The organism is Nocardia sp. CA-084685 (genome assembly GCF_050955785.1).
Lineage (GTDB): Bacteria > Actinomycetota > Actinomycetes > Mycobacteriales > Mycobacteriaceae > Nocardia.
This window is the reverse complement of the sequence record NZ_CP192094.1, coordinates 3,955,690-4,071,032: the sequence shown is the minus strand read 5'-3', so window position 1 is coordinate 4,071,032 and position 115,343 is coordinate 3,955,690. Positions and strand designations below refer to the sequence as shown.

The window sequence follows — 115,343 nt, the reverse complement described above, 5'->3', positions numbered from 1 at the left end:
ACCGTCGGGGGAGTTTTGAAAGGGCACCTGGGGGAAACTGACGTGCAACTGGGCCTGGCTGGCCGGGTCGGTGATCCGGGCGTTGCCGATAATGCGGTTCGTGGCGCCGGTCCAGGTGGTGCAGCTGTTTTCGACTCGAATGTTGCTCGGGTCGATCAGTTGGTAGTTCGCGACGGTGTCGCGGGCGCAGTCGAGATTGTACGGTTGCGGGACGGCGGCGACTTGGTTCCAATCCCCGAGGTAGCGCGGCACGTCCAGGGACGCGATCGGGGACAACGGCTGCCAGTCCGTGTCACCGGGCGCGGCGGATGCGGTTGCCGTGGTGGACGCCAGAGCTCCGGCGAGCACCGCGACCGCGGCTATGGCGCGGGCGGTTTTGCCGAACCCTTGTGCGGAACCGGTTCTGGAGGAATCTGCTCTCATCTGATAGCTCCTCAGAGTTGTTTCGGCTCGTGGTCGGAAGGATCTAGTTCCGCACGGCTCGAAGAACATCCTACTTTCAATCGATGCAAAAACGATGCATGTCCGATCGGGATGGCGGATCCTTCAGGTATCGAATGAGACCGCACGGGTATCCGTACGACGAGCCGCCAAGGCGGCAGCCGTCCATACCGGGCCTCGTCCTGTACGTCGCGAACCAGGGAGAACGGTGATCCTACATGCGTTGTGCAGTTTTCGGAGCCACCGGATACATCGGTGGGCGACTGGTGCCCGAATTGGTGCAAGCCGGTCACCAGGTCCGGGTAGTGGCCCGAACGCCGGTCAAGCTGGCGGAGGTCCCGTGGCGGGACCGGGTCGAGGTGGTGCGCGGAGATGTCACCAGTGACGACGATGTGCGAGCTGCGATGGTCGGTCAAGAGGTCATCTACTATCTGGTGCACTCGCTGACCCGACGCGACTTCGCTGATATCGACCAGCGCGCTGCACGGATCGTCGGGGCAGCGGCTCGGGCGGCCGGCGTACGGCGCATCGTCTACCTCGGGGGCATCATCCCGGAACAAACCCCGCTGTCACGCCATCTTGCTTCCCGCGCCGAGGTCGGGGTGATCCTCAGGGAATCCGGCGTACCTACCGTGGAATTGCGCGCGGCGGTGATCATCGGGTCCGGATCGGCCAGTTTCGAGATGCTGCGCTACCTGTCCGAACGCCTCCCCGCGATGGTCGCCCCACGATGGGTGCACAACCGGATCCAGCCCATCGCCGTGCGTGATGTTCTCTACTACCTGGTGCGAGCCGCCGAGCTGCCCCCCGACGTCAACCGTTCGTTCGATATCGGCGGTCCGGATGTCCTGACCTATTCGACGATGATACGAAAGTACGCGGCGGTGGCTGGTCTGCCGCGTCGGATGGTGCTGCCCGTTCCGGTGCTCACGCCGTGGTTGTCGGCCCAATGGGTCAATGTGGTCACTCCGGTGCCGCGCGCGCTGGCGGTGCCGCTGATCGAATCACTCGTGCACGAGGTGGTGTGCCACGACCACGACATCAGCGCCTACATCCCCGAGCACGACGGCGGTCCGACCAGCTACGAGAAGGCCGTCGAACTCGCTTTGGCCCGAATCCGCAACGTGGAGGTCCCGACTCGGTGGTCGGATGCGAGCACTGTGGGCACGCCGTCGGACCCGCTGCCGAGTGACCCGGAGTGGTCCGGGGGATCGCTCTACGAAGATTTCCGCGAACGGCGAACACACGCCGGCCCCGACACACTGTGGGCGGTCATCGAATCGATCGGCGGCGAGAACGGGTGGTATTCGTTTCCGCTGGCATGGTCGCTGCGCGGCTGGATCGATCGCGTCAGTGGCGGGGTCGGGCTACGCCGTGGCCGCAAGGATCCACACCGCCTGCATCCGGGCGAGGCCCTCGACTGGTGGCGCGTCGAACTCATCGACCGTCCGCGCTTGCTGCGGCTCCGTGCCGAGATGCGGGTGCCGGGACTGGCCTGGCTCGAGCTCGGGGTAGAACCCGAACCCGGTGGCGGAGCCCGCTACCGGCAACGAGCCGTCTTCCAGCCACACGGACTGGCCGGGCATTTCTACTGGAAGGCGCTTACCCCGTTTCACGATGTTGTGTTCGGCGGCATGGTCCGCAACATCATTGGAACCGCCGAACGCGCACCGGCCACCGGCACGCGTGCGGGCGGAGCCGATTGATCCCCCGGACATCAAGGTGGTGCGCAGTGATCACAGGACCCAGATCCTGGAACTGGTAGCGGCGTCGGTCCGAACGGCTCGCCGACGAGTGCATCGCTATTGCATCGTTTAATTGATAGGATGTGAGCATCACGACATCGCACGGCTGATACCGCGTCGGTCGTGGACATCGCGCAAGTCCGCGGCCGGGCAGTCGTAATTCGAGGCGCGGAGCAGCCGGCATCGACACCACACGCAGGATGTGAGGCAGTCCGGCAACAGATCAGCGAGGAGCCGCTGGATGGGTCGATATTTGCTGGCCGCGAGCCCTATACCCGGTCACGTGCTGCCGCTGATGACAGTCGCGTGCGAGCTTCGCCGGCGTGGGCACCGAGTCCGATTGCTCACCGGAGCCGGGTTCCGCGATATCGCGACCGAACACGACGTGCCGCTATCGGAACTGCCGGGTGAAACCCATGTCCTTCCCGTGACACGGCAATCGGGACGCGGACTGGCCCAACGCTGGCGTATCGGCCGAGCGGAACTGCGATCGATTCTGCTTGCTCCAATGGTGGCGCAATACGCGGCACTGTCGGCTGAGCTGGCCCGCGGAGATTTCGATGCGGTGCTGGTGGACTCGATGTTCAGTGGTGCGATACCGCTGCTCCTGTCCGACGGTCCCCGGCCGCCGGTAATGGTCTGCGGAGTCGGACCGCTCATGCTGTCCAGTGCCGACTGCCCGCCGTTCGGAGTGGGCTGGCAGCCGCGATCCGGGCGCGACTACACGGCGATGAACCATTTTGTGCAGCGGGTGCTCTTCCGGACCACACAGACGATGTTGAATGCCATTCTGGGAGACCTCGGTATCCGGCCCGCGCCGGTTTTTCTGCTCGATTGGCCGATCCTCGCGGACCGGATACTGCAGTTCACCGTTCCAGGTTTCGAATATCACCGGCGCGACCTCCCGTCCTCGGTGGTCTTCACCGGACCAGTTCCGGTGTCGGTGCCGACCCGGTTCGAGGCGCCGCCCTGGTTGGATGCCGTCCTGCGCAGCGGGCGTCGGATCGTGCACGTGACCCAGGGCACCTGGGACAACGGCAATGCCGACCAGTTGTTCCGACCCGCGTTGAGGGCGTTGGCGCAGCGCCCCGAGGTGGTCGTGGCGGTCAGCACCGGCGGTGCGAGCGTGCGCCTGGGGCCGCTACCCCCACATATCCACATATGCGATTTCGTCCCCTACTCACAGTTGCTTCCGCAGGTCGACCTGATGATCACCAACGGCGGTTACGGTGGCGTACAGCAGGCGTTGAGTCACGGCGTCCCAGTGATCGCGGCAGGAGACACCGCGGACAAGCCGGAGGTCGCCGCGCGCGTGGCCTATACCGGCGTCGGTATCGATCTCGGTGGTGCCGCACCCGAACCGGCCGAAATGGCGGCCGCGGTCGATCGTGTATTCCGCGACGCCGCTTTTCGAGTTGCCGCGGGCCGGCTGGCTGTGGAGATGGCGCGGTACAGGCCCTTCGAGATCATCGCGTCCGTACTTGCGGAGGTGGGAGACCCGGGGCCCACGGTGTCGGCGAACGAATCCTCGGTGACCACGCGACAGGAAGAAGAGATATGAGCACGACGTCGGAATCGGACACAGTGTTCGGCTCTGGTACCGCGGTTCTCGATCCGCTGCCACACGGAACCGCCGACGCCGCCGAATTCGAGCGATGGCGTACGGCTACCCGCGGACAGGTGTTGCACGAGCTCGAGCTATTTCTGGAGGGCGCACATGTCGAGGCGCTGTGGGAGGCGGGGGCCGGTGATGTGCTGAGCCAGTATGTCCTCGGCGGGAAATGCCTGCGTTCGACATTCATGTATTTGGGATGGCTGTGTGGTGCCGAGCCGGATCCGGCGGCGCTGCGTGCGGCCGCAGCTCTGGAGTTGCTGCACGCGTTCGCGTTATTGCAGGACGACGTGATGGACGAGGGCGGGCTTCGGCACGGCGCGGTCGCCGCGCATCTGCGGCTCAGCGCGAGGCATCGCGAGCGTGGCCTGCCGGGTTCGGCGTCTCGCTTCGGTATGTCGGCGGCCACGCTGCTCGGCGACATGTGCCTGGTGTGGGCCGAACAGATGTTGCGGCGCAGCGGTGTCCGCGCCGATGCGCTGGCACGGGTATGGGATCGCTACGACGCGATGCGGATCGAACTGGCCGTGGGCCAATTTGCCGATCTGTCCAACGATGTTCGCACCGCGCCGACCGAGCAGTCGGTGCTGGCCATCGCCCGTGCGAAGTCCGGGAATTACACCGTGCGACGTCCGCTGGAACTCGGTGCCGCACTGGCCGGGTGCCCGGATACGACGTTGCGGGTTTTGGGCGCCTACGGAACTCGAATCGGTGAGGCGTTCCAGTTGCGCGACGACTTGCTCGGGATCTTCGGGTCGGCGACGACCACCGGAAAGCCCGAGAACAGCGATCTCGGGCAGCGCAAGGCCACCAGCGTGATGGTCGTCGCGCTGGCGCTCGCGGACACTGCTGCCCGGCGCGAACTGAGCGGACTACTGCGCCGGCCCGCTCTCGACGCTGCCGCCCTGTCCCGCTGCCGCTGTTTGATAGCCGAGTCGGGCGCACCGCAACACGTCGAGGCGATGATCGACGACCGGGTCGAGGCGGCGACCCGTGTCCTGGCGACCGCGCCGCTGGTCCGGGACCGGATCGCAGCGCTGGGACAGATGGCACTGCAGTGCACCGCGCGAACGTCCTGACGAGGAGGAACCGATGCGTACCGTGACCGGATCGACGGACCGCGTGGTGGTCGTAGGCGCTGGGCTCGCGGGCTTGTCCGCGGCCATCCATCTGGCAGGCCGGGGGCGCGAAGTGACCGTCATCGAGCGTGCATCCGGGCCGGGCGGCCGGATGGGGCGGTTGGATGTGAACGGCTACCGCATCGACACCGGCCCCACCGTTTTGACCATGCCGGAAGTGCTCGACGATGTTTTCGCCGCCGTCGGGGAACGCACCGAAGATCGCCTCGAACTGCGCGCGGTCACACCCGCCTATCACGCGACCTACGCCGATGGCCGCACCCTGGCCGTGCACAGCGACGAGGAGCTGATGGCGCAGGCGGTCAGTGAATTCGCCGGAGGCGGACAAGTTGCCGGCTATCGACGCCTGCGGGACTGGCTGACCCAGTTGTACCGGGCCGAGTTCGATCGGTTCATCGCGGCCAACTTCGACTCCCCGCTGTCGATGCTCACTCCGGCACTGGCCCGCTTGACAGCCCTGGGTGGGTTTCGCCGATGGGACGGCAAGGTCGCCGAATTCATCTCCGATTCGGATCTGCGGCGCGTGTTCACCTTTCAATCTCTCTATGCGGGCGTCTCACCTGTTCGGGCTCTCGCGGCCTATGCGGTGATCGCTTACATGGACACCATGTCGGGTGTCTATTTCCCGCTCGGGGGTATGCACTCGGTTGCTGATGCCCTCGCGGATGCGGCCACCGCCGCCGGGGTGCGTATCCGCTATCAGAGCACGGCCACCGAGCTGACGCGTTCCGGCGGCCGGGTTACGGCGGTGCACACCGATCGTGGGGAGCGAATCGACTGTGACACAGTGGTTTTGACCACCGAACGACATCGCACCTACGAACTGCTCGGCCACCGCTCGCGTCGGCTGCTCACGGTGCGGGCCGCACCATCCGCGGTCGTGCTGCACCTCGGCTGTCGTTCCGGTGGAGCGCCGATCACGCATCACCGTCTGTTGTTCGGCAGAGCGTGGCACGACGCGTTCCGAGAGATCATCACCGAAGGCCGGGTCATGTCCGATCCCTCGCTGTTGCTGACCTGTCCCATCGCAGCAGATCCGAGCCTGGCCCCACCGGGCCGCGATTTGTTCTACCTGCTGGTGCCGGTGCCGAACCTCGAAGCCGGGCACATCGATTGGCCCCACTTCCAGGAGGAATACACCGCACGGATACTGGATGTCGCCCAGCACCGCCTGGGATGTCACTGGCGCGATCTCGAGGTGCTGCAGGTCGTTACGCCTGCGGACTGGGCCCGCCAGGACATGCTGGCAGGCAGTCCCTTCGCGCTGGCGCACACCTTCGCCCAGACCGGTCCGTTTCGGCCCGCCAACATGATTCGCGGGATCGACAATGTGGTCCTTGCGGGCGGTTCGACGGTGCCGGGGGTCGGTATACCGCCCGTGCTGATCTCCGGGCGGCTCGCCGCCGACCGCGTCACCGGGCACCCACGCGTCCGGAGCGCAACCGGTGCGCCGGCATCGGTGCGCGCCTCGTCCGGAGCAGGTCCCAAATGACCGCCACCGAACTCGACGCCGCCGACATCACCGATCCGGGACTGCGCGAATCGTATCGGTGCTGCCGCACCCTCAACGCTCGCCACGGCAAGACGTTCTTCCTCGCCACCAGATTGCTAGCCCCTGATCAGCGTCCCGCGGTGCACGCGCTGTACGGATTCGCCCGCCGCGCCGACGACATCCTCGACGAATTCGATCCCGCCCTGACCGCTGCCGACCGCGCGGCCCGCCTGGCGGTGCTGGAACGCCAATTCAGGGCCGGCGACAGCGATGGTGATCCGGTGCTGGCCGCGGTGCTGCACACGGCCGACCGTTACAAGATTCCCAGGGAACTGTTCGATGCATTCCTGGCGTCGATGCGCATGGACCTGACCGTCACCGACTACCCGGACCGCAACGCGCTCGACCGCTACATCTACGGCTCGGCGGAAGTAATCGGGCTGCAACTGCTGCCGATACTGGGCGCTGTCGATAACGAAGGGCAGGCTGCCCCCTACGCCGCAGCACTGGGGAAGGCGTTTCAGCTCACCAACTTCCTGCGTGACATCGATGAGGATTTGGCGCGCGGTCGGGTCTACCTCCCCGTTGACGAGCTGGCCACGCACGGTGTCGACCGGGATCTGCTGATGTGGTGTCGGCGAGAACAACGCATCGATTCGCGGGTGCGCGACGCGCTCGCCGCTCAACATGCCTTCACCAGGGAAATCTACGATTACGCTCGCGGCGGAATCGAACTTTTGGCACCCCGCTCACGCCCGTGCGTGGCGACCGCGCTCAGGCTGTATTCGGAGATTTTGGATCGTATCGAGGACAGCGCTTTCGAGGTGTTCGGGCAGCGCGCCAGGGTCGGCAGGCTCCGACGGGCATACGTCGGTGCCACAGGTCTGGCGCACGCGCAGTGGGCCCGCCGCCGGTGGCCGCGCCGTCCGACGGATGAGGCTTACGCACGCGGTATCAGCGAAGCACACTAGGAGTCGACATGACACAGTGGCATTACCTGTTCGTCCTTCTCGTCTGTCTGGTGATCACCGCGCCACTGGAGTTTTTCGGCCGCGGTGTCTATCGCCGGCCGCGGTTGCTGGTGGCCGCCATCGTGCCGCCCGCACTGGTATTCGTGACGTGGGATCTGCTCGCTATCGCCAGCGGCGTATGGAATTTCAACAGCCGGTATCTGGTCGGCGTAATCCTGCCCGGAGCAATACCACTCGAAGAGGTGCTGTTCTTTCTGGTTGTCCCGATCTGCGGACTGCTCACCTTCGTCGCGGTCGATGCCCTGCTCGGCAGCGACCGCCGACGCCGGTTCCCTGTTGCGGGAAGCCGACGATGAGCATCGGTCGCCTCGCGTACATCGTTCCCGCCATCGCGGCGGTGGCCATGGTATGCGGCGCCGAATACGCGGTGTTGCGCACCGGATTGCTGCGGCGACCCAGCTATTGGGTGTCGATGGTCATTGTGCTCGGATTCCAGATACCGGTCGACGGGTGGTTGACCAGGTCGGACGCACCTATCGTCCGTTACAACCCAGATCACATTCTCGGAGCACGGTTTCCGTGGGATATCCCGGTCGAGGACTTCCTTTTCGGATTCGCGCTGGTGACGGCGGTATTGCTGTGCTGGGAGCGGGCCCGGCAGCGGCAGGAGGAAGCGCGATCATGACACCCCGGACGGTGAGTGGAGATGTGGGGCGAGATCGCCGGCGGGTGCAATATCCGGCTGCGCGGGGACGAATGGATGTCGGTCAGGACGGGCAGCGGCGGCCGTGTGCGGTGGTGGTCGGCGCGGGCATCGCCGGCCTGGCCGCGGCTACCGGCCTGGCCGCGGCTACCGGCCTGGCCGCGGCTACCGGCCTGGCCGAACGCGGGTTTCGGGTCGAGGTGATCGAGCGCGAACGCTATCTCGGCGGACGAGTCGGCGGATGGACCGAGACGCTGTCCGACGGCACCACGGTCGGCATGAACCGAGGCTTCCACGCCTTCTTCGCGCAGTACTACAACTTGCGAAAACTATTGTCGCGCAGTGATCCCGGACTGACCCGACTGCAGCGAATCGATGACTATCCGCTGATCGACGCCGACGGACACCGAGAGGGTTTCCGTCACCTGCCGCGCACACCGCCGTGGAACGCGGTCGCCTTCGCGCTGCGTAGCCCGACCTTTCGGTTGCGCGACCTGATCCGGATGAATGCCCGGGCCGCGGCACCCCTGGCCGCGGTGTCGGTGCCGCAGACCTACCGGCAGCTCGATCACCTCGACGCCGAAACCTTCTTGCGGCGCATCAACTTTCCTGCTGCCGCGCGTCATTTGGCCTTCGATGTGTTCTCCCGCAGCTTCTTCGTCGCTCCCGGACAGATGTCGGCAGCGGAACTGGCGGCGATGTTCCACATCTACTTCCTGGGCTCCAACGAAGGTCTGGTCTTCGACGTGGCTCGGGACAATTTCGATGTCGCCCTGTGGAATCCGTTGGCCGAGTATCTCACCGCCCCGGCCGTTCCCGGTCGTCCCGGTAGTGTCGTTTTCCACACCGGCGTGAGTGTCACCAGGATCGAAAGCGACGGCGCGGGTTTCCGGCTCCATGTCGATACCGGGTCCTGTCTGGCCGCCGATGCCGTCGTTCTCGCCGTCGACGTGGCCGGTTTGCGTGAGATCGTCGCCGCATCGCCGGGGCTGGGGACAGCCGAATGGCGGTCACGGGTAGCGGAATTGGCGACTGCCCCGGCCTTCGTCGTCCACCGCCTCTGGTTGGACCGGCCGTTGCGTCGCGACCGGCCCAGCTTCCTCGCGACCGGCAACCTGGATCCGGTCGACAACATCAGCGTCCTCGATCGCTACGAACGCACGGCGGCCGAGTGGGCCCGGGAACGGGGTGGCAGCATCGTCGAACTGCACGCGTACGCGGCGGCAGAGCAACTACCCGGTGCGCCGGTACGCCAGGAATTGCGCGGCCGCCTGTGCGCGCGGCTGCACGAGATCTACCCCGAATCCGCGCAAGCCCGCATCGTGGGAGAGCGCACATTGTGGCATCAGGACTGCCCCCGCTTCGCACCCGGTGATTTCGCCCGGCGGCCCGAGGTCGCCACCCCGCACCCTCGGCTGATGCTGGCCGGTGACGGCATCCGGGTAGATCTGCCGGTGGCCCTCATGGAGCGCGCGGCGACCACCGGCTGGATCGCGGCCACCGAACTGGCACGGCAATGGCGGGCAGCCGGTCATTCGCTGCAGACGGTGCCCAACCGCGGCCGTTCGGCCCTGCTGCGCACCCTCGCGATCCGCGAAAGGAGCTCGTCGTGAGCCGTCGGTCGGTGTCCGCCGGATGGCCGAAGAATTCCCCGCTACGGCGCTTCCCTGCCGAGAAATGGTCGCGACAACGGCCGACCTACCCCGACGCCGATCCTGCGCTGATCGAAGCCGCGCTGCGCTGGTCTCAGCGATTGCCCGGTGGGAACTGGTACGCCTTCGCGGCCAGCCGAGCCATCCGCACCGGCTCGCCGTTCGGGACGACCGTGAACGGTGTCGAGCTCGTCGCGTGGCGAGACAGCGACGGCATGCTGCGAGTCGGCCCCGGTGCCTGTCCACACCTCGGCGCGCCGCTGGATACCGCACACGTGGAGAACGGCACATTGATCTGTCGCTGGCACGGCCTGCGGATCAGCGCCGACGGCACCGCACGCTGGTGCCCGTTCCCCAGCCATGACGATGGAGTGCTGGCCTGGGTACGTCTGGACGCGGCGGGCGGACAGACACCGACCGATGCGCCGATCGTCGGCCCCCGGCCCGACGACACAACGGTGCATGCGGTGACCCGATTGACGGGCATCTGCGAACCCAGAGACATCCTCGCCAATCGGCTCGATCCATGGCACGGCGCGTGGTTGCACCCGTATTCCTTTGCCCGCCTCGACGTTACGCGAACCCCACCGCGCGAGGGCATTACCGAAGACAACCACCGCTTCCTGCTCACCGTCACTTTCCGAGCGACCCGCAGCCTCGGCGTTCCGGTCGAAGCAGAGTTCACCTGCCCCGACCCGCGAACGATCGTCATGCGAATCGTCGCGGGAGAGGGCATGGGCAGCGTCGTGGAAACACATGCCACCCCGTTGGGACCGGGACCGGACGGCCAGGCCCGTACCGCGGTGGTCGAGGCGGTTATCGCGAATTCGGATCGCCCCGGCTTCCGTTTCGCGCATCGCGTGGTTCCGCTGCTGCGCCCACTGATGAACCATGCCACGGCCCGGCTCTGGCGCGACGATCTGGCCTATGCCGAGCGCCGCTATCAGCTGCGCACCCGCCGGCAATAAGGTCCGCCCGGCGTCTTTTTCGGTGCAGGGCGACGGTAAGCACCGTCAGTAGGTGTCCCGCGGCGCGTCGCCACTGCCATGAGCCGCCAATCCTTCCGTCGTTGCCCAACCACTTCCGCGCGGGCGTCGTCAATCGATGCGCAATCAATGCGTGAAGCGTTCGCGCATCGCTAAGCTGCCAGCCGAGCCGGCGTATCGGGTCACGAATTGGGTTCCCGCGTCACACTGATGCACATTCGATGCGGGAAGGGCGATGATGGAGATATTGAGATGGCAAGCGCACCCCGCAACGGCGCGGCACCCGAATACACCGTCGGTGCCGTCGCCGACCGGATCGGCGTGCCAACGTCAACACTGCGCAGCTGGACCCAGCGTTACAGCATCGGTCCGCGTGCGCACCGACCCGGACAGCACCGGCTCTACACCGAGACCGACATCGCCGCGCTCGAGCGCATGGTCGCCTTGATACGCCGGGGCGCCAGCCCGGCCAGCGCCGCAGACGCCGTGCGCCAGGCGTTGCCCGGAAATCTTCCCGCCTCCGTCATGATCGACGCCGATGCCCTCGACGCAGTCGTGGATGCCGCCGAACGGCTCGACACCGCTACCCTCGTGACGCTCATCGACCGAACCCTGCAGGGCCAGGGGGTCGTAGCGACCTGGAACCATTTGTGCCGACCGGCATTTCAGGTCGTCGAGAAACGTCAACACATCGACGGCGGATGCGTCGACATAGAACACGCCTTGTCCTGGGCAGTGTCGACCAGCCTGGCCAGGGTCGATCAGACACAGACCAGCATCACGTCGGCGCATGTCCTGCTCGCCTGCACTCCGGGCGAGTTCCATTCGCTGCCGCTGGAGGCACTTCGCGCCGCGCTGAGCGCGCAGGGCGTCGCGGTGCCCATGATCGGACCCGACGTACCCACCGATGCCGTGCGCGACGCGCTGAATCGAACCAAGGCGGCATCTGCCGTCCTATGGTCCCACACGAGATCGACCGCCGACCCCGTTGCGCTCGACCTCGCAGGCAGGGGCGAACGGATCTATGCCGCGGGCCCTGGATGGGACGCTGCCCATTTACCGTCCGGCGTCATCGCGATCGACGATCTCGACGACGCGCTCATCCGACTTTCGAGCAAGCCAACGAGATTCTGAAGTCGGCGTCTTCGGAGTCGAGGAGTCAGCGCCCGGTCCGGCGGCTCACATGTTGCGATCTCGCATCCAGCCTTCGGTACCATCGCAGCAAGCCACGGCGGCGCAGCATTGCACGGCACCGCCTACGCCAATCGGCGCCGGGTCGCCTATGGTTGCGCAGCCCCCTTCCGCGACCATGCCTTCGATGCAGACTCCACCCGGATCGCGTCTGGCAGGAGCGATTCCGTCCACCGCTTCCCCGGCACACCGTTCCTAGCGGTACCCCCGCGAAAGCCCAGCGGTCGCCGCTCTCTGATCGGACTTGGATCGGGTGTGACGGTGCTGGCGCTGGCCGTGGCGGGTGTTGTGGTGTATGCGGCCTACGACTCGAAGCCTCCCAGTTGGAGCGGTGACCAGCAGCGCATCGCCGCCGCCTTCCCGAAGCTGGTGCCCAGCAAGCCGAAACAGCCCGGCTGGCACGACACCACCTGCGACAACAACTATGGGAAGGCAGCCATCTACTGCGTCAGCGCGAACACCGATTTCTCCCTCACCCTGACCTATTTCGACACCCCCGAGGCCGCGGACCAGCATATCCACGCGCCGTCCACGCATGAACAGCTGCGTACCGAAATCCACCCCGACGTCTCCGAACCGATGAAGCTGATATTTACCGACCCCTCGGCTGGGTTCAGCGTGATCTGCACCGAATTCAGCATGGATTCCGACCGCAACCGGTTCACAGTGGAAATCGAGCAGTAGACGACGCCCTCCAACGACGATCAGAAGCTGTCCCTGTGGAAGTCCATGCCACTCGGTAAGTGACACGCGGCGGCCCCGAAGGCGTTCGCGCAGTTCGCTGTCGAGTTGTGCGGCAGCGTCGAGCGCCGAACAGCACGAACACGGTGTTTGCGCCAGAACCCGGAAGGGCTCTGGAACAAATTCGATGATCGGGCCATGTCGATCACACTGGGGCGCAGGGCGATCGCGTACAGACGCGGTACGTGGTGTTGGATGATGTCGCGAAAACCCTTGTGAGCCTGCTGTTTCCGCATCTTGCGGGGATTCGCCTCGATGATGTCTCGGCGACAAGCAGTCGGATCCAGTTCGACGCCTCGACCTGTAGCATTTCGGCCGCCTGCACACGATGCCGGTGTCGCCGCGGCGTGTTCGCGCGCCAGCCGCCGAATCGTCTCGGCATCGACACCGGTGAGCGGTTCGGCCAGTTCCGGTGTCATGTCGGCGACCAGCGCCCGCAACTCGTCCCAGCCGGTGCACTGCGCGCGAATCCGGCTTTCCGCACAGAGGTTTTCGCTGACCAGCACCTGCAACATGGCCAACAGCAGATACACATCACCACCGGGTGCGATGGCTACATGCTCATCGGCCAGCCGCGCGGTCTCGGTGCGCCGCGGATCGATCACGACCACTGTGCCGCGCTTGCCCACGTCGCGAATGCGCTGCTTCGCATTGGGCATGGTGGTCAACGAACCGTTCGATACCGCCGGATTGGCGCCCATGATCACCAGCCGATCGGTGCGATCGATATCGGCCACGGGCATCAACACATATCACAGCCCCACCAGTCCGCGACGCCGAACGACACCGATCGAAGATCTCGGAAGCTGTTATGCGCCAATAGATTCCGCTACGAGCGTACCGCCGAACTCGCACGGCGCGTCCAGCCTCGATGGCCTAGCGGGTCAACTGTCCGATGGCATGCAACAGCGGGTACGCACGTCGCGCAAGGGTCGGTCCGCAGGTGTCACCGTGCACGGGACCAGCGGCTTTGCCACTGTGAGCATTCGCGCAGGATCGTCGGACAACGCTTGGCCGCGGCATCAGCGGTGCATGTATCCGAGCGTGAATGACGCATCATCGAGTCGTGGGGCGATCGATTCCCCACCGAGCGCCTGCCGCAATATGACTTGTTCGTCCTGGATGACGTGCATGACGGCGTTGATCAACGCGAGGTGGGTGAACGCCTGGGGGAAGTTGCCCCAGTGTCGGCCGGTGCGCGGGTCGATCTCCTCGGCATAGAGGCCAAGAGGACTGGCGTAGGCGAGCAGTTTCTCGCACAACTGTTTTGCTCGTGTCTTCTCGCCGATCTCCGACAGCGCCGAGACCAGCCAGAACGAGCAGATCGTGAACGCACCTTCTTCCCCCGCGCAGCCATCGTCGGTTTCACTGACGCGGTAGCGCAAGACGAGGCCGTCGTCGGTCAATTCATCCGCGATGGCCAACACCGTGTTGCGCACCCGGTCGTCGTCGGGGGGCAGGAAACGAACCAGCGGGATGAGCAGGGTCGAAGCATCCAGCGCCGTGCTGCCGTAATACTGGGTGAATACCCGCCGGGAATCGACCGCATGAGTGCATATATCGGCACGGATTTCGTCCGCGGCCTGCTGCCAGCGATGCGCGCGATCGAAGTCCTGGCGGATGCGGGCCAGTCGAGCGCCGCGATCGGCGGCAACCCAACACATCACCTTGCTGGAGGTGAAGTGTCGAGGCTCCCCGCGCACTTCCCAGATCCCATGGTCGGGCTCGCGCCAGTAGGTGAGAGCACTTTTCACCGCCCGGCCCAGCACTGGCCAGGCACGTGCGTCGATTCGGTCTTGATTGCGCGCGTAGAGATAGACCGCGTCCATCGCAGCACCCCACACATCGTGCTGGCGTTGCCGGTATGCGTCGTTGCCGATGCGCACGGGCCCGGCGTTTTCGTAGCCGCGCAGATGGGTGAGCGTCTGCTCGGTGAGATCGCTTTCGCCACCGATACCGTAGACGATCTGCATATTCCGGGCGTCTTCGGTCAAGCTGATGATGTAGGAGAAGAAGTCATCCGCCTCCCAGCTGAAGCCCAGCGTGTACAGACCCCACAGCGCGAATGCGGAGTCACGTATCCACGAATAGCGATAATCCCAATTCCGTTGTCCGCCCGGGGTTTCCGGTAATGACGTGGTGGCGGCGGCGCTGATGGCGCCGGTGGGGGCGAAGGTCAGACCCTTGAGGGTCAGCGCGCTGCGGGTCAGCTGGGCAGCCCACGGATGGTCCGGAAACCGCCCGCCGGCCAGCCAATGCCGCCAATGGTGGATTGTCCGCAGCATTCGCGCATCGGCCTCCTCGACGGTGCAGGGCGCATCGCGACTACCCCAGGCGAGCGCGCAAAAGCGAGTGTCGCCGGCCTTCAGCAAGGTACGGGCAAGCGCGTGCGTACCTTCCAACCCCAAGCGCAGATCGGTGCTCAGCGTCAACTGCAGCTCGATCCCGTCGGCGCTAGCCTGCGCAATGTGGTAACTATCGAGATACTCCCACTGAGCGCGACTTCTGCCGTAGTCGAAGGACGGCTGACAGTCGAGCACGAACTGGATTTGCCCGGTCTCACAGTGCACCGTCCGCAGCAGAATGTGCTCGGCGTCGTAATCGGTGGGAGTTCGACAATGAGCGCTACGGCCCGGCGTCTGGTGTCGCCAAGGCCCGACCAACAGCACATCGCGCACGGTCGCCCACCCTTCGCCGCTGCGCCAACTCGTCTCCATGACCATCGTGCCCGGAACGTAGCGGCGATCGGTGGGCACCATGAAGTCGGCGGGGGCGAACCGAAACGAACCGGCCGAACGATCGAGTACGGCTGCGAAGACACTGGGGGAGTCCATGCGGGGTAGACACATCCATTCGACAGCTCCGCTGGGGGCGATCAGTGCGGTGACCTCGCAGTCGGAGATGAAACCGTAGTCGTCGATCCGCGGGAACGCCGTGAGCTGCGGCGTGCCTTCGATGTCGTCGTCCATGTGTCGCTCCATCATCTCGGCGCTGAAATCTGGCCGGCTACTCCATGTGATTGTCTGGTGTACCGCCTTTCTTCTCGACCGAACTGCGAGCGGGATCGCCGGACATGAGTGTGAGGCGTTTCCAAATAGCCCACCACCTCGTCGGTCGTATCGGCAAGCCCCGAAATTGCCGCGACGGCGTCGGGACACCCCCAGTCCTAGCGATCGCGCGCGTCAGGCGACTCTTTTCCGTGCGCGAGAGTGAGTTCCCCGACCGGCGCGTCCAGGGGTGAGCATGCACCGGAGCGGTCGGCCCTCGGCGACGTTATGCCAATACCCGCTTTCGAGCCGCCAGCGGCAGCGGAGGAATGAGTTTCGTCCAGAATTCGTGGCGGACCGCATCCCACAGCCTCGCCAGTTCCGGAAAGAGTTCTCGCGCATGCGCGAGATCGGGATAGTTGCTGGGGCAGAAGGACGCTACCCGCGAGGCGTCCGAGGCGTTGTCCACAGCGACAATTGCGATCAGATGATGCTGAACCAAGCGCCACGTCACACAGAATCCGTCGACTTCGGTTCGGTGAAGATCCTTATCCATCTTCGATCCCCCGGCGCCGCACGCATACGTCGTACATTTGGCGACCATTGTCAATCGGCTGCGGTTGGCTATGCGCAGCCGTCTCGGCCGGCAACTCAGCACGGCCGCACGACCGGCTGCGCACCATAGGCAATGTCGGATTCTGGGACATAGGGTCTTCCTGGTTCAGGCGTGACGCCGACGCGTCAAGGGGTCAGGTACTCACTCGCTAAACGTAAGACATTAGATTTCATAGTTCAATGGACGCGGGTAAACATCCGGTTAAGCCCGATCTCGGCTCGCGCCTCGTCGACCAACGGTTCGCCCAGTAGTGATGGCAGCCGGATAGCCGAAGCGGGCACTACGGCGGCGACTCGAGGGGCCGACGCATTTCGCGGCCCACAGTCCGATGGCGGCCTCGATCCGAGAGTCGATCGGGTCGAGTGCCGCGCGGGTGACCCCGGGTGAAGCTTACATCTAACTTCATAGTTCATAATTCAAGTGTTAGTTGGCTAGAATCCTGTTACGTCCCGCCACGCGAGGAGTCGTATTGCCCCAGCAGAAGAGGGTCGGATTGACCGCGCTCGGCGCCGTGCTCTCACCGCTCGAGGGCGGCGGTCCGAAAACCGAGGCCGTGGTGCAGCGGCTGTCAGCGGCGATCAGCCTCGGTGTGATGGTCGACGGTCAACAGTTGCCGAGTGAAACCGATCTCGCCAACCAGCTAGGTGTCTCGACGATGACTCTGCGGGAGGCGCTGGTCGTTCTCCGGCAGCAGGGCATCGTCCACACCAAACGCGGGCGCGGGGGTGGCAGCTTCATCAGCGCCTCAGCGGAGGTCTTCGAGAACACCTCGCTGGCCCGGTTACAACAGATGAGCATCCAGGAACTGCGCGATCTGGGAGACGAGCACTTCGCCGTCACCGGAGCGGTAGCCGTGTTCGCCGCACGCCGCGGGTTACAGGCCGATATAGTCCGGCTCCGTGCCTTGACCGACCGACTGTTGGACAGCACCGATCTCGTCTCGGCACGCCGGGCCGATAGCCGCTTTCATATCGAGATGGCGGTGTGCGCGCAGTCCACCCGGCTGACCCGCGCCGAGGTCGCTCTACAGGCCGAGCTCTCCGCCCTGCTCTGGCTGCCGCGACTGAAACTGGAACCGGTTGCCGAGGCGACCGCCCATCGTCACCTGGTGGACGCGATCGAACAAGAAGACGATGCTCAGGCGCGAGAACTGGCAGAATCGCATACCGAATCACGCATCCGCCGCCTCGTCGCCTTACGCTTGGAGCTCAGCGATAGATGAGGGATACCGATAGCTTTCCAGGCCCTGCGACCATCGAGTCGCTCGCTGATTCCGTCGCAAAACTGGCCGACGAGATCTACCTCTCGCTGACAGTCATCGGAACCGCGCTGACAACCCTGTGGGATCGTCTCACCGAGAAGCCACGATCTGCTCCCCGCTCGACCGATCTGGCCCCGTTGCGCGAGACCATCCTCGGCGAACTCGAGCGGCACGGAAAGCTGTTCGCTGGAGCAGGCGTAGTGATGGCCGACGGCGTCCTCACCGATCGCCCCCGACACCTGGACTGGTGGCTTCCGGACGCGCAACGCCTGATGCTGGAACTGAATCCCGAGAGTGAATACTTCTACGACTACACCACGATGGACTGGTTCACGGTTCCGCGCGAGCAGGGTCGGCGATGGGTGCAGGGGCCCCACCTCGACTACGCATGTACCGATGAATACGTGTGCACCTTCTCGATACCGGTCACGAGCACATCGGGAACATTCCTCGGAATCGCCGGCGCCGACGTGCCGGTCGCCGCCATCGAAGAAGCACTGCTTCCGCGATTCCAGGCATTCGCTCAGCGGATAGTGCTGGTCAATAGCGAAGGCCGCGTCATTATGGGGACCGATCCCGAATTCACGACCGGTTCCAAGACGAGCCGGATGGACAAACCTGCCGCGACAGTCCCGGTCGAGGCGATGCCTTGGTCGCTGTATCCGCTGGGATCCACGACATCCCACTGAGCCTTTCCGCCAGATACCGACAGTTCTTCACCAGGGTGTTCTTCGCGCCGTGCCGACACCTCGTCATGCACTCACCACAATGCGTACACAAGCGCCGCTGCGGCCTGACACCGCCGAAGAACGGATCCGCGACCACGGCTCTGGGCTGAGTTGCCTTATCCGCGAACAACTCCGATCGGCGTTCGACGATAGGTATCGCCGATACCCATATCTCGGCGACCTCCCGCAGCACCCGGATCCGACGGCGTAGTCGCCGGATAGTGCGCCAACGGGTTACCTTCCGGTGCGGACCAGCTCGTAGTCGCGGACATCGAAATGCGTCCGCTTGTCGTATTCGCTCATCCGACCCGGCCAGTTCGTCGTCACCCGACCGCTGGCCTCCCGATACCAGCTGGTGCACTTGGTCCACACCGTATGTTCGAGCCGCCCCTGGATCTCCTCGTCGAACCGCGCCTCCACCTCCGGCTTCACCGACAGAAAGCCACCGGCACCGCGCAGATACTCGACCGCTTGGCGCAGATAGCGTGCCTGGCGCTCATGCATGTAGATGATCGACCCCGCGCCCAGATTGGTATTCGGCCCGTACATGATGAACATATTCGGGAAAAACGGCACGGTGAGGCCCTTGTAGGCCCGCGCACCGCCCGACCACACCTCACGCAGTTCCTTACCGCCGATCCCGCGAATCGTCATGGGCGCCAAGAACTCCGTCGCCTTGAATCCGGTGCAGTACACGATCACATCGACCTCATGCAGCGTGCCGTCGTCGGTACGCACACCGGACGGCGTGATCTCAGCGATGCGCGAGGTCTCCACATACACATTCGGCTGCGAAACGGCCGGGTAGTAGTTGCTGGCCATCAACCCGCGCTTACAGCCCGCCTCGTAATCCGGCGTCATCTTCGCCAGCAGTTCAGAATCGGCGATCTGCGAGGCCCGGTGCCGGTTCGCCCATCCGGAGAGCAAATCGGCGATGCGGCCGTTGCCTTCGAGTCCCGAAGTCACCAACTCGTAGAACGAATACCAGCCGAACCGCTCCGCACGCTGGATCAGCGGGAACTTCGCCACGATCGACACCTTGCCCAGCGCATTGAGTTTCGGTGGCGCGTAATAGCTTTCGATCTTCGGAATGATCCACGGCGCCGACCGCTGAAACACCGTCAGCTGCCCGACCTTCGGTTGAATCGCCGGAATGATCTGAATCGCACTCGCCCCGGTGCCGATGATCGCGACCCGCTTACCGGTCAGCTCGACCTCGTGATCCCATCGCGCCGAATGGAAAGCATCCCCGGTGAACGAATCCATGCCCGCAATATTCGGCCACACCGGACGTGACAGCTGACCCACCGCGGGCACGAAGACATCCGCCTCGAGCAGCTCACCGGCGGTCGTGCGAACCTGCCAGACGCCACGGTCGGCATCGAAGTCGGCCGACTCGACCTCGACACCGAAGCGCATGTGCTTGTCGAGGTCGTAGCGGCGCGCGACATCGTGCATGTAGGCGAGAATGTCGGGCTGTTCGGCGAAGCGCTTGGGCCAGTGCGCATTCGGCGCGAAGGAGAACGAGTAAAGATCCGACGGTGCGTCGCAGGCCGCGCCCGGGTAGGTATTGTCCCGCCACACCCCGCCTAGCCCGTCGGCCTTATCGATAATGGTGAACGCGTCGTAGCCGCGGCGCACGAGCTCCAGCGCGGCAGCGAGGCCGCCGAATCCGGCGCCGACGATGAGCACGGATGGAGTGCTAGTCATGTCGATAACTGTATGAACAGTGACGCGGTTGCCGAGAGAGCGCCGCGGCCAGGAAATCAATATTTTCGGCCATCGAGTGTGTCGACCGCATCCGCAGTAACCGAACACCCGTACCGAGCTCATACACTCCGCATCGCTGTGCTGCTATGAGGAGGCACATGCATCCGACCAACTGTCACAGTGACGATTTGGAGTGGGTAGAGAGAACGAGCGAAGGGGAGGGGTTCAACGGTAACTTGCTGCCGCCCAGGGCAATCGGACGCTCCCCAGGTATCGGAGTTCGGTAGGTGTCGCCGGTTCGACCGGCCACAGTCAAAGCGCCACCGGGACGACATCGGGCTCAGCCTTCCGATCCGCATGGAATCCGGGCAGATACCGATCAGCGAGCGGAATCATCACCTGAATCAGCGGACCGATGCCGAACGCGTACACCACGGTGCCCACGCCGACGCTGCCCCCGAGTAGCCAGCCGGTCATCAGTACAGTCACTTCGATCCCGGTCCGCACCAATCGCACCGACCACCCGGTCCGACGGACCAGTCCAGTCATCAGTCCATCCCGTGGCCCTGGGCCCATACCAGCGCCGATATACAGCACGGTGGCCAGCGCATTCAAAACCACCGCGGCACCCATCGCACCGACCCGCACCGCCAGCACATCCCAGTCCGGCAACATCCACAACCCGACATCCACCGATACACCGATCACCACGACATTGCTGACCGTGCCGAGACCTGGCAACTGCCGCAACGGAATCCACGCCAATAGCACCACGACACCCGTCAAAGCCGTCACCGCCCCGAAACTGATCGGCACATGCGCGGCCACCCCCTGATGAAACACATCCCACGGATCCAACCCGAGCCCGGCCCGAATCATCACCGCCATCGAAAACCCGTACAACCACAACCCGACATAGAGCGCCACCAGCCGCCGAATCAACATCACCCCAGCCTGCCGATAACTGGACTCCCAAAACAGAGCCAATCACTAACCACTGGCCTCATAATCCGAACCCAATCCAAGCCACGGAACCTCGCTCCACCTCTTAAATCGTCACAGTGACGTTATAGGGGAGTTCGGGGCTCGGGAGGGGATGCGACTACAAACAGCCAGATCGCCGTCGTCGAGTCGCTCCAATTTTTCTCCGCCGAAATCCGGTATCTGCCGAAATATTTACATCAGCCGATGCAGGCGGTGGGGGGACACGACGCATCCGCAGCATGCGTTTTCCGCGCACGAACGCCGGCAAGCCAGCCAGCCGCTCAGCAAGCGAAGCCCGAAATTCCGTACCTACCAACGTCATACAACCAAAGTCGCCCACTTCCAGCACCTCCGTTGTAACGCCGATAATCAACATTATGTCAAGTAACCCTGCTGCGATGGCGCCGACAGTTCATCCGACGCTCCCCTCCCGATAACCACGAACTCGTACCGGCAGTGGACTGTGGGGTTCATCAGACGCGGTCGCCGCCGCAGAGCAGCGGTCTGTGGGATCGTCTCGAGTTTCGCAAAACCGCCCCCCATGGAGACTTGAATGAGTCATACTCTTGAATGTGTCCACCAATTCGGAATTCGAGCGCATGTTGCGCGGGGCGTCACTGCGCGTGACCGCGCCGCGCGTTGCCGTGCTGACTGCCGTGCACGAGCATCCGCACTCCGATACGGACACGATCCTCGGTCATGTGCGCCAGACGCTGGGTGTGGTATCCCACCAGGCGGTATACGACGTGTTGCGCGCACTGACGGCCGCCGGATTGCTCCGGCGCATCCAGCCGATGGGATCCGTCGCGCGCTACGAAACGCGAGTCGGCGATAACCATCACCATGTCGTGTGCCGATCATGCGGCGTCATCGCCGATGTCGACTGCGCCGTCGGCGAGGCGCCCTGCCTGACCGCATCACACGACAACGGATTCGTACTCGATGAGGCCGAGGTCATCTATTGGGGCCTGTGCCCCGATTGCTCGGCAGCGCAAATGTCCGGATCACACCCGTGATCACAGCCCGATTCACTCACTCCCCCGAAAGGAAATGCCGTGCCTGAGGAACATCCGCCCATCGGAGAGGCCAATACGGAGCCCGCCGCCGGTGGTTGCCCCGTTACGTCCGGTCGCCTCAAGTCCCCAGCCGAAGGCGGAAGCAACCGTGACTGGTGGCCGAACCAGCTCAACCTCGAGATTCTGCAGAAGAACCCGGCTGTAGCCAACCCGATGGACGCGGACTTCGACTACGCCGCGGAATTCAAAACCCTCGATCTGGCCGCCGTGAAGGCCGACATCGTCGAGGTCATGACCACCTCCCAGGACTGGTGGCCCGCCGACTTCGGTCACTACGGCCCCTTCTTCATCCGGATGGCCTGGCATGCCGCGGGCACCTACCGGATCAGCGACGGCCGCGGCGGAGCCGGCGCCGGTATGCAGCGCTTCGCCCCGCTCAACAGCTGGCCCGACAACGGAAACCTCGACAAGGCCCGACGCCTGCTGTGGCCGGTCAAGAAGAAGTACGGCAAGAAGCTCTCCTGGGCCGACCTCATGGTCTACGCAGGCAATGTCGCGCTCGAAGACATGGGCTTTCCGACCTTCGGCTTCGCTGGCGGCCGCGTCGACCAATGGGAGCCCGAGGAGGACGTGTACTGGGGCCCCGAGCAGACCTGGCTCGGCGACGAACGCTACACCGGCACCCGCGATCTGGAAAACCCGTTGGCCGCAGTCCAAATGGGTCTGATCTACGTGAATCCGGAAGGCCCGAACGGCAATCCGGATCCGCTGGCCGCGGCCATCGACATCCGTGAGACGTTCCGCCGCATGGCCATGAACGATATCGAGACAGCAGCGCTGATCGTCGGCGGCCACACCTTCGGCAAGACCCACGGCGCCGGCGATGCCGCACTCGTCGGTCCCGAGCCCGAGGCCGCCCCGCTCGAGGAGCAAGGCCTCGGTTGGAAGAGCGCCTTCGGTACCGGCGTCGGCAAGGACGCGATCACCTCCGGCCTGGAGGGCACCTGGACGCCGACACCGACCAAGTGGGACAACAGCTTCCTCGAGACCCTCTACGGCTACGAGTGGGAGCTGACCAAGAGTCCCGCCGGTGCGAACCAGTGGATCCCGAAGGACGGCGCGGGCGTGGGCACCGTGGTCGATGCCCACGACCCGTCGAAGTCCCACGCCCCGGTCATGCTCACGACGGACCTCTCGCTGCGGATCGACCCGATCTACGAGCAGATCACCCGTCGCTGGCTCGAGCACCCCAAGGAGCTGACCGAGGAATTCGCCAAGGCCTGGTACAAGCTGACCCACCGCGATATGGGCCCGGTCGCCCGTTACCTCGGACCGCTGGTCCCGAAGGAGACCCTGCTCTGGCAGGACCCGGTTCCCGCGGTTTCGCACGACCTCATCGGGGCCGCCGATATCGCCGCACTCAAGAGCCAAATCCTCGCCTCGGGTCTGACTGTCGCACAGCTCGTTTCGACCACCTGGGCGGCCGCGGCGTCGTTCCGTGGCAGCGACAAGCGCGGCGGCGCCAACGGCGGACGCATCCGCCTGCAGCCGCAGGCCGGCTGGGAGGTCAACGAACCCGACGAACTCGCCCAGGTCGTACGCGTCCTCGAGGGCATCCAGGAGTCCTTCAACTCCGCCCAGACCGGCAACACCCGGGTGTCCTTCGCCGACCTAGTCGTACTCGGCGGCGCCGCAGGCGTCGAGCAGGCCGCCAAGAACGCCGGTTACGACGTCACGGTGCCGTTCATCCCGGGTCGCACGGATGCCACCCAGGAGCAGACCGATGTGGAGTCCTTCTCCGCGCTCGAACCCAGCGCGGACGGCTTCCGAAACTACCTCGGCAAGGGTAACCGGCTCCCCGCCGAGTACCTGCTCATCGACCGGGCAAACCTGCTGACCCTCAGCGCTCCCGAGCTGACCGTCCTCATCGGTGGTCTGCGCGTCCTCGGCGCGAACCACAAGCAGTCGCCGCTGGGCGTATTGACCGCCAACCCGGGATCGTTGACCAACGACTTCTTCGTGAACCTGCTCGATCTGGGCACGAAGTGGGAGCCATCGGCCGCCGATGACGGAACCTACGAGGGCAAGGATCGCGCCACCGGCGCGGTCACGTGGACCGGCAGCCGCGTCGATCTGGTCTTCGGGTCGAACTCGCAGCTGCGCGCCCTCGCGGAGGTCTACGCGACCGACGACGCGAAGGAGAAGTTCGTCAACGACTTCATCGGCGCGTGGGTCAAGGTGTCGAACCTGGACCGGTTCGACCTGGTGTGATGAAGAAGGAATGACCGGCCGACCCTGGCCGGACATTCCCCATGCGGCGCCTCCGCGGACTTCCATGCTTCGCGGGGGCGCCGTTATGCGCGGGGTCGGTTCCATGCGACCCCTGGCGAAGATCAGCAACCGACGACGATAATCGAATATTCTCGGTTCTGTCCGGGACACCAACCTGATCGAGTGAGCCGACGATGAATACCCATCTCGGCGCGGTACCACCGGAGCACGGTGGGGATCGCGCGACGGTTACTCAGGCCGTATTGGCCAGGGCGGTCGCCGATTTCGCGGGCGAGTGGGCGGCCGCGGGCGAACCACCCGAGCTGACCCCGCACCTGCCCGCCGAGACCGCACTGCGGCGGTCGGCACTCATCGAGTTGATCAAGGTGGACCTGCATCACCGGTCGATCCGCAAGAAGGCCGAAAAGCGCCTCGACGAATACCTCGCCGACTTTCCCGAACTCGACACCGCCCCACTGCCACCGGATCTGATCTACGAGGAGATCGCCGCGCGACGCCAGTTCGATAAGGACCTGGATCTCACCGAATACGAGCAACGATATTCCCAACAGATGGCACGGATCGCCCACCGCCTCGATGGCGACCACTTCCGCAGCACCGTCCTGACCGACCCTGCCGCACTCGCGACGCTCGACTCCATCAATCCCGGTGCGACCGTTGACGATTTCGATATGTTGATCCTGCTCGGCCAAGGCGCGTTCGGCCGAGTCTTCCTGGCACGGCAACGCTCCATGCAGCGACTCGTCGCGGTCAAGATCTCCCATGATCGCGGCAGCGAGGGACAGACGCTGGCCCAGCTCGATCACGAGAACATCGTGCGGGTCTTCGATCAACGCCAGATCACCGATCAGCACCTGAAATTGATGTACATGCAGTACGTTCCGGGCGGCACCCTACTCGGCGTGCTGCGGCTGCTGCGCCGCACCGGGGTCGAAGGCAAGACCGGTCGACTACTGCTCGACGCCGTCGACGAGGCAGCCGCCAGCGGCGGGGTGCTCGAACCACAACCGTCCCCCACCCGCACCGAGGTCGCTCGGCTGAGCTGGCCGGAAACCGTTGCCTGGCTCGGCAGTCGACTCGCCTCCGCCTTGGACTACGCCAATCACGCAGGCGTGCTGCACCGTGATATCAAACCCGCGAACGTACTGCTGACCGTCGACGGACAACCCAAGCTCGCCGACTTCAATATCAGCTTCAGTCGTCACATACCGGGTGCCAGCCCCGCCGCCTACTTCGGCGGATCACTGGCCTACATGTCCCCCGAACAGCTCGAGGCCTGCCATCCGACCATGGCCACCACCGCCGCGGACCTCGACACCCGCAGCGACCTCTACGCACTCGCGGTCGTGCTGTGGGAACTGCTCACCGGCCGACTCCCCTTCGACGACGAACGCGGTGCGGGCGAATCGGATACCTCACTGGAACGGATGATCGAACTCCGCCGCCAGCCGGTCCCCGACCGCTTCGCCGCCGACATCCCGCCAGACTGTCCACCGGTACTGCAGCATGCCCTGCTCACCTGCCTGTCTCCCGATCCCGCCGACCGCTTCGCCACCGGCGCCGAACTCGCCACTCAACTCGATCTCACCCTGGACCGCACCGCCCGCGATCTCGTCGACCCGCCGGCGCGCAGTATCCGCGCCAAACTGCGGATGCGGCCGATGCCTGTGGTGACGCTGTCGAGCATGCTCGGGCAGCTCCTCGGCGCGCTCTATCTTTCAGCGCACAACACCCGACTGCTCGACGCGCAACTCACCGCCGAGGCGAGCGGCCAACTCCAACACCTCGCAACGCTGCTCGGCGCGATCGGCTACCCGCTCGGCATTCTGGCCCTGCTGTACTGGTGCCGTCTGGTCTTCCTGGTTCCCGACGGACTACGCCGCAATAAGCACTTCGACGAGCAGACTCTCACGCGGGCGCGCGCCGATACGCTCGCCTGCGGCGACCGCATCGCGGTGGTCGGATTCGCCGGGTGGGCGTTGTCGCTGGTGATCTTCCTGACCCAGCTGCATTACACCGCGGACCTGTCCGCCGGATTCACCATCAACCTCATCGCATCCCATCTGGTCGCGGCCTCGGTCGCGGTGGTGTACTCGTACTTCCCGGTCACCTTCTTCGTACTGCGCTGGTACTACCCGGGTTTGCTCGGTACCGGGCAGTCCTCCCCCGATGACGCCCTCCGATTGCGGCGGCTCGCGCGACGCATCCGGATCTACCTCGGCATCGCTGCCTCGGTCCCGCTGATCGGGGTGGCAGGTGGTCTGGTCTATCTCGATGCGGCACAGCAGCAGATGGTGATCGGTCCCATCGTGATCCTCTGCGTGGTCAGCCTTTTCGCATTCGTCGGCGCGCTGCGGGTGTTCTACGCATTGGAATCGGATCTGCACGCACTCGGTCGCATCGTAAATCCGCGTTCTCGGCGCAACGGTTAGGTTTTTCCAAGATTTCCCAAAGGAACTCAGCAGGTTTCGTGACTATTCTCGAAGCTGTCTGGAATGCCACTGGGCCTCGGGGGCCGCCATGAAAGAGCAGCGTACACAGGTCTACGGATCGGTCGTGGAGTTCGTCGAGAACTACCTGGCCCAGGTCTATCGGCGCAAAGTGGCCGATAACGGCCTGGCCTGGTGCCCGGAATGGTGGCGGCACACCGAAGCCGTGGCACGGCTGGAGGCGCTCTGGCAATCCTGGGAACTCTATCGGCTCAACGGCGAATTGGGCCTGTCACTATGGTTTCTCGACCATGCCGACAGTCATATGGACATGCTGTTCGACCCCAACGGACCGTTCGCTGCCTGTTCCATGCACAACGGCCACACTGACCGCGTCTGGCCGCTTTCCGTGAAATCCCCTCCTCCCGACACATTTTCAGCCGCTGGTTAGTCGCGGTTGTTTGAAACAGGTTGTGGTCAACTAATCTTCATGCGGTGCTAGGACATTCACATGCGACCAGCGGCGCTTTCGCCTGGTCGGTGGCAGCGGCGACGCTGCCCATCTCGGCGTTGGTCTATCCGGTATTGCCCACTGGCGACGCGCATCTCGGTGCCGTCGAGGTACTGCTCGGAACCTTTCTGACGGCAGGGGCCGCGCTGCTGCCGGATGCGGACCATCCCAACGGCACCATCGCGCATGTGCTCGGCCCCATCTCCTATCACCTGTGCCGCTTGATTTCCTGGATCTCCGGCGGACATCGGCATGCCACGCACTCGTTCGCCTTCGTTATCGCCGTCGGCTATGGGACCTGGGCCGGCGAGCATTGGCTCGGACGGTATTTCACACTCGGATTGGTCTTCTTCCTGCTCGCACTGGCCGTGCGGGCACTGCATCTGTGCCCGTCCGGAGAGGGCATCGAGGCCTGGGGCACGGTCATAATCCTCGCCGCGGCAGGGACGTTCGTGATGGACCACTGGATCACCGATAAACCGGCATGGTTACCGTTCGCTGTCGGACTCGGGGCGCTGGCCCACCTAGCCGGTGATTGCCTCACCGATAAGGGGTGCCGACTGTTCTGGCCGTTCCCGTTGCGTACCTGCGTGCCGGTGATCGAACGCACCGGCAATAAGGTCGAAACCTGGATTCTGTCACCGTTTTTCACGCTTGCCACCCTCGCCGTGCTCTGGCACGTCTTCTCGGTCAATCCCTAGCCCCCTGCCGCTGCGCCCACCACGGTCGCAGCGGCAGGGCGCTCCCCTCTGCTCTATGCGGTTTTTGAGGTGTGTGAGCTTTCGTGAGTTAGGGGTGTTGGATTATATAGTTTGATACGCATATCTACATACTGCGATGCAATTTCAGGGAGCTAGGTGCACGGATGCTTCGGATACATTCCCCGCGAAGCACTTCAGATCCCCCACCACTTCGTGGAACCAATCCCGTCGCAGTGCTCCCCTTTCCGCTGATCCCAGCCCGAATGGCCTGGGCCGGGATCAGCGTGTGGATCAGCTCGCCACGCTCTCGAATGTGCCGGGCATGTAGGAGCCACCCTTGGTCTGCGTGATCACCAGGAGCCGGTTGGCGGCGTTGATCATGGCGACCAAGTACACGAGGGCAGCGATCTGGTCGTCGTCGTAGTGCTTGCGCACCTGCGCCCAGGTCTCGTCGGACACACCGAGATTCGCGTCGGCGAGGCGAGTGCCCTGCTCGGCGAACGCCAGCGCGGCTTGCTCGGCCTCGCTGAACGCAGTGGACTCACGCCAGGCGGCGACCAGATTGATCCGAACCGCGGGTTCACCAGCGGCCGCCAGCTCTTTACTGTGGGCGTCGACGCAGTAACCGCAGCCGTTGATCTGGCTGGCGCGCAACTCCACCAGCTCCACGGTGGACTTCGGTAGCGACGACTGCATGATCGCCAGGCTGGTGTTGGCGAACCGCTTACCGATCTTGGCGCCGAGCTCGTTGCCGTTCAGGTTGAAACGGGGTTCCATGACTTCGGTCCTCACTCATTGTGCTGAATTGAACGACCATCAGACGGCGCCGCCCCGATCCACGTAACAGCGCTTAGATGTGATACACACCACCGCGTTCGGCTGTTACGAAACGACAGGATGGGACGTCTGATGGGTGACAAAGTCGAGAGTGAACAGGAGCCGCCCATGCACGGCATGTCGCAGTCCACGCCCGCCAACCGCGGTGCGCGCAGCAGTCGCGACGACCGTCCGGACTCCGCGACGCAAGCGTTCGTCACCCACCGCAACCTGCTCTTCACCGTCGCCTACGAAATGCTCGGCTCAGCCGCCGACGCCGAAGACGTCCTCCAAGAAACCTGGCTACGCTGGGCAAGCGTCGACCTCCACACAGTGCACGACCAACGCGCCTACCTCGTCCGCATCACCACCCGCCAGTCCCTCGACCGACTACGCGCACTCGGACGCCGCAAAGAAACCTACATCGGACCCTGGCTGCCCGAACCACTACTCACCACACCCGACGTCGCCGACGATGTCGAACTCGCCGAGAACGTCTCGATGGCAATGCTTTTGGTATTGGAGACACTCACGCCCATCGAGCGCGCGGTATTCGTACTGCGCGAGGTATTCGGTCTGGAGTATGACGAGATCGCCGAAGCGGTCGATAAGAGCCCGGCTGCGGTTCGCCAGCTCGCGTACCGGGCGCGTTCACATGTCGCCGCGCGCCGACCACGTGGAGTGGTTTCGGTAGCCGAGACCCGAGACGCGCTCGCGGCGTTCCAGCGGGCCGTCGAAACCGGCGAACTACAGAGCCTGCTGGACATTCTCGCACCGGATGTCGTATTCCTCGGCGACGGCGGCGGAATCGCACAGGCCGCGCTGGTGCCCATCGTCGGCGCCGATGCGGTGGCGGGCTTCCTCGCCGCCGCCCTCGGAAACCTCACGGCGAGGTCCGCGCAACCTGTCCTCGTCAATGGCTATCCGGCGCTGATCCTGCGACGCCACGGCGATATTGATGCCGTCGTGGCGGCGCGCATCGACGACGGCCTCATCACCGGGATCTACTCCGTGCGCAACCCGGAGAAGCTATCGCGTTTGCGGCACGAGACCGCTCTGCACCGCTGACACCGTCGCCAACCGTACTTGCGGTCGCCGACGTCGGTAGCGCTCGAGCGCCGGGGTGAGCGCTGGTCCCGAATCCGCGGTGTCCAGCCCTCCCCGCCCATGCGCCCCCACAAAAACGTGTATCGGCTTGTGCCTGTTCCTTGTTCGGAAGGGACGGAGCCTACGCGGCGCCGTCTATGCTGCGTTCGGCGAAGCCGAACGGTTGCCCTAGTTTGTACATACATGTTTAGATGCGCATATCTACGTATGAACATGCCATTCTCAAGGCCGCTTCTCAAGCAACTGGTCGTCGGTACCGGGATAAGGTGAGCCATGATCGCTGGATCGCCAATGCAGCCGCAGCGCTGGACACCACCGCATGCCCCACCCCGGGCTCGCGAAACACATAGCGCCCCACCGCTTCCCCAGGTCGCGCGATTGGAACTGCCTGGTGCGGCACCCGAGGATGTGGTGCGCACTGCCGCGGGGCGGATCATTGCGGGAGTCGATGACGGTTCGATCTACAGCGTCGATCCCGCGGACGGTGCGGTGAGCCTGCTGGCGAACACCGGCGGCCGTCCGCTCGGTATGCATGCCGACACCGATGGGTCGCTTCTGATCTGCGATTTCGATCGCGGCCTGCTGCGACTCGACAGCGCAGGCGGCATCGAGGTTCTCGTGGCCGAAGTCGACGGTGAACCACTCCCCTTCGCCAGCAACGTGGTTCGCGCCGAGGACGGCACGATCTACTTTTCCTCTTCGTCGCGCCGTTATCCGCTGGACGAGTGGATGGGTGATCTGCTGGAGCATTCCGGCACCGGCCGCCTGTTGCGCCTCGATCCGTCGGGCAAGCTCGAGACGCTCATCGACGGACTGCAATTCGCCAATGGCGTGGTCCTATCCCCCGATGGCTCCTGCGTGCTCGTCGCGGAAACCGGCGCCTACCGCGTGACTCGATATTGGCTCACCGGACCGAAGGCGGGCACCTCCGATCGCCTGATCGAGAACCTGCCCGGCTTCCCGGACAATATGGCCCTCGGCAGCGACGGTCTGGTGTGGATCACCCTGCCGTCACCGCGAAATCCATTGCTGGACCGCCTACTTCCCCTGCCCGGCCTGCTGCGCCGGATCGTCTGGGCGCTGCCGCAATGGGTACAGCCCAAACCACCGCGCACGGTCTGGGTGATGGCCGTCGACTTCGATGGCAAGATCGTGCACGACCTGCAGACCGAGGGCACCGACTTCGCGATGGTCACCGGCGTTGTCGAGCACAACGGCACCCTCTACCTCGGCAGTCTTACCGAAACCGCGGTCGGAGTCAGCCACATACCGTCCTAGGCCGCGCTCATACACGAAATCTCAGTGCACAGTTGTACACTGGGCCGATGAGTGAGCCCGAGCGGCAACGACAGGCTGAGATTCAGGCGCTCGCCCGGTTAGCGGGCGATGAGCTGGGTGGTGCGATCGAGGGGATCGCCGCGGTGCATCGAGCCGTGTCGGACCGAGTGTTCGCCGCGGTGCGATTGGGGGTGGGCCCGGCCGCGCAGCCGGTCAAGGTGGTGCACGATGCGATTACCGATGGGGTGTATCGGCTGGTCGGCGGTACCGCAGTGGCGGCCGGAGCGTTTGCCGAGCGCGCCGTGGATGTGCCCGGCGCTCGGGCGCCCTCACGCACGGTGTACGGCTCTGGATTCCTCGCCGCGTTGCAGGGTTTGATCGGAGACACGCTCGAGGATGAGCGGCCGATCCTGGCCGGGCCGATGACATTTCGGATCAGTGGTGAACCGGTCGCACCGGGTTGGGTCGGCGATGTGGTGTCGAATCCGCGCTCGCGCATCGTGGTTTTTCTGCACGGTCTGGTCGAGACCGAACACGCTTGGCGCCTTGGCGGGCGGGCCAGCTATGCGGAGCGACTCGAAGCCGACCTCGACCGCACGACACTGATGGTTCGATACAACAGCGGATTGCACATCTCGGAGAACGCCCGTCTACTGAACGGGATGCTGCAGCGATTGGTCGAGAACTGGCCGGTGGAGGTTGAACAGATCGCTCTCGTCGGCCATTCCATGGGCGGCCTGATCGCGCGGGGAGCGTGCTATGACGCCGATCAGGCCGACTTGCCATGGGTGCGCCGGGTGCGACATATCGTCTGTCTCGGATCACCGCATTTGGGCGCGCCGTTGGAGCAGTTGGTCCACTACGCCTCCGCCGCGTTGGTGAAAATTCCGGAGACGCGACCGTTCGGTCGGCTGCTGCGCCGACGCAGTGCGGGCATTCGCGACCTGCGCCAGGGTTCGCTGGTGGATGAGGACTGGCATGACATGGACGCGGATGCCTTGCGCCGAAGAGTCATTCGTGAGGTGCCCCTGCTCGACTGCGCCGACCACTACTTTGTCACCGCTTCGGTCACCCGCAGCCCGCGCCATCCACTAGGTCGCATCGTCGGCGACGGCTTGGTCCTGCATGCCAGTGGATCCGGTCGAAATCGGGCTCGCCGCATCGGTTTCGACGATGAGAACGGCCTGCATATCGCCGGAGCCAACCATTTCACCCTGCTCAACCACGAGGCCGTTTACCAGGCGCTGCTGCGCTGGCTCGCCGGCGGTGCGAGCCGGAAGTCTGTGCGGTGTGGTTGAGCAGCGATGCCCGGGTCAGAACAGCTGGTCGGGGTGGGTGTCGGCTTCCCCCCTGACGTCGGCGGCGAACTGGGCTTCGACTTGCGCGTCGGCGCCCGCGGTGTGGGCCGAGTAGAGCAGCAGGCAGCCGCGGATGCCGTCGAGGAGATCTTCCAACAGGTCCAGAGCCGGGCGGGTGGGGTCGAGGCGGCTGATCCGGAATTCGTCGAGCAGGGCGGCGCGAGAGACGCTGTCGAGATCGAATTTGCGGGCCTGTTCCTCGATTTCCGCGACGCGGCCCACGACTGCCCATGGTGCGGGCACATGTCCTTCGGAGACGGCCATGGCCTCGGCGATGAGATCGACGACGATCTCGGTCGGGGTCTCACCCCCGGTCAGCCGCTCCAGCACCAGGGTCGGCGTTTCGACCTGCAATGCCTCTATATCGTCGGCTTCGACGACTACCTCGGCGGTTGGCACGCCCGCGAGTTCGCCCGCGACCTCGGCGGCGGCATAGAGCCAGTGCGCGGCCGCGACGGATGCGGAGGCGGGGTCGAGTTCGGTGAACAGTTCCACGGTGCCGAGGGGGTCGGCGCGCAGCAGGTCGTCGGCGGCCTGCACCTGAGCTGGTGAGACATCGGGGCGGGAGAGTTCGACCGCTTGGCGTGCACGGCCGGAAAGGTCGCCGAGTTCGGCGGATTCGATGGCGGCTTGTTCGGTGCGGACCTCGGCCGCGATGGTGTCGCGTAGCGCGGAATCGTCGATGGCGTGCAGGGTGCGCCCGACGCGGTGCGCGGATTCGACCACGCCGCTGTAGGAAACGACGAGGCCGTGGTCGGTCGGCAGGTTCGGGGTGCGGATTCCGGCCTCGACCTCTTTGAAGTTGCGGCGCTCCTCCGCGCGCCGCCATGCTTCGCTATTGGGGACGTCGGGATCGCCTGCGGCACTTGCGGGATGGGTGTAGGTGCGCCACTGGAACCGGGACAGGGTGGTCAGATTCGACGCCAAACTCGTTGCCTGGTCATGATTTATCGGTGGCAGATCGGCCACCGTGGTCGTGAGATCGCCGCGTCCGGTCGCCCAGATGGCGACGAGGGCGTTGCGGTCGGCATCGAATGCGTATCTGGTCACGCACGCCAGTCTTGCCGATCCGCGGCGGTTGCGCGCGCGATCGATCGCTTCGAAATGTGGTCGTCGGCGTTTCGAGTGTCCGATGTCAGCTGTTCCACGTCTCGGTGGCTACCGCGTGCCGGGCGGGATACCGTCCTGGATGGCGGTGGGTACCTGCGAGGATGGACGGTATGACTCTCGATCACGGTGATCCCGGCGACGCGCCTTCGATTCCGCAGCCGACCGCGCCGGTGCTGAATCCGGCCCGCCCCTCGGCGGCTGAAGAGGCCAGAACTGTTGCGGCGGCGACGAATATCGCGACCTTGGCGAGTTTGAGCGAGCACGGCGGCCCGTGGGCGTCGTTCGTCACCTACGGGTTGCTGGACGGTCAGCCGGTGCTGTGTGTATCGCGGATGGCTGAGCACGGACGTAATCTCGCGGCGGATCCGCGGGCCAGCCTGTCGGTGGTGTCGCCCGATGTGCCCGCCGATCCGCTGGCCGGAGCCCGGATCACGCTGGCCGGTGTGGTGGAGCGTCCGGTCGGTGATGAGGTTGCGGCGGCGCGTGCGGCGCATCTGGCGGCGGTGCCAGCGGCGAAGTACTACGTGGATTACAGCGATTTCTCGCTGTGGGTGATGCGGGTGCGGCGTGTTCGATGGGTCGGTGGGTACGGGCGGATGGATTCGGCGACGGCAGAGCAGTATCTGGCGGCCGCGCCGGATCCGGTCGTTGCGGTGGCGGGGCGGGCGATCACGCACCTGAATGACGATCACGCGGAAGCGCTGTTGTCGATGGCGCAGGTATTGGGGGGATATCCGGATGCGACGGAGGCGAGTTGCGAACGCGCCGACCGGTACGGGCTGGACCTACGAGTGGTGACACCACGTGGTGTGGCGCGGACCCGCGTCGGCTATGCGACGCCGATCGATTCGGCGGAGGAATTGCGTGCAGCGACAGTTGAATTGACGCGGCGTTCGCGTGAGGGCTGATGGCGCATTCCGGCCGTGTTCCGGTTGTCGGGAGCCACGGCGGGTTCCGCGGTCGGAATCACGTTCCACGACCATGATTCACCTACCCGCGGTGTGGGCAAGATGGACGAGGACTCCGCGCGCGAACCGCCATTGGAGGTGGATCGCTGTGAGGTTGACAGCCGAAGCGGCGAGCGCGAGCAAATAGATGTAAAGCATCACATTGCTCGCGTCCGGATTCCTTGCGATCTCGGTGATCAGCAGCGCCGACCAGAGGGCGGTGAGTGCGATGAACGGGCCATGCAGCCGCATCGGGGCGTAGCCGAGATTGGGCATCCAATCCTGCGGCCCGTTGGGCGGAGTGGCCAGGCTGCGGCGCCGCTGCGGAATTACCAACCGGCGCAGGAGCCCGGCGATGACTGCAGTCAGCACAATGACGGCGATGAGATGCACAGGATGCGTGTCTTTCCTCATGTGAGATTTCGTCGGCTTGCATGAATAGATTCGGTCAGGTGTGCCGTTGGCGATAGCCACCTATGGGGTGGACATTGCCCACCCCGAAGGGCTTCTCCAAACCGCCAACCACCGTTGTCACAGGGGCCAGCGGGGGCGCTGACCGCGCCCTTGGGTGCCTTGATGCCGTCCGCCGCGGAGCCTATTCATAGCCGGATTCCCCGGATCCCATCGAAGAGGAAAGCAATGGCAACTTCCGAACAACCGACCAGTGCCCGACGACGTTGTGGTGGAACGCTTTACACCGAGCCGGTGCTGGTGATCGATCAGAAGCCCGAGCTGATCGAGATGTCCTCCGAGTATGCGGTGCTGGATGAGAACGGCCAGCGGCTCGGGTCAGTAGTGGACGGGACGATCCACGCCGCCCGGCTGCTCCAACCTCGAAGGTTCACGATCGTCGATCACGCCGACTCGGAAGTCGCCCGGATCATCAGAACCACGGCAAGCCTGGAACGGGCGATCGTGTCGGCCGAAACCTACACGCGGGTGATCGACAAGCCGTTGGCGGAAGGTTCTCTGCGCTAACGGTTTTCGCGACACGCGCCGTATCGAGGGGCTTCTTCGGCGGTACGCCGCGTTGTAGTCTGCAGGTTCGATCCGGTTCATCCCCAGTTTGGTTGCCGCGCAAGGGCGTCGGTGTCACCCTCACTACTGTGCCTATGCCCGAGCAGACGAACCGGGCCGGATATGCCGAGATCACCCCGGCGTACCGACTCCTCGACATCGTGCACGGAACGGCGCTCGCCCGGGCCGAGCGGCGGCTGCACCGCGAATTCACGATCTTGTTCGACGCCAACACGATTCACCATTTCCTGCACGACTCCTACGCGCAGATCACGGCGCGGGCGCCGGTGAAGCTGTACCTGCCGCTGCTGGCCGAGCGCTTCGCCCGCCAGCAGTTGCACGCGCGGGCCAAGGTAGAGGGCCGCATGGAACATGAGATCCCGGTGGTGCTGTTCCTGTGCACATTCAATGCCGGGCGTTCACAGATGGCGCTGGGGTTCTTCGAACACTACGCACAGGGGCGGGTACTGGCCTGGTCCGGTGGATCCGAGCCGAGCGGGGCGCTGAACGCCGCAGCGGTCGCGGCCATGGCCGAAGTGGATATCGACATCTCCCACGAGTTCCCCAAGGCCTGGACCGATGAGATCATCCTGGCCGCTGACGTCATCATCACCATGGGGTGCGGCGATGTGTGCCCACTGGTGCCCGGCATCCGTTACGAAGAGTGGGGCGTGGACGACCCGGCCGGGCTATCGTTGGCCGACGTGCGGCCGATCCGCGACGATATCCGCCGACGCGTAATCGACCTGCTGGCCAGCCTCGACCTCCCTGTCACCTGCTGACCCAACCCCAATGTCGCTTCGCGCACCGGCACGGTGATCATGTCGATGATCTCTGCTGTGCCCCTCGCCGTCGTTGGTGGCGAGGCGGTGCAATACCACCGCCTCGCCGACTACGGGTTCGGATGGTTATGACGGCGTGAGTGCCTTCATCAGCGCAGCGGCAGTTGCCTGGTCGATGCACGTCGGCTTACCACCGTTGGCGGAGTGGAATACACCGCCTTTGGTGTTTCCGGTGAAGTAGCACAGCGGGAACCCCGGTTGGCCTTCGGGGAAGGTCAGTGGCGGAGCGAGACCGTCGAGGGTCTCTTCACGCAGTGCGCGCAGTCCCTTGATCGCATCCGCGCTCGTCGAGGACGGGGAGAGGTTGGCTGCTTTGGCCGCCGCCAGGAACAGTTGCCCACCTGCCCAGGGCCACAGCAGCGGCGCGCTGAAGTCCCCGCTGCCCCGAAGACCGGGAATGTATTTGTCGAGGGCGTCGCCGAAGTCCTTGATGGCGGGAATCGAGTCATCGGTGTACAGCGCGTTCGAGCCCGCGAAGATGCTGCCGTCGAAGTTCGGGTCCGTGGCCCACGCTCTCTGCAGGCTCACGCCGGTAGGAGCCTGAATCGGTTTGTAACCTTGCTGCGCGCACGATGCCGCGATGCGCGAAATCGCCTCGACGGAGACGCCGGGGAATACGGCGTCGACACCCTTATCCTTGAATGCGAGACAGGGAGCGATGTAGTTCGGCGCGGCGATCGCGACTTTCTCCGCAGAGAATCCCAGACCGGCCTGTTCGGCCATTGGTTTCAGCATCTGTGGAAGCTGCTCGCAGACAGGGATTTCGGCACAATAGTAGACGCCGAGGGTTTTTGCGCCCACCTGCTTGGCCTGGGCCACCTCACCCAGCATCAGCACCGGCAGCGTGGTTCCGGAGGCGAAGAAGTTCGGGTCGGTGATGAACGGGGCGTCGACCGGCTGTCCGCCGATGACCGGAATGCCTTTGCTGTCGACGTAGTTCTGCCAACTACTACTGACCAGGCTGGTCTGGCCGACGATTGCGACCACCCTGTCCTGTTCGACCAGCTTCTTCGCGACGGCCAGCGCAGTTGTCGGATTCTGCTCGTCGTCGTATGAGACGAGTTTGACCGGGTGCCCATTGATTCCGCCGCGATCGTTGACCCACGACGCCCATGCCTGCAGCACGTCACTGGCGTGTCCCACCGACGCCGCGGCTGGGCCGGTACAGCTGCAAATCGACCCGATGAGGATCGGATCGCCCTTCAGCCCACCGTCGGAAACTTTCACCGGGCCAACGGCTTCGGTCCCGCCGGTCGTCGAGTCGGCGGAACACGACGAGAGTGCGAGCGCCGCCGCCAGCACCGGTGCGGCCCACCACAGAAACCTTGTTTTTCTCATTACTCCACTCCTGTACGGATTCCGAGCATTCGATTCGCTACGCCCATCGCCCGGCCGCGGTTCCGGGTGGGTGTCCTGCCGGCGTTGCCGACAAGTCTGTGTGGCCGCCGTCGATGCCGAGATAGTTCTGCAGCACGGCAGCTCGGTCGATGTCCGCGGCGGGCCCGGCGAACGCGACCGTGCCGCGGCTGAGCAACACCACGTGATCGGCCATCGTCATGGCGTGGTCGACGTACTGCTCGACCAGCACAATCGCCGAGCCGGTAGTACGCAATTCGCCGAGCGCCGTGAAGATCTCGTCCACGACCAGCGGAGCCAGGCCCATTGACACCTCGTCGAGCAGGACCACCGATGGATCGGCCAGCCAGGCGCGCCCCAGTGCCAGCATCTGCTGCTGGCCACCGGATAGCGAGCCGGCCCGTTGATCGAGCTTCGCCCGCAGCGCGGGGAAGATATCCAGCACATCGTCGGTGCTACCTCGGCGCCACGGCGGCATCAGGAGGCGCAGGTTCTCCCGAACCGTCAAGTCCGCGAAGACACCTCGGCCTTCGGGGATCAGGCACAGGCCCGCGCGGGCGCGGCGCACCGGGCGAGTGCGGGTCAGATCGGCCCCGCCTATCGACACCGTCCCCGATCGCGCCGGAAGTAGTCCGGAGGCCACCCGCAGCAGCGTTGACTTTCCGGCGCCGTTCGGCCCGAGCAGCGCCACCACCGATCGAGGTGCAACCGCGAGGTCGACCTCGTGCAGCACGATCGTGCTGCCATATCCCGCGGTGATCGACCTCAATTCGAGTGCGTAGTCGATGTCGGTCATGCGACGGGCTCCGTCATCCGGCGTTCGTCGGTGACCGGCTCACCGAGGTAGGCGTGCTGCACCACCTCCGAAGCGCGGACCTGCGCGGGCGAGCCCCGGAATATCAGGCGACCGAAGTCGAGTACGAAGATCTCCTCGCAGATCTCGAGCACCAGCGACATATCGTGCTCTACCAGTACGATTCCGACGCCACGTGCGGCGACGACCTGCCGCAGGATCTGCCCGAAACGCGCGGTTTCCGAGCGATCGAGGCCCGCACTCGGCTCGTCGAGCAACAGGATCCGGTACGGCCCGGCAAGACATCTGGCGAGCTCGACCAGTCTGCGTTGCCCGGTGGACAGTGCACCGACGCGAGAATCCGCGATGGATTCGATACCGCACAACGCGATAGCGGAGGCCGTCGCGGTGCGCACCCGCCGGGCCTGTCCGTGGGCCGAGACCAGCTGGGCCAGCGGGTTTGCGCCGGCGAGTGGACCTTCGGCGCCCATCGCGACGTTTTCGGCGACAGTGAGGGAGTCGAACAGTTCGGTCTGCTGAAAGGTTCGTCCGATGCCCAGCCGTGCCCGGCGCGCGGTCGAGGCTCGGCTGATCACCAGGTCCCGCAGTCGCACCTCGCCTGCGTTGGCCTGGACGAGACCGGTGCAGGCATCGAAGGTGGTGGTCTTGCCCGCCCCGTTAGGGCCGATGAGTCCGGTGATCCGCCCGGTGCACGCCTGGAAGGTGAGGCCGTCGACTGCCACTACGCCCCCGAACCGAACGGAAAGATCGTGGACATCCAGCACCGTGGTGGGCTGCTCGGTGGCGGGTTCCGCCGCGCGGACCGCCGAGGATCGATGGCGGCGAAACGCGTGGTCCAGCCAGGATCGAATCGGGCCGGGAACTTCGAGGCGGCTCGCGGTGGCGGCACGCAGCACCACCAGGATGCCGAACAGGACCTGGAGCCACAGCGACATGCCGGCGACTTGGACATAGGACGGCACCAGGATGAGCGCCACCGCGGCCAGCAGCGGATACCAAGGCTCCCGGCCCACCACCACGACGATGACCGCGAAATAAGTAACCGATAGCAGTGGCTGGTAATTCGCCGCCGAGGCGGTGGTCTGGGCCATTCCGGCGAGTGCGCCACCCAATGCGGCAAGAAATGCCGAGACGCAGAAGACGAGAACGCGGGTGACTTCGATCGTGACACCGTTGGTCCGCAGCGCGGTCGGCGATTCGGCCAGCCCCCGGAGCAGTCGTCCGAGCCTGCTCTTGTCCAAGGCCACCACAATCAGCGTGCCTACCGTGGCCAGCACCAGCACGAAACGGTAGAACGATGGGTCGGAATCGAGTCCGAATACGCTGGGGCGCGGCATTTTCAGGCCCAGACCACTGGTGCCGAACATGTAAGGCTCGCTGTAGAACATCATCTGTACTACGACACCGAATCCGAAGGTCGCCAACGCTAGATACAGGCCGCTGAGGCGAATGGCCGGAATCGATAACACCGCACCGATCGGAAGGACCACCAGTCCGCAGCCGATGAACGCAAGCGGCCATGGCCACTGCCGATCGACAGCCAGGTGCGAGAACGCGCAGGCTCCGATCGCCGTGAAAGCCATATGGCACAGCGAAACTTGACCGGACGTGCGGACCAACAGACCGAGCGACAGAAAGATGAGCGTCATCGCTAGCGCCACAGTCCAATCCGTCAAATGGATGCCCGCGAACAACGGAACCAGCGCGAGCACCGTCAACACCACGACCCCACCCGCGGATTGCAACGCCGGTGGCGCAGTCCAACCGGACCGGATCCGCCGGACCGCCCGGTCCCGGTCCATCAGGTAGCGCCGCGGCATGATCAGCAGCACGAGGAACAACGCCAAGAACGGCAATGCGGTGGGAACTCCCGCGCCCGGCCCGGTGGTGAAATAGTGCGTAGCCAACGCGGCGAGCACCCCGATGAGCAGTCCGCCGCCGAAACTCCAGGGCAGACTGGTGAATCGGCCGATGGCCGCAGCTCCGAACGCCTGGACGACCAGCAACGTCAACTGCATCGGATCGAGCGGAATCAACGGCGCGAACAGCACCCCGGACAGCGATGCCAAGCCAGTGCCGACACACCAGGCCGATCGTCGCGTGCGCACCGAGCTCGTCCCGGCCAGATCCAGCAATGCCGCATTCCCGACGACCGCGCGCATCGCGATGCCACCTCGGGTGAACCGCAGCGCGGCGGATAACGCGGCGGTCGCCAGTACCGCGACACCGAATGTTGCGACATCCGACCACTGCACCCGCACACCGAAGGCGGCGAATCCGCCCTGGGGCAGGAAGGTCGGAACGATCCGCGGCGTCTTCTGCCCGTAGTACAGACTCGCCCCTGCCTGGACAACAAGCAGAATGCCGACCGTCGCGGCGATCCGCAGTTCCAAACTCGCCCCGTCGACAACGCGGGCCAGCAATTCCAGTGCCGCGCCCATGGCCGGACCGATCCCGAGCACACAAATCGCCAGGGCGAGCTGCCATACGACACCATCGAGGACATACAACGTGTAGAACGCGTACGCCGACACAGTGGCCATAGCGCCGTGGGCGAAGTTGAACACTCCCGACGTCTTATAGGTGAGCACCAAACCCGTTGCGGCCAGCCCATAAACCGAGCCGGATACAATTCCGGCGATCACGAACGGCAAGAGACCTGCCACGATGTACTCCGATCTTCGCTGATCGCCGACCGGCCGCGACTGTGCGGAAGTGCCGGCGCGGACTTGCCTGACCTGGTCGGTTGTGCTGAATCGAACGGCTGGGGCGAGCTGTGCCAGGTCAGTGTCGACGGCTGACGCGCGCCTCGCCACGCGAACCCACGGCTCCTGCCTCGCAACAGAATTCGACGGCACAAAAACAAAGCCGGGCAGCGATTCAGGTCATTGGAAGGGAATTCACACTCCGCTTGCGGACGCCGATGTACTGCCGCTCGTCGACGCCCCGGACATGCGTCGGCAACTGGAACCGCCGTCCACTGCTGTGCCGATCTACGCCGGTATCGTGCACGAGAAGCCCGATGCGTAGCGAGTCGTCACGGCACTGACGCAGGCCGGTCAGTACTACAGCTGTCCATTCGGGGGCCTGAGCACAGGCTGCGGTATGGCTCCGATGACCGAAGCCGAGATGGATCGGGTAGTGCTCAGTATGGCGGTGGCACTCAGCCGAGAGTTGTTGTGGACCGGACCGACTCGGCCAACCGGCGTTTGCGAAACTCTCGGGGTGTCTCACCGTATCGTGCCTTGAATGCAGCGGAGAACCAGGTGAGGGTGAAGCCGCTGCGCACGGCGACCTCTCCGATTGTTGCTGTCGTGTCGGGGTTTTCGAGCATGGTCCGAGCCGCTCGCAGTGCTTCGTCCTGGCGCACTTCCCGATACGTGGTGCCCGCCTGATGCAGTGCGGTGCGCAGCTGTCGCGGCGACCAGCCCAATGCCCGCGCCACCTCGGGCAGCCGGAGGTCGGCAACTCCGATGTGTCGGCGCACGTGCTGTCGGACGGTCTCGGCGAGCTCTGTCAGATGAGTCTGCTGCGGGCCGGTATCACCCGCGCTCATCATGCAGAGCAGCTCGGCGATCCGGTCACCGACCGCGTTGAACTCCCGGCTCGTCAACGCGGATCGTTCGGCATGCAGATCACGGATCATACCCGCGGCGATCCGGCCGAGACCCGAGCCGAGGTCGAGCACCGGCTGTCGTAGGCCGGGTCGCGCGAACTCTGCGCGTGGTACCTGGAAGCCGTAGGCCACCGAGCCGGGGATATGCAGCCGGCACTGCCGATCCAGCGCCAGCACCGCCGCCTGCCCCGGTGAGATTCGAGTGACTCCGTACTCATCGGCCGCGGCGAATTCTCCCCGCTGTGGGACGACTACCCAGTAGAAGTCCTCGGCCGAAACACGACGGATGTTAGACGGGGTGCGGAAAGCCAACCGGTCGCCGGGCTGATCCCAGCGCAGCAGGCGGTACGTGGTCGTCTGCTGCACGGTCATGGCCACCTGCCAGCGCTCGGGTTCGCGGTAGCGATGATCCATCGGGACGAAACTGTTGGAGGTTTCGGTCCATTCGTCGACATCCGCGATGTCCAGCTCGTAGTACTCCATTGCGACACCCCGAACGGTTCAGCCGGTAACAATATCGATCGACAGGGACGTCACATCGAGGGCCTGATCGCTGGTGTCGCGTTTGGTGCGCAGCGCGTGGTGGAAATGCTCGGTCAGGTCCTCGATCCGTTGCGGGCGTTGTGCCTGCGGCACGGTGAAAAGTCCCGCCGGGCCGGCCAAGGTGTCCCACACCCGTTTGTGCAGGACGTCATCGGTGAGATCCGCGCTCGCCTTCGCCGGCAGCGGGACCAGATGCCGGCAGAGATGGCCGACGGCGCGGGGATTGGCCGCGATGCGCCCGAAACCGACGAGCGGCTCCAGCGCTTTCGCGTTCGAGATGCTGGGGCGAGCCGCTTCCATCAACTCCCGCACGTCGTCGTAGCGCCAGACCATCCGCAAGCCGGAGTTGTGTCGATGGGTGGGTTCGGACCAGTCGTGCAGCTGCCGGTATCGCTCGTCGCGTTCGGCGAACGACAGCTGGTTGGGGGTCAGCTCGTCGAAAGGGAATTTCATTGCAGACCATCGGTTTCGCTGAGATCAACGGCGATATGCATCACGCCTGGTGAAAGGTAAAGGTGCGTCGATGCACTCTTGGGCTCGGGAATTTGCTCACTGCGACCGGTGGCGACCACATATCGTCCGGCCGACCTGTCGATCGGCCCCGGACAGGCAATACCGACCGCGGTGATCTCGTCGTCTCCGGCGACATCGAGCAGCAGATCCCGGCAGCCCTCCCACACCGCATTCGCCGGTGCCGGGATTCGCTTGATATCCCCTGTACCGACGCCGCCACTCACCCGGCTCGCGGCGAATTCCGCAGGGCCGATATCCAATGCCAGTACGGTCATGAATCAGTTACCACTACAACGCCTTTCGTCCTGGTTGTGCAATGCCGGTAATAAGCGGGCTGGCTCCCTCATGGGACCTCCGAGGCTGGTCGACCGTGGCGTCATGCACCTACCGGAACAGTGTCGGCCACCCGCGCTCGCTGTTTCGGCCAAGTACACATTCCGTGCCGATGAACGCAGATTCACTGCCCCGCAGCGTAAAATGCGCGGTAGCCGAGCTCGCCCGGATCACCTTGCGAAAGTCCCTACGCACCACCCGATGTCGCTTCGCGCACCGGCACGGTGAGCATGGCGACGATCATGTCGATGATCTCGGCGGTGTCGTTGTCGGGGTCCGGGGTGCGCACGTCCGCCTCCAGTGCGCGTTCGTAGTCGGCGACCAGGGCGAACAGGACGGTCGCCATGGTTTCCAGGCGCTGGCGGCGTCGGCGGGGTGTGAGTTGCGGCAGGGCCGCGTCCAGGCGGCTGGCGATGATGCGGACGGCGGCGCGGTCGGTGCTTGCGAGGCGGCGGGCATCGGCGATCACAGGGTGGGCGCGCACCACCTCGAGGAAGCGGCCGTAGTGGGTGACCTGTGCCGTGTAGATGAGTTCGAGGATGGGGGCCACGAGCATCGCGACCAGCGTGCGGATCTCGTGTGCGCTGCCTTCGGCCTCGTATTGGGCGAGCAGCCCCATTCGGCGGTCTTCGAGCCAGTTCATGCGGCGGTCGACGATGGCCTCGAGCAGACCGCTGCGGGATTCGAAGTAGTAGTGCACAGCGGAGTTGTTGCGCTGGCCCGCGGCTGCGGCGATATCGCGGAGCGGGACGTACACGCCACGGTCGGCGATGAGTCGTTCGCCCGCGTCGAGCAATGCGGCACGCGGATCGTCGGTGGCCATATCAGCACTGTACTAAAGCCGAGTGTTGACTACATTAAGCGAAACTGCTTAATTGGGCTGTACGGAACGGAGGCGCGGCGGCCTTTGTGCAGCAGACTCGAGGTGATCCGATGACCATCGCGCGGGGCCCGATCTTCCAGCTGTGCTGGGTGGTGCGCAATATCGAGGCGGCGCAGCGCGAGTTCACCGAGCGGTACGGCGTCGCGAAGTGGTTCACCATTGCGGACGTGCACTTCGGACCGCAGTTGTGCGAATTACATGGCGCGCCCGCCGATTACACGATCACGGTGGCATTGGGGTATGCGGGCGGGCAGCAGTTGGAGTTGATCGAGCCCAAGTCCGGGACCAGCTTGTATTCCGACCATCTGGACAGCGTCGGGCCTGGACTGCATCACGTCGCGTGGGTGCCCGACGACTATGACGCGGCGCTGGCCGAGGCGACGGCAAGTGGGGTCGAGATCCTCGCGCGCGGCGCGTTCGAGAACATTGGGATGGAGTTCGCCTATTTCGATGGAGGCGCACTCGGTTCCGCCGTCGAGCTCATGCGGCTGTCCGCGGATATGAAGGCGATATTCGACTACCTGATTCCGGCAGGGTTTTCGAACCCATGGGTGTAGGAACCGAATTCCCCCGCTCAGTATCGAACCGGTCGAATTGAACAGGGCGCACAGCGCCGAAAGTATGGAAGGCGATTGAGATGCGATTCACCTATGCCGAGACGATGACGGACCCGAGCTTCTATGTGCCGTTGGCGCAGGCCGCAGAAGCAGCCGGGTACACCTCGATGACGATCGCCGACAGCGTGGCCTATCCGAAGGAATCCGACGCCACTTACCCCTACACCCCTGACGGCAATCGGGAGTTCCTGGAGGACAAGCCGTTCATCGAGGCCTTCGTGCTGTCGGCGGCCATCGCGGCGGCCACGACGACGCTGCGGCTGACGCCTTTCGTGGTGAAGCTGCCCATTCGCCCACCGGTGCTGGTCGCCAAGCAGGCCGCCTCGATCGCGGCATTGAGCGGGAACCGGTTCGGCTTCGGCGTCGGCATCAGCCCGTGGCCGGATGATTTCGAAATCATGGGTGTGCCGTTCGACCATCGCGGTGCACGCATGGACGAGTGCATCGATATCGTGCGCGGGCTCACCGCGGGCGGCTATTTCGAATACCACGGACAGTTCTACGATCTGCCGCCCATCAAGATCAGCCCGGTGCCGACCGAGCCGATTCCGATCCTCATCGGCGGACACAGCGGCCCGGCACTGCGGCGCGCGGCCCAGCGCGGCGACGGCTGGATGCATGCCGGTGGCGATCCGGCCGAATTGGACCGGCTGCTGGCGAAACTCGATGTGCTGCGCGCCGAATACGGCACCCGCAAGGATTTCGAGATCCACGTCATCTCGCTGGACGGGTTCACCGTCGACGGTGTGAAACGGTTGGAGGACAAGGGCGTGACCGATGTGATCGTCGGTTTCCGTTATCCCTACACCACCGAACCCGATACCGAATCGCTGGACACCAAGATCGCGCACCTGTCCCGGTTCGCGGAGAAGGTCATCGCGAAGACGAGCTGAACCCATCTGCAGACCGGGTCGGGGCTCCTTATCGTCGCGATCGGGGTGGCCTCGAACCCTGGTGACACCGCCTGTGATGCCCGTCACGAGCGCCTCTTGTCACAGAATGTGGTGGTCCGGCGTCTGGTGAGTGACGCAGATCCAACAGACAGGAGCCGCCCGTGGCCAGACACTTCCGGATGCCGGGGGCACAGTCGTGAGTGCCGATCCTGCCACCGAAGTCTTCGTCACCCACCGCAACCTGCTCTTCACCGTCGCCTACGAAATGCTCGGCTCAGCCGCCGACGCCGAAGACGTCCTCCAAGAAACCTGGCTACGCTGGGCAAGCGTCGACCTCCACACAGTGCACGACCAACGCGCCTACCTCGTCCGCATCACCACCCGCCAGTCCCTCGACCGACTACGCGCACTCGGACGCCGCAAAGAAACCTACATCGGACCCTGGCTGCCCGAACCACTACTCACCACACCCGACGTCGCCGACGATGTCGAACTCGCCGAGAACGTCTCGATGGCAATGCTTTTGGTATTGGAGACACTTGCCCCGATCGAGCGCGCGGTATTCGTGCTGCGCGAGGTATTCGACCTGCCCTACGACGAGATCGCCGAGGCCGTCGACAAAACACCGGCCGCGGTCCGCCAGATCGCCCATCGTGCCCGAGCACATGTGGCCGCACGCCGACCGCGCGGACCGGTTTCGGCCGCCCAGAGCCGCGACGTGCTCGCAGCGTTCCAGCACGCGCTCGAAACCGGCGATATCCAGGGCTTGTTCGATATGCTCGCGCCCGATGTCGTGCTGCTGGGTGACGGTGGCGGAATCAAACAAGCCCTGCCGCGCCCTATCACGGGAGCCGACAAGGTGGCCCGCCTCCTCGCCGCCTTCCCTGGCAGAATCGCTGCTGCCTTGTCGCTGCGACCGGCCCAGGTCAACGGCTATCCGGCGCTGGTCATACGGCTCGACGACGAGCTCGATACGGTCATGGCGGTACGCATCGAAGATGGGCTCATCACCGGCATCTACGCCGTGCGTAATCCCGAGAAGTTGTCGCATGTGCGGCAGGAAACCGCCTTGCGCCGCTGAGTCCGTTGGCCTCGGATGGGCACTGCCCATCTGCCAGCCGCTGTCGCGGCATGATCGCCAGGCCAGCGGGCCGCGCTCGCCGCCGAGGTCGGCCTGTCTGCGGCGTGTGTGGCCGGACCGCTGCGCGCGACGCACTGCACCCGACAACACGTGACCGTCCTGCGCCTCGAGGAGTGCGCAGTTCTGAGCGAACGGCGTTATGGATGCTATGCGGCGAGGGCGGCCCTGGCAGCAGCGAGAGTTTGCGATCGATAGGAGCTGCCGAAGAGCACCACGTGCACGAGGAGCGGATGCAATTGGTGCAGTGGGATGCGCGCCTGCCAGTCGTCAGCGAGAGGATGGGCTTCGTGGTAGGCGGCGCGGATCCGGTCCAGGTGTGGGGTGCCGAAGAGGGCGAGCATGGCGAGGTCGGTTTCGCGGTGACCACCGTGGGCGGCCGGGTCGATGACCAGTGCGCGGTCGGCGGTCCACAAGACGTTGCCGGACCACAGATCGCCATGGATGCGGCTGGGTGGTTCGGATGGGCCCGCCAAGGTTTCGATATTCTCGATCACGCGCTCCACCAAGCCAACTCCGTCGCGACCGAGCGCTGCGGCGGCCTTCGGCAGGTACGGAGCGAGGCGATAGTCGGCGTACCAGCGCGCCCACGAGATACCGACCTGGGAGTTGTCCAGCGGCAGATCGGCGATCCAACCCGGCCACGGCGCGCCGAACGATCCCGGCGAATCCGCATGCAGCGCGGCAAGTTCGCGCCCGAAACGCTGCGCGGCGGCTGCGCTCGGCGCGGCGGCGGAAACCCAGGGTAATACCAGCATCCCGTCGTCGACAGCCAGCACCTCGGGCACCAACCCGGGAGCCACCGCGGCGAGCCAGCGCAGCCCGGCCGCCTCGGCCGCGAATACCGGCGTCTGGTCATGCGCGGCCTTCACGAACACCTCGCGGCCGTCACCGAGTACTGCCCGATGCAGCGTCCACGAATGATGTGATCCCAGATCGGTCATCGAATCCACCGTCACACCGATCAGGGCCGCGAGATCCGTCGCACCCGTCACTTCGATCCCCTGCCCACGCCCCGAACCTACCCGCCAGGTCCACTCCGGCGCAGTAACTCCGGGGGCCCGCTCCTGCGCGCCACGTGTGAACCCGGTGTATCGAACCAAACGCCGTTGAGCTCGCCGCATGACCAAGCCGACGCGGCCCTTCACCGCCAGGGAATGGCGATAGTCCGACAACGGACTCGGCGCGCACCGCCGCCGTGTGCTCGGTCGGGCCCAGTCGCCTCGGTCGTGCCGGATGCCGTAGCCACTGGCGTCGGTCACCACCGACGTACACTGCCCCTGCTCACGACGCGGCGTTGAGGCGCTTCTTGGTGTCCTCGTCGGCCGGGAAGAACGATTCGATGGCCAGTTCGGCGACGGTCACGTTCATCGGGGTGCCGAAGACGGTAGTGACGCTGATGAAGGACAGTTCGTGGTCGTTGTGGCGCAGGCGTAGCGGGACAACGGCTTGGTCCGGTTCGGGAAGGGTGAGATCGACTGTGCCGCCGGGGTATTCGCGCAATTCGTCGCGGAGCTCGATCAATTCCGGCGAGCCGGTGACTTCGATCTGGCGCGACAGTCGCTCGAAGATGTGGCCGCGCCATTCGGCCAGATTGACGATGCGGCTGGCCATACCGTCGGGGTGCAGGCTCAGGCGCAGAGCATTCACCGGTGCGGTGAGCAGCTCTGGGTCGATCCCCGTCAATAGCAGTGCCACACCGGAATTGGCGTCGACCATGTTCCAGCTCTGGTCGATGGCCAGCGCCGGATAGGGGTCGTGACCGGCGAGGATCTGACGCATCGCGCCGCGCACCGCGTCCATCGCGGGTGTATCGAGGGATGGTTGGGCGTAGGCGGGCGCGAATCCGGCCGCGAGCAGTAGCCGATTGCGTTCGCGCAAGGGGATTTCCAACTGCTCGCACAGGTGCACCAGCATGGTGCGGCTCGGATTCGCGCGACCCGTTTCGATGAAACTCAGGTGCCGCGCGGATGTTTCGGCGCGTCCGGCCAATTCCAGCTGGCTGAGCCTGCGCTCGAGCCGCCAGTGGCGCAGCAGGTCACCGGCTGTCTGCGTACTCACCCTGCCGATCCTACGAACCCCACGGGCCTGGCACGATTATCTGAGGGGTAATCGGGGTGCGGCCAATCAGAACCGCCAGCGGGTCGCGCCACCGGGTTCCACCGTCGAGAGCGCGGTAGCGGTGAGTGCGGTCAGACGGTAGACGTGCCAAGGCGGCGGGCCCGCGGAGGGGGCGCTGTATGCGGCGGTGAGCGCCTCTCCGGTGTCGTCCACGCGACACGGCCAGCCGCCGTCGGCCCAGCGCCGGGCCATCTCGGCGACGGCGGAGGGATCGGCGATCCTGGTCGCGGTGCCCTCGACGACCAGATCGAATTCGTGGGTGGCCACACTGATCGCGCAGCGCGGATCGTGAGCCAGGTTGCGGCCCTTGCGGCTGCTGGCGCCGGTGGTGAACCAGAAGGCGCCGTCGACCCAGAGCGCGCCGACCGCGGTGACGTGCGGGCTGCCGTCCGGATTGATCGTGGACAGCCAGCAGGTGTGCCGGTCCAGACCGCCGGAGCCGGGCGCTTGTTCGATGCCCGCGTCGAGTCGTCGGCGAATGCTGTCCCAGTCGATCGGCGGCAGCTCGTAGCGGTCGGCGAGGTTGATTGTGTCCATATCAGTAGGACGAACCGTGTCCGGGGAACTCACCGGCGTCAGAAGATTTCATCGCCGGCGAAGGCCTGGGCCGACGGGGCCGCGGTGAGCTCGGCGCCGATCGCTTTGGTGAATTCGGTGAGGTCGCCGGGACTGCGGGAGGTGATCAGCGGCCAGCCGTTCTCGTCCGAACGAACCACCGCCCGATCGATCCAGCGCCCCTCGGCGTTGACGACGTCGGTGCGCAGCGAGTGATAGGAGGTCAACGTCTTGCCCGCGAGGACGTCGGCCTCCACGAGCAGCCATGGGCCGTGGCAGATCGCCGCGACGGGTTTGCCCGCACGCACGAACTGCTGCGCCACTTCCACAGCGCGCTCGCAGACGCGCAGTTTATCCGCGTTCACCGTTCCGCCGGGCACGACGAGCAGGTCGAAGTCGTCGGCCTCGAGGTCGTTGAGCGCCGCATCCGGCTGCACGACCTCGTCCTTGTCGACATCGTGTCGAAAAGTCTGGACCTCGCTTCGTTCGGGGGTCGCGTGCACGGCGACGGCGCCGTGTTCGCGCAACCAGCCCAGTGGCATCAACAGCTCGTCGTGTTCGACGCCGGTATTCGCGGTGATGACCAATGCGCGCACGCCGCGCAATTCCTCGGACATACCGGACCCCTTTCTCGCCAATCCTTCACTAAGGTCGGCCTACCCCGACGCGGAGTACTCAAACGACTCCGGCATCCATCCGGATCGGCGATTTGCGCAGTAAAATCCAGTAATGGCCGTGGTCCTGCCCACTGTCGGCGTGGAAGAGGAATTCCTTCTGGCGGATCCGATCACGGGTGCGCCGAGTCCGCGCAATGTCGAAGTCGCGGCTGCGGCCGCCGATGTCGGTATCGATCTGCAGTTGGAGTTGACGCGCTGCCAGGTCGAGATCAATACCGAGGTGCATACCCGGACCCCTGAATTACTCGATGACCTGCGCCGACTGCGCCGCAGCGTGGCCAATTGCGCGGAGAAGCATGGTGCGCGGTTGCTCGCGGTGGCCGTGCCGCCCGCGATACCGGATGCGTATCCGGTCACCGATACCCCACGCTATCGACGCATCGAACGCTATTTCGGGATGCTCGCGCATGAACAGGGCTTGTGCGGTTGCCATGTCCATGTCGGGGTCCCGTCCCGTGACGTCGCGGTGCTGGTCGGGAACTACTTGCGGCCCTGGTTACCGGTGTTGTTGGCTTTGACGGCCAATTCCGCGGTCTACCGTGCCACCGATACCGGATACGCCAGTTGGCGCAGCATTATGTGGCGGCGGTGGCCCAGTGCCGGTCCCCCACCGTTCTTCGATTCGCCCGCGGATTTCGACCGTATGGTGCAAATGATGTTCGCCAGCGGCAGCATTCTCGATACGGCGATGGTGTATTGGGATGTGCGGCCCTCGGCCTCGTACCCGACGGTCGAGGTGCGTGTCAGCGATGTACCGGCGACAGTCGAGGAAACGGCGTTGTTGGCCACGCTGATTCGCGCGGCGGTCGTCATGGCGCAGACGGCGATCGAGGATGGAGTGCCGCCGCCCCCGGTCCCCGCGGAGGTTTTGCGGGCCGCGTATTGGAAGGCGGCCCGGTCCGGCCTGGACGGAGACGGCCTCGACACGATCAGCGGGCGCGCGCTTCCGGCCAGTACTCTGCTCGCCGGGCTGGTCGACTATCTCACTCCGGCACTCGAACAGTCCGGCGAGCAGCAGTTCGTCGCCGATACCGTCAAAGCGGTGCTTGCGCGTGGCAACGGTGCACGGCGACAACGGATTGCGATGCATGCGCACAACGATGTCGCCGATGTCATCGATGTGGTCGCCGCCGCCACTCTCGAAGGGTGCTACTGACCGGACAAGCCGAATATCGGCGGCGGGCCACCATCCCGGACGATCTGTGCGGAAAGTGCTTCGATAGAGGTATGCCCCTACTTGTCGGCACATCGGGTTGGCAGTACCGAGACTGGCGCGAGGTGCTGTATCCAACGGACGTGCCGCAGCGTGCGTGGCTGGAAACCTACGCCGCGAGCTTCGCGACGGTCGAGAGCAACAATGCCTTCTATCGACTGCCCAGTGGCGAGACCTTCGCGGCATGGCGGGATCGGACACCGCCGGACTTCTGTTTCGCGGTCAAGGCAAGCCGTTTCCTCACCCACATCAAGCGGCTACGCGAACCCAAGGAGCCGGTCGAGCGCTTGATGGAGCACGCCCGTGCACTCGGCGACAAGCTGGGGCCGGTGCTGTTGCAACTTCCGCCGACGCTGCGGGTCGATCCGGCACTGCTCGACGCGTGCCTACGCTGTTTTCCGCCCGAGGTCCGGATCGCGGTCGAACCCCGGCACGATTCCTGGTGGATTCCGGAAGTTCGTGCCGTGTTGACCGAATGCGGTGCGGCGCTGTGCTGGGCCGATGTCCGCTCCCGTCCGGTCGCACCGCTGTGGCGCACGACGGACTGGGGTTATCTGCGACTGCATTCCGGACGTGCGACACCCGCACCGCGCTATGGACGCACGGCACTGTCCAGTTGGGCGCGACGGCTGGCCGACACCTGGTCCGATCGCGAAGAGGTGTTCGTCTACTTCAACAATGATCCCGGCGGTGCGGCGGTGCGCGACGCGGTCGTCTTCGCACGCGCCGCCGCCGCGGCCGGAGCCACCGTCAGCCGAACAGCCGCAACGGTTTTCAGCCGACGATAGCGTTCATGATGGTGCCGGCACTGGTTGCGATGACACCACCGAGCATCGCGCCGGCGAGCATCTTCGGCGAGTCCAGGGTGCCGCCGCTCCACTTCTCCCAAGCGAACCGGCCGCCCGCATAGGTGATGCCGCAGACACCCGACAGCAGCACAAACCAGGTCAGGTAGCGGACCATCTGCAGGATCTTCTCCGAATTGGGCGGCGCCTCCGGCGTCGGGTTCCCGATTTGAGCAAGAACGGTCTCGTGCAAGGTGATCAGCATCATGGGCACATACTCATTCCAGTCGAGGTGAGCGATGAGCGGCAGATAACCGAGCAATAACCAGATCGGTACCGGACAGTATGGGCGGTGCTTGCGGTTTTCGGGGCGGTCTCCGCGGAACCTGTCTGGAATGTCCGAAGGCGCGGCGCGACACGCCGGTGCACGGGTGTAGCATTTCGCCCGAAACCCAGCGCGGGAGCTCGGGCACGGCCGGGCTGAGAGGGCGGACCCCACGTTTCGCCGACCGCATGAACCTGTCCGGGTAATGCCGGCGTAGGGAGAGCGGTACCGGGATGTCTGCAACCACCGTTGATCGATCCGAGCGGCGCGAAGCACCGCTGACCCTGGACCAACCAGCGCCGAAGGTGCTCTCGTTCTGGGACCAGAGCGCATTCTGGGCGAACCTCGGGGTCAGCCTGTTCGCATTCTCCGGTGCCTACACTGTGCTGGCGCCCAATTCCGATGGCGCCGCGCAGATCTCCATCGCCGCGGGCATTCTCGCGATGATCATCGGAACGGTGGTCGGCGGACTCATGCTCGGCCTGGCCGCAGTGCCCGGAGCCAAGACCGGTAAGCCCGCGATGATGTTGCTGCGCGGCCTGTTCGGCGCGAAGCTCAGCTATCTGCCGACCGTGCTCAATATCGCGCAGCTGATCGGTTGGGGCACCTTCGAATTGATCGTCATCGGCGATGCGGCCGAGGAGTTGTTCGGTGGTGGGCCGCACTGGATTTATGTGGTCACCGCGGGTGTGCTGACGACGGTTTTGACGATCTGGCCGCTCGGTTCGGTTCGGATGCTGCGACGGTTCGTGACCGTCGGTGTGGTGATCGCGTTGATCTGGTTCTACGTCCAATTCGTGCGCGCGGGTCTGCCGGATCTCACCGCCAACCCGGGCGCGGCGGGCGGTGGGCCGTTCGGCGTGGACTGGAATCTGTTCTGGGTCGCGACCGATGCTGCGCTCGCGGTTTCGATTTCGTGGGTGCCGGTGGCCGCGGACTACACCCGGCACTCCCGCAGCACCGGCGCGGCATTCGGCGCGGCCAGTGGGGCATATGCGCTCACCCAGATCATCGCGTATGCGCTCGGGCTGTTCGCGCTGGCGCTCGCATCCGGCGACGGCGGGGTGTACACGCCGTTCCTGAAGGTGACCCTCGGAGCGGTGTTCTTTTTCATCTTCGTCTTCCGTGAGGCCGACCAGTCGTTCGCGAATGTGTACTCGACAGCGGTATCGATCCAGAATCTCGCGCCCCGGGTGGATCGCCGGGTGCTCTCGATCGGTCTGGGTGTGCTGATCACGCTGCTCGCGCTGCGGCTGAACATGGCGAACTACTTCGGCTTCCTCGGGCTGATCGGGTCAGTTTTCGTGCCGCTGCTCGGCGTGCTCGTCGCGGACTTCTTCCTGCGGGCGCGCGACCAGTGGGATACCTCGGCGCACGCGCCGTCGCGATGGGGCATGGTTTTCGCCTGGCTGGTCGGGCTTTCGGTCTACCAGCTGATCAATCCCGGCGACGCCGGAGTGTGGACCGACTTCTGGGTGGACGCGCAGGAGAAGCTGCACTTCACCAAGCAGGCGTGGATGAGCGCGTCACTGCTGTCGTTCCTGGCCGCGGTGGTGGTCGCGTGGGGTGTGGGACGTCTATCGCTGCTGCGCAAGTCTGCGTAGCCTCCGGACCATCACGCCGGTACCGCAGCAATCGCGCACCCGACACGCGCGATGCCGGTTCTCCGAGCGTCATTCACCGCCGAACGCCCTCGCACAGAGTTCGACCTGATGCGCTGTCGCATATCCAGTGAGGACCTCGCACAGGTGCGCGGCTTATGCGAGCTGCTCACTGGGGTGTGCGAGGCCGTCACTGCGGTCGGCCGACTTCGTGAGTGCCGACCGGTTCGTACGCCATTCGGGCGGCGTCGGCGAGTGTTTCGTGAGCGATTCGCCGAGACAGAGTATGGCTGTGCTGCTCTCAGATAACGGCGGTCGCGGGTTTTTCGATCTCTTTGCGGCACAAACTTTCTGGTCGCGCAATCTTGCGTGGCACGCAAGTTTGCGTATCGTGTAAGGCGTGGCATTCGTACTCGGGTTGCGGGAACGCAAGAAGCTCGCGACTCGGGAAGCGCTCGGATTCGCGGCGCTGCGACTGGCGGTCGAGCGTGGGCTCGACAGTGTGCTGGTGGAGGACATCGCGGCGGCGGCGGGTGTTTCGCCACGTACGTTCAATAATTACTTCGCCAGTAAGTACGAGGCCGTGTGCTCGGTGGCGGTCGATCGCGCCCGGCGGATCGCGAATGGACTGCAGGATCGTCCGGCGGCCGAAGCGCTGTGGCCCGCGGTAATCCACGCGGTACTCGCCGAATTCCACGACGACGAGCTGCCCGATCCGGCATGGACTCACGGTATTCGGCTGATCACCGGCGAGCCTGCGCTGCAGGGTGAATATCTCAAGGCACAGGCCGTCATCCAGGAGGCGATCGCGACCGCCATCGCCGAACGCACCGGCCGCGACCTGCGCACCGATATGTTCCCGCGGATCATGGCGGGCGCGATCGCGACGGCACTGCAGGTCGCCATCGATCGCTGGGTCGCTGCGGACCCGCCCACCGCGGCACTGCCCGTCATCCGGGAAGCGTTGCGGCAATTGTCCTATCTACCAGGAGCCTTTCCGATGGACGTCCCCACCAACCACATCCTCGCCGTGCCAGGTGCGTCGCTGTACTACGAGATCCGCGGCACCGGACCGCTGCTGCTGCTCATCCCGGGTGGCAATGGCGACGCCGGGAGCTTCGATCAGATCGCCGAACGCCTCGCGGATCGCTATACCGTGGTCTCCTACGATCGACGCGGCTTCTCCCGCAGCCCAGGGCAGGACCACAACGTCCAACTCGACGGCGCCGATGCCACCGCACTGCTCACCCACCTCGGCGATCAGCCCGCCGCCGTGCTCGGCAGCAGCTCCGGTGCCATCGTCGCGCTCGAATTGCTCACGACCCGACCCGAACTCGTGCATACGCTCATCGCACACGAACCGCCGCTGGCGACCGTACTGCCCGACGCCGACAAGTGGCTCACCTTCTTGGACGAGGTCCACCAGACCAGCAAATCCGAGGGCTTCGTCGCCGCCATATCGCTATTCGCCCAGGGCGTCGGGCTGCGCCGAACACAGCCCGCCGAAGAACCCACGGCCGAAGCCGCCGCGATCAGTGCGCGCATCCAGCAGAACATGCAGTTCTGGATGGAATGCGAAATGCGCCAGTACGTTCGCTACACACCGGATTTCGACGCACTGCAACCCGTCGCCGACAAGCTCGTCCTCGCTATCGGACACGATTCGAAGGAAATGTTCCCGGCGCTGCCCAACGCGGTACTCAGCGAACGTCTCGGACTCGACATCGTGGAATTCCCGGGCGACCACGTCGGATACCGAAGCGCCCCCGAGGAATTCGCCACTCAACTCCATACGTTGCTCGACAAGCGCGGATAGGTACGTCTCGCACTCGGCCCCCGCGGCACAACTCGCCACCTACCCCGCCGGCGCCGTGCCTCACCTAGGCCCGAAACCATTCCCAGCCCACCCTGAACCAACCTTTCCGCCGCCACCCGATCCTGCCCTCGAGCGCCACCATGCGCGGGTGCTCGATCACCTCTTCCACAGTGAAGGCGACGATATCCCACGGTGAGTCCGCCCGATCGACGCGCGTGGAATAACGACACACCCCCACGTCTCGAGGGGAACGGCACGCCGAAAGGTCTGGCGTGAGCCGCCTTCCGGGCCTGGGGCAGCCATTTCGGTCGCAGACGTCCCGCCCGGCGCATGCCGCCGTCGCCGACAAATAGGCACGAGTGTCCTAGCGGGCATTGGCGCGAGACAGATTCCAGCTCTGCCACGTGTCGTCGTCGAGACTCGTGCGGATGGGACCGACTATCTTCGCGCGTTGTGGCTGCGGGAGTCGGTCGAGGGCGGGGAAGATATCGGGAGAGAGTCTGCTGAGGTAGAGCGTGTCGAGGTTCTCGCCGTGCTGCCAGCGATCAATATTTCGTGCCGCGACAAGGCCTTCCGGGTTGAGCACGGCCAGCACGAACAGCGTCGAGAAGGCGGTGCCGATGGCGGCGCGTGGCAGCCAGGTGCCGTCGAGGCGCAGCACCGCCGCGATCATCAGCAGGTACACCAGCCCCAGCCACAATTCGCATACCTCCACGAGCACGCGCAGGACAGTGAACCCGTAGGCCTGTTGATAGGTCCACATGCGGCCGAGGGCCGAGGCGACGATGATCAGCGTCAGCGCGCCGATCGCGCACAGCAGGATGCGCAGCCAGGCCCGGTCAACGGCGGATTCCTGTGCGGCCCACCGTAATACGACGGCGATTACGACGAGGGTGAGGATAGTGACGATCGAGAGCTGCCAGAATCCGCTGCGCGCGTATTCGGCGTAGGTCAGATTCGCGGTGCGCTGGACGTAATCGTCACCGCCGAACAATGCGACGAACTGGGCACCGACGAAGACCGCGAACAGGATGGTCAGAGCGCCCACCGGCAGTGCCCATTCCATCCGTCGCAGGCATCGGCCGGATGGCGCGCCTGTCGCCGCGGCTCGCGGACCCGCAAGCAGATACATCGCCCCGACGCTGCCGAGCCCGAGTACCGCGAACAGCACGATCCACTGCACGACCGATGCCGCGTCGAGCTGTGGCGTCACCGCGTCGAGCAATGTCGCGAATGTCGCATCGGCGCCGCCCAGCAACGGCACGAACACCGCCAACAACGCGAGCGTCACCGCAACCGACATCCCGGCGCGCCACGACCGCCGCGCTGAACTTTCACCGGTCCGCCCGAACGCCGAATACACCCACGGAATGCCCGCAATGGACTCGATCGGCACCGCGATCACGTCGTACCACGCGCCATACACCGACCGCCGCCCAACGACAGCCAACGATCCGGCCACGACGGCCCCTACGACACAGAGCGCGAAAAGCCACCCTGCGGCCCGCACCGCACCCACGGCCAGCAGCGCCAACGCCAGGGCTGTCCACCACACCCGCCCCCAATTCGCAGCGCGACCAGGGAATACCGATCCAACCACAACAGTCTCCGCACCACTGTCTTCCAGCGTCGAGCGACTGCCGATGACGACTGGACCAGCGGTTTGCGCAGCACGCTCTCCTGCCCCCAATGCGGGCGACTGCGCCGATTCGGACGAATCCGCTATCGGCGACGCACCCTGATCCACCGCGCCCCGACTGTCCGACGAATCAGTTCGACCTGGCTCTACCCCACCCGTGGGGAGCATCTCAGCACCGTCAGCCACGGGAACCGGCAGCTCCTGCTCATGCTCATCTATCGTCGCGGTGGGCGATTCAGCCAACGGATTCGGTATCGATGGTGCATCGTCGCGCACCATGCCGCCGCTGCTCCCATCAGACTGGTCGAGCTGCGCGCCAGCACCTTCGACCGACGTCGCGCCACCGGGCACCTCGGGGGCCGAGTGCCCTGGGCGATGCTCCATGGTGTGCGAGGCGGCCGAATGAGGTGTCGAGACCGCCGCTTCGGCCGTGCGTCGTGCGCGGCGGTCCACCATGAATACCGCGGCCGCTGCCACCGAACCAGCGAGTACCCAACCGATTCCAGGTCGGTCCAGCGGGATGAAGACCGCGCCCGCGATACCCGCGATAGCCGCTGCGGGCAGTACGCCCGCCGGGCAGGCAATGCGCCGCCACCTCGGCAGTTGCACCGGCCGGGGTCGCGGCGCCGGGAACCCGGAACTCGGCGGCGGAACCGGCGGCATGGTCGGTGGCGCACCCAGTGGCGGACTTATCAGCACATTCGACGGGCTCGACCACACACTCGGCGAGGTCTGCGCATCCGCTACCGACTGGTCTCCCACGTTCGGCTCCGATTTCGTTACGGATGGCGCAGGTGATTCGGGTCGCGCTGGTTCGGGTTGGTCTGGCATGAGTGTCGCCTCCTACGGGCGTGCGGGATCATCCCGGGACCTCATTGGTCCGGGCTGTGGAATATCGGAGTGCGTTAAGGGGCCGGGAGAATCACGCGAATGCGCGAGCCCGGATCGGTGACGGCTATTGTGCCGCCGTGTAGGTCGACTATCCAGCGCGAGATGGCAAGCCCCAGTCCGGTACCGCCGCCGTCGGTGCGCCCGCCGCGGGTGAAGCGGTCGAAAATGGTGCCGCGCTCGGCGATCGGAATGCCGGGGCCTTGGTCTTGGACGTCGATGACCAGCCCGCCGCGGTCGGCGCGGGCCTCGATGCATACTTCGCCACCGGCGGGTCCGTGGCGGGCGGCGTTGTCGAGCAGATTGAGCAGCACCTGATGCAAACGTGCACGGTCTGCGAAAACGCTTGCGCTGCTCGGTTGCACATCGGTGCTGAAGCGCACGCCGCGTCCGAGCGCCGCGGCGGCCACCTCGGCCTCAGCGACGACTTCGGCCAAAAGCGGTGTGACGCTGAGTTCTTCGCGGTCCAGCGCGCGGGCGCCGGATTCGATGGTGGACAGGTCGAGCAGTTCGGAGACGAGTCGGCCGAGCCGTTCGGTTTGGGCGAGTGCGGTGCGCAGGGTTTTGTCGTCGGGTTCGCAGACACCGTCGACCATGTTCTCCAGCACCGCATTCAGCGCGGTGATGGGGGTGCGCAGTTCGTGGGAGACATTGGCGATCAGGTCGCGGCGCTGCTGGTCGGCGGCGGCCAGATCGGCGGCCATCTGGTTGAAGGCCACCGCGAGTTGCCCTACCTCGTCGCGGGAACTGGCCCGCACTCGGCGGGTGTAGTCGCCCTGCGCCATGCGCTTGGCCGCCGCCGTCATCTCCCGCAACGGCCGAGTGGTGCCGTGCGCGAGGATTTGCGAGGTGATCAGCGCGATCACCGTTGCCGCGATCGTCGTCTTCGGCGGCAGCCAGCCGATCCGCAGCCGGAAGAACCCGAATGCCACCCCGGCCGACCCGAGCATCAGAATCGCGAACTTCAGCTTGATCGATGTGACCGGATCCAGCGGCCGCGGCAGCACCTCCGCGACCGCGTCCGATAGGCCACGCAGCTTCCGCGAAATCGCCGCGCGCACGACATCCTCGCTCATCGCGCATCCAGCGCATAACCGACACCGTGCACCGTGCGGATCACATCCGCTCCGAGCTTGCGGCGCAAAGCCTTGATATGACTGTCGACGGCCCGAGTGCCTGCGGCTTCGGCCCAATCCCAAACCTCTTCGAGCAATCGCTCGCGGGCCAGCACCACGCGGGGACGTCGTGCCAGCCGAGCCAGCAGGTCGAATTCCAGCGGGGTGAGCTGCGCTTCGATATCGGCGCGCCACACGCGACGCTGATCCACATCGATGCGTAGGTCGCCGACGATGATGGTGGCGCCATCGCGTTCGACGGCGCGGTCCATGCGGCGCAGCAGCGCGTGGACGCGGGCAGCGAGGATACGAAGCGAGAACGGCTTGGTCAAGTAGTCGTCCGCGCCGACGCCGAGTCCGATGAGCTGATCGGTTTCGTCGGTGCGCGCGGTGAGCATCAGGACCGGAACCGGGCGCGCGGCCTGTATGCGGCGGCACACCTCGAGACCGTCGAAGCCGGGCAGCATCACATCCAGCACCACCAGATCGGGCACGACCGCTTCGGCCGCCGCGACCGCCCCCGGACCGTCATGGGCGAGCTCGACGCTGAACCCCTCGGACCGCAGTCGCGCCGCCACCGATTCGGCGATGGTCACCTCGTCGTCGACCACCAGAATCCGTCGCGCCGCCTGCCCGAAGCCCGCCGCCTGCTGTTCCATGAACCGAAACCCTAGCCACCGGCTGTGGAGAGAACCCGCATCAATTGTGGAGATTCCGTGTGCACCGCCGACGGCGGCAGCTCGACGGGGCCACGTCGACGACATCAAACCGTGTCCCACCTGCAACTCCAGCGCATACCGAGAAGCGGCGACCACGGCGGAAAGTTAGCGACATGGTTGCCATGGGAAGGATCGGGATACACTTGCTCGTCGCCGCGGTCATCGCGGTCATCGCCCCCTCTGGGCTCTCCGGTACCGCGATGGCCGCACAGATGGCGACAATGGGCGGGGGCTCGGGCATTGTGCTCGACGGCCGAGCGGTATGCACCCTCACTACGGTCGGCTACGACAGCGCCGATCGGATGGTCGGACTCACCGCCGGACACTGCGCCGAGATCGGTATGCCTGTCCAGTCCGAGACACAGCAGGCAGGCGTCATCGGCACCGTCGCCGCGGTCGACCACAACAACGACTTCGCCGTCATCGAATTCGACCGCACCAAGGTCACGCCGGTTCGCCAAGTTGCGCAGACCTATATCGGTGGCATCGGCGTACCGCCGCGACCGGGCGATATCGTCTGCAAGAACGGCCGCACCTCCGGCTTCGACTGCGGAGTGGTGTGGGATACGCGCGAGTGGTGGTTCCAGAGCCAGCTCTGCTCCAGACCGGGCGATTCGGGCGGTCCGGTCACGCTCGGCGACCGCCTGGTCGGGATGAATATCGGGCATATCGGGGTCATGGTGCTCGGCGTGACACTCTTCGACATGGCCTGCGGCACGGCGGCGGTGCACGATCCGGCCGTGGCGATCGAGATCGGCGTCATCCTGGGTGAGATGGATCGGTCGGGTGGTGTCGGCGCCGGTTTCCGGCCGCTGTGAGATCACGGCTGCGATTCCGGCCCGTCCGTTCCAGCACTCGATGCCGAGATGCGCCGACTGTCAAGCGAATACGGAATCACCCTGATCGGCTCGACCCGTTGCCGCCACCGCATCTTCGCGTATCGGCGGGCGTTAGCCGTTCAGCTCGGCAAGTAGGAAGTCGCGGGCAACGCTGGATGCTCGTTCGAACTGCTCCTCGTAGACGGCGAAATGAGTGCCGGGGACAAGCGCCAGTCGTTTGGGCTCCAGAGCTTCGGCGTAGCTCTGCAGCGCGATATCGCTGGGCGTCAGAGTGTCTTGATCGGCGATCACCATCAGCAGTGGTGTCGGAGAAACGCGCTGCAGGAACGCTTCTGGGGCGTAGGACTGGAATTTGTCGACGCTGGAGAGGGTGACCTCGTTGCGCCAGGTGGGTATCTGCGGGCCGTTGGCCATCAACCAGTTGTAGACCTCGAGACCGGGCATCGCGACGAGTTCGGTGGGATCATCGGATGCCGCCTTGATCATCTGATGTGGTTTGCCCGACGCGCGGGCCTGGCGGTCAGCGGCGATGGCCGCATGGACCGCCGGCAGCATGATGGATGGCACCAAACTGCGGAAGTTGGCCCAGCCGTTGGTCAGTGGCACCTGCGACACGACCGCTCGCACGCGTCGATCGGTCGCCGCGACGACCAACACGTGTCCGCCCGCGAAACTGGTCCCCCAGATGCCGATGCGTTCCGGATCGATGCCCTCGAGGGTCTGGGCGAAGGTGATCGCATCGCGGTAGCCCTCGATCTGGGCGAACGGATCGACTTCGTAGCGGGGCTCACCGTCGGAAGTCCCGAATCCAGGATGGTCGTACACCAGACACGCCAGGCCCGCTCTGCTGAACACCTCGGCGAAGGGGGCCACCCATTCCTTGACGCCCGCGAAGCCGTGCGTCATCACCACCAGCGGGACAGGACCCGACGCCGCTTCCGGCCGGTAGAGCCAGCCACGTAACGTCACTGCGCCACTGGTGAATTCGATATCGACCCGCATGCGATGCCCTCCATTACTTCCGTCCTGTAACGAAGGTACGGCGCGAGTGGCACGATGTCGAAGGCCCAGTCGATGATCTCCGGATACCGCGCGGCAGGCTGGCTACCATGACGAGGATGCTGAGCAACGCACACATCGAAGCCCGCATACCCACCCAGGATCTGGCCCGAGCCCGCCGCTGGTACGCCGAGAAACTGGGCCTCGAACCGGTCGAAGAACGCGAGGGCGGCCTGCGCTACGAAGGTGCGTCGGGCGTCTTCTGCCTGTTCGCCTCCGCCGGGGCTTCCGACGGCTCGTTCACCCAGCTGGGGTTCTACGTCGATGACATCGAGGCAACCGTCGCGAGCCTACGGGCCCGCGGCGTGGTTTTCGAGGAATACGACGGCACGGTGAACGGGATCATGGATATCGAAGGCAACTATCCGAACAAGGGGCGAGCCGAGCGGGGCGCATGGTTCCGCGACAGTGAAGGCAATATGCTCGGTATCGGTCAGGTCATCCCCTAGCGCACCGATCCGCCTCCGAGGGGACAGTCATCATTGGAGCGCAAGGTAAGAGCCACCGGCGAAATCTGGTTCCCACCCGGTCCGCTGTAGCGGCTCAGCCAGTCCTGCGGCAGGGGACCACGCGGAGAACGCGTCCCCGTGTGTGCCATGTTGCCCGGTCATGCCCACGACCGCGAAAACATCGGTCCCCCACCGGAATACGCCTGCGGTCGCAGCGCCGCAGGACTCGAATAATTCAGATCTGAGCGAGCTTGCGGGCATCCTTGCGGACACCGAAAGAGGTGACGATCTCCATGATGCCGAGGATGATCAGCCACCACCCGGCGACCAAGGCCAGCGTCGCCACCGATGCGACCGGCCACGCGATCAGCACCACACCGCCGATCGCGGTGATGATTCCGAAGAGACCCTCCCAGCCCCGACCGGGCAGCGTCGGCTCGGAGATCGCCGCCATCAGCAGCGAGACACCACGGAACAGCCAGCCGATACCGATCCACAGGCCGAGTAACAGAATCGATTCCAGCTCGTCACGAAAGCAGAAGACACCGATGATGATCGACAACACACCACTGATGAACGCGAGAACCCGGACTCCAGGGCTGGTGTGTGTGCCGAATGCGGCCACCAACTGCAGGAAGCCACTCACCACCAGGTAGATGCCGAAGATGATGCCCGCGGCGACCAGCGTCACACCAGGCCATACCAGGATCATGACGCCGAGGATTACCGACAGGATGCCGGTGACCAGAACCATTTGCCACGCACTGCGCGCAAGCGACTGCAGAGGACCCTCTAGCACGCTGTTTGTCGTCATGACGTGATATTAGGCCGCGAAACAGTAGTTTTCTGGAAATTTGCCAGATGCGCGCATCTGGACGGCCGTCAGGCGGGTGTCGCGATATTCACCATCCACGCGATACCGAAGCGATCCAGGCACATGCCGAATTCGTCGCCCCACATCTGCTTCTCCAACGGCACGGTCACCGTGCCACCGGCGCACAGCTTGTCCCAGTAGCCGCGCAGTTCGTCGGCGTCGTCACCGGAGAGACTGATCGAAATACTGCTTCCGGGTTTGTACTCCATACCTGGCGGGGTATCCGAAGCCATCAGCGTGAACCCACTCGGCGTCTCCAGCATGCCGTGCATGATCAGCTGCGCGCCGGGCGCGTCCTTATCCCCCATATCCCCGAAAGTCTGCATCGTCAGCGTGCCGTCGAACACATCGCGATAGAACTCCAACGCCGTGCGCGCCGAGTCGGAAAAACTGATGTACGGGTTCAGCCGGGAGGTCATAGGAACGCTCCTTGGTGGTAGTTGGCCGCCATCGCCGAGGTTAGTCCTCCGACTCGGACAGTGGGCTCGATAACGGGGTACTCGCTCACGTTTATCGCCGAGAGGGCTCGGGTAGTCATCCCTAAGTGGCTCTCGTCGTGTGCACCCATGGGGTGAAGCGGGTGGGTCGGGTTCGCGATCTCGGGTGGCTAGGAGAAGAGGGTGGCGGTTGTTCTCGTGCTGCAGGCACGTGGCCTCGGTGATCTGCTCACCGCGGTTCCCGCGTTGCGCGCGCTGCGACGGGCGAAACCGCGTGATCAGATCGTCCTCGCCGCTCCGCACCGTCTGAAGCCCATCGTCGACCTGATCGCCTCCGTCGACTCCATGATCCCGACCGCCGACCTGAGCGACCTGCGCTGGGATGCACCCGAACCCACGCTTGCGGTCAATCTGCACGGACCGAGCGCCGAGAGCATCGTCGCGCTCACCAAGACCGATCCCGGACGCATCCTCTCCTACCGCAATCCGGCGTTTCCGGAGCTGGAGGGCCCGGAATGGCACGCGGATATGCATCACGTCGAGCGCTGGTGTCATCTGCTCGAATCCGACGGCATCGTCGCCGATCGCCGCAATCTCGGACTCGTCCCCCCGGTCGCCACCACCAGTCGCCGCGATTGCGTCGTGGTCCATGTGGGAGCCGGGGCACCGGCTCGCCGTTGGCCCCCGGACCGATTCGCCGCGGTCGTGCGGCATCTGCTCGTACTCGGTCGCGAAGTGGTGCTCACCGGTGACCCGTCCGAGCGCGACACCGCGCTGAATATTGCCGCCCGCGCGGGCCTACCCGTGGGCCGGGTGCTCGCGGGTGAGCAGAACCTCATCGAACTCGCCGCCACGGTCGCCGAGGCCGCACTGGTCATCTGCGGTGATACCGGCGTCGCACATCTGGCCACCGCCTTCGGAACCCGCACCGTGTTGTTGTTCGGTCCGACACCGCCGCGCTGGGGTGGGCCGCCACCGCATCTTCTCGGTAGGCACGCGGTGCTGTGGGCCGGCCAACTCGGCGATCCGATGGCCGATACCCCCGACCCCGGATTACTGCGGATCGGTGTCACCGAGGTGATCAGCGCGATCGACAAGCAGCTCGCCAAGCGGGCGTGGCCGGGCGGCGGAAACAATCGCGGACGCACGACGTATCGCCGCGTGGGTTGACCACCATTCAGGCGTTACCCTCGGCGCGGGCGTTGCTCAAGGCTGCGGCATAGGCCGCTAGCGCGCTGGGCCAGAACTGCTCCAGATAGTCACGTGCGTCGCCCAGTCCGCGGGGGTCGAGGAAGTACAGCCGCCGATTACCGTCCGGGCGCATCATCACCAGTCGGGCCGCGCGCAGTACACGCAGATGCTGGGATGCTGCCGAGCTGGTTACGCCGACGAGTTTCGCGAGATCACCGACCGACATCGGCGCGGTCGGCAGTGCTTCGAAAATGGCCCGACGGGTCGGGTCAGCGAGCGCCTCGATGGCCAGAACTCCATTAGTCGGCACTGAAACAGTGTGAGCGATTGGCCTCTGGTTGGTCAATTTCGCGCAATACGGGTTTCTCCAGGTAGATAACACAGCAACGCCATATCGTTACCTAGCCGTAACCAGCCAACTGGGCTTTCCCGAGCCTGTGGCGGTTGCCACAGGATTACGAAACCCAAATGCCGGTCCCGTACGTTCGATCCATGCCCGTGACCGTACCGTTACCTTATCGTCTCGGCTCGACCCGTTCACGCCGCAACCGCGCCGCGACCCGGGTGGTTGCCGCGGCAGCGGCCGTCAGCGCCTCGCTCGGCGTTTCGGCCGCCGTTGAGCCCGACGCACTGGCCGGAAAGACCGAGTTGTCGGCCGACCGAACCAGTGATGCCGTCGCCTTCACCGCATTCACCCCGCGCGAGGCCCAGATGCCGCAGACCGTACCCGAGGCCGTGAGCTGGGAGCAGCACCGCATCGCCGCCGAGGCGGCCCGTCCGCGCACCGTTCGTCCCATCGCGGGCGTACTGACCTCCAGCTTCGGCATGCGCTGGGGTGCGCTGCACGCGGGTCTCGATTTCGCCGATCAGATCGGGACCCCGATCGCCGCGGTCACCGACGGCACCGTCATCGAGGCGGGTCCGGCCTCCGGCTTCGGCATGTGGGTTCGGGTGCAGCAGGATGACGGCACCATCGGCGTCTACGGCCACGTGAACGATATTCTGGCCACCGTCGGTCAGCAGGTGCGCGCTGGCGATGTCATCGCCACCGTCGGCAACCGCGGCTTCTCCACCGGCCCGCACCTGCACTACGAAGTCCACTCGGGCGACGGCACCCCGATCGATCCGATGCCCTGGCTCGGCGCGCGCGGCATCGCCGTCGGCCTGGCCGCAGAGTAAGCGCTCCCTATCCGATTCAGCCACCGGCGCATTCGCGATTCGATGAGGGGATAGCGAATGCATCCGGTGGTCGATTTCTAGTACCGCGGTATCACCCGCGAATGGCGCTGCAGCGGGACGTGGTCGTGCGTCGTCGATTCCTACCGTCGGCTCATGTCGACGATCGATAATGTTTCCGCTCCTGGCGATTCCGCGCGCGACCATCGCCCCGCCGTCGGCGCGGACCTGCCGCGCGGCCCTCGCCTGCATCGCCCGCTGCTGTGGATGGTGGCCGCGATGGCTGCGCTGGTCCTGTTCTCGGCCGGTGGCATGGCATTCGACGACCGGATGCTGCTCGATGAATCCGTATGGCTCAAACCGCTCGAGTTCGGGCTCGCATTCGTGCTCTACGGGATCACGCTGGCATGGTTGCTGTCGTTGCCGCACAAGGGCAGTCGGGTTACCTGGTGGATGGGGGCAGTCTTCGCGGTCACCGGATTCGTGGACGTCGGGTTCATCGTGGTGCAGGCCGCGCGCGGCACCTACAGCCATTTCAACAGCGAGACCGATGCGGTGAACTCGATCGGTCAGATGGTCTTCGCGTCCGGTGTTCCCGGCTTGTTCTTCGCCAATCTCGTTATCGTGCTGATCCTTTCGTGGCAGCGTTTGGTGGACCAGCCGACCGCGCGGGCCGTTCACGCCGGCCTCGGCCTCGCTGTCGTGGGGATGGCGCTCGGGTACCTGATGGGGTTCACCGGAAAACAGTTGGTGCGCGATACCAACGGCAATGTGGTCGAGTTGGTGGCCGGCCATACCGTGCTGGAGAACCCGTCATTGGACGCACGTGACGGTGTCGCAGGCATGCCGATCACGCATTGGAGCACCATCGGCGGCGATCTGCGGATCCCGCATTTCCTCGGGCTGCACGCCATTCAGGTCTTGCTACTCGCGGTTGCCGTTCTGGCCTGGTTGGCGCCGCGCTACCCGTGGCTGCGGGCCGAACGCACGCGCGCCGCGCTGATCAGTGTCCTCGCATCGGGTTATACCGGCCTACTCGCGATCGTGTTCTGGCAGGCGATGCGAGCCCAATCGCTCGTGCATCCGGACGGTCGGACGCTGTTCGCCGCCGGTGTATTGATCTGGATAGTTGCTCTGCTGACTCTCGGCGTTTACTGGCGGGCCCGCGCCGTGGCGAATCACAGCCGCAACGCTCCGAGTGCCGTGCGAATGTTCGCCGCGGGGAGGCACACCCGCGGATAGTAGCCACAGCGCTCGCTGAGTTCCTGCTCCTATGGCCCTCAGGCGGCGACATCTCCAGTACGGTGGTCGAGCGCGCTGAGCGTGACCAGACCCGGAACACTCGTTCGGAAGAGCCGAGAAAGGTTGTTCAATGGCCCTGACGAATACCTTCGCCGTCATCCAGACTGTCGTACTGGCAGCATGGTTCGGCGCCATGGTCTATTCGATCGTCGTGGTGCAGCAGTTCCAACTGCGCGCCGCCGATCCGGATGAGTTCGAGGACATCGGCCAGCTGATGGCCAGCGGCTCGCGGCGCAGGATTCTGCGGCTGGCTGTACTGATCGCGATCTCCGGAACCGGCCTCGCCATCAGCCGCGCCACCGACACCCCCCGACCGAGCACCGAGTGGATCGTCTTGATGTGTATCAAGCTGGTGCTGTTCGTTATCGCGTGCGGTGCGTTTGCGTATCAGTCGTGGTGGGTTTGGCCGAAGCGGATCTTCGCGCTCCCCGCGGAGATGCCTGGTGTGCGGCGGACGTTTCTGATCACGTCGCTGGTGATGACGGTGACACTCGGCCTGATACTCGCCATCGACGTGATCGCGGCGACCGCGTAGGGTCAGGCGCCGCCCGCCATCGCGGACAGAATGGTCACCGACGAGCCGTCCCGCACCGCCGTCGCCAGCCCCTGCTCGGTCCGCACGTCGTTGTCGTCGACGTAGACGTTCACGAACCGGTGCAACTTGCCGTCGGTGACGATGCGGCCCTGCAGGCTGTCGTACTTGGATTCCAGATCGGCGATGATCGCTCCAACTGTCTCCCCCGACGCCTCGACTCGCTTCTCGCCGCCGGTGTGCCGTCGCAGCACCGCTGGAATACTGACCGTGACCGTCATCGGAACGCATCCTTCCCGCACCGTTCGCAGATTCGCCTCGGATAGTACGCGGGCCCGCAATAATTCGGCATGGACTGCACGGTCGGCATAGAGTCGAGAAAGTGGCGTCGACCGGAGAGGAGCCGCTCGTGATCGACGAGTACGACGTTGTGATCGTCGGCGGCAGCCTCGCCGGATGCGCGGCCGCAATCAACTTCGGACGCAGGGGCTTTCGCGTCGCCGTACTCGAGGCGCATCGTGACCCCGCCTTCTATAAACGATTGTGCACGCACCTCATCCAGCCGACCTCATTGCCTGCGGTTCAGCGCCTGGGGCTCGATAGCCCCATCGAGGCCGCGGGCGGCGTTCGGATGCACACATCGTTCTGGACGCCGGTCGGCTGGGCGCACGAGCACAGCGTCGCTGATCTCGGTCGGCACGGATACATTCTTCGTCGATCGGTGCTCGATCCGCTCATCCGTGAAATGGCTTCCGCGACAGCTGGTGTGGATCTCGTGCTCGGCGCCAAGGTGCGAGCACTACACCGGACAGGCAGCCGGATCGACGGCGTGGTGGCACACGTCGATGGTGCTGAGCGGACGGTGCGCGGACGTATGGTAATCGGTGCCGACGGTGTGAATTCCCGGATCGCCGAGGCGGCGGCCCTTCCCGCGCGCTTGTCACCCAACCGGCGGGCGAGCTATTTCGCGTACTTCCGGAACGTGCCGATCCCGGAGGGCAACTTCCGGGTCTGGTTGATGCCCCCGGATGCGCTCGGCCTGATCAACTCCGATGACGGACTTACGCTCGTCTCGATGTTGGTGGACAAACAGCGCGTCCCCGACCTGTTGGAGGGCAAGGAGGACTATTTTCGGCGCCGCTTCGCCGAACTTCCCGATCCGCCGGATCTGTCTCGGGCAGAACGGGTTTCCGACATCATCGGAACGAAAGACCGGCCGAATGTGACGCGGTTGCGGATCGTTCGCCCCGGCTTGGCGCTCGTCGGCGACGCCGCGCTCGCCGCGGATCCGCTGCGCGGGGTCGGCTGCGGCTGGGCGATAGAGAGCGCCGAGTGGTTGGCCGAGACCACCGCCGACGCATTGGCAACCGGTGATCCGGACCGTCTGGATTCGGCATTGCGGCGGTATCAGCGCACGCACCGGCGGCAGTTGTGGCCGCAGCAACTGGTGTTCAACCGCAATAGCCGCCAGGCGGCGCCACCACCACCGGTGCGGAAGCTGCTGGCGACCGCGGCCGCGGATCCCTATGTGGCCGAGCGGTTCTGGCCCGTCATCCAGCGAACCGCGTCCGCCAAGACGTTGCTGTCGCGGCGGGTGCTCGCGGCGGTGCGCCGCGCCGGGGGCGGCCGACTCGATGGCTGGCGCATCCCCGAGCCCATGGCGTCATCGCGTCCCGAACTCTTCATCGACCAGGTCGAATAGTTCGTCGTCGGTGACGGAGTCCAGTTCGGACCGCGATTGGTCGGTCTGAGGCGCGCGCATTCCGCTTTCGAGGCGAGTCAGCGTGCGGCGGACCGACTCTCGTTCCGTCTCGTCCGACAGGGATTCGAGCAGTGCTTCGATCTGCTGGAGCGCGCCGCTGATCTGGGTCATCGGCGACGGCGCCGACCGGGGCACCAGGTTGGCCGAAATGTACTGCGCCACTGCCTTCGGCGTGGGGTAGTCGAAGACGAGTGTGGACGGCAGGCGCAACCCGGTGACCTGCGCGAGCCGGTTGCGCAGTTCGACGGCGGCGAGCGAGTCCAGTCCGAGTCCGGTGAATGTTGTTGCCGGATCCACCCGGTTCGTACCGGCGACGATCGCAACATGTTCACCGACTACCGCCAGCACGGCCGCCGCACGCGCATCGTCGGCCAAGCCCGCCACACGCGCTGTGAGTCCCGAACCGAGTTGCGGCGCTCGGGCTGTGAAGCTTCGGAGCATCTCGTGGCTCGATCCGGCCCGCAGCGCGGCCGGATTGATACGTGCTGCCACCAGTGCTGGTTGCTGCGCCGTCAGTGCGGTGTCGAATAGTGCGAGGGCAGCGTCGGTGTCCAATGGGGTAATACCGAAACGCTGCCAACGCGCCAGATCCGCCGGAGACAGACGAGCAGCCATACCCGCATCGCCCCATGGTCCCCACGCCAACGACAACGCGGGCAATCCCGCCGCATGCCGCTCCCACGCCAACGCATCCAACTCCGCATTCGCCGCCGCATAATTGGCCTGCCCCGGCGTGCCGAGAGTCCCCGCGACCGAGGAAAACAACACGAACACCGACAAATTCAACCCACGGGTCAGCTCGTCGAGAACCCTCGCACCATCAACCTTCGGTGCCCACACCCGCTCGAACCGCTCAACCGTCAACGATGCGACAGTCGCGTCATCGAGCACACCAGCAGCATGGATCACCGCCGTCACCGGCGGCTCTATACCAGCCAAAACCGCCGCCACCGCATCCCGATCAGTCACATCACAGGCCACCACACGACCAACACCAACACCGTCGACATCGACATCGCTACCACCACTACGACTCAGCAACACCAAATGCCGCACCCCATGTGAGCGCACCAGATGCCGCGCCAACACCGCACCCACACCACCGGTACCACCGGTAACCAACACCGTGCCCCCACCCCAACCCGGCATCTCACGCGAGGGAACCGGCACCCGTGCCAGCCGCGGCACGGACGCACCACCATTACGCCACTGCACCTGTGAATACCCGGACGCAACAATCGCATCCCAATCCGTACCCTCCGGATCGTCGGTATCCACCAAAACAATCCGACCCGGAAACTCCGCCTGCACCGACCGCACCAAACCCCACACACCCCCGACACCGTCCCGCGTCCACACCACCAGAGACGCATCCGAGTCTCCCGCAACGAACTCCCGCACCTCACCCAACACCGCAATAACACCTGTACCGCCATCCAGCCGCCGCACCGGCGACGAGACCACCCCGGGCGGCAGATCCACACCGACCCAACCCAACTCGAACAGCGCGTCGTTGCGGGTGATACGGCGGCCGGTGAGCTGTGACGCGTCGACGGGGCGATAGACGAGTTTGTCGATCGACAGCACCGGAGCACCGAATTCGTCGACCGCAGTGATGGTCCATGCGGACTCGCCGGCCGCGGCGGCCCGTACCCGCAGCGCGGTCACTGCGCTGCGATAGCGGCGGACCCCGCTCCAGCTGAACAACATTCGGCCGCTGCCGGTGCCGTCGATCGAGACCATCGCACCGCCGTGCAGTACGGCGTCGAAGAGGCCCGGATGCAGTCCGTATGCGGTGGCGTCGCTCTGCGTCCCGGGGTCAAGGGCGACCTCGACGTACAGGTCGCCATCCCGGAGCCATGCCGCTTGCACACATCGGAAAGTGGTGCCGTAGTCGAACCCGACTTGGGCTAATCGAACATAGATCTCGTCTACGCCGATCGGTTGCGCGCCAGGCGGCGGCCAGGTGGTGAGGGCGCCGAACGCGGCCAGATCGGAATCGCGGGCGGGAGTGATCGAACCAGCGGCGTGGCGCGTCCAGTCGGCATCGCCGGCCTCGGGCCGAGAGAACACCCCGATCGGGCGTGCACCGGCTTCCGCTGCGGCACCGACGGTAACCTGGATTTGCACCGCCTCACCAGCTTCGAAGGTCAGCGGCACCTCGAGCGTGAGCTCGTCCAGGTATTCGCACTCGACCTGTTCGCCAGCGCGCAGCACCATTTCCACGAACGCTGTTCCTGGCACGACTACCGTGTCGAGCAATACGTGATCGGCAATCCACGGATGGGTTTGTACAGACATCCGTCCGCCGAATATCTGCTCGTCCGTTCCCGCCACCACCAGCGCGCTGGTGAGGATCGGGTGATTGAGCGGATTGGCGGCTGTGGCGGGTTGTGGGTCGAGCCAATAGCGTTGATGCTCGAACGGATAGCCGGGCAGATCGACCCGTTTCGCACCCTGACCGGCGAAGAACCGTGACCAATCGACATCGACACCTGCACAATGCAGTTGGGCAACAGCACGCACAAGAGTCTCGACCTGACCACGCCCACGACGCTGAACCGCGACCACTGCCTCCGCATCGATCAACCCCGCCAACACCGCATCCGGCCCCACCTCGAGGAACCGAGTACCACCCGCCTGCCGGAGCACGGCGATGCCATCGGAAAACCGGACCGGTTCACGCACCTGGCGCACCCAATACCCCGGATCCACCAACAACTCCGACTCCAGCCGACCAGTCACATTCGACGCAATCGGAATCCGAGGCCGCTGCCACGCGAGTTCCCCGCACACCGTGGCGAATTCATCGAGCATGGGGTCCATCAACACCGAGTGGAAGGCGTGACTGACCCTCAGACGGCGGCTGCGCCGGTCCGCCCAGCGCGCCTCGAGTTCAGCAATACCCGCCTCCGGACCCGACACCACCACCGACCCAGCAGCATTGACCGCCGCGACCGAAACACCATCCGGCAAATCACCGAGCACACCGACCACACCGCCGACTTTGCCGACCAGAGCGCTCTCACCGACCACAGCGCTCTCATCGACCTTCCCTACCTCACCGACCTCACCGGCATTACCGAGCTCACCGGCCCCACCGATCGCCTCGGCCTCGCCGATCTGGACGGCCAGCATCGCCCCACCAGCCGGGAGCGCCGCCATCAAACGCCCACGAGCAGACACCAAACGCACCGCATCCTCGAGCGACAACACCCCAGCCACGTGGGCAGCGGTGATCTCACCAACCGAATGCCCGACCACCAAATCCGGCCTCACACCCCACGACTCGAGCAGACGAACCAGTGCGACCTCGACCGCGAACACACCCAACTGCGTATTATCCGTCCGATCCAAATCAGTGCCGGACGCGAAAAGCCATGCCGGATCGCAAATCTCACGCACAGCCTCCGCGAACACGGGGAATGCCTCGAACAGTTCGCGACCCATTCCCGTGTACTGCGCACCCTGCCCCGAGAACACGAACACTGTCTTCCCATCCACCACCCACCGTGCGACAACGTCATCGACACCGTCGGAGTCAGAGTTGGAAACCAAGACCGCTGCGCGCCAATTCAAGTGCGCCCGCGCGGTCGCCAGCTCGAACCCCACATCGACAGCCGACGCCCCCACCGCGCGCACCCGATCCAACAACGTGCGCCCCGCCGCCTCGGACTTACCCGATACCAACCACGGCACCACCGGCAACGGATTCCCCCCGACATCAGGTGAATCCGGCGCCTCCTCCACGATCAGATGCGCATTCGTCCCACTGATCCCGAACGACGACACCCCAGCCCGCCGCCGCCCGCTCCGCCTCCACGGGCGCGATTCCATCAGTAGTTCGACTCGGCCTGAAGTCCAATCGACATGCGGGCTCGGCGCATCCACATGCAACGTCGCAGGCATCACCCCACGCCGCATCGATTCCACCATCTTGATCACACCGGCTACACCCGCAGCGCCGACCGTATGGCCGATATTGGACTTGATCGAACCCAACCACACCGGCTCACTCCGACCCTGCCCATACGTCGCCAACAACGCCTGCGCCTCGATCGGATCACCCAACCGCGTACCGGTGCCATGCCCCTCCACCACATCGACATCGGCCGCGGTCAAACCGGCGTTCGCCAATGCCGCCCGAATCACCCGCTCCTGCGACGGACCATTCGGCGCCGTCAAACCATTCGACGCACCATCCTGATTCACCGCACTCCCACGAACCACACCGAGAATCCGATGACCCCGCGAACGAGCATCCGAAAGACGCTCCAACACAACCAAACCCGCCCCCTCGGCAAACCCCACACCGTCGGCCGTCGCGCTGAACGACTTGCTTCGACCATCCGGTGACAATCCCCGCTGCCGCGCGAAATCCACGAATAGATACGGCGACCCCCATACCGACACGCCACCGGCCAGTGCCATGGAGCAGTCGCCGACGCGCAGAGCTTGGCAGGCGAGGTGTAGGGCCACGAGCGACGACGAGCACGCCGTATCCACCGTCACCGCGGGACCTTCGAAGCCGAAGATGTAGGCGAGCCGGCCGGACAGGACGCTCTGGGTGGTACCGGTGAGCCGGAAGCCCTCGAAGTCGCCGGATATGCGTGCGTGGTAGTCAGAGATGCTTGATCCGGCGAAAACTCCGACGTCCGTGCCGCGCAGAGCTTTCGGGTCGAGTCCGGCGTCCTGCATCGCATCCCAGGCGACTTCGAGCAGCACCCGCTGCTGCGGATCCATCGCCGCCGCCTCACCCGGACCGATCCCGAAGAAACCCGCATCGAATCCGGGGGCATCGTCGAGGAACGCGCTCTCACGAATGTAGACGGTGCCCGGCACGTCCGGGTCCGGGTCGTAGAGTCGTTCGAGGTCCCAGCCTCGGTCGGTCGGGAATCCGGACACCGCGTCGACGCCCCGGAATACGATGTCCCACAAGTCGTCCCGCGACCCTACAGCGCCCGGGAAGCGGCATCCCATGCCGACAATCGCGAGCGGCTCATCGGCGCGGATCTCTTTCGGTCGTTCGACGGGTGCGGTGCGGGCCGTGCCCTTTCGCACATTCCCGAGTACGTACCGGGCCAGCGCCGTCGGCGTCGGGTAGTCGAAGACGACGGTCGAGGGCAGCCGCACGCCGGTCTCCTCGGCGAGCCGGTTGCGCAGTTCGACCGCGCCGAGGGAGTCGAGCCCGAGTTCGGCGAAGCTGCTCGATGGGTCGATTCTGGCGCTCTTGTTGGTGACCACACCGACGTGCCCACAGACCAGATCGACGATCGCGGCTTCGCGTTCGGCCTCGTCGAGCCCGGTCAGCCGCGCACGCGTGCCGGAGCCACGCTCAGTGCGCGGGACCAAGCCGCTGAACACCTCGTGCTGTGCACGGTGCGGGTCGATTTGCGCGGCGATCAGCGCTGGTCTGTCCGTCGCCAGTGCGGTGTCGAATAGTGCGAGGGCAGCGTCGGTGTCCAATGGGGTAATACCGAAACGCTGCCAACGCGCCAGATCCGCCGGAGACAGACGAGCAGCCATACCCGCATCGCCCCATGGTCCCCACGCCAACGACAACGCGGGCAATCCCGCCGCATGCCGCTCCCACGCCAACGCATCCAACTCCGCATTCGCCGCCGCATAATTGGCCTGCCCCGGCGTGCCGAGAGTCCCCGCGACCGAGGAAAACAACACGAACACCGACAAATTCAACCCACGGGTCAGCTCGTCGAGAACCCTCGCACCATCAACCTTCGGTGCCCACACCCGCTCGAACCGCTCAACCGTCAACGATGCGACAGTCGCGTCATCGAGCACACCAGCAGCATGGATCACCGCCGTCACCGGCGGCTCTATACCAGCCAAAACCGCCGCCACCGCATCCCGATCAGTCACATCACAGGCCACCACACGACCAACACCAACACCGTCGACATCGACATCGCTACCACCACTACGACTCAGCAACACCAAATGCCGCACCCCATGTGAGCGCACCAGATGCCGCGCCAACACCGCACCCACACCACCGGTACCACCGGTAACCAACACCGTGCCCCCACCCCAACCCGGCATCTCACGCGAGGGAACCGGCACCCGTGCCAGCCGCGGCACGGACGCACCACCATTACGCCACTGCACCTGTGAATACCCGGACGCAACAATCGCATCCCAATCCGTACCCTCCGGATCGTCGGTATCCACCAAAACAATCCGACCCGGAAACTCCGCCTGCACCGACCGCACCAAACCCCACACACCCCCGATACGGTTTCGGGTCCACACCAGCAAAGGCGACTCCGACTCCCCCGCGACAAACTCCCGGACCTCGTCCAACACCGCACCAACACCCGCACTACCATCCAACCGCCGCACCACAGCCGAGCTCGACCGAGTCGGCAACTCCACACCGACCCAACCCAACTCGAACAATGGAGTACGTGCGCGGGAATCGACATCGAAGGTGCGGAAGACGATTTCGTCGATCGACAGCACCGGCCGACCCGAATCATCGACCGCGGCGATCGAGAAGCTTTCCGAGCCCGTCGGCGTCGAGCGAACTCGCAGCCGGGTCGCCCCGGTGGCGTAATAGCGGACGCCTGACCAGCTGAATAGCAGTCGGCCCTTGCCCGGCGGCAGATCCTCGGCGAGTGCGTACTGTGCGAATCCCGCGTGCAACGCGAGGTCGAAAAGGGCTGGGTGGATACCGTAACCGCTGGCATCACCGTGGAATTCGTCGGCGAGCGCCACTTCAGAGAAGATCTCGCCATCACGGCGCCAGGCCTTCTCGATACCGAGGAACGCCGGTCCGTAATCGAGGCCCGAGGCGTCGCTGATCCGTTGGACGATCCATTCCGGCGCGACGGTCTCGGAGTCGGCGGGGGGCCAGTGGGGTTCGCTGATAAGGCGCTGGAGTAGGTGATCATTGTCCGGGGCCGGGGTGGCTCCGGAGTAGGTTCCGCTGGCCGAGCGTATCCATTCGTCGTGGTCGGTGAGCCTGAACGCGACGGTGAACGAGCGTCGACCGGTCTCGTCGGGTGCGTCGGCCAACAGTTGCAGTTCGATAGCGCCGGTGTCGGGCGGCAGAATGGGCGCCTCGTGAGTCAGCTCTTCGATTACGCCGCAGCCGATCTCGCTGGCGGCACGGGTGAGGAGTTCGACCGTCGCGGTCCCGGGCAGCACCGGGGTGCCCAAGGAGATGTGGTCGCCGACCCATCGGTGCGTCGACAGTGCGAAACGGCCGGTGAACAGCCATTCGTCTGCTCGTGCAAGCGAAACGGCGGCCGTGAGGATCGGGTGGTCGAACGCGCTGTCGGCGTGTTGTGGGGCCAACCAGTAGCGTTGATGCTCGAACGGATAGCCGGGCAGATCGACCCGTTTCGCACCCTGACCGGCGAAGAACCGTGACCAATCGACATCGACACCTGCACAATGCAGTTGGGCAACAGCACGCACAAGAGTCTCGACCTGACCACGCCCACGACGCTGAACCGCGACCACTGCCTCCGCATCGATCAACCCCGCCAACACCGCATCCGGCCCCACCTCGAGGAACCGAGTACCACCCGCCTGCCGGAGCACGGCGATGCCATCGGAAAACCGGACCGGTTCACGCACCTGGCGCACCCAATAGCCCGGATCCGCCATAAGGTCCGACTCGAGCCGACCAGTCACATTCGACGCGATCGGAATCCGGGGCGGCTGCCATACGAGTTCCGCACATACCGCGGCGAATTCATCGAGCATGGGTTCCATCAACACCGAGTGGAAGGCGTGACTGACCGTCAGACGGCGGGTGCGCCGGTCCGCCCAGCGTGCCTCGAGTTCGGTGATGCCCGCCTCCGGACCTGAGACCACCACCGCCCCTGGTGCGTTGATCGCCGCAACCGAAACACCATCCGGCAAGTCACCGACCACGCCAACCTCACCGATCCCTCGTATCTCACCGACCCTCCCAACCTCACCGGCCTTCTCTATCTCACCGGCGTCACCGGCCCTCCCAACCTCACCGACCTCACCGGCGTTACCTGCCCTCCGGACCTCACCGACCTGACCGGCCTTACCGACCTCACCGGCCACACCGATCGCGTCGACTTCGCCGATCGCGCCGACCTCACCGATCTGGACGGCCAGCATCGCCCCACCAGCCGGGAGCGCCGCCATCAAACGCCCACGAGCAGACACCAAACGCACCGCATCCTCGAGCGACAACACCCCAGCCACGTGGGCAGCGGTGATCTCACCAACCGAATGCCCGACCACCAAATCCGGCCTCACACCCCACGACTCGAGCAGACGAACCAGTGCGACCTCGACCGCGAACACACCCAACTGCGTATTATCCGTCCGATCCAAATCAGTGCCGGACGCGAAAAGCCATGCCGGATCGCAAATCTCACGCACAGCCTCCGCGAACACCAGGAATGTGTCGAACAGCTCGCGACCCATCCCCGCGTACTGCGCACCCTGGCCGGGGAAAACGAACACCGTCTTACCCGGGACCACCTGTCGCGCGACCACGTGATCGCTATCGACATCGGAGTCCGAAACCAATATCGCTGCGCGCCAATCCAGATGCGCCCGCGCAGTCGCCAGCTCGAACCCAACGTCGACAGTCGACGCTTCCACTGCGCGTACCCGCTCCAACATCGTCCGGACCGCCGCCTCGGATTTACCGGACACCACCCACGGCACCACCGGCAACGGATACACCGCCACTTCAGGCGTATGCGACGCCGGTGCTTCCTCCACGATCAGATGCGCATTCGTCCCACTGATCCCAAACGACGACACCCCAGCACGCCGCGGCCGACCCACCGACTCCCACAACCGAGCCTCCGTCAACAACCGCACACCACCGGAATCCCAATCCACATGCGGCGACGGCGCATCCACATGAAGACTGCGCGGCATCACCCCACGCCGCATCGCCTCCACCACCTTGATCACCCCAGCCACACCCGCAGCCGCCTGCGTATGACCCAAATTCGACTTGACCGACCCCAACCACACCGGCTCGTCTCGGCCCTGCCCATACGTCGCCAACAACGCCTGCGCCTCAATCGGATCACCCAACCGCGTACCAGTCCCATGCCCCTCCACCACATCCACATCAGCCACAGACAAACCCGCACTAGCCAATGCCGCCCGAATCACCCGCTCCTGCGACGGACCATTCGGCGCCGTCAAACCATTCGACGCACCATCCTGATTCACCGCACTCCCACGAACCACACCAAGAATCCGATGACCCCGCGAACGAGCATCCGAAAGACGCTCCAACACAAGAAGGCTCGCACCTTCCGACCAACCGACACCGTCGGCGGCCGCACTGAACGATTTGCACCGGCCGTCCGGTGCCAGACCGCGCTGCCGCGCGAACTCGACGAACAGGAACGGCGATGCGAGAACCGACACTCCGCCCGCCAAGGCGACCGAGCATTCCCCCGCACGAACGGCAGCGCACGCCAGATGCAATGCCACCAGTGACGACGAACACGCCGTATCCACCGTGACCGCGGGACCTTCGAACCCGAAGACATAGGCCGCTCGACCGGAGATCACACTCTGATGGCGGCCGGTGAGTCGGAGCCCTTCCGCGGCGGCCGAGTTCCCCTGGTAGTCCGAATCGCTTGCGCCGACGAACACACCGACCTCGGTGCCACGCAAGGCATTCGGGTCGAGTCCGGCGTCCTGCATCGCATCCCAGGCAACTTCGAGCAGCACCCGCTGCTGCGGATCCATCGCCGCCGCCTCACCCGGACCGATCCCGAAGAAACCCGCATCGAATCCAGCGACATCATCCAGGAATCCGCCACCGGACGAGTACACCGTTCCGGGCTTGTCCGTATCGGGGTCCAATAACCGATCGAGCTCCCACCCGCGATCGGTCGGCCATCCCGACACCGCGTCGACGCCACCGGCGACCATGTTCCACAGCGCCTCCCGCGAGGACACTCCGCCCGGGAATCGACAGCCGACACCGACGATCGCGACGGGCTCGTCGGAGCGGGTGGTGACAGGTGCGTCGGTCGTGCGCGGCGCGACGCCGGTGATGCGATCCTGCACGAATGCGGTGACCGCGGTTGGCGTTGGGTGGTCATAGATCAAAGTGGCTGGGAGTGCCATCTGAGTTACCCGGACAAGTCTGCTGTGGAGTTCGATCGCGCCCGCCGAGTCGAGCCCGAGATCCTTGAATGAGCGGCGGGGATCGAGATCGCCGCCCGAGGGGTAGCCGAGGACGGCGGCGGTCTGTTCGGCGACGATGGCACCGATGTCGGGATCGCGCTCGGTGCGCTCCCGGATCGGTGTGTCCGGCACGGGAGTCGCGAAGTCGGTGAAGGCCGTATCACCGGTCGGAGTGTCGAGCCAGTGGCGGCGGCGCTGGAATGCGTAGGTCGGGAGGTCGGTGCGGTGCGCACGATATGGACGCCACCACGTCTGCCAGTCCACCGGCAGCCCGTTGGTATGCGCGGCGGCGAGGGCGGCGGTCAGCCGGCCGGTGCCGCCGTCTCCGCGCCGCAGCGTGTCGATGATCGCCACGGGCGTGTCCGCGGCGAGCTGCCGCATCGCCATGACGAGTCCCGGATTCGGGGATACCTCGATAAGCGTTCCAGCACCCGAATTGAGCACGGCGGCAATCGCTTCGGCGAAGCGAACCGGCTCGCGCAGGCCCCGATACCAGTAGTCGCCGTCCAGCATCGTGGTGTCGATCACCGCGCCGGTGATCGTCGAAACCATCGCCACACGACCAGACTGCGGCGTGATGCCCGCGAGGTCCGTGTGGATCCGCTCGCGCAGTGCCGCCACCTGGGGTGAATGTGACGCATAGTCCACCGGTATCCGGCGTGCCCAGATACCATCGCGCTCGCATTCGTCGATGAGAGTCCGGACCCGTTCCGCGTCACCCGATACCACGACCGACCCGGGCGCATTTACCGCCGCGACAACGACGTCATCCGGCAGTAGTCGCCGGATCTCGTTCTCGCCCAATGCGATCGCGGCCATCGCACCGCGGCCCGCCAATTGCTGCGCGATGGCTCGGGACCGGAGCACGATGACGCGCGCGGCATCGGCGACGGTCAGCCCACCGGCAACCGTTGCCGCGGCGATCTCACCCTGCGAATGCCCGACCACGATGTCCGGCGTGACGCCGAACTCATGCCAAGTGGCCGCCAGCGACACCATGACCGCCCACAACGCGGGCTGCACCACGTCGACACGAGCCAGCAGCGCCTCGTCGCCGAGTGCCGCGCGCAACGACCAGTCCACACCTTCCACGGCCGCCAGCGCTGCGGCGCATTCGTCCATCGCGGCACCGAATCCGCCGACCGTGTCCCATAATTCGAGCCCCATCCCGACCCATTGGGCACCCTGCCCCGGGAATATGAAGACCGTCGGTCCCGGCACAGCCCGCCCGTAGACCGGGCCGGGCATACCGGCGGCCACCGCATCCAGTCCACTCAGGAGCGCGGCGCGATCGGCCGCGAGTACGGCGGCCCGCTCGGGTAGCGCGGTCCGTGTGGTCACCAGGGAGTATCCGATATCGGCGAGATCTACCGCGGGATTCGCTTCCAGCCAGGCCCGTAGCCGGCGCGCTTGTCCGGCCAAACCTGCGGCTCCGACCGCAGACAGCACGAACGGCATTGTGCCGCCTGAGATTTCGCCGCTCGACTGGGCGGCCGATGGGGGTGCCTCCGCCAGGATCAGGTGGACATTCGAACCACCCATGCCGAACGACGACACACCCGCGCGGCGCATGCGCGGGCCGCGCGGCCACGGTTCGGCCGCATCGACCACGCGGATACCGAGCTCCGCCAACGGGATCCGTGGGTTCGGCGTAGCGAAGTTGAGACTCGGTGCGAGCGTGCCACGATCGAGACACAGTGCGGCTTTCACCAGGCCCGCGATGCCCGCGGCACCCTCGAGATGGCCGATATTGGTTTTGATCGACCCCACCCGCAAGGCATCGGCGCGGTGTTTGCCGTAACCGGCGCCGAGGGCGGCGGCCTCGATCGGATCGCCGACCGGTGTGCCGGTCCCGTGCAGTTCGACGTAGTCGATGTCGGCGGGATCGAGTGCGGACCGTGTGAGTGCCCGCCGGATGACATCGGCTTGGGCGTCGCTGCTCGGTGCGGTCAGCCCGTGTTCTCCGGTGCCGGTGTTGATCGCACTGCCCTCGACGACCGCGTAGATCCGCCGGCCGTTGGCGAGTGCGTCGGACAGACGCTCGAGGACGACGATCGCGCCGCCCTCGCCACGCACGTGACCGTTGGCGCGGGCGTCGAAGGCGTAGCAGCGGCCATCGGGCGACAGCGCGCCGAATTCGGCCGCCATCGCGTTGCCGAACGGCGAGAGTATGAGATTGACGCCGCCGGCGAGTGCGAGCTGCGATTCACCATTGCCCAGGCTTTCACAGGCCAGATGCACGGCGGTGAGTGATGAAGACTGCCCGGTGTCGACGGCGAGACTGGGCGCGCTGAAGCCGAGGGCCCGGGAGATCCGGTTCGCGATGATCGAACGGCCCAGCCCCGCGAACGTATGCCGGGTGACGGCCTCGGGTCCGCGCCGAGCGACGAGGTCGGCGTAGTCGCCGCCCATCACGCCGATGAAGACGGCGGTGCCGGCGGGCGCGGTGTCCGGTGCGATCCGGGCGTCTTCCAGTGCCTCCCAACCCAATTCGAGGGCCAGGCGCTGCTGCGGGTCGATCGCGTCCGCTTCCTTCGGTGAGATGCCGAAGAACGCGTGATCGAACTGGTCCGCACCGTCGACGAAGCCGCCGCGGGCAATGCCCGCGGGGCGGTCCGCGGGGACCTCGGCGATCGTCTCGCGGCCGTCGCGCAATACCGACCACAGCTCGTCCGGGCCGTATGCGCCGGGAAACCGACAGGCAATACCGACGATGGCAATGCCGGTGCGGGACTCGACCATCGAGTTCGACCTCCGTTCCAATCTCTAACCGAGGTCGAGCGCGTGCCGGACCACTGCCTCAGACAACTTCGTTCACGCCGGATTCGGTGGCGTTGATACGGACGGCCATATTCCCGCTCGGATGCGCGTTCTCGTGCAGCAACTGGTGGAAGCGCCCGACATCCTCGATGTCGCCGCACGCCGACAGGCACGGCTGCAGCAGCCCGGCGTCGATCAAGTTGATGACCTCGCGGTACTCACGAAAGTTCGCCGCATGCGAACCCTGGAGCCGTTTCGACCGCATCCACAGGTGACGCAGGTCCACGTCTCCGTTGTATCCGGTCGAACCGCCGCAGATGACAACCATGCCGCCGTTGTCGCACACGTACATCGAGGTGGGCAGCGTGTCCTGTCCGCTGTGTTCGAGCACGACGCTCGGCAGCTGCCTTGTCCCGAGAATGTCCCAGATCGCTTTGCCGAATTTCCTTGCGCCGCGCAGGAAGTGGTCCATCGCGGCGGCATCGGTGGTATCCGGGAGTCGGCCCCAGTGGTCGTATTCCGTCCGGTCGATGACGCCTGCCGCACCGAGCTCGAGGCAGAATTTCGCGCGTTCGTCCGACGATGCGACGGCGATCGGGATGGCGCCGACGATCCGAGACATCTGGATCGCCATCGAGCCGAGTCCGCCGGCGCCACCCCAGATCAAGACGACGTCGCCGGGGCGCACGGCATTGCCCGGCCATCCGAACAGCTGCCGGTAGGCCGTCGGCCCGGTGACCATGAAACACGCGGCTTCGGCCCAGGTGAGCCGTTTCGGTTTGGGGTGACACTGGAAATCCGAGACGAGGCAGAACTGGGCGAACGCCCCGTGGTTGGTCTCATATCCCCAGGCGCGCATGCTCTTCGACACCGGATGGTCGGTGCCGGTGCGCACATCCTCGGCGAGTTCGTCCCACTGCGCGCCGGCGAGCACGACGTGGTCACCCACCGTGACGTTCGTGACGCCCGCACCGACCGCCCAGACGATGCCCGAGCCCTCGGATCCGCCGACGTGGTAGTCCTCAGTGTGTCCGAGCTTCTGCCGCATCGAGATGACGTCGACCGGATAACCGAGCGAGGCCCAAACATTGTTGTAGTTGATGCCCGCGGCCATTACCCAGATCAGGACTTGGCGGGGGCCGACAGCGGGTGTCTCGACGACCTCGGTAGCGAAGGCCTGCTCGGGCTCGCCGTACCGTTCCCGCCGAATCACCGACGCGTACATGTACTTCGGCACTTCCCCAGCCGGAGGTACTTCACCGATCTCGTACAGATCCTTCATTCACACTCCATTCGGTTGGCGGACAAGGTAATCCACGTCAGGCGATCTGCGCCGCGAGGTGACCGGCGAGTTCTTCCGGCGTCGGGTGCTCCAGGATCATGCGGATCGGCATTTCCAGCCCCGTTGCCGCGACGATTCGCTTGCGAATCTGCAGCCCCGAGATCGAGTCCATACCGAGTTCGAGGAACGGGGTGGTCGCCTCGATCTCGTCGGCGGATTCGTAGCGCAGCACCGTCGCGATCTCGTTGCGGATCAGCTCGACGAGCAGCCGTTGCTGCTCCTCCCTCGACAGCCCGGACAGTTCCGAGAGCATCGGGCTCTGGTCCGGCACGGTCTGTTCGCGGTGGGAGCGCAAGCGGCGGAATTCGGGCAGGTCCGCGAAGATCGCGCCGGCCCGGGTATGTGCGAATACGGATTCGGGCTGTTCCCAGTCGATCTCGGCGACCAATGCTTCGGCTGCGCCGGATTCGACGGCGTGTCGGATGGCGGTGACCGCGGTGTCGGGATCCATCGGTTTGGTGCCGATCACGTTGCCCGGCCGTGCGTCCCAGCCGATCGCCGTCGCGGCGAGCCCGCGCGAGCGGCGCCGGTGCGCCACCGCCGCCCCGTAGGCGCTGGTGACCGCGGCAGCGGCACCACCCGATTCCCCCCATGCACCTGCGGCGGGCCCGAGTAGTACGAAGGCGTCGAGATCGCGATCACCGAGAAGTTCGTCCAAGTCCGCGATCGCGGAGGTATCGCCGGGCTCGGTATCATCGAGTGCCGCAACCGAATTCGGATTCCCGATGTGAACAACGGCAGTGAGTTCGCCGCCGATGTCTTCGATCACCCGGCGCAGGTCGGCTCCTGATGCGAGCAGGACACGCTGTGCGCCCGCATCGGTGAGCCGGCGCGCGACGTGCTCGGCGAGTTCGCCGACCGCGCCCGTCACGAGGACGGTTCCAGCCGGATGCCAGGGGCGCGGCCGTTCGACAGCGGAGGTCCGGATGCGATGCACCCGCCGGGCGAACACACCATCGGAGCGCACCGCGACCTGGTCGTCGTCGCCGTGACTGACGATGGTGCACAGCGATCCCAGTACATCGGCATCGAGCGACTCCGGCAGGTCGACCGATCCGCCCCAGCGCTGTGCGAATTCGATCGCGGCGACCCGGCCCATACCCCACAGCCGGGCTTGCTGCGGATCGGTCGCCACATCGTCCGGTCCGATCGCGACGGCTGCGGTGGTCACACACCAGAGCGGTCTATCGAATCCGAGCTCGTCGAGGCCACGCAGGAGCCGGACCGTCGCTGGCACGCGGCCGAGCAGCGACAGCATTCCGGCGGGCCGTTCGGCCGTCAGCGAATCACGCAGGCACGCGGTGATATCCGGTCCGGTTGTGTCGACGGGCAGCTCGATCGGCCGGGCGTCACCCAGGTGCTCGCGTACTGCCGCGACGACAGCGGCCACCCGATCGTTGTCGGCGCCCGCCGGCACGGCTACATACCAGGTGCCGCGCTTCGGTACGAGTGGACGCCGGGTAAGTCGCTCGAATGTGATTCGGTAGCAACACTTGTCGGCACTGGAGTCACGGTTCGCGCGCTGCCACCAGGATGCCAGTTGCGGCAACACCCGCGCGAGCGCATCGGTGTCCGCGCTGCCGAGCAGCGCGGCCAACTCGTTCGCATCGCCACGCTCGACGAGGTTCCAGAACTTGCTGTCGGTCGCCCCGGTGCGCCGGCGCTCGGCGCCGAATTCGTCGGGCAGCCAGTACCGCTGGCGCTGGAACGGGTAGGTGGGCAGATCCGGGCGGTAGTGCGCGCCGCCGGATGTGAACGCGGCGCGCCAGTCGACGGCCACGCCTTCCACATACAGTTCGGCGGCCGAGGTGTAGAACCGTGTCAGGCCGTCCTGCCCGCGCTGTAGTGTCCCGCCGGTCAGCACCTGGACCGACATATCGCTGGCAACCTGATCGACGGCGGGCAGCAGTACCGGGTGCGGACCCGGTTCGACGAATGTGCGCCACCCGGCACGAATCGCCGAACGCATCGCCGAATCGAAGCGAACGGTGCTGCGCATATTGCGGAACCAGTACTGCGCGTCGAGGGCCGAGGTGTCGAGCTCGTCGCCGACGACCGTCGAGTAGAACGGCACTTCGGCCGAGCGCGGGGTCATCCCGGCGAACTGCTCCAGCACCTCGTCGCGGAACTTGTCGACAGCCGCGGAATGCCCGGCACCCGTCGCACCACGCACGTAGCGGACCCGGGATCCGAGTGCGGTGAGTTCCTCGGCAAGTTCCGCGAGTGCTGTCGGCACCCCCGAAAGCGTCACGGACTCGGGCGAATTGACCACAGCGACAGCGACGTCGTCGCCGAAGCGGGCGATCCGCTCCTCGAGCTCGGCACCGGTCGAGCCGACGACGGCCATCATCGTGCCGTTGGTCAACGTGGCAAGCAATTTGCTGCGGATCGCCACGATCTTCGCGGCGTCCTCGAGCGATAACGCCCCGGCGACATACGCGGCCGCGACTTCGCCCTGTGAGTGTCCGACGACCGCCGCGGGCACCACGCCGAACGACTTCCACAACTCGGTGAGCGCTACCATGATCGCGAACAGCGCGGGCTGGACGACGTCGACCGTTTCCAGCGCCGGAGCACCCGGATCCTCGCGCAGCACGGCGCTGACCGACCAGCCCGTCCATGGTTGCAGTGCCACTTCGCATTCGGCGATCGACCTGGCGAATACCTCGGAGCTCGCCAGCAATTCACGACCCATACCGATCCACTGGCCCCCGTGCCCGGGATAGATGAATACGGCCGGACCGCGATTCCGGGAAACCCCCAGCGCCACCCGGGGATCCGGTGCCCTGGTCCGGATCGCGTCGAGGCCTGCCGTCAGATCCTCCGTCGCGCTGCCGATGATCACCGCGCGGTTCTTGAACGACGCCCGCGAGGCGAGCGAGTATCCGACGTCTACCGGGTCGGCCTTCGTCGTCGATATCCAGTCCTGCAGCCGGACCGCCTGCGTCTCGAGTGCGGTCGCGGTCCTGGCCGACACCACCCACGCAACGACACCGTCCTTGCCGCGCGTCGGCTCCGGCATATCCGCTGGCGGCGGCGAGGAGACGATGACGTGGGCGTTCGTGCCGCTCACACCGAAGGACGACACCGCACCGACGCGCGGCCGATCCTCCTGCCACGCGATCGGTTCCGTCAGCAGCCGCATCGCGCCCGACGACCAGTCGATCTGCGACGACGGCTCTTGCGCGTGCAGGGTCGGCGGCAGGACGCCGTGGTTGATCGCCATCACGAGCTTGATCAGACCCGCGATGCCCGCGGCGGGACCAGCATGGCCGATATTCGACTTGATGGAACCCAGGAACAGCGGCCGGTTCGGTTCGCGGGCCGGACCGTAGGCGGCCAGCAGTGCCCCCGCTTCGATCGGATCACCGAGGGCCGTGCCGGTGCCGTGCGCCTCGACGACGTCGACAGCGGCGGCGGACAGCTGTGCGTTGGCCAGCGCGGCGCGAATAACCTGTTGTTGGGCAACGCCGTTCGGCGCTGCCATACCGTTCGAGGCGCCGTCCTGGTTGATCGCGCTGCCGCGAATCACAGCGGCGACCGGATGGCCGTTGCGCCGAGCATCGGACAGGCGCTCGAGTAGCACGATGCCGATCCCCTCGCCCCAGCCGGTGCCGTCCGCGGCTTCGGCGAATGCCTTACATCGGCCGTCCGGCGCCGCGGCGAGCCGGGTCATGCCGAGGAGCATCGGCGTGGACATCACCATGGTCCCGCCCGCGATGGCGAGATTCGATTCCCCGCTCCGAAGCGACTGGCACGCTTGATGAATCGCCACGAGCGAGGAGGAGCACGCGGTATCAACGGTGATCGCGGGGCCTTCCATGCCGAATGCGTAGGCCAGCCGACCGGACAGCACGCTCGACATGCTGCCGGTCATCATGTGGGTCGCGTCGCTGTCGTCGGGGATGTACCGGATCGCCGCTTGGTCGTCGCCGTGGATGTGGCCGAGATCGTCGGCGGCCGCGTGCTCGCGATCCGGGCTGGTCAGGATGTCGTTGTCGGTCTGCACGATGGAGGCCAGATAGTCGAGACCGGTCGCGCCCATGAAGACACCGGTTCGCGAGCCGCGGATATCGCTCGCGCGGATGCCGGCGCGTTCGAACGCCTCCCAGGTGACCTCGAGCAGCATGCGCTGCTGCGGATCCATCAGCAGCGCCTCCCTGGGGGAGATGCCGAAGAAGTTCGAATCGAACCCCGCGATATCGGCGATGAATCCACCCGACTGCGCATAGCCCTGCTCGAGATCGCTCGACTTGGTCGAGATGACCTCGTGCATCGACTCCCAGCCGCGATCGCTCGGGTACGGGCCGATCGCGTCGACCCCGGACGAGACCAGTTCCCACATGTCGTCCGGTGTCTGCACCCCGCCCGGATACCGGCAACCCATGGCGATAACGGCGATCGGCTCACGCGATCGTTCTTCGACTTCGGCGAGACGGCGACGAGACTCCTGCAAATCCACCGTGACTTTCCTGAGGTAATGCCGCAGCCTGTCCTCGCTCGCAGTCATGATTTCCTTTCGGAGCGGTCGATCGACGGTGAATCATGCAATTCGGTTCACCACTTTTGTCATACTGCACGACCCCGACCTGCGCGTCCAGGCCGAATGCCGCCATCGGTGACGACTACGAAAAGCCGTGCAGCCTTGGTATTCCAGTCGATTTCAGCCCATAGCGTCCCGCCCTTCGTCACCGAGTCCGAGGTCGCTATCGATGAATGCGAACAGTTCGTCGTCGCTGGACGGAACGGTCGCCGTTCGCGCGCTGTCGAATCGTGCGGTCAACTGCCGTATTCGCTTGATCGCGTCGATATGCTCGCGGCTGTCGCTGTCGAATTCGGCGAGTGCGCTTTCGATTTCGTCGATCCGCGCCGCGAAATCGAACTCGGCGGTTTCCCAAATCGGCAGCGACATTTGGAAATGCCGCGCCACCGAGGTCGGTGTCGGATGGTCGAAGGCGACGGTCGCCGGGAGGGTGATACCGGTTGCCTGGGACAGGCGGTTGCGAAGTTCTACCGCGGCAAGGGAATCGAAGCCGAGATCCTGGAAGCTGAGGTCCGGATCGACCGCCTCGGGGCCGGGGTGGCCGAGCACCGCGGCAACGTGTGTGCGCACCAGTTCCGACAGCACCCGCAACCGCTCGTCGTCGGACAGACCCGCCAACCGCGCCGCCAGCGCGCTTGCCGCCTCGGCTGCCGCCGCGCCGTCCACCGCACCCGATGCGGGCGCGCGCACCAGCGTCCGCAGGATCGGCGGGACGAAACCCATGGCCGCCGCCTGCGCTCGCATGCCGGGACGGTCCAGTTGCGCCACCGCGACGGCCGCGCGGTCCGCGGTCAGTGCTGCGTCCCACTGGGCGAGCGCCTGCGCCGACGTCATCGCGACGAGCCCGCCCCGCCGCAGCCGCGCACGGTCGCTTGTCTCCAGGTCCCCGGCCATCCCACCGGCTAGATCCCAGAGTCCCCACGCCACCGATGTCGCGGCCAGTCCCTGTGCCTGCCGATGGGCGGCGAGCGCGTCCAGGAATACGTTGCCCGCCGCGTAGTTCGCCTGTCCTGGGGCGCCGATGAGGCCCGCGACCGACGAGAACACCACGAAACCGGCCAGGGGCATGTCCTGGGTCAGCTCGTGCAGATGCCAGGCGCCTGCCACCTTGGGTGCCAGCACCGCGTCCAGACGTTCCGGCGTCAGCGATGTGAGGACGCCGTCGTCGAGCACACCGGCCGCGTGCACGACAGCGGTCAGCGGATGCTGCGCGGGGACGGCGGCGAGCGCGCTCGCGACCGACGCCCGGTCAGTCACATCGCATGCCACCCACTCCACGCGCGCACCCGCCGCGGTCAATTCGGCGGTCAATTCGACCGCGCCGTCGACCGCGGCACCGCGGCGCCCGACCATTACTACGCAACGCATTTCGCGCTCGATGACCAGGTAGCGCGCCACCTCCGCACCGAGTGCGCCGCCACCGCCGGTGATCAGTACCGAGCCCATGCGATCCCAGGCAGATGCTCTCTCGCTCGGCTCGATGGGTATCAGCCGTGGCGCGAGCACTCGTCCGTCCCGGACCGCGAGTTGGGACTCCGCACCCGCGGCCGCGACCGGCCACACCCGCCCGACGTCGTCGTTGCGGTCGACGTCCACCAGCACGAACCGGCCGGGAAACTCGAGTTGCGCGCTGCGCACCATGCCCCACACCGGGGCCTCGGCGATACCCGGCACCATCTCATCGGCGCCCGTCGCGATCGCACCCTGGGTCACGATCACCAACGGCGCTCTCGGCCCGCCTGCCACCCAATCTTGAAGCAGGAGCAGCACTGTCGCCGCCAGCGCACGTGCCCGATCGGCCACCGTTGGGGCATCGGCCAGCCCAGCACACGACACCACCACCGCCGACGGTGCGCGAGCGCCCTCGGCCAACGCGGTCACCACCGCCTGCACATCGTCGAACCACCGCACGCCGACGCCGAGTTCGACCGGACCGCCGATCCCCCATACCGTGCCGGACACCCCGACGCCACCGACCACGGGTACCCAGTCGACGCCGTATATCGACTCGCGACCGCCGACAGTGGAGGCAAGCTGCTGGCGGGTCACTCCGACGATCGTGACGGCGTCGATGGTGAGGATCGGCCTGCCCGCAGCGTCGGCGACAGCCACCGCCAGCCGATCCTCCACTCGGCGCAGCCGCACCCGAAGCCGCGACGACGTGGCTTCCCCCCATACCGATACGCCTTCGAACGAGAAAGGCAACCAGACCAAGCCACCATCGGACGCTTCCGACGACTTCGCCGCCTCGGTAACCGCCCACGCGTGCAGTGCCGCATCGAGCAACGCCGGATGCACGCCGAACCCGGACAGTTCGACACCCGCACCGGACGGGATCTCGACCTCCGCGTACAGCTCATCCTCGTCTAGGCGCCAAACTCGTTGCACGCCACGGAAAGCTGGACCATACCCGTAGCCGAGCGCGGCCAGTCGCGCATACCCATCGGCCACATCCATCGGTTCGGCGCCGACCGGCGGCCACACGTCCGGCTCCCCCGGCGTCGGAGCCGGTGCCGTCGTCACCACACCCGTCGCATGTCGCACCCATCCCGCGAGCTCGCCATCGTCCGGGCGTGAGTACACCGCGACCGACCGTTGCCCCGATTCGGGACCGACAACCACCCGCACCACTACGCCCTGCTCGACCAGCAACGGCTCTTCGAGCACGATTTCCGGTACCCGCGTGCCGCCCGCCGCCCGCGCCGCCGCCGACACCAGTTCGACCAGACCGGCACCGGGCAGCAGTACCGACCCGAATACCGCGTGATCACGCAGCCACGGTTGCTCGGCAGCAGACAGGCGGCCCGTGAAAACCATCTCGCCGCTGGGCATCTCCACCGTGGCCCGTAGGATCGGATGAGGGATCCGGCCGAGGCCGAAGCTGCGTGCGTCCGCGATTGTCGCGGCGGGGGAAAGCCAATAGCGTTGCCGCTGAAACGGATACGTTGGCAGGTCCACTGTGCGGGCGCCGGTTCCGGCGTAGAAGCGTGACCAGTCGACATCGACACCAGCGCAGTGCGCTTCGGCGACCGCACGAACGAGGGTTTCGACTTGATCGCGCCCGCGACGCTGAGTCGCGATGACGCAGTCCGCATCGATCAGTCCTGCGAGGACCGCATCAGGACCGACCTCGAGGAACCGCGACCCACCGGCCGCCCGACTCGCGGCGATGCCGTCGGCGAACCGGACCGGCTCACGCACGTGGCGCACCCAATACCCTGGGTCCGCCAACAACTCCGACTCGAGCTCACCGGTCACATTCGACGCGACCGGGATCCGTGGCCGCTGAAATCTCAAATCCGCGATAATTCGACGGAATTCGTCGAGCATCGGTTCCATCAATACCGAATGGAATGCGTGACTCACGATCAGGCGGCGGGTGCGGCGATCCGACCAGCGCGCCTGTAGTTCGGCGATGCCCGCCTCCGGACCTGATACCACGACCGACCCCGGCGCGTTGATGGCGGCAATCGAAACCCCATCCGGCAAGTCGCCGACCTCGCCGAAATTTCCAACCGCGTCGATTTCGTCGTATTTCCCGACCGCATCAATCTCCACTGCCAGCATCGCCCCACCCGCCGGCAACGCCGCCATCAACCGGCCACGAGCAGTCACCAAACGCACCGCATCCTCGAGCGACAACACCCCCGCCACGTGTGCAGCGGTGATCTCACCGACCGAATGCCCGATTACCAAATCCGGCACCACACCCCACGACTCGAGCAACCTCGCCAACGCCACCTCGACCGCGAACACACCCAACTGCGTATTATCCGTACGATCCAAGTCAGTGTCGGACGCGAAAAGCCATGCCGGATCGCAAATCTCACGCACCGCATCCGCGAACACCGGGAATGTGTCGAACAACTCGCGGCCCATTCCCGTGTACTGCGCACCCTGGCCCGGAAACACGAACACCGTCTTACCGCCGACTATCCGTCGCGGTGTCACCCCACCCAGTTCGGTGCCCTCCAGTACCGCCGCCCGCCACGGCAAATGCGCCCGCGTCGTCGCCAACGAAAACCCGACATCCAACGCTGAGATCTCCCCCAACACCGACAGTCGATCCGCCTGCGCCACAACAGCCTCAGCAGAACGCCCAGAAATCAACCACGGCACCACCGCCAACCCCACCCCAGCCCACAACGGCGATCCAGCATCCGCTCGCCACGACACCAACCCCGTCCCGACCTCCAGCAACAGCGACTCCGTCCCCGATTCCAGCAGCGGCGATTCGGTCCCCGCCCGCGGCGCCCGCCGAGCCCCCGCATGCGACGCCGCGCTCCCCCCAGCTTCCGGCGAAGCCAACCCGTCTCCAACTACCGGCGACACCAACCCGGCCCCAACCTCCGGCGACACCAACCCGCCCCCAACTACCGGCGACACCAACCCGTCTCCCGCTTCCGGCGACACGACTTCCGCAGGGGCTTCCTCCACGATCAGATGCGCATTCGTCCCACTGATCCCAAACGACGACACCCCAGCACGCCGCGGCCGACCCACCGACTCCCACAACCGAGCCTCCGTCAACAACCGCACACCACCGGAATCCCAATCCACATGCGGCGACGGCGCATCCACATGAAGACTGCGCGGCATCACCCCACGCCGCATCGCCTCCACCACCTTGATCACCCCAGCCACACCCGCAGCCGCCTGCGTATGACCCAAATTCGACTTGACCGACCCCAACCACACCGGCCCACTCCGACCCTGCCCATACGTCGCCAACAACGCCTGCGCCTCAATCGGATCACCCAACCGCGTACCAGTCCCATGCCCCTCCACCACATCCACATCAGCCACACTCAGCCCCGCATTAGCCAATGCCGCCCGAACCACCCGCTCCTGCGACGGACCATTCGGCGCCGTCAAACCATTCGACGCACCATCCTGATTCACCGCACTCCCACGAACCACACCCAAAACCCGATGACCATTAGCCCGAGCATCCGACAAACGCTCCAACACCAACACACCCGCACCCTCACCCCAACCCACACCATCAGCCGACTCCGCAAACGACTTACACCGACCATCCCGCGACAAACCACGCTGACGCGAAAACTCCACGAACACAGCCGGTGTCGCCAATACGGTCACGCCGCCCGCGAGAGCCATGCCGCAGTCGCGCGCCCGCAGGGACTGACACGCTTGATGGATCGCGACCAGCGAGGAGGAGCACGCGGTGTCCACCGAGACCGCCGGACCGACCAACCCCAGCGAATACGCGACCCGCCCAGAGACGACGCTCGCCATCCCGCCCGAACTCAGATACCCCTCGAGCTCGTCGCGGTGGTCGCTGGTCGCGGCGGCGAACCCGTAGTCGTGGTACATAACACCCGCGAATACGCCGGTATCGCTGCCCCGCAACGACATCGGATCGATGCGGGCGTCCTCGAGTGCCTCCCAGGCGACCTCGAGCAGCAACCGTTGTTGCGGATCCATCGCCAGCGCCTCACGCGGCCCGATCCCGAAGAATCCGGCATCGAAGCCGCCGGGCTCGTCGAGGAATGCGCCGAAGCGGGTGTAGGACCTGCCGCGCGATTCCGGGTCCGGATCGAACAACCGCGCGTCCCAGCCGCGATCGATCGGGAACTCGCCGACGACGTCGCGGCCTTCGGCCACCAATTCCCACAGTGCGTCCCGCGACTCGACGCCGCCCGGAAAACGACACCCGATACCGACGATCGCGATCGGTTCACTCAACGTCGCGGCGAGTTCACGATTCTCGGCGCGGAGCCGTTCGGCTTCGGTGATCGACTTCCTGAGCGCTTCGACAAGCGGATCCTGTGCGTTCATCACGGTCAGCTTCCGTATCGAGAGGCGAGTTCGATCAATTGGGCGGCGTCCATATCCGCGATCGCGGCGGCATCGGCCTGCGACTCATCGGCGGTGTCGGCCGACGCCGCGGTATCGGCAGCGAGGTCGGCGATGAGGTCGGCGAGCCCGGCCTTGCGTATCCGATCGAGCGGAACAGTGCGCAGCGCCCGTCGGAGCTCGTCGTCGCTCACGGTGGTATCGGCGCTGTTCGGTTCCGTGACCAGCTGATCCAGCAGATACGTCGCGATCGCGGCCGGCGTCGGGTAGTCGAAGACAACCGTGGCGGACAAGGTGATCCCGGTGGCATGGGCGAGGCTGTTGCGGAGTTCTATGCCTGCCAGCGAGTCGAACCCGAGGTCCTGGAACGATAATTCGGGATCGACCGCTTCGGGACCGGGATGGCCGAGAGCAGTGGCGGTCCGCGATCGGACCAGGTCGAGGACATACTCGTGCCGCTGCTCGCCGGTCAGTGGCGCCAAGTCCTTGGTGAGCGAAGCCGTTGCCAAGAGGTCGCCGGCCGCGGTCGAGGAGACGTTGATCAGCCGGTGCAACATGGAATGCAACCGACCCGCACGCGCGCTCGCGCGCAGCCCGGGAAAATCGAGCTTCACCGGCGCGACCACCGGCTCGCCGGTCGCGATTGCGGCGTCGAACAAAGCCAGCCCCTCGGCAATGGTCATGGCGTGCAGTCCGAGCCGATCCCGGATCACCCTGGCGAGTCGCGTGAATGTCGCCGCGTCGGCCGCCCCGGCCATGCCCGCGGTTCGGTCCCACAGCCCCCATGCGAGCGAAATGCCCGGCAGCCCTTGTGCGCGGCGGCTGCGCGCGAGCTCGTCGAGCACCGAGTTCGCCGCCGCGTAATTGCCCTGTCCCGCCCCGCCTAGCAGCGGTGCCGCGGACGAGAACAGGACGAACGCCGACAACCCGCATTCTCTGGTTGCCTCGTGCAGGTGCAGCGCCGCATCCACTTTGGGCCGCATGACCCGGTCGAGCTGATCGACGGTGAGCGATTCGATCGTCGCATCGGCCAGGACACCCGCGGCATGCACGACCGCGGTCAGCCGAGGTATGGATCCGATCAACTCCTCGACAGCCGCTCGTTCCGCAACGTCGGCTGCGACGACATCGACAGTGGCACCGCGGTTTTCGAGTTCGGTCCGCAGGTCGGCGACACCGTCGGCAGCCGGTCCCCGGCGCGATACCAGCACCAAGCTCCGCACGCCGTGCTCGGCGACGAGGTGCCGAGCCAGGACCGCACCCAACCCACCGGTCCCGCCGGTGATCAGGACCGTGCCGTCGCCGAACGATGGCGGAGCGTCTCGTGTGGCGGTCTTGGTCAACCGCTGGGCATAAACCGTACCGCCGCGCACCGCGAGCCGTGGCTCGACGGTCGCGAGCAGCGCGGGCCAATCGACACGATCGGGCCCGGTCAGGTCGACGCTCAGGAACCTGCCTGGATACTCAGCCTGCGCGCTGCGTAGCAGACCCGACACCGCCGCGCCGACGAGATCGGCAGATTCGTTCTCGTCGACGCCCGCCACACCCCGAGTTGTCACCACCAATCGCGAACTCGCCGTACGTGGTTCGGCGAGCCAGGTATGCAGGAGTCGCAGCATCGACGCGGCGCCCGCGCGCACGCCTTCGGGATGAGCGTCGGTGCCACCGCGTGGCGCGGCGCACACTACCACCGGTGGCCATACGGCGCCGCCGTCGACCGCGGCCACAAGCTCGGCGAGCCCGGCGTACTTGCCTTGCACCTCGATGGCGCCTTCGACAACCGCGTCACCGAGAAGTGCCACCACCGGAGTCGGCCGATCGGATTCCGCCGGAAGCGATATCTGCTCCCATGTGGGTGTCAAAAGGATGTCGGCGGCACCGGCAGAGCGCAGCGCACCGGCGTCCGCCGGGCGAGAGTCGAGCGCACCCATCGTCCACACCAGGCGGTTGTGCTCGTCGGTGGCGGTCAGCTCACGCATGCCTTCCGCGCCGACGCGCATGGTCACACGAACCGCGGCCAGTCCGGCGCGGTGCGCTTGGATATTCCGAAATACGAACGGCAGCAGTACCTTTCCCGGCTGAATCCGATCCCCGGCGCGTGCGATCGCGACATGGAACGCCGCGTCGAACAACGCGGGATGGATGGCGAACCCCGACGCATCGATCCCTGACGGCAGCGTGATTTCGAGCATGATCTCGTCGTCGCGGTGCCATGCGGCGCGCACGCCCTGGAAGGCGGGACCGTACTCGTATCCGAGGTCGGCCAGCTCGGCGTATAGATTCGAGATCGGCACCGGTTTCGCATCCGCCGCAGGCCACTGCGATTCCGGCAGTGGCATTCCCACGGGATCAGCCGGTGCGATAGAGCCGACGGCGTGCCGGGTCCAGGAGGTTGGTTCGCCGTCGATATCGGGCCTCGAATGGACCACGACGGCGCAGTGGCCGCGCTCGTCCGGTGCGGCGATCTCGACCTGGACCGCTACCGCCACCCCGGCATCGAAGACCAGCGGCGATTCGAGCACCAACTCCTCGATGCCAGGACAGCCCACCAACCGGCCCGCCGCCGACACCAACTCCACCAGACCCGTACCAGGCAGCAGTACCGAACCGAACACCACATGATCAGCGAGCCAAGGCTGCGACACCACCGACAAACGACCGGTCACGACACGCTCACCGGACCCGACCAACGACACCATCGTCGACAACAGCGGGTGATCGACACGTTCCAGGCCAAGCCCCCCGACGTCGCCGATGGTTGACGACGGAGACAGCCAGTAGCGTTGGCGTTGAAACGCATACGTAGGCAAGTCAACCTGCCTGGCACCGGTTCCGGCATAGAACTTCGCCCAATCGACATCGGCGCCATGGCAGTGCGCATCCGCCACAAAGCGCACAAGCGTCGCTACCTGCGCGCGGCCACGCCGCTGGGCGGCCAGTCCGTCGACAGCGGCTGAAAAAACCGCATCCGGCCCTACCTCGAGGAACCGGGTGCCACCGGCCTGCCGGAGCGCGGCGATGCCGTCGGCGAACCGCACCGGCTCACGCACGTGGCGCACCCAATACCCCGGATCCGCCATCAGGTCCGCCTCGAGCCGACCGGTCACATTCGACGCGATCGGGATACGGGGCTGCTGCCACGCGAGTTCCGCGCATACCGTGGCGAATTCGTCGAGCATGGGGTCCATCAACGCCGAGTGGAATGCGTGACTGACCCTCAGACGGCGGGTGCGCCGGTCGGCCCAGCGCGCCTCGAGTTCAGCAATACCCGCCTCCGGACCCGATACCACCACCGACCCCGGAGCATTGATCGCCGCGACCGAAACCCCCTCCGGCAAGTCACCGAGCACACCGACCACACCGCTCTCGACCACCACGCCGACTTTGCCGACCACAGCGCTCTCACCGACCACAGCGCTCTCACCTACCACGCTGCTCGCGACGACCACACCGACTTTGCCGACCACGTCGATCTTCTCGCCAGCATCCACCTCAACCGCCAGCATCGCCCCACCCGCCGGCAACGCCGCCATCAAACGCCCACGAGCAGTCACCAAATTCACCGCATCCTCGAGCGACAACACCCCCGCCACGTGTGCAGCGGTGATCTCACCGACCGAATGCCCGATTACCAAATCCGGCACCACACCCCACGACTCGAGCAACCTCGCCAACGCCACCTCGACCGCGAACACACCCAACTGCGTATTATCCGTACGATCCAGGTCTGTTTCCGGCGCGAAAAGCCATGCCGGATCGCAAATCTCACGCACCGCATCCGCGAACACCGGGAATGCCTCGAACAACTCGCGGCCCATCCCCGCGTACTGCGCACCCTGCCCCGGAAACACCAACACCGTCTTACCGCCAACCACACGCCGCGGCACCACCCCACCCAACTCCGACCGATCCAACACCGCAGCCCGCCACGACAAATGCGCCCGCGTCGTCGCCAACGAAAACCCCACATCCAACACCGAGACCTCCCCCGACAACACCCCATCCCCCAACACCGACAACCGATCCGCCTGCGCCACAACAGCCTCAGCAGAACGCCCAGAAATCAACCACGGCACCACCGCCAACCCCACCCCAGCCCGCAACGGCGATCCAGTATCCGCTTGCGGCAGCACCCACCCGGTCCCCGGTTCCAGCAGCAGCGACTCCGTCCCCGGTTCCAGCTGCGGCGATTCGGTGCCCGCCTGCGATGCCCGCCGAGTTCCCGACTGCGACACCCACCCGCCCGCAGCTACCGGCGACACCAACCTGTCTCCAACTACCGGCGACACCAACCCGGCCCCAACTACCGGCGACACCAACTCCGCAGGGGCTTCCTCCACGATCACATGCGCATTCGTCCCACTGATCCCAAACGACGACACCCCAGCCCGCCGCGGCCGACCCACCGACTCCCACAACCGAGCCTCCGTCAACAACCGCACACCACCGGAATCCCAATCCACATGCGGCGACGGCGCATCCACATGAAGACTGCGCGGCATCACCCCACGCCGCATCGCCTCCACCACCTTGATCACCCCAGCCACACCCGCAGCCGCCTGCGTATGACCCAAATTCGACTTGACCGACCCCAACCACACCGGCCCACTCCGACCCTGCCCATACGTCGCCAACAACGCCTGCGCCTCAATCGGATCACCCAGCGCCGTACCGGTGCCGTGCCCTTCAACCAGATCCACATCAGCAGCCGTCAAACCCGCACTCGCCAACGCCGCCCGAACCACCCGCTCCTGCGACGGACCATTCGGCGCCGTCAAACCATTCGACGCACCATCCTGATTCACCGCACTCCCACGAACCACACCCAAAACCCGATGCCCCCTAGCCCGAGCATCCGACAAACGCTCCAGGACCAACATGCCGACACCTTCACCCCAGGACACACCATCGGCCGCCGCCGCGAACGACTTACACCGGCCGTCCGGTGCCAGACCACGCTGACGCGAAAACTCCAGGAACATCGCGGGTGTCGCCAGCACAGTCACGCCACCGGCCAATGCCAGTCCGCATTCACCCATGCGCAAGGCTGCGCATGCCTGATGCAGGGTCACCAGTGACGACGAACACGCCGTATCCACCGAGATCGCCGGTCCGACCAAGCCGAGGGAATAGGCGATGCGCCCCGACACCACGCTGCCTCCACCGCCCGCGCTCAGGTAGCCCTCGAGCTCGGCGCTGCGGTCGCTGGTGGCGGCGGCGAATACGTAGTCGTGGTACATGACCCCGGCGAACACCCCGGTATCGCTGCCCCGCAACGACATCGGATCGATGCGGGCGTCCTCGAGTGCCTCCCAGGCGACCTCGAGCAGCAACCGTTGTTGCGGATCCATCGCCAGCGCCTCACGCGGCCCGATACCGAAGAATCCGGCATCGAAATCACCGGCGTCGTAGAGGAACCCACCGGCGCGGGCGTAGGACTTGCCGCGCACCTCCGGATCCGGGTCGAACAGTCCGTCGACATCCCAGCCTCGATCGCGCGGGAACTCGCCGATTACGTCGCGACCTTCGGCCACCAACTCCCACAATGCTTTCCGCGACTGAACGCCACCAGGAAAACGGCAGCCCACACCCACGATCGCCACGGGCTCGCGGCCCTGTTGCTCGACCTCTTGGAGTCGCCGCCGCAGATTGCGCAACTCCAGCCCGGAGCGCCTCAGGTAGTCGAGGTACTTGTCGTTGTCCATGGCTTTCCTTTTCGGGGCGGCGCTAACCGAGTTCACCGTCGAGCAGTTCGAAAAGCTCGTCTTCGGTCGCGCTTCGGATGTCGTCGTCACGATCACCGGTCGGTTCGGATCCTCCGTCCTCGAGGTCGGCGAGCAACCGGCGCAGGCGTTTCGCGGACCGGCGCCGATCTTCGATGGTTATCGGCATGGTGTCGAACTGTGTGGCAAGGGCTTCGAGCGCTTGCTCGAAGGAATGCTCGGTGTGGTCGGTCGACAGCTGCGCTGCGAGGTGCGCCGCCAAGGTCGTCGGGGTCGGGTAATCGAACGCTGCGGTCGCGGGCAGGGTGAGGCCGGATGCATGGGCGAGTCGGTTGCGCAACTCGACGGCGGCCAGTGAGTCGAATCCGAGGTCTTGGAACGACAATTCGGGATCGATCGCCTCGGGACCGGGATGGCCGAGTACCGCCGCCACATGCGTGCACACCAGATCCGACAGCAGGCGCCGGCGCTCATCACCGGACAGCACGGAGAGCCGTTCGGCGAGCCGAGCCGCGGCCTGCGCGCTCGGGGCGCCGTCGAGACTCGACGCTGCGGGCAGATGGACGAGCCCGCGCAATATCGGCGGCACTGCCCCCAGCGCCGCTGCCTGGGCTTGCATGCCGGGCCGATCGAATCGTGCCGCCACGACCGCCGCGCGCCCGTCCGTCATCGTCGCATCCCAGAGCGACAGTGCCTCCGTTGGCGTCATCGCGGCCAGTCCGCCGCGGCGCAGCCGTTCCCGACCGGGCTTGTCGAGGCTGCCCGCCATCCCCTCGGTCAGGTCCCACAGTCCCCAAGCGACCGAACGTCCTGGGAGACCGCGCGCGCGTCGGTATTCGGCGAGTGCATCCAAAAACGCGTTCGCCGCAGCGTAATTCGCCTGTCCCGGTGCCCCGATCGTGCCCGCCACCGACGAGAACAGCACAAATCCGGCCAGCTCGAAATCACGCGTCAGTTCGTGCAGATGCCAGGCGCCCTCGGCCTTCGGTGCCAGCACCTTCTCGATCCGGTCCGGCGTCAGCGTCGCGATCACGCCGTCGTCGAGGACGCCTGCCGCGTGCACGACTGCGGTCAATGGATGTGCCCTGTCGATATTCGCGAGGGCCTGCGCGATCGACGACCGATCCGTCACATCGCACGCCACCCATCGGACGTGTGCTCCATATTCGGCCAGTTCGGCCGTGACCTGTCGCGCATTGTCGGTCGCACCGCCGCGCCTGCTCGCCAGCACCAGATGCCGCATACCGTGCTGGAGCACCAGGTGACGTGCCACCGCGATGCCGAGCGCGCCGCCACCGCCGGTGATCAAGACTGTTCCGTCGGTGTCCCACTGCATGCTCGAATCCGGCTCGATATCGGCGGGCACCAGGCGCGGCGACAGGACTCGTCCGTTCCGTACCGCCAGTTGCGATTCCATGCCCGACATCGCGATCGGCCAGACCTTTTCGGCTCCGGAACCGTCGACGTCGACGATGACGAACCGACCTGGATACTCCAGTTGCGCGCTTCGCAACAGTCCCCACACCGGCGCCTGAGCGATACCGGGCAGCGTATCGGCGGCACCGGTCGCGACCGCGCCCCCGGTGACCACCACCAACGGAATCGAGGCCAGCTCGGCGTGTCGCACCCATTCCTGCAACACCTGCACCGTCGCCACCGCGACGTCTCGTGCCGCTGTCGCGCCGACGACCTTGCGGCACGGCAGCACGACCGCCCGTGGCCGCGATGCATCCGACACCACGGCGGCCACGCTCGCGACGTCCGCGAACCATCCCATCACGACTCCGAGATCCTGGGACGGATCGCCGATGCCCCACACCGGTCCCGACTGTGTGGCCGCGGCCGGTACCGGATGCCACTCCACAGCGAACAGCGCGTCTCGATTCCCGTATGCCGCCAACTGTTTTCGCGATACCGCGGCGACGCGCACCGATTCGATCGTCGCCAGCGGCTGCCCGACACCGTCGGTCACTGTCGCGGCCAGGCGATCGCCGTCGCGCCGCAGCCGCACTCGCATTCGCGACCCGCCGGTGCGGGCAACCGACACGCCCTGGAAAACGAACGGCAGCAGCACCTTTCCCGGTTCAAGGAGATCTCCCGCGGCGGCTATCGCAACGTGGAATGCCGCATCGAGCAGCGCCGGATGAACCCAGACACCTGTTTCGAGATCTGCCGATGCCGCGTCGAGCTCGACATAGATCTCGTCGCCGCGCCGCCACGCGGCCTGGACGCTTTGGAAGGCCGGGCCGTACTCATACCCGAGGTCAGCCAGTCCGGCGTAGAGATTCGCCACCGGCACCGGCTCCGCATCGGCCGGAGCCCACTGTGCTTCCGGCGACGGAGGGCGCACGGAACCGGCTGGTGCGACCGAACCGGTGGCGTGGCGTTTCCACGATGGCGGTTCGCGGTCGCTATCGGGCCTGGAATAGACGACCACCACGCGGTGACCACGCTCGTCCGGTGCGGCGATCTCGACCTGGACCGCTACCGCCACCCCGGCATCGAAGACCAGCGGCGATTCGAGCACCAACTCCTCGATGCCAGGACAGCCCACCAACCGGCCCGCCGCCGACACCAACTCCACCAGACCCGTACCAGGCAGCCGTACCGAACCGAACACCACATGATCAGCAAGCCAAGGCTGCGACACCACCGACAAACGACCGGTCACGACACGCTCACCGGACCCGACCAACGACACCATCGTCGACAACAGCGGGTGATCGACACATTCCTGCCCGAACCCGACGGCATCACTCGCGGGCTCCGGCGGTGACAGCCAATAGCGTTGCCGCTGAAAGGCATACGTCGGCAAATCCACCCGCCGCGCACCCGTCCCGGCATAGAACTCAGCCCAATCGACATCGACACCGGCGCAATGCGCTTCGGCGACGGCGCGGACGAGGGTTTCGACCTGATCCCGCCCGCGACGCTGAGTCGCCACCACCGTCTCCGCATCGATCAGCCCGGCGAGCACGGCATCTGGACCGATTTCGAGGAATCGGGTACCGCCCGCCTGCCGAAGTGTGGTGATGCCGTCGGCGAAGCGGACCGGCTCACGCACCTGTCGCACCCAGTACTTCGGATCCACCAACAGGTCCGACTCGACCGCACCGGTCAAGTTGGACGCGATCGGAATATGCGGCGATCGGAGCGTTGAATCCGCCACCACACGGCCGAATTCGTCGAGCATGGGTTCCATCAACACCGAGTGGAACGCGTGACTCACCGTCAGCCGACGGGTGCGGCGGTCTACCCAGCGTGCCTCGAGTTCGGCGATGCCCGCCTCCGGTCCCGACACCACCACCGAACCCGGTGCATTGATCGCCGCAACCGAAACCCCATCCGGCAGGTCAGCGCCCACGCCGATCTCATCGACCTCGATTGCCAGCATCGCCCCACCCGCCGGTAGCGCCGCCATCAAACGACCACGAGCAGCCACCAAACGCACCGCGTCCTCGAGTGACAGCACCCCGGCCACGTGTGCGGCGGTGATCTCACCGATCGAATGCCCGATCACCAAATCCGGTGTCACACCCCATGATTCGAGCAACCTCGCCAACGCCACCTCGACCGCGAACACACCCAACTGCGTGTTGTCGGTACGGTCCAGGTCGGTGTCGGGATCGAATAACCAAGCCGGATCACACACCTGACGAACTGATTCCGCGAACGCCGGGAATGCCTCGAACAGTTCACGCCCCATCCCCGCGTACTGCGCCCCCTGCCCCGAGAACACGAACACCGTCTTCCCCCCGACCACCCGGCGCGGCACCACAGCACCCAACTCGGACCGATCCAATACCGCAGCCCGCCACGGCAGATGCGCCCGCGTCGTCGCCAACGAAAACCCCACATCCAACACCGACGCCGACCCCAATGTGGACAGTCGGTCTGCCTGCGCCACAACAGCCTCCGCCGACCGCCCAGAAATCAGCCACGGCACCACCGCCAACCCCACCCCAGCCCGCAACGGCGATCCAGTATCCGCTTGCGGCAGCACCCACCCGGTCCCCGGTTCCAGCAGCAGCGACTCCGTCCCCGGTTCCAGCTGCGGCGATTCGGTGCCCGCCTGCGATGCCCGCAGAGTTCCCGACTGCGACACCCACCCGCCCGCAGCTACCGGCGACACCAACCTGTCTCCAGCTTCCTGCGACGCCAACTCCGCAGGGGCTTCCTCCACAATCACATGCGCATTCGTCCCACTGATCCCAAACGACGACACCCCAGCCCGCCGCGGCCGACCCACCGATGTCCACGACCGGGCCTCGGTCAACAACGCCACGGCACCAGAATCCCAATCCACATGCGACGAAGGCACATCCACATGCAACGTCGCCGCCATCATCTCGTGCCGCATCGCCTCCACCACCTTGATCACCCCAGCCACACCCGCAGCCGCCTGCGTATGGCCCATATTCGACTTGACCGACCCCAACCACACCGGCTCGTCTCGGCCCTGCCCATACGTCGCCAACAACGCCTGCGCCTCAATCGGATCACCCAACGCCGTACCGGTGCCATGCCCTTCAACCAGATCCACATCAGCAGCCGTCAAACCCGCACTCGCCAACGCCGCCCGAACCACCCGCTCCTGCGACGGACCATTCGGCGCCGTCAAACCATTCGACGCACCATCCTGATTCACCGCACTCCCACGAACCACACCCAAAACCCGATGACCATTAGCCCGAGCATCCGACAAACGCTCCAACACCAACACACCCGCACCCTCACCCCAACCCACACCATCAGCCGACTCCGCAAACGACTTACACCGACCATCCGCGGAAAGCGCTCGCTGCCTGGTGAATTCGACGAAGAGCCAAGGCGTCGCCATGATCGTCACACCCCCGGCCAGTGCGACCGCACACTCGCCCCGCCGCAGCGCCACACACGCCTGATGGATCGCGACCAATGACGACGAGCAGGCCGTGTCCACCGATACCGCAGGTCCTTCGAGGCCGAGAACATAGGCGAGGCGACCCGATACAAGCGATCCGGCACCACCGATACCGGCGTAGTCATGATGCATCACGCCGGTGAACACCCCGGTGTCGCTGCCCCGCAACGACACCGGGTCGATGCCCGCGTCCTCGAGCGCCTCCCACGCCACCTCGAGCACGATTCGCTGTTGCGGGTCCATCGCCTCGGCCTCGCGCGGCCCGATCCCGAAAAAGCCGGCATCGAAATCGCCTGCGTTGTAAAGGAATCCGCCCGATCGAGTGAACGACCGCCCCGCACCGCCGGTCGGGTCGTGCAGATCCGAACGCCAGCCTCGGTCTCGGGGGAACCCGTCGACGACGTCACGTTTCGTCACGACCAGCTCCCAGAGCGTCGCGCGGGAATTCACATCGCCGGGATAGCGACAGCCCATGCCGACGATCGCGATCGGTTCGGCGTCACGGCGGCGCAGCGCTGCGATCTCCTTCTGCAGATGCGCGTTCTCCTTGGCGGCCACGCGTAGCGCGTTCAGCAATTCGTCGGTCGAGGTCATGATTGCTCCCGGTCCGGCCGTTGCTGCGAGGTGAGGACGTGGCGGATCAACTCGGCGGAATCCATCTCGTCGATCGCGGGCTCGTCGCCGATCGCGGGTTCGGCCGGTTCGCTCGGCGTTGCCAGCCGCAGCAATGCATCGAGGATGCCGCTGCTGCGAAGCGTGGCGACGGGAATCGCTGCGAGCCTGCGGCGGATATCGGCGTCGGTCGAGCGGTCCTCGCGCGGCTCGTCGCCGAAACCGAGGCTATGTGCCAGCCATCCGGACAGTTTGGTGACCGTGGGGTAGTCGAATACGACCGCGACGCCCGCATTCAGTCCGGTGGCGGCTCTGAGCTTGTTCCTGAGTTCGATGGCGGCCAGTGAGTCGAACCCCAGCTCGTTGAACGCGGTTTCGGGATCGATGTCCGACGGCGCGCCGTGCCCGAGTACGTCGGCGACCATTCGGCGCATCAGCTCGCTCAGGTAGTCGCGGCGCTCGTCGCTCGACAGCGCAGCTAGTTTCGCCCGAACGGCCGCGGGCGCGTCGTCCGATTCTGCCCGTCGCCGGGCCGCGGCGGGCACCAGACCCCGAAGCAGCGCAGGCAGCTCCCCGGGGCCGCGGCGCAGCGCCGACCGGTCGATGTGCGCGGGCAGCACCATCGGGTCGGATCCGGTGACCGCCGCGTCGAACAGCCGCATCGCGGTCTCGGGTGCGAGCGGCAGGACGCCGCTACGGCGGATGCGCTGCTGTTGTAGGCCGGTGAGCGCCAAACCCATTCGCGCGCCCTCCCATGGACCCCACGCCATCGAAGTCGCGGGCAGGCCGGCCGCCCGACGATGCGCGGCAAGCGCGTCGAGGAATACGTTGGCCGCCGCGTAGCCGCCCTGGCCGATCGGCAGGATCGTCCCACCGACCGACGAGAACAGGACGAACAGCGCGAGATTCGCGTCTTTGGTCAGCTCGTGCAGGTGCCAGGCGCCGTCGACCTTGGCCGCGAATACGGTGTCGAGTCGCTCGTCGGTGAGCGAGCCGACAACTCCGTCGTCGAGCACGCCGGCCGTATGCACCACACCGACCAGAGGCCGTGTCGCGGGAATGCCGGCAAGCAACGCGCCCACCGCATCTCGATCCGCGATATCGCAGGCGACGATATCCGCCTCGGCGCCGAGTGCGCGCAAACGGGCCAGCAAGTCGTCGGCCCCGGGTGCTGCGGCGCCGCGACGGCCGACGAGCAGCAGATGTCGCGCACCGTGTTGTCGCACCAGATGCTCGGCGACCTGTGCGCCGAGCGCGCCGGTGCCACCTGTGACCAGCACGATGCCAGCCGCAAGATCCGGACCCGCTGTTTTCCGGCCACCGACCGACACGAGCCGAGGCACGAGGTATCGCCGTGCGCGAACAGCGATTTCGGATTCGCCCGTGGCGATCAGCGCACCGACTGACACGTCACTATCGACGTCGGCGAGCACGATCCGGCCCGGTTGCTCGGCCTGCGCCGAGCGGATCAGGCCCCAAGCAGCCGCAGCCGCGAGATCCGCGACGTCCTCGCCGGGCAACGCCACCGCGCCGTCGGTCAGCACCACTAGGCGGCTGTCGGCGAATTTGTCCTCGCTCAGAAACGCTTGCAGGACAGTGAGCATCCGCCCGACCGTCGCGCGGACCCGCACCGGCATCGCCTCTGATCCGCCTGCGCAATGAGCGACGACCACCGGCGCGACGTGGTCGGATGTCGCGGCCTCTTTCCACGGCTGCCATACGGTCCCCTCGTCGATACCGACATCGACCGGCAGCCATTCGATTCGGAACAGCGAATCATGCTCTGGCGCTTCGCCACTCAGCTGGTCAACCAAGACGGGACGCGCGACGATCCGGCCTGCGGACAACACCGGACGCCCGGCTTCGTCGGTGACAACGACCGAGACACCCGCACCGCCGGTCGGATTGATGCGGACCCGAACAGCGCTCGGCCGGACCGCGTGCAGGGCGATATCCTGCCAGGCGAACGGCAGCGCGGTGATCTCATCGCGCATCGCGAGCAAGCCCGCGTGCAGTACCGCGTCCAGCAGTGCGGGATGGATCCCGAACCCGTCAGGATCACGGGCAGCGGCGGGGAGGACGACGTCGGCACAGATCTCCTCGCCGGATCGCCAAAGCCGTCGCACCCCACGGAAGGCAGGACCGTAGCCGTACCCGCGCTCGGCCAGATGTTGGTAACCGGCCGTGACATCGAGAGCCGTCGCGCCCTCCGGCGGCCAAGCCGACAGATGCGGCACCGGCCCCGCCGTCGAATTCACCAGCGTTCCTTCGGCATGCAGCATCCAGTCCCGCACCCGGTCGCGTCGCGAGTAGACCGCGATCGCGCGATGCCCGTCGGTATCCACGCCGTCGACGACGACCTGCAGCGCGACACCGCCCGTCTCCGGAATCGGCAGCGGTGCCCGAATCGTCATGTCCCGCAGGACGGAACAATCGACTTCGTCGCCGGCACGCACCATCAGTTCGACGAATCCGGCACCGGGCAGCAATGCGCGGCCGAAGATGCGGTGCTCGGCCAGCCACGGCTGCGATTGCAGGGAGAGCCGTCCGGTCAGTACGACGCCACCGGAGGCGGGCGATTCCACGACCGCGCCGACCAACGGGTGTCCGGAGGATGCGAGACCGGCGCCCGTCACGTCGCGGTCCGCGGACACCGCCCAGAAGTGTTGCCGCTGGAAGGGATACAACGGCAGGTCGACGCGGCGCGCGCCGGTGCCCGCGAAATAGCGGGCCCAGTCCACCGCACCGCCGGTGACGTCGAAGCGGGCGAGCCCAGTTACCAGCGACTCGATCTCGTCGCCGTCGCCGCGCAGCAGCGGCACCGGTACGACCTCAGCATCGACAGCGGCGATCATCGCGGTCAATGCGGCCCCATGGCCCACCTCCACGAACCGTACCGCGCCGTCGGCGGCCGCGGCGGCGACACTGTCCGCGAACAGAACTGGTTGTCGCAGCTGCCGTCGCCAGTACCGTGGCGTACCGAAATCCTCGGGCGCGACGTTGCCGGTCAGGGTCGATACGACCGGCAACTGTTGCGCACCGACGGTGATATCCGCGACGACGGCGGTGAACTCATCGAGAATCGAATCCATGGCCGCCGAGTGGAAGGCATGGGAGACCGCGAGCCTGGTGGTCTTCCAGTCGCGACGGGCGAATTCCGCCGCTGTCGTCGCCAATCCGTCGGCATCGCCCGAAATCACCACGGCAGCTGGTCCGTTCACCGCGGCGATCTCGACACCGCCCGACAGCAGCGACAGCACTTCGTCCGCGCTCGCCGCGACGGCGAGCATCGCGCCGCCGGTGGGCAGCGCCCGCATCAGCCTGCCGCGCGCGGCGACGACCCTCGCGGCATCTTCGAGCGACAGAACCCCAGCAACGTGAGCGGCGGCAATCTCGCCGACCGAATGACCGAGGACAAGATCCGGCGCGACGCCCCACGATTCGAGCAGTGCGGCCAGCGCGATCTCGACGGCGAACAAGCCGCTCTGCGCGAACATCGTCTGCGTCAGCGCCTGTTCGTCCACACCCCAGAGCACGGGCCGCAACTCAACGGGCAGGTGCTGCTCGACGGCAGCCACCGCATCGTCGAACACCGTGCGGAATACCGGGAACGCCTCGTGCAGCCTGCGTCCCATTCCCAGCCGCTGTGCGCCTTGGCCTGGGAAAGCGAATACCGTCTTCCCCGATATCGCGTGGCCCACAGTCGGATCGGCAAGCGCCGCAAGCAATTGCGCGCGGCTAGCGCCTACCGCGACGGCCCGGTGCTCGAGCCTGGCGCGGTCCGCGAGGGACACACCGATATCGGCCGGAGTGGCCTCCGGTGTGGCCACGACCCGGTCTCGGATCCGGTCCACCTGCGAGGTAAGCGCTGCCGCGGTCTTCCCGGAGATCACCCACGGCACGACAGGCGGTGGCGGCACCTCGCGGGCCGGGATCGGCTCGGCCGGTGGCTCTTCCAGGATCACATGGGCGTTGGTGCCGCTGATGCCGAACGACGACACCGCGGCGCGGCGCGGCCGCTCCCCCTTCGGCCACGGCCGCGATTCGGTGAGCAGCCGCACGGTTCCGGCGGACCAGTCGACGTGCGGGCTCGGCGCATCGACATGCAGTGTCGAAGGCATCGTTTTGTGCCGCATGGCCATCGCCATCTTGATTACGCCGATGATGCCCGCAGCGGCCTGCGTGTGTCCGATGTTCGACTTGATCGAACCCAGCCAGATCGGCCGATCCCGCTTGCTGCCGTACGCTGCGACGAGCGCGCGCGCTTCGATCGGGTCACCGAGCGTCGTTCCGGTGCCGTGGCCCTCGACGACGTCGATATCGTCGGCGTCGAGCCCGGCGTTGGCCAGAGCGGCGCGGATCACCCGTTCCTGCGCTGGTCCGTTCGGTGCGGTCAGCCCGTTGCTGGTGCCGTCCTGGTTCACCGCTGACCCTCGCACGACCGCCAGGATGCGCCTGCCGTTGCGCCGGGCGCTCGACAGCCGTTCGACCACAACCATTGCCGCGCCTTCGGACCAGCCGACCCCGTCGGCCGCGGCGGCGTAGGACTTGCAGCGACCGTCCGGTGAAAGCCCGCGCTGCCGCGACATTTCGACGAAGACACCGGGCGTCGCCATGAGCGAAACACCACCGACCAGAGCAAGACCGCATTCACCGGCCCGCAACGCCGCCACCGCCTGGTGCAGTGCCACCAGCGACGAGGAGCACGCGGTGTCGACGGTGACCGCCGGACCGGTCAGGCCGAGCGAGTAGGCGGTCCGGCCGGAGACTATCGACCCCAGCTGGTTCATCTGCCCGTAGTCGTGGTACATCACACCCGCGAAAACACCCGTATCGCTGCCCCGCAACGAGGTCGGATCGAGCCGCGCGTCCTCGAGCGCCTCCCACGAAACCTCGAGCAGCAACCGCTGCTGTGGGTCGGCGGCGAGGGCTTCGCGCGGGCTGATGCCGAAGAATCCGGCATCGAAATCGCCCGCGTTGTAGAGGAACCCGCCCTCCCGCACAGAGGATCGGCCTACCGCGTCCGGGTCGGGATCGTAGAGGTCGGGGTCCCAGCCGCGGTCGACCGGGAAGGCACCGATCGCGTCGCGGCCGTCGGCGACCAGGTCCCACAGTTGATCTCGCGTCGTCACGCCGCCGGGCAGGCGGCAGGCGGCTCCGACGATCGCGATGGGTTCGGCGAGTGCGGCCGTCAACCGCTGATTCGTTGCCCGCAGTTCGTCGTTTTCCATGACCGAACGCCGTAGCGCCTCGACCAACCGGGTATCCGAGCCGCTCATGCCGGACCGTCCGGATCACCGAGGACCATGCGGATCAGGCTCTCCTCATCCATATCTCGGATCTGCTCGGCCCGGCTGCCCACCACCTCGACCGGTGCGGTCGCAACACCGGCCAGGTCGAGCAACTGGTCGAGCAATCCGGCCGTGCGGAGCCGGTCGAGCGGAATCGCGCCGATCGCCGCACGGATCCGTTCGTCCGTGTCGACGGCCGGATCATCGTCACGCCCGTCGAATTCGGTGGCGAGGTATTCGCCGATCGCCGCAGGCGTCGGATAGTCGAAAACGACCGTGGCGGCAAGGTCGACGCCGGTCGCCGCTCGCATCCGGTTGCGCAGTTGCACCGCCGCGAGCGAGTCGAACCCCATCTCCTGGAACAGCCGATCCGGTGCGATCGCGGCGGGGCCCGGATGCCCGAGGACCGCCGCGGTGTGCGTGCGGACGAGTTGGAGGATCTCCGCACGACGTTTCGCGGGTGAAAGATCGCCGAACATGGCTGCTGCGCGTGCGATGGGGCGCTGACTCGGCGCCAGCGCCGCGAAGATCGGCGGCAGCTCGGAGCCGGGGTCCGCGGCCGCGAGATCCAGGCCGACGGGCACGACGACCGGCTGCCGCGCGTGCAGCGCCTGGTCGAAGGCGGCCAGCGCGGCCGCGGGGGCCAGATCACGAATACCGGTGCGGGCCAAGCGTTTGCGCGCCGCGCCGTCCAGTCGCCCGCTCATACCGCTTTCCCACGGTCCGAATGCCATCGCGACACCGACCGCACCGTGTGCCCGGCGGTATGCCGCGAGCGCGTCGAGATATGCGTTGGCGGCGGCATAGTTACCCTGTCCCGGAGCGCCGAGCACGCCCGCGGCCGAAGAAATGAGCACGAACATCGACAGGTTCGACCGCGCGGTCGCTTCGTGCAGATTCCATGCACCCGCCACCTTCGGCGCCAAAACCGTGTCGAGTCGCTCGGGGGTCAGGGATGTGATGACGCCGTCGTCCAGGATGCCTGCGGCGTGGACCACGCCGATGAGCGGCCGTTCGGCGACGATCGCGGACACCAACTGTTCCACCGCATTCCGGTCCGCGAGGTCGCAGCGCTCGACCCGCACGAGCGCGCCCGCCGCGCGGAGTTCATCGGCAACGGTCGTCGCGGCCCCGTGACGGCTCGCCAGCACGATGTCGCGAACTCCGTGCGCTGCGACGAGATGCCGTGCGATCGCAGTACCGACATCTCCTGTGCCACCGGCGATCAGCACCGCCCCACCGGTCAGCGGCTCAGGTGATATCGGCTCGGTCGGTGCCATCCGCACCAGGCGCGCTACCCGGATCACATCGCCGCGCAATATGATCTGCGGTTCTGCTGGGGCGACCACTCGCGCGACAGATTCGTTGTCGATATCGACGTCGATATCGGCGAGCACGAACCGATCCGGATGCTCCGCCTGCGCCGACCGCACCAGCCCCCACACAGCGGCACCGGCGAGATCGATGACGCCATCGCCGGGAAGGTCGACCGCACCGCAGGTGACCACGAGGAGCCGAGCACGCGCGTACCGATCGTCACTCGTGCACTCCTGCAACATCTTCAGTGCGGTCAGCGTTGCGGACTGCACATCGGACGGGAGCGCTGGCGCGGTACGCCGGAAGTCGGCGACAACGACATCGGGTACCGTGTCGCCGCCCCACGCCCCCCAGGTCAGCGGAACGGCCGAGGGCGCCTCGACCGGCCGCCAGTCGACCACATGCAGTGTCCGGTCGAGCCGATCGACCAAGACCCTACGCATCGTCAACGACCGCACCGACAGCACTGGGACATCCGTATCGTCGGTGATATCGATCGCCACGCCGCTCGGCCCCACGGGGGTGAGCCGGGCACGCACGGCACCACGGCCGAACGAGTGCGCCACAACACCGTCCCAGGCGAACGGCACCATCGGTTCGAGCACATCCGCACCGTGCGCGAACGCCTGCGTATGCAGTACCGCGTCGAGCAGAGCCGGATGCGTCACGAATTGCGCGGCAGCGGCGCTGATCTCCTCCGCCGCTGCCTCGGCGAACCACACGTCGCCGCGCCGCCACACCCGACGCAGCCCGCGAAACGCGGGGCCGTACTCGAGGCCCGCGTCGGTGAGCCGGTCATAGATCCCGGCCGCGTCGACCTCTACCGCCCCGCCAGGTGGCCAGTCGCCGAATCCCGCGAAGCCCGCTTCGGCTTGTTGCTCCGCGAGTACACCTTCCGCATGGCAGATCCAGGCACCAGCGGAGTTCGCGTAAACCGCGAATGCCCGCACGCCGGTCCCGTCATCGGCACGCACCGACACCTGCACCGTGACCGAACCCGACTCCGGAATCGCCAGCGGTGTCAGTAGCGTCAGATCACGCACCACAGGGCACCCGCACGCCGCGCCCGCCCGCAGTGCCAGCTCCACGAAACCCGTTGCCGGATAAAGGACGTGGCCGAGAACGCGATGATCGGCCAGCCACGGCTGCGCCAGTAAGGACAGCTGTCCGGTCAGACGCGCTCCGCCGGTGTCGGGTTCCTCGATCACCGCCGTCAGGACCGGATGCGAGAGTCCGGCATCCGAGCGGCCGTGCGGCGATGGTGTCAGCCAATAGCGTTGCCGATCGAAGGCATACGGCGGCAGGTCCACTCGGCGCGCACCGGTGCCAGCGAAGACGGCTGCCCAATCCACCGCGACGCCCGCGGTGAACAACCGAGCGACCCCGGCCATGACCGACCGCACCTCGGACTGCTCGCGCCGCAGCAACGCGACCGTCACCGCGGCCTCGGGATCGACTGTCTCGGCGACCATCGCCGAGGCCGAACTGCCCGGCCCGATCTCGACGAATCGGGTGCCATCGGCGGCCACCGCGGCCGCGACGTCATCGCCGAATCGAACCGGCTCCCGAACCTGCCGCACCCAATAGTCCGGATCGGTGAACAGCTCGGACTCGAACCGTCCGGTGAGGTTGGACGCGATCGGTATCCGCGGCGGCCGAAACGTCAACTTCCGCACCATAGTGTCGAATTCGGCCAGCATCGGCGCCATCGACTCCGAATGGAACGCATGCGACACGCGCAATCGCCGCGTGCGCCGGTCGGCCCACCGCGCCTCGAGTTCGGCGATCGCGGCCGCCGGACCGGACACTACGACCGACCCGGGCGCATTCACCGCCGCCACCGAAATCCCGCTCGGCAGCGCGCCGACCTCGTCGATGTCGACGGCCAGCATCGCACCATCCGCAGGCAGGGCCGCCATGAGTCGGCCGCGGGCGGTCACCAATTCCACGGCATCCGGTAGCGACAAGACCCCGGCGACATGCGCCGCGGTGATCTCGCCGATCGAATGCCCGATGAGCAGATCCGGCGTGATGCCCCAGGACTCGAGCAGCCGGAACAAGGCGGTTTCGACGGCGAACAGTGCAAGCTGGGTATGGTCGGTTCGGTCGAGATCGGTGCCCGGGTCGAACAGCCATGCGGGGTCGCAGATCGCACACACCGCATCCGCGAACACCGGGAAGGTCTCGAACAGCTCCGCGGCCATCCCGGCCCGCTGCGCACCCTGCCCGGGAAAGACGAAAACCGTTTCACCCGAAAGCCCCCGCGCCGCAATGATTTCGGACAATCCCGCAGCAAGTTCCGCGCGATCGGCGCCGACCACGACCGCTCGGTACTCGAGCCGCGTTCGTCGGGCCAGGGCCGCGCCGACATCGAGTGCCGACGCTTCGGGATCGTCGGCCAGCCACCGGAGCAGCCGATCGGCTTGCGCGGCAACGGCTCCCGCGGTCCGACCGGACAGCACCCATGGCACGACCGGCAGCGACCGGGTCGATTCGGGTTCGGGTACGGGCGTCGGCGCTTCCTCCACGATCACATGCGCGTTGGTGCCGCTGATCCCGAACGACGACACCCCCGCACGCCGCGGCCGACCGTCCACCGGCTCCCACGGTCGTGCTTCGGTCAGCAGCCTGATATTGCCTTCGCGCCAATCCACCTGCGCCGACGGAGCATTCACATGGAGCGTGCGTGGCAGCA

Annotated in this window: 73 protein-coding genes, 2 pseudogenes and 1 riboswitch (2 of these 76 only partly in view); of the genes and pseudogenes, 38 read left to right on the top strand and 37 right to left on the bottom strand. The window is 65.9% G+C overall.

What is annotated here, in order from left to right:
• Positions 1-423, bottom strand: the 5' portion of a protein-coding gene (locus ACQP2U_RS18235) for a lipocalin family protein (protein ID WP_433715744.1). The gene continues 228 nt to the left of window position 1, outside the view; the window shows 423 of its 651 coding nt (coding positions 1-423); the start codon lies at positions 421-423; its stop codon lies off the left edge, out of view.
• A 236-nt stretch (positions 424-659) separates the two neighbouring features.
• Between ACQP2U_RS18235 and ACQP2U_RS18230 the strand changes: the two genes are divergently transcribed.
• The 11 genes from ACQP2U_RS18230 to ACQP2U_RS18180 all read left to right on the top strand — a co-directional run bounded on the left by ACQP2U_RS18230 (position 660) and on the right by ACQP2U_RS18180 (position 12,616).
• Entirely contained in the window at positions 660-2,147 is a 1,488-nt protein-coding gene (locus ACQP2U_RS18230; protein WP_433715743.1) for an SDR family oxidoreductase, read from the top strand.
• Between the two features lie 280 nt (positions 2,148-2,427).
• Complete coding sequence (locus ACQP2U_RS18225; RefSeq protein ID WP_433715742.1) at positions 2,428-3,747, top strand: glycosyltransferase; 1,320 nt, start codon at positions 2,428-2,430, stop codon at positions 3,745-3,747.
• Complete coding sequence (locus tag ACQP2U_RS18220; protein WP_433716516.1) at positions 3,711-4,877, top strand: polyprenyl synthetase family protein; 1,167 nt, start codon at positions 3,711-3,713, stop codon at positions 4,875-4,877. The genes ACQP2U_RS18225 and ACQP2U_RS18220 overlap by 37 nt, the downstream gene beginning before the upstream one ends.
• Positions 4,878-4,890: 13 nt before the next feature.
• The gene (crtI, locus tag ACQP2U_RS18215) at positions 4,891-6,429 is read left to right on the top strand and encodes a phytoene desaturase family protein (RefSeq protein ID WP_433715741.1); all 1,539 of its coding nucleotides are present in this window, start codon (positions 4,891-4,893) and stop codon (positions 6,427-6,429) included.
• Positions 6,426-7,400 (top strand): phytoene/squalene synthase family protein, encoded by a 975-nt coding sequence (locus ACQP2U_RS18210; RefSeq protein ID WP_433715740.1) that lies wholly within the window; start codon positions 6,426-6,428, stop codon positions 7,398-7,400. The genes crtI and ACQP2U_RS18210 overlap by 4 nt, the downstream gene beginning before the upstream one ends.
• A gap of 8 nt (positions 7,401-7,408) precedes the next feature.
• On the top strand, positions 7,409-7,756 hold the full coding sequence (locus tag ACQP2U_RS18205; protein ID WP_433715739.1) for a lycopene cyclase domain-containing protein: 348 nt from the start codon (positions 7,409-7,411) through the stop codon (positions 7,754-7,756).
• A gap of 2 nt (positions 7,757-7,758) precedes the next feature.
• On the top strand, positions 7,759-8,085 hold the full coding sequence (locus ACQP2U_RS18200) for a lycopene cyclase domain-containing protein (protein ID WP_433716515.1): 327 nt from the start codon (positions 7,759-7,761) through the stop codon (positions 8,083-8,085).
• The gene (locus ACQP2U_RS18195; protein ID WP_433715738.1) at positions 8,082-9,716 is read left to right on the top strand and encodes an FAD-dependent oxidoreductase; all 1,635 of its coding nucleotides are present in this window, start codon (positions 8,082-8,084) and stop codon (positions 9,714-9,716) included. Before ACQP2U_RS18200 ends, ACQP2U_RS18195 begins: the two co-directional genes overlap by 4 nt.
• A complete protein-coding gene (locus ACQP2U_RS18190) occupies positions 9,713-10,723 on the top strand; it encodes a DUF5914 domain-containing protein (protein ID WP_433715737.1) in 1,011 nt (336 codons plus the stop codon). The genes ACQP2U_RS18195 and ACQP2U_RS18190 overlap by 4 nt, the downstream gene beginning before the upstream one ends.
• A 270-nt stretch (positions 10,724-10,993) precedes the next feature.
• Positions 10,994-11,875: a MerR family transcriptional regulator gene (locus tag ACQP2U_RS18185; protein ID WP_433715736.1), complete on the top strand. Its 882-nt coding sequence runs from the start codon at positions 10,994-10,996 to the stop codon at positions 11,873-11,875.
• 312 nt (positions 11,876-12,187) lie between these two features.
• Positions 12,188-12,616 (top strand): hypothetical protein, encoded by a 429-nt coding sequence (locus ACQP2U_RS18180; RefSeq protein ID WP_433715735.1) that lies wholly within the window; start codon positions 12,188-12,190, stop codon positions 12,614-12,616.
• A 386-nt stretch (positions 12,617-13,002) separates the two neighbouring features.
• Here ACQP2U_RS18180 and ACQP2U_RS18175 read toward each other — a convergent pair.
• The 3 genes and pseudogenes from ACQP2U_RS18175 to ACQP2U_RS18165 form a co-directional block, all read right to left on the bottom strand.
• Positions 13,003-13,422, bottom strand: a pseudogene (locus tag ACQP2U_RS18175) (molybdopterin-dependent oxidoreductase); the annotation flags it as partial.
• A 273-nt stretch (positions 13,423-13,695) separates the two neighbouring features.
• Positions 13,696-15,642: a glycoside hydrolase family 15 protein gene (locus ACQP2U_RS18170; RefSeq protein ID WP_433715734.1), complete on the bottom strand. Its 1,947-nt coding sequence runs from the start codon at positions 15,640-15,642 to the stop codon at positions 13,696-13,698.
• A 304-nt stretch (positions 15,643-15,946) separates the two neighbouring features.
• The gene (locus ACQP2U_RS18165; RefSeq protein WP_433715733.1) at positions 15,947-16,216 is read right to left on the bottom strand and encodes a hypothetical protein; all 270 of its coding nucleotides are present in this window, start codon (positions 16,214-16,216) and stop codon (positions 15,947-15,949) included.
• Between the two features lie 529 nt (positions 16,217-16,745).
• On the opposite strand from ACQP2U_RS18165, the gene ACQP2U_RS18160 reads away from it, so the two are divergent.
• Together ACQP2U_RS18160 and ACQP2U_RS18155 are read left to right on the top strand one after the other, a co-directional pair.
• Positions 16,746-17,498, top strand: coding sequence for a FadR/GntR family transcriptional regulator (locus tag ACQP2U_RS18160; RefSeq protein ID WP_433715732.1), 753 nt, complete (start codon positions 16,746-16,748; stop codon positions 17,496-17,498).
• A complete protein-coding gene (locus ACQP2U_RS18155) occupies positions 17,495-18,226 on the top strand; it encodes a cache domain-containing protein (protein WP_433715731.1) in 732 nt (243 codons plus the stop codon). Before ACQP2U_RS18160 ends, ACQP2U_RS18155 begins: the two co-directional genes overlap by 4 nt.
• A gap of 273 nt (positions 18,227-18,499) precedes the next feature.
• Here the strand turns inward: ACQP2U_RS18155 and ACQP2U_RS18150 are convergent, their stop codons facing one another.
• Both ACQP2U_RS18150 and ACQP2U_RS18145 read right to left on the bottom strand, forming a co-directional pair.
• The gene (locus ACQP2U_RS18150) at positions 18,500-19,975 is read right to left on the bottom strand and encodes a flavin-containing monooxygenase (protein WP_433715730.1); all 1,476 of its coding nucleotides are present in this window, start codon (positions 19,973-19,975) and stop codon (positions 18,500-18,502) included.
• Between the two features lie 312 nt (positions 19,976-20,287).
• Positions 20,288-20,920, bottom strand: coding sequence for a YczE/YyaS/YitT family protein (locus ACQP2U_RS18145; RefSeq protein WP_433715729.1), 633 nt, complete (start codon positions 20,918-20,920; stop codon positions 20,288-20,290).
• A 638-nt stretch (positions 20,921-21,558) separates the two neighbouring features.
• On the opposite strand from ACQP2U_RS18145, the gene ACQP2U_RS18140 reads away from it, so the two are divergent.
• From ACQP2U_RS18140 to ACQP2U_RS18120, 5 genes are all read left to right on the top strand, one after another.
• On the top strand, positions 21,559-21,975 hold the full coding sequence (locus ACQP2U_RS18140; RefSeq protein WP_433716514.1) for a Fur family transcriptional regulator: 417 nt from the start codon (positions 21,559-21,561) through the stop codon (positions 21,973-21,975).
• A 39-nt stretch (positions 21,976-22,014) separates the two neighbouring features.
• A complete protein-coding gene (gene katG / locus ACQP2U_RS18135) occupies positions 22,015-24,246 on the top strand; it encodes a catalase/peroxidase HPI (RefSeq protein WP_433715728.1) in 2,232 nt (743 codons plus the stop codon).
• Positions 24,247-24,440: 194 nt separating this feature from the next.
• A complete protein-coding gene (locus ACQP2U_RS18130; RefSeq protein ID WP_433715727.1) occupies positions 24,441-26,699 on the top strand; it encodes a serine/threonine-protein kinase in 2,259 nt (752 codons plus the stop codon).
• Positions 26,700-26,823: 124 nt separating this feature from the next.
• On the top strand, positions 26,824-27,147 hold the full coding sequence (locus ACQP2U_RS18125; RefSeq protein ID WP_397038388.1) for a DUF4913 domain-containing protein: 324 nt from the start codon (positions 26,824-26,826) through the stop codon (positions 27,145-27,147).
• A 44-nt stretch (positions 27,148-27,191) separates the two neighbouring features.
• Positions 27,192-27,908 carry a metal-dependent hydrolase gene (locus ACQP2U_RS18120; protein WP_433715726.1) on the top strand — a complete coding sequence of 239 codons (717 nt, stop codon included), beginning with the start codon at positions 27,192-27,194 and terminating at the stop codon, positions 27,906-27,908.
• Between the two features lie 291 nt (positions 27,909-28,199).
• Here ACQP2U_RS18120 and ACQP2U_RS18115 read toward each other — a convergent pair whose 3' ends face one another.
• Positions 28,200-28,685, bottom strand: coding sequence for a carboxymuconolactone decarboxylase family protein (locus tag ACQP2U_RS18115; RefSeq protein WP_433715725.1), 486 nt, complete (start codon positions 28,683-28,685; stop codon positions 28,200-28,202).
• 168 nt (positions 28,686-28,853) lie between these two features.
• Between ACQP2U_RS18115 and ACQP2U_RS18110 the strand changes: the two genes are divergently transcribed.
• From ACQP2U_RS18110 to ACQP2U_RS18100, 3 genes are all read left to right on the top strand, one after another.
• Positions 28,854-29,792: an RNA polymerase sigma-70 factor gene (locus ACQP2U_RS18110; protein WP_433716513.1), complete on the top strand. Its 939-nt coding sequence runs from the start codon at positions 28,854-28,856 to the stop codon at positions 29,790-29,792.
• Positions 29,793-30,209: 417 nt separating this feature from the next.
• A complete protein-coding gene (locus ACQP2U_RS18105) occupies positions 30,210-31,109 on the top strand; it encodes an SMP-30/gluconolactonase/LRE family protein (protein WP_433715724.1) in 900 nt (299 codons plus the stop codon).
• A gap of 47 nt (positions 31,110-31,156) precedes the next feature.
• Positions 31,157-32,407 (top strand): lipase family alpha/beta hydrolase, encoded by a 1,251-nt coding sequence (locus ACQP2U_RS18100; RefSeq protein WP_433715723.1) that lies wholly within the window; start codon positions 31,157-31,159, stop codon positions 32,405-32,407.
• A 15-nt stretch (positions 32,408-32,422) separates the two neighbouring features.
• On the opposite strand, the gene ACQP2U_RS18095 is transcribed toward ACQP2U_RS18100, so the two are convergent.
• Positions 32,423-33,517 carry a hypothetical protein gene (locus ACQP2U_RS18095; protein ID WP_433715722.1) on the bottom strand — a complete coding sequence of 365 codons (1,095 nt, stop codon included), beginning with the start codon at positions 33,515-33,517 and terminating at the stop codon, positions 32,423-32,425.
• A gap of 170 nt (positions 33,518-33,687) precedes the next feature.
• Between ACQP2U_RS18095 and ACQP2U_RS18090 the strand changes: the two genes are divergently transcribed.
• Positions 33,688-34,485 (top strand): HugZ family protein, encoded by a 798-nt coding sequence (locus tag ACQP2U_RS18090; RefSeq protein WP_433715721.1) that lies wholly within the window; start codon positions 33,688-33,690, stop codon positions 34,483-34,485.
• A gap of 78 nt (positions 34,486-34,563) precedes the next feature.
• Here the strand turns inward: ACQP2U_RS18090 and ACQP2U_RS18085 are convergent, their stop codons facing one another.
• The gene (locus ACQP2U_RS18085; protein ID WP_433715720.1) at positions 34,564-34,938 is read right to left on the bottom strand and encodes a hypothetical protein; all 375 of its coding nucleotides are present in this window, start codon (positions 34,936-34,938) and stop codon (positions 34,564-34,566) included.
• Between the two features lie 291 nt (positions 34,939-35,229).
• Between ACQP2U_RS18085 and ACQP2U_RS18080 the strand changes: the two genes are divergently transcribed.
• Together ACQP2U_RS18080 and ACQP2U_RS18075 are read left to right on the top strand one after the other, a co-directional pair.
• A complete protein-coding gene (locus ACQP2U_RS18080; protein ID WP_433715719.1) occupies positions 35,230-35,502 on the top strand; it encodes a hypothetical protein in 273 nt (90 codons plus the stop codon).
• A gap of 134 nt (positions 35,503-35,636) precedes the next feature.
• Entirely contained in the window at positions 35,637-36,323 is a 687-nt protein-coding gene (locus ACQP2U_RS18075) for a three-helix bundle dimerization domain-containing protein (protein WP_433715718.1), read from the top strand.
• Between the two features lie 126 nt (positions 36,324-36,449).
• Here the strand turns inward: ACQP2U_RS18075 and ACQP2U_RS18070 are convergent, their stop codons facing one another.
• The 7 genes from ACQP2U_RS18070 to ACQP2U_RS18040 all read right to left on the bottom strand — a co-directional run bounded on the left by ACQP2U_RS18070 (position 36,450) and on the right by ACQP2U_RS18040 (position 44,381).
• On the bottom strand, positions 36,450-37,721 hold the full coding sequence (locus tag ACQP2U_RS18070) for an ABC transporter substrate-binding protein (protein ID WP_433715717.1): 1,272 nt from the start codon (positions 37,719-37,721) through the stop codon (positions 36,450-36,452).
• Between the two features lie 37 nt (positions 37,722-37,758).
• Positions 37,759-38,535, bottom strand: a complete 777-nt coding sequence (locus ACQP2U_RS18065) for an ABC transporter ATP-binding protein (RefSeq protein ID WP_433715716.1) — start codon at positions 38,533-38,535, stop codon at positions 37,759-37,761.
• The gene (locus tag ACQP2U_RS18060) at positions 38,532-41,219 is read right to left on the bottom strand and encodes an ABC transporter permease subunit (protein WP_433715715.1); all 2,688 of its coding nucleotides are present in this window, start codon (positions 41,217-41,219) and stop codon (positions 38,532-38,534) included. The genes ACQP2U_RS18065 and ACQP2U_RS18060 overlap by 4 nt, the downstream gene beginning before the upstream one ends.
• A gap of 497 nt (positions 41,220-41,716) precedes the next feature.
• Positions 41,717-42,652 carry an AraC family transcriptional regulator gene (locus ACQP2U_RS18055; protein ID WP_433715714.1) on the bottom strand — a complete coding sequence of 312 codons (936 nt, stop codon included), beginning with the start codon at positions 42,650-42,652 and terminating at the stop codon, positions 41,717-41,719.
• 18 nt (positions 42,653-42,670) lie between these two features.
• Positions 42,671-43,165 (bottom strand): hypothetical protein, encoded by a 495-nt coding sequence (locus ACQP2U_RS18050; RefSeq protein WP_433715713.1) that lies wholly within the window; start codon positions 43,163-43,165, stop codon positions 42,671-42,673.
• A complete protein-coding gene (locus ACQP2U_RS18045) occupies positions 43,162-43,500 on the bottom strand; it encodes a hypothetical protein (protein WP_433715712.1) in 339 nt (112 codons plus the stop codon). Before ACQP2U_RS18045 ends, ACQP2U_RS18050 begins: the two co-directional genes overlap by 4 nt.
• A 245-nt stretch (positions 43,501-43,745) precedes the next feature.
• The gene (locus ACQP2U_RS18040) at positions 43,746-44,381 is read right to left on the bottom strand and encodes a helix-turn-helix domain-containing protein (protein WP_433715711.1); all 636 of its coding nucleotides are present in this window, start codon (positions 44,379-44,381) and stop codon (positions 43,746-43,748) included.
• Positions 44,382-44,491: 110 nt separating this feature from the next.
• Here ACQP2U_RS18040 and ACQP2U_RS18035 point away from each other — a divergent pair, with 110 nt between their 5' ends.
• The 3 genes from ACQP2U_RS18035 (at position 44,492) to ACQP2U_RS18025 (ending at position 47,032) form a co-directional block, all read left to right on the top strand.
• Entirely contained in the window at positions 44,492-44,998 is a 507-nt protein-coding gene (locus ACQP2U_RS18035; protein WP_433715710.1) for a VOC family protein, read from the top strand.
• Positions 44,999-45,078: 80 nt separating this feature from the next.
• Entirely contained in the window at positions 45,079-45,951 is an 873-nt protein-coding gene (locus ACQP2U_RS18030) for a TIGR03619 family F420-dependent LLM class oxidoreductase (RefSeq protein WP_433715709.1), read from the top strand.
• Positions 45,952-46,147: 196 nt separating this feature from the next.
• Positions 46,148-47,032 (top strand): RNA polymerase sigma-70 factor, encoded by an 885-nt coding sequence (locus ACQP2U_RS18025; protein WP_433715708.1) that lies wholly within the window; start codon positions 46,148-46,150, stop codon positions 47,030-47,032.
• Between the two features lie 206 nt (positions 47,033-47,238).
• On the opposite strand, the gene ACQP2U_RS18020 is transcribed toward ACQP2U_RS18025, so the two are convergent.
• The 4 genes from ACQP2U_RS18020 to ACQP2U_RS18005 form a co-directional block, all read right to left on the bottom strand.
• The gene (locus ACQP2U_RS18020) at positions 47,239-48,084 is read right to left on the bottom strand and encodes a fructosamine kinase family protein (RefSeq protein WP_433715707.1); all 846 of its coding nucleotides are present in this window, start codon (positions 48,082-48,084) and stop codon (positions 47,239-47,241) included.
• A 289-nt stretch (positions 48,085-48,373) separates the two neighbouring features.
• Positions 48,374-49,159 (bottom strand): helix-turn-helix domain-containing protein, encoded by a 786-nt coding sequence (locus ACQP2U_RS18015; protein ID WP_433716512.1) that lies wholly within the window; start codon positions 49,157-49,159, stop codon positions 48,374-48,376.
• 57 nt (positions 49,160-49,216) lie between these two features.
• The gene (locus ACQP2U_RS18010; RefSeq protein WP_433715706.1) at positions 49,217-49,747 is read right to left on the bottom strand and encodes a pyridoxamine 5'-phosphate oxidase family protein; all 531 of its coding nucleotides are present in this window, start codon (positions 49,745-49,747) and stop codon (positions 49,217-49,219) included.
• Positions 49,748-49,785: 38 nt separating this feature from the next.
• Entirely contained in the window at positions 49,786-50,382 is a 597-nt protein-coding gene (locus tag ACQP2U_RS18005) for a type 1 glutamine amidotransferase domain-containing protein (protein WP_397038355.1), read from the bottom strand.
• A 112-nt stretch (positions 50,383-50,494) separates the two neighbouring features.
• On the opposite strand from ACQP2U_RS18005, the gene ACQP2U_RS18000 reads away from it, so the two are divergent.
• Together ACQP2U_RS18000 and ACQP2U_RS17995 are read left to right on the top strand one after the other, a co-directional pair.
• Positions 50,495-51,598 carry a glutamate--cysteine ligase 2 gene (locus tag ACQP2U_RS18000; RefSeq protein WP_433715705.1) on the top strand — a complete coding sequence of 368 codons (1,104 nt, stop codon included), beginning with the start codon at positions 50,495-50,497 and terminating at the stop codon, positions 51,596-51,598.
• Positions 51,599-51,669: 71 nt separating this feature from the next.
• Positions 51,670-52,443, top strand: a complete 774-nt coding sequence (locus ACQP2U_RS17995; RefSeq protein ID WP_433716511.1) for a DUF72 domain-containing protein — start codon at positions 51,670-51,672, stop codon at positions 52,441-52,443.
• Here the strand turns inward: ACQP2U_RS17995 and ACQP2U_RS17990 are convergent.
• A complete protein-coding gene (locus ACQP2U_RS17990) occupies positions 52,430-52,708 on the bottom strand; it encodes a hypothetical protein (protein WP_397038349.1) in 279 nt (92 codons plus the stop codon). The genes ACQP2U_RS17995 and ACQP2U_RS17990 overlap by 14 nt on opposite strands.
• A 179-nt stretch (positions 52,709-52,887) precedes the next feature.
• A riboswitch (TPP riboswitch) is annotated at positions 52,888-53,002 on the top strand.
• On the opposite strand from ACQP2U_RS17990, the gene ACQP2U_RS17985 reads away from it, so the two are divergent.
• Both ACQP2U_RS17985 and ACQP2U_RS17980 read left to right on the top strand, forming a co-directional pair.
• A complete protein-coding gene (locus ACQP2U_RS17985) occupies positions 52,999-54,369 on the top strand; it encodes a purine-cytosine permease family protein (RefSeq protein WP_433715704.1) in 1,371 nt (456 codons plus the stop codon). Its footprint overlaps the riboswitch before it by 4 nt.
• 397 nt (positions 54,370-54,766) lie before the next feature.
• Positions 54,767-56,182 carry an alpha/beta fold hydrolase gene (locus ACQP2U_RS17980; RefSeq protein WP_433715703.1) on the top strand — a complete coding sequence of 472 codons (1,416 nt, stop codon included), beginning with the start codon at positions 54,767-54,769 and terminating at the stop codon, positions 56,180-56,182.
• A gap of 364 nt (positions 56,183-56,546) precedes the next feature.
• On the opposite strand, the gene ACQP2U_RS17975 is transcribed toward ACQP2U_RS17980, so the two are convergent.
• The 3 genes from ACQP2U_RS17975 to ACQP2U_RS17965 all read right to left on the bottom strand — a co-directional run bounded on the left by ACQP2U_RS17975 (position 56,547) and on the right by ACQP2U_RS17965 (position 60,483).
• Positions 56,547-58,583, bottom strand: coding sequence for a DUF4153 domain-containing protein (locus tag ACQP2U_RS17975; RefSeq protein WP_433715702.1), 2,037 nt, complete (start codon positions 58,581-58,583; stop codon positions 56,547-56,549).
• Between the two features lie 143 nt (positions 58,584-58,726).
• Positions 58,727-59,659, bottom strand: coding sequence for a HAMP domain-containing sensor histidine kinase (locus ACQP2U_RS17970; RefSeq protein WP_433716510.1), 933 nt, complete (start codon positions 59,657-59,659; stop codon positions 58,727-58,729).
• 122 nt (positions 59,660-59,781) lie between these two features.
• Complete coding sequence (locus ACQP2U_RS17965; RefSeq protein WP_433715701.1) at positions 59,782-60,483, bottom strand: response regulator; 702 nt, start codon at positions 60,481-60,483, stop codon at positions 59,782-59,784.
• Between the two features lie 203 nt (positions 60,484-60,686).
• Here ACQP2U_RS17965 and ACQP2U_RS17960 point away from each other — a divergent pair, with 203 nt between their 5' ends.
• Positions 60,687-61,361, top strand: coding sequence for a S1 family peptidase (locus tag ACQP2U_RS17960; RefSeq protein WP_433715700.1), 675 nt, complete (start codon positions 60,687-60,689; stop codon positions 61,359-61,361).
• 132 nt (positions 61,362-61,493) lie between these two features.
• Here the strand turns inward: ACQP2U_RS17960 and ACQP2U_RS17955 are convergent, their stop codons facing one another.
• Entirely contained in the window at positions 61,494-62,384 is an 891-nt protein-coding gene (locus ACQP2U_RS17955; protein WP_433715699.1) for an alpha/beta hydrolase, read from the bottom strand.
• Positions 62,385-62,500: 116 nt separating this feature from the next.
• Here ACQP2U_RS17955 and ACQP2U_RS17950 point away from each other — a divergent pair, with 116 nt between their 5' ends.
• Positions 62,501-62,890: a VOC family protein gene (locus tag ACQP2U_RS17950; RefSeq protein ID WP_433715698.1), complete on the top strand. Its 390-nt coding sequence runs from the start codon at positions 62,501-62,503 to the stop codon at positions 62,888-62,890.
• Positions 62,891-63,125: 235 nt separating this feature from the next.
• Here the strand turns inward: ACQP2U_RS17950 and ACQP2U_RS17945 are convergent, their stop codons facing one another.
• Positions 63,126-63,704: an HdeD family acid-resistance protein gene (locus ACQP2U_RS17945; protein WP_433715697.1), complete on the bottom strand. Its 579-nt coding sequence runs from the start codon at positions 63,702-63,704 to the stop codon at positions 63,126-63,128.
• A 68-nt stretch (positions 63,705-63,772) separates the two neighbouring features.
• Positions 63,773-64,183 carry a VOC family protein gene (locus ACQP2U_RS17940; protein ID WP_397038332.1) on the bottom strand — a complete coding sequence of 137 codons (411 nt, stop codon included), beginning with the start codon at positions 64,181-64,183 and terminating at the stop codon, positions 63,773-63,775.
• 201 nt (positions 64,184-64,384) lie between these two features.
• On the opposite strand from ACQP2U_RS17940, the gene ACQP2U_RS17935 reads away from it, so the two are divergent.
• A complete protein-coding gene (locus tag ACQP2U_RS17935) occupies positions 64,385-65,371 on the top strand; it encodes a glycosyltransferase family 9 protein (protein ID WP_433715696.1) in 987 nt (328 codons plus the stop codon).
• A gap of 7 nt (positions 65,372-65,378) precedes the next feature.
• On the opposite strand, the gene ACQP2U_RS17930 is transcribed toward ACQP2U_RS17935, so the two are convergent.
• On the bottom strand, positions 65,379-65,702 hold the full coding sequence (locus tag ACQP2U_RS17930) for an ArsR/SmtB family transcription factor (RefSeq protein ID WP_397038328.1): 324 nt from the start codon (positions 65,700-65,702) through the stop codon (positions 65,379-65,381).
• A gap of 182 nt (positions 65,703-65,884) precedes the next feature.
• On the opposite strand from ACQP2U_RS17930, the gene ACQP2U_RS17925 reads away from it, so the two are divergent.
• From ACQP2U_RS17925 to ACQP2U_RS17915, 3 genes are all read left to right on the top strand, one after another.
• Positions 65,885-66,571, top strand: coding sequence for a M23 family metallopeptidase (locus ACQP2U_RS17925; protein WP_433715695.1), 687 nt, complete (start codon positions 65,885-65,887; stop codon positions 66,569-66,571).
• Between the two features lie 153 nt (positions 66,572-66,724).
• The gene (locus tag ACQP2U_RS17920; protein WP_433715694.1) at positions 66,725-67,810 is read left to right on the top strand and encodes a hypothetical protein; all 1,086 of its coding nucleotides are present in this window, start codon (positions 66,725-66,727) and stop codon (positions 67,808-67,810) included.
• Positions 67,811-67,940: 130 nt separating this feature from the next.
• Positions 67,941-68,405 carry a hypothetical protein gene (locus ACQP2U_RS17915; RefSeq protein ID WP_397038322.1) on the top strand — a complete coding sequence of 155 codons (465 nt, stop codon included), beginning with the start codon at positions 67,941-67,943 and terminating at the stop codon, positions 68,403-68,405.
• A 2-nt stretch (positions 68,406-68,407) separates the two neighbouring features.
• Here ACQP2U_RS17915 and ACQP2U_RS17910 read toward each other — a convergent pair whose 3' ends face one another.
• Entirely contained in the window at positions 68,408-68,683 is a 276-nt protein-coding gene (locus ACQP2U_RS17910; RefSeq protein WP_433715693.1) for a MoaD/ThiS family protein, read from the bottom strand.
• A gap of 101 nt (positions 68,684-68,784) precedes the next feature.
• Here ACQP2U_RS17910 and ACQP2U_RS17905 point away from each other — a divergent pair, with 101 nt between their 5' ends.
• Complete coding sequence (locus ACQP2U_RS17905; protein WP_433715692.1) at positions 68,785-70,104, top strand: NAD(P)/FAD-dependent oxidoreductase; 1,320 nt, start codon at positions 68,785-68,787, stop codon at positions 70,102-70,104.
• A 219-nt stretch (positions 70,105-70,323) separates the two neighbouring features.
• On the opposite strand, the pseudogene ACQP2U_RS17900 reads toward ACQP2U_RS17905, so the two are convergent.
• The 8 genes and pseudogenes from ACQP2U_RS17900 to ACQP2U_RS17865 form a co-directional block, all read right to left on the bottom strand.
• Positions 70,324-83,046, bottom strand: a pseudogene (locus ACQP2U_RS17900) (SDR family NAD(P)-dependent oxidoreductase); the annotation flags it as partial.
• A gap of 91 nt (positions 83,047-83,137) precedes the next feature.
• Complete coding sequence (gene ccrA / locus ACQP2U_RS17895) at positions 83,138-84,379, bottom strand: crotonyl-CoA carboxylase/reductase (protein WP_433715691.1); 1,242 nt, start codon at positions 84,377-84,379, stop codon at positions 83,138-83,140.
• Positions 84,380-84,416: 37 nt separating this feature from the next.
• Positions 84,417-88,949 carry a type I polyketide synthase gene (locus ACQP2U_RS17890; protein WP_433715690.1) on the bottom strand — a complete coding sequence of 1,511 codons (4,533 nt, stop codon included), beginning with the start codon at positions 88,947-88,949 and terminating at the stop codon, positions 84,417-84,419.
• A 153-nt stretch (positions 88,950-89,102) separates the two neighbouring features.
• Positions 89,103-94,784 carry a type I polyketide synthase gene (locus tag ACQP2U_RS17885; protein ID WP_433715689.1) on the bottom strand — a complete coding sequence of 1,894 codons (5,682 nt, stop codon included), beginning with the start codon at positions 94,782-94,784 and terminating at the stop codon, positions 89,103-89,105.
• A 5-nt stretch (positions 94,785-94,789) separates the two neighbouring features.
• Positions 94,790-100,507 carry a type I polyketide synthase gene (locus ACQP2U_RS17880; protein ID WP_433715688.1) on the bottom strand — a complete coding sequence of 1,906 codons (5,718 nt, stop codon included), beginning with the start codon at positions 100,505-100,507 and terminating at the stop codon, positions 94,790-94,792.
• 22 nt (positions 100,508-100,529) lie between these two features.
• Positions 100,530-106,025: a type I polyketide synthase gene (locus ACQP2U_RS17875; protein ID WP_433716509.1), complete on the bottom strand. Its 5,496-nt coding sequence runs from the start codon at positions 106,023-106,025 to the stop codon at positions 100,530-100,532.
• Positions 106,019-111,319, bottom strand: a complete 5,301-nt coding sequence (locus ACQP2U_RS17870; protein WP_433715687.1) for an SDR family NAD(P)-dependent oxidoreductase — start codon at positions 111,317-111,319, stop codon at positions 106,019-106,021. The genes ACQP2U_RS17875 and ACQP2U_RS17870 overlap by 7 nt, the downstream gene beginning before the upstream one ends.
• On the bottom strand, positions 111,316-115,343 hold the 3' portion of the coding sequence (locus ACQP2U_RS17865) for a type I polyketide synthase (RefSeq protein WP_433715686.1). The gene runs 1,186 nt beyond the window's last position; only the last 4,028 of its 5,214 coding nucleotides appear in the window; its start codon lies off the right edge, out of view; the stop codon is at positions 111,316-111,318. Before ACQP2U_RS17865 ends, ACQP2U_RS17870 begins: the two co-directional genes overlap by 4 nt.

Coding starts and splice junctions, on each gene's coding strand:
- ACQP2U_RS18230 (WP_433715743.1), top strand. CDS start 660: ATGCGTTGTGCAGTTTTCGGAGCCACCGGATACATCGGTGGGCGACTG.
- ACQP2U_RS18225 (WP_433715742.1), top strand. CDS start 2,428: ATGGGTCGATATTTGCTGGCCGCGAGCCCTATACCCGGTCACGTGCTG.
- crtI (WP_433715741.1), top strand. CDS start 4,891: ATGCGTACCGTGACCGGATCGACGGACCGCGTGGTGGTCGTAGGCGCT.
- ACQP2U_RS18210 (WP_433715740.1), top strand. CDS start 6,426: ATGACCGCCACCGAACTCGACGCCGCCGACATCACCGATCCGGGACTG.
- ACQP2U_RS18205 (WP_433715739.1), top strand. CDS start 7,409: ATGACACAGTGGCATTACCTGTTCGTCCTTCTCGTCTGTCTGGTGATC.
- ACQP2U_RS18195 (WP_433715738.1), top strand. CDS start 8,082: ATGACACCCCGGACGGTGAGTGGAGATGTGGGGCGAGATCGCCGGCGG.
- ACQP2U_RS18185 (WP_433715736.1), top strand. CDS start 10,994: ATGGCAAGCGCACCCCGCAACGGCGCGGCACCCGAATACACCGTCGGT.
- ACQP2U_RS18170 (WP_433715734.1), bottom strand. CDS start 15,642: ATGGACGACGACATCGAAGGCACGCCGCAGCTCACGGCGTTCCCGCGG.
- ACQP2U_RS18165 (WP_433715733.1), bottom strand. CDS start 16,216: ATGGATAAGGATCTTCACCGAACCGAAGTCGACGGATTCTGTGTGACG.
- ACQP2U_RS18155 (WP_433715731.1), top strand. CDS start 17,495: ATGAGGGATACCGATAGCTTTCCAGGCCCTGCGACCATCGAGTCGCTC.
- ACQP2U_RS18150 (WP_433715730.1), bottom strand. CDS start 19,975: ATGACTAGCACTCCATCCGTGCTCATCGTCGGCGCCGGATTCGGCGGC.
- ACQP2U_RS18145 (WP_433715729.1), bottom strand. CDS start 20,920: ATGTTGATTCGGCGGCTGGTGGCGCTCTATGTCGGGTTGTGGTTGTAC.
- ACQP2U_RS18140 (WP_433716514.1), top strand. CDS start 21,559: ATGTTGCGCGGGGCGTCACTGCGCGTGACCGCGCCGCGCGTTGCCGTG.
- ACQP2U_RS18130 (WP_433715727.1), top strand. CDS start 24,441: ATGAATACCCATCTCGGCGCGGTACCACCGGAGCACGGTGGGGATCGC.
- ACQP2U_RS18115 (WP_433715725.1), bottom strand. CDS start 28,685: ATGGAACCCCGTTTCAACCTGAACGGCAACGAGCTCGGCGCCAAGATC.
- ACQP2U_RS18110 (WP_433716513.1), top strand. CDS start 28,854: ATGCACGGCATGTCGCAGTCCACGCCCGCCAACCGCGGTGCGCGCAGC.
- ACQP2U_RS18100 (WP_433715723.1), top strand. CDS start 31,157: ATGAGTGAGCCCGAGCGGCAACGACAGGCTGAGATTCAGGCGCTCGCC.
- ACQP2U_RS18090 (WP_433715721.1), top strand. CDS start 33,688: ATGACTCTCGATCACGGTGATCCCGGCGACGCGCCTTCGATTCCGCAG.
- ACQP2U_RS18085 (WP_433715720.1), bottom strand. CDS start 34,938: ATGAGGAAAGACACGCATCCTGTGCATCTCATCGCCGTCATTGTGCTG.
- ACQP2U_RS18075 (WP_433715718.1), top strand. CDS start 35,637: ATGCCCGAGCAGACGAACCGGGCCGGATATGCCGAGATCACCCCGGCG.
- ACQP2U_RS18070 (WP_433715717.1), bottom strand. CDS start 37,721: ATGAGAAAAACAAGGTTTCTGTGGTGGGCCGCACCGGTGCTGGCGGCG.
- ACQP2U_RS18065 (WP_433715716.1), bottom strand. CDS start 38,535: ATGACCGACATCGACTACGCACTCGAATTGAGGTCGATCACCGCGGGA.
- ACQP2U_RS18055 (WP_433715714.1), bottom strand. CDS start 42,652: ATGGAGTACTACGAGCTGGACATCGCGGATGTCGACGAATGGACCGAA.
- ACQP2U_RS18050 (WP_433715713.1), bottom strand. CDS start 43,165: ATGAAATTCCCTTTCGACGAGCTGACCCCCAACCAGCTGTCGTTCGCC.
- ACQP2U_RS18045 (WP_433715712.1), bottom strand. CDS start 43,500: ATGACCGTACTGGCATTGGATATCGGCCCTGCGGAATTCGCCGCGAGC.
- ACQP2U_RS18040 (WP_433715711.1), bottom strand. CDS start 44,381: ATGGCCACCGACGATCCGCGTGCCGCATTGCTCGACGCGGGCGAACGA.
- ACQP2U_RS18035 (WP_433715710.1), top strand. CDS start 44,492: ATGACCATCGCGCGGGGCCCGATCTTCCAGCTGTGCTGGGTGGTGCGC.
- ACQP2U_RS18030 (WP_433715709.1), top strand. CDS start 45,079: ATGCGATTCACCTATGCCGAGACGATGACGGACCCGAGCTTCTATGTG.
- ACQP2U_RS18010 (WP_433715706.1), bottom strand. CDS start 49,747: ATGGACACAATCAACCTCGCCGACCGCTACGAGCTGCCGCCGATCGAC.
- ACQP2U_RS18005 (WP_397038355.1), bottom strand. CDS start 50,382: ATGTCCGAGGAATTGCGCGGCGTGCGCGCATTGGTCATCACCGCGAAT.
- ACQP2U_RS18000 (WP_433715705.1), top strand. CDS start 50,495: ATGGCCGTGGTCCTGCCCACTGTCGGCGTGGAAGAGGAATTCCTTCTG.
- ACQP2U_RS17995 (WP_433716511.1), top strand. CDS start 51,670: ATGCCCCTACTTGTCGGCACATCGGGTTGGCAGTACCGAGACTGGCGC.
- ACQP2U_RS17990 (WP_397038349.1), bottom strand. CDS start 52,708: ATGATGCTGATCACCTTGCACGAGACCGTTCTTGCTCAAATCGGGAAC.
- ACQP2U_RS17985 (WP_433715704.1), top strand. CDS start 52,999: ATGTCTGCAACCACCGTTGATCGATCCGAGCGGCGCGAAGCACCGCTG.
- ACQP2U_RS17970 (WP_433716510.1), bottom strand. CDS start 59,659: ATGCTCGGGTCGGCCGGGGTGGCATTCGGGTTCTTCCGGCTGCGGATC.
- ACQP2U_RS17965 (WP_433715701.1), bottom strand. CDS start 60,483: ATGGAACAGCAGGCGGCGGGCTTCGGGCAGGCGGCGCGACGGATTCTG.
- ACQP2U_RS17955 (WP_433715699.1), bottom strand. CDS start 62,384: ATGCGGGTCGATATCGAATTCACCAGTGGCGCAGTGACGTTACGTGGC.
- ACQP2U_RS17950 (WP_433715698.1), top strand. CDS start 62,501: ATGCTGAGCAACGCACACATCGAAGCCCGCATACCCACCCAGGATCTG.
- ACQP2U_RS17945 (WP_433715697.1), bottom strand. CDS start 63,704: ATGACGACAAACAGCGTGCTAGAGGGTCCTCTGCAGTCGCTTGCGCGC.
- ACQP2U_RS17940 (WP_397038332.1), bottom strand. CDS start 64,183: ATGACCTCCCGGCTGAACCCGTACATCAGTTTTTCCGACTCGGCGCGC.
- ACQP2U_RS17925 (WP_433715695.1), top strand. CDS start 65,885: ATGCCCGTGACCGTACCGTTACCTTATCGTCTCGGCTCGACCCGTTCA.
- ACQP2U_RS17920 (WP_433715694.1), top strand. CDS start 66,725: ATGTCGACGATCGATAATGTTTCCGCTCCTGGCGATTCCGCGCGCGAC.
- ACQP2U_RS17915 (WP_397038322.1), top strand. CDS start 67,941: ATGGCCCTGACGAATACCTTCGCCGTCATCCAGACTGTCGTACTGGCA.
- ACQP2U_RS17910 (WP_433715693.1), bottom strand. CDS start 68,683: ATGACGGTCACGGTCAGTATTCCAGCGGTGCTGCGACGGCACACCGGC.
- ccrA (WP_433715691.1), bottom strand. CDS start 84,379: ATGAAGGATCTGTACGAGATCGGTGAAGTACCTCCGGCTGGGGAAGTG.
- ACQP2U_RS17890 (WP_433715690.1), bottom strand. CDS start 88,949: ATGACTGCGAGCGAGGACAGGCTGCGGCATTACCTCAGGAAAGTCACG.
- ACQP2U_RS17885 (WP_433715689.1), bottom strand. CDS start 94,784: ATGAACGCACAGGATCCGCTTGTCGAAGCGCTCAGGAAGTCGATCACC.
- ACQP2U_RS17880 (WP_433715688.1), bottom strand. CDS start 100,507: ATGGACAACGACAAGTACCTCGACTACCTGAGGCGCTCCGGGCTGGAG.
- ACQP2U_RS17870 (WP_433715687.1), bottom strand. CDS start 111,319: ATGAGCGGCTCGGATACCCGGTTGGTCGAGGCGCTACGGCGTTCGGTC.